Genomic DNA, 84,246 nt, shown 5'->3' with positions numbered 1-84,246 from the left:
GGTGCGCTGATGAGGAAACTGGTGCATTTGGCTTTTGGGATTTTAAAATCCCAAAAGCCTTTCGACCCAAATTATTTACTCGCGACCCCTTGACAGTTCAAGACAGTATCTACATAAATATTTTTTCACCCGCAATTTATCATTGGTAATTGATAATTTTGTAGGGGCGGGTTTTACCAACCATCTATGTTTAAAACCAATAATCTCATAAACCCGCCCCCACCCAAGGACTCCTAAAATTAGAAAGAATGGCGATGGGCGATCGAATATATCGCTCATTGGGGTTCTAATTTTGCCAAATTTTTCTGGGCAAATTTGCGGAGTCTTTCGTCAGAATCGTTCTGAGCCCGATCGCGCACAAGTTCTAAAGTTTCAGGGCGATCGGGATATAGCTCAATCATAGCTGTAAGAGCTATTTGCCGGGGGTTGTCTTGCAAATCATACTCGCGAGCGAAGGGGTGATTGATACTAACATCGCACAATAATTCAAATATTCCAGGCTCATCTTTCCACCCCCGTGCTATTTCTTGGACTGCTGCACCTCGCACATTCCAATCATCGTCTGATTGAGCGCGTTGTTTGAGCCAAGGTAAGGTTTCCGGGTCATCTTTCCACCCCCGTGCTATTTCTTGGACTGCTGCATATCGCACATTCCAATCATCGTCTGATTGAGCGCGTTGTTTGAGGATAGGTAAGGTTTCCGGGTCATCTTTCCACCCCCGCGCTATTTCTTGGACTGCTGCACGTCGCACCTTTAAATCATCGTCTGATTGAGCGCGTTGTTTGAGGATAGGTAAGGTTTCCGGGTCATCTTTCCACCCCCGTGCTAATTCTTGGACTGCTGCACGTCGCACAGCCGAATCATCGTCTGATTGAGCGCGTTGTTTGAGGATAGGTAAGGTTTCCGGGTCATCTTTCCAAGTTTCTGCAACTGCTGCTACTGCTTGTCTGTGAATTTGATAAACTAGATTGTCATATTCTGAAGGTGTAAAATTAGTGATATTTCCGTATCGAGTTAACTCTTTGAGTCGCTCGCGCAAATTCCTAGCAATAGCAGCGCTCTCATTTCTATTCTTGACTTCGGAAACACACTCCGCCGCCAAAAATAGATTGCTAAACTTTTCTGCTTCCCCATTTTCACCAATCAGGTATTCCAGGACTTCACCGGTAAATTTAGCATCCACCATTCCTGCCATTAAACCTAACACTTCATGCCAAGACTCATCTCGCCAGTGTTCCCGGTAAACTTGAATCAAGTCATCTAATTCAATCGTTTTTTGTTTTTCAAATTCCCGCAAAAACTCCCAAGCATAAAGAGATAATCTCATATCCGGTTAATTCTCTATAATAAAAGTGGTTGGCAGTCGCAAAATTGAGTCCTGATTAGCTCAAAGCTATCAAAATAGGGAACAGCGGCGCTTCAAAGCTGCTTGCAAAAGAGTGTTGTACAGTTTTTCCTTAACAGTATAAGCGCCGAATCTTTCCAAGTGCGGATTGTTCATTTGAGCATCGAAAAGTAGATAAGATCGATCGCGCAATCTCTCCACCAACTTCACCATCGCCACCTTAGAACCCTCGGGAATTCGGTAAAACATCGACTCCCCAATAAACGCACCGCCGATCGACAATCCTAAAATACCGCCCGCCAATTCGTCCCCGCACCAAGTCTCGAAGCTGTAAGCCCAACCGGCCTCATACAAACCCCAGTAAATCTTCTTGAGCTCCTTAGAAATCCAAGTCGTTTCGCGATCGGCACAACCCTCAACCACCGCGCCAAAATCGCGGTTCACAGCCACGGAAAATCGATTTTGATTGATTTGGCGACGCAGGGATTTCGGATAGGTAAATCTTTCATCCAGGGGAATCAGCGCCCGCTGTCGGCTGGAATACCACCCCAAACTTTCCTCGCCGTCATTTGCCATCAAGAAATAGCCTTGCGCGTATCCTTGTATAATTGTCGGTATATCATATTGCATATATTTATCAGTTGTCATTTCTCAGTTAACTTTTCAAAGTCAACATTAGCAATTAGGAATAATCATGTCTGAAATCATTGAACCTATTACCTTACCGCCCGCCCAAAACCCCGAACAAGAAGGCCAATGGCTCCAACAAACGCTGCTGGCCTGGCTAGACTCCGAGTTTATCCCAGAAGCAGCCAACCAGCAAATAGCTAAAAGAGCTGCCCAAATCTATGTCCGCCAGCGCATGGAAGGGGAAAACGACTTGGGCAGCCTCGTAATTGCGATCGTCACCGAAATGCAGGCCTATGATTTTTCTAAAAGCTTCTACGGCGAATTTGCGATCGCCAACGCCGTCAGCGACTTGTTACTCGAAAGTCTCGGCATCGATAAATGCTGTGGCCAGTGAAGCAAGAAGGAGGAAAATTTAACTCATAAGTCTGAAACAAAAATCAACCCCAAACCTAATCCTGCCGATTAATTGTGAGTTTTTTTCTTCTTCCTTCCTTCCTTCTTCCTGACATCCGTTACATCTGTTACATCCGTTACATCCGTTACATCCGTTACAGAATCCGTTGCCGAACTTCCTTCTTCCTTCGTGCTACCAGCTAGACTTCACAACACCGGGCAAAAGACCTTCGTGGGCCATTTCTCGCATCATGTTGCGAGACAGTCCGAAGTCACGATAGTAACCTCTGGGGCGTCCAGTTGCCCAGCAGCGGTTCCGCAAGCGAGTCCGCGAACTGCTGCGGGGTAGCTGTTGCAGTTGGCGGTGAATCGCCATTTTGTCCATCTGATTGTTAGCTTGGTCAAACTGGTCTTTCAGGTCTTCCCGCTTGTCGGCGTACTTGTCTACGAGTCTCTGGCGCTTTTTCTCGCGCTCGACCATGCTCTTCTTAGCCATAATCTGTTGATATCCTTAGATTAATCACAATCTACTATTTTACTATATTTTTGTCTTTTTGGATAACTTTAGTTTTAAATATTTTTATTTACACACAACAACTTATCTTATTTGCAGGGTGCCTCAGCTAATATTGTGCGATCGACAGTTGCTCTAATTCGATCTGACGCACCCTAGGAACTACTCCTGGTTCTCGCCAAGAGTTTGTTGTGCAGCGTGTCGAATGTGGAGGATGCGAACTGCGGACACATTTTCACTTTCGGCAATAGTGAAAAGAATGCGGTATGAGTTGCGCCCTTTACCATAAAGTAACTGCCTAATTTCTTTACTGAAGTATTGATTTTCCCTGGCGATAGGACAACGTTTTGGCATCGCTGATAAAGACTCGATAGCCTTCAACAATCCCTCATACCACTCCCTTGCTTTCGCTGGTGATGTCATCTGAGATAATAGCAGGAATGCACTATCCGCTTGTGCTTCTGCAACGCTAGAAATTTCAATGAGATATCTCATCAGTTTGTTGGAAAACTGTACTTGGTGCGCTGTGATTTAGCAAATTCATCAAAAGAACGGAACCGTCCTACCTCAAAATCATTTAACCCCTCCTGAATACCCTCAATAGCTTCTTGAGAGTCTCGGGCTTCCCATTCTAATATCCGAGTTAGCAATTGGGCCGCAACAAGGCTAATATCTTGTCCTTCCCGATTCGCTTTTTCACGAAGCAGTGCCTCTATTTCTGGACTGAGGGAAATCGCAATACTCATATACTTACTTCCTTAGCATTAAGCTGTTGACAATAATTATAGCAAACTCAAAAAACGCTCAACTGACAAACTTTATTAACAAACTTTTCATCTCAGCAATTGTAAGGTGCGTCAGCTCCTATTGTTTAATGCTAGTTGCTAGCCTCCGCACTGACGCACCCGTGCGTAATATTAGCAGAAGGACACAAATCTGCAAGTTCGCAAATATTGCAAGCCGGATTTCTCGCATTACAAACTGCCCTGCCGTGATAAACCAACCGAATTGACCAATTTTCCCAATCCGGCTGCGGCAACAAGATCATCAAATCCCGCTCGATCCTTATAGGATCGGTATGTTCGGTCAATCCCAACCGCTGACTCAAACGTTTGACGTGAGTGTCTACCGTCACGCCCATATTAATACCAAAAGCGTGGGCGAGAACGACATTAGCCGTTTTGCGGGCGACTCCGGGCAATTCTAGCAGCAGTTCCATCCGCTGCGGCACTTGATTGTTAAATTTATTGACGATCGCCTGACAAGCACCTTTAATATTTTTAGACTTATTCCGGTAGAAACCAGTCGATCGCACCAGACTTTCCAATTCTTCTATATCAGCATTTGCCAAAGCAACCGCATCGGGGAAACGCTTAAACAAAGCCGGCGTTACCAAATTTACTCGATCGTCCGTACACTGAGCCGAGAGAATCGTCGCCACCAGCAACTGCACGGGAGTTTCGTAGTTGAGAGTGCAAGGAGCTTCTGGATAGAGGCGTTTGAGGCGAATCAGAATTTCGAGCGATCGTTGTTTTAAACTTAACTTTTTAGTCATTAGTCAGTAGTCATTAGTCAGTAGTCATTAGTCATTAGTCAGTAGTCATTAGTCATTTGTTATTTATTTTTAACTTCCAGGCACGACTGGGGAACCCATAACCAGAGGTTCTGCCTCGCTTGCGTCGGAAAAAAAGGAGAGGGGAAAATAGGAAAATAGGAAAACGGAAAACTAGACATAATTCTTCCTTCTTCCTTCTTCCTTCTTCCTTCTTCCTTCTTCCTTTACTATTGCATCAAAGATCGAAAATCTATCCCAGCCAAATTAGCTGTATCGCGAATAATCAAGAAAATTCCCAAACCCAGCAACAACACCAAACCAGTCTGCATGACATTTTCCTGAATGCGGTTGGGCAGAGGCTTGCCCCGCAGTCCTTCTATTAACAGAAAAGCTAGCTGACCGCCGTCCAAAGCAGGTAAAGGCAAGATATTAATCACAGCCAAATTGACGCTAATTAACACCGCATACTGAAACAAACTCGCAGCATCCGATTTGGCAATCCCTGCACCAATCGCCACAATCGCCACAGGCCCTGACAACTTGTCGGCAGTTTGGCTGAAATTGCTAAGTAACTGCCCAAAACCTTGAACCGTCAGCACCACAATCCGCTCAAATTCTTTGGCGGCCTTGCTAAACGCCTCTACAAATCGGGCCCTCTGCCGCACCACAGTGCCGTTAGAAGTTAGCTGCACGCCAATGCGACCTTTGCCGTCGGGCGACTCTTCAGGAGTTACTGTCACCACAAATTTTTGTTCTTGGCGCTGAATTTCCAACGCTAGGGGTTGGTTGGGATGATCTTGGATTTCAGTGACCAATAATTTGATTGCTTCGCGGGAAGCGCCCAATTCCTTGCCGTCAACAGACAGAACAACGTCGCCCGATCGAATTCCCGCTTGTTTGGCGGCCGAACTGACTTCCGCAGCGACTTCCGGGACTTTAACTCCCGGTAGGTAGTTCATTTCTGCCGCGCCGACAGTACCCAATTGCACCACCAACAGGAAGTAAGCAAAAATTAAGTTGGCAATTACCCCTGCGCTAATGACGATCGCCCGATCGAGCACGGGGCGATTTTTGAGCAAATTCGGGTCATTTGGGGGAATTGTACTGTCTGGATCGTCGTCCGGGAAACCCACGAAACCTCCCAGGGGAAAGGCGCGGAGGGCGTATTCAGTTTCCGGGCCTTGGTACTTCCAGAGGATGGGCCCGAAACCGATGGAGAAGCGGTTGACGTGGATGTGTTGAAGTCTCGCCGCCAGGAAGTGGCCGAGTTCGTGAACGACAATCAAGATACCTAAAACTGCGATCGCTGCCAAAACTGACATGAAGGATTCCACTAACACTTTTACTTGACTTTGATTTATTTTAATATCTTTTTAATATCGGTGGCTTGGGAGCGACATTTTTCAGTCAAACTGGAAAGTGGAGTTTTTGTCGGAAGTCGGGGGCGCGGAGCTCGACCCGACGCTGCCAAACCGATCGCGCGATCGTACCTGAGTTTACCTCTAAAACCAATTCCCTATTACAAATTATCCATTACCAATTCTCAGTTACCCATTCGCCATTATGAAAGACACTTCTTTGAATATTATCGCTATTTCTATCTTTGCCATCACCGTTTCCATATTGTTGGGGCCCCTATTCAACTTGCCAGAAGCCGTACCTGCGATCGCCACTTTTTGCCTGTTGGGGCTTGCTACCCTCGACAGTTTCCAGTGGCAAGGTCAAGGCGGTACTATTTTATTAGATTGGTTGGGGGGAACTTCCAAACAAAAGCGCGATCGAATCCTCCACCACGAAGCCGGACACTTCCTAGTCGCGTACCTGTTGGGAATTCCCGTAACCAGCTACGCCCTCAACGCTTGGGAAGCTTTCAAACAAGGTCAAACAGCCCAAGGCGGCGTCCGATTTGAAGACGAACAATTAGCATCTCAACTCCAAAGTGGCACTCTTTCCGCCCAACTTTTAGACCAATACTGCACCGTGTGGATGGCCGGAATAGTCGCAGAAAAATTTGTTTACGGCAGCGCACAAGGAGGAGCAGAAGACCGCACCAAAATTAGTGCAATTTTAACACAACTGCGCCGTCCAAGTGCCGAGATTCAACTTAAACAAAACTGGGGTTTGCTGCGAGCAAAAAACCTGATTGAAAGCCACCAATCTGCTTACGAAGCCCTAGTAGCAGCAATGGAAAAAAGAGCAACTGTTGCCGAATGCTGCGACATCATCCAGCAAAACTTATAGGAAAAAGATTACGCACTCTTGCCTTATAAACCCGGTCGATCTCTAGATTTCTTACTAAAACCAACAATTTGCGTAGAAACCGAGTTTAAGAGCGTATTATAGGGATTAAAAATTCATGTCAGAACCAAAAATTTTACCAACAACACTGCAAACAGCGAACCCAAATACAGAAAAATTGTTGTGGCTGTTCGGTTTTCGGATCGACCCCAGCACCGAAATACCAAATCTATATACTCTAATTGTCTATGGAGAACACGAGCCGCCCTTAGTAGCCGGCGGTCAACTTGTATTTTTTACTCGTCCAGAACTAGCGATTAACGCTCTCCAATTGTGCAATATCGATGTCAGCGAACTGGGAAAGCCACCCACACAAATAGACGCTATTTGCGACGTTGCAGAAACGCTGTACTTGCTCGATGCCGAAGATTTTGACGAGTCAGCTACTATCCTCAACTGTTTGAACGCCCTTTTCGATTTAGTGAAAGCTACTTTAATACCCATGCCAACTGAATACAAGCGCATACTTTATGATTTTGCCGACCATTTGAATATTGAGGAAGAGTTTGCAAGTTTTTTAGACGCAGAAGATATTCAGCGCTCGGAAATTGTCAATGCCATTTTGTGGTGTGTGGGAGCAATTACAGCTAAATCTAGATTGCTGACCTAGCAATTTTAGTTTGGAATTTTAGATTTGGGATTTGGGATTTAAAGTAGTCCGGTACTCTACCAAATAAACCGCATTTTTTACCATTGTTAAAGTCTCTTATCCAGTATTTTGATAAAAAAACGGTTTCGGCTTTTAGGATAATAGATAATATCGCAAAAGGAAATTGTGCCATGACTGTAACAGATTTACGCTTGTGGACTGTAGAGGAATATCGCCGCATGACCGAAACAGGCATTCTCAATCCCGATGAACGAGTCGAATTAATTGACGGGCAAATTATCTCAAGGAGTGCAAAAAATCCTCCCCACGCAGCCACTAACCTCTGTGCAGCCGACTATCTCAGAAATCTGCTGGCAGGACTTGCTTTAATTCGCATCCAAGACCCGATCGCTCTAAGTTATAATTCAGAACCAGAACCGGATATTGCTGTAGTGCAAATCGACCCTCGGCTGTACCAAGATTTTCATCCCGCACCCGCCAACATTTTCTTATTAGTAGAAATAGCTGATACCACCTTAGAAACAGACCGCAAGCGAAAAGCACCGGCTTATGCTAAGGCGGGAATTACTGATTATTGGATACTTGATGTTAACACGCGGCAAGTTTATGTTTTTCGCGAACCGGGCGAGGCAAACTACCGACAAGAAACAGTATTTAATGAAGATGATGTTTTGTCAATGCTGGCATTTCCAGAAATAGAAGTTCAGATTTCGCAACTGTTTCCTTAAGTAGGGGCAGGTTTTAGCCAGAATAATTGGCTAAGACAAATAATCTCGTAAACCTGCCCCCACCAACCTATCAATTACCAATTACCCAATTATAAATTACCAAATCTTCAAGCTTGTCCCGATCGCTACAAAAAACTTAGTATTAAGGCGTAGCATGAGTTATACTCCTACTGGAAAGACTGTGACTGCCAAAAAATCCCAAAATCAAAGTTTATGAGCAACACTTCCCCGCCTCAATCAGCCGCCAACAATCCTGCAACACAAAAACTCAGTTTCTCGACAAAATTAGCTTACGGTGCCGGCGACCTCGGCCCGGCAATTACCGCTAATGTTTTGGCATTTTACCTCCTAGTTTTCTTTACCAATGTCGCTGGTTTACCTGCCGGTTTAGCCAGTAATATTTTGGTAGTTGGCAAGGTTTGGGATGCCATAAATGACCCGATTGTGGGGGTTTTGAGCGATCGCACTTCTCACCCTTGGGGCCGCCGATATCCTTGGATAATATATGGTGGCATCCCCTTCGGCATATTCTTCTTATTGCAGTGGATTGTACCTAGCACGAATCACACAGTGTTATTTTGGTACTATGTTGCGATCAGCATTTTGTTCAACACCGCATACACGGCTGTGAATCTTCCCTACACTGCCCTGACTCCAGAACTTACTCAAGACTACAACGAACGCACTAGCCTTAATAGTTTTCGATTTGCTTTCTCCATTGGCGGCAGCATCTTTTCATTAATCTTAGCTCTAATTATCTTTGCTGTATTTGAAAAGAACCCCAATCAACAATATTTAGTATTAGGTGCAATCTGTGCAGTTATCTCTGTCTTGCCTTTGTACTGGTGCGTTTTGGGAACTCGCAAGCACGTCGCAGCCCAACTATTAGAAAACGCAGAACTAGATAATTCTACATCTTTGCCACTGAAAGAACAGTTGCAGATTGCATTTAGCAATCGCCCTTTTTTGTACGTCATTGGAATTTATCTTTTTTCTTGGCTGGGAGTGCAGTTGACGGCTACTATTATTCCCTACTTTGTTGTTAACTGGATGCAACAGCCACAGTACGTTTTTAGCTTGGTTGCGATCGCAGTTCAAGGCACCGCATTAATCATGCTATTTGTTTGGAGTAAAGTCAGCGAAAGATACGGCAAAAAAGCCGTATATTTTATGGGCATGAGTTTGTGGATTATTGCCCAAGCTGGACTGTTTTTCCTCCAACCAGGACAAGTATTGCAGATGTACCTATTAGCAGTCATGGCAGGTGTGGGAGTTTCCACGGCTTATCTAATACCTTGGTCGATGATACCGGATGTGATCGAACTCGACGAACTGCAAACAGGAGAAAGACGCGAAGGCGTTTTCTATTCATTTATGGTACTGCTGCAAAAAATCGGATTGGCAGGGGGTTTGTGGTTGGTAGGCCAAGCATTAGAAGGAGCTGGATTTCTCTCTACCGTTCCCGGACAGCCGGCCCCCGTACAGCCAGATTCTGCACTGTTTGCAATTCGAGTTGCGATCGGGCCGTTGCCCACAATTGCTTTAATTGCTGGCATGATTCTTACATATTTTTATCCTATAACCCGCGAAGTTCATGCAGAAATATTGTTGAAACTTAGAGAAAGAAGAGCACAAAATCAGTAAGCGCTAATAAAAAGTAGTTGGTAATTAGTAAAATCCAAAAACAACAACTACCTATAGCTACTCCCAGCGAGATCAATAGCAATCCTCCCATCCTGTGTGAACTCTTTTTTTCTTTGACAATCTGTCATCTTCTTATTGCATCGGTTAATTCAAAAAAAAGCCCGTTGCGCGTTTACCGAAAGGATTGCTATAACTTGCTGGGAGGGCGAATCAAAGCGATAGTTTTATTAATAGCCCCGGAACGCATAAAGCTAGTTTTTTTTACGAAAACACATAAATCGCGCAGCGCGATCCGCCCGGTAGAAAAACCCAGAAGGCTTGAGTTGTTCGAGATGTCGATCGAGCCTGAGAACACACATTATTAAATTTTATGTCGGTAGCGCACTACAGAGATGAGTTTGTGATATAACTGGCCCGGTTAGTTAAGTCTATAAACTTAGTCAGTCATCCAGCTCCTCAAAAAGTTTATAATTAAAAGAAGAAACAGATTTTTCTAGGAAATTGATTCGATTAGTTGCCGTTCCCAAAAATCTGCTGAATGTGGCTAATTATATCTACATGAGAAATGCAAAACTTTTTAGCCGGTCAGTTAGCCCGTAAGTTAACAAGTGCTTCTGCCGTGGACTGCGAACCGAAAAATGGCAGAGACTATAAACCAATACCAGCGCAAGCGGCGGCTGAGGTGTTACGGTCAATTGTAAAAGTTTGGTAAAGTTATTGAACCCCCTGTCGCGAAGCTGAGCGACACCTGAAAAATTTCGCTTCGTCGCCCGGAAACCCTAAATACAAGCACAACGCAGCAGACCCAAATGCAGTCTGATATAACTCTCCAGCAGTTGTAAAAGAACTTTTGCCACCGGCATAGCATAGGGATTTAGTTATTTTTGTATACTAGGTGAAAGTAGTGAGAACTATTAGAAGGAAGTGGGCTCGACCAACCAATAATTTCGTGTGATATCCTTAAGCCAATGCTCAAAGTATCAACCCGAAGGCTCGCAGAAGAAAGCTGATTTTACCCACAAAATATCCAAGAGGTCAACATGGAAAGAGAACAGGACGCTCATATCGTACCCATTAGCAGCCAGAGCAGACAGGTGCAGCAATTTTCCGTTGACGAGGGAGAAGAGTTAAGCGCGCAGCCTCAGAAAGGATTGAATCTAAAGCCGTTGTTGAGGACTTTTCAGCGACAAGCCCTAATCATTATTGGGATTATAGCTCTAGTAGGCGGTGGAGTTGTTTATCAGATCAAGGGAGGCAAGAAAACATATCAAGGCGATTTTCGGATGCTAGTGGAACCCGTGACAACGGAGGCAAGAATTGCTGACCCCGCTGCTCTAGCCAATCGCAGCGAGGGGGGAGGAGTACCTAATCGAGATTTTTTTAGTTTGGACTACGCAACTCAACTTGAAATTCTCAAGAGTCCTCAGATGCTTTCTGCTATTGCCAAACAAGTCCAAAAACGATATCCAAAAGTTACCGAAAAAATTCTTGAAAAAGAATTAGTCGTTTTGCGGATGGGAGAAGATCTGATGACGATGACTAAAATTTTGCAAGTTCGCTTCATGGGGGATGACCCTAAATTAGTTGAGTTCGTTTTACAAGAAACTAAAAAGAAATATTTAAAGTACAGTCTTGAGGAACGCAAGACTCGGATTGGTGAAGGTGTTAAATTTATTGAAGACCAGCTTCCGGGACTCAATAACCGCGTAAACAAGCTGAAATCAGAGTTACAGCTGATACAGCAGGAGCAACAGATTACCGATCCTAAAGAACAAGGCGCGCAATTAATCGAGCAAGTTCGGGCAGTAGAAACTTTAGAGTTAGAAACTCAAAGGCTACTGCAAGAACAGAAAACGCTGTACGCTAACTTGCAAAAACAATTAGATTTTACACCAAATGAAGCTATTGCCGCTTCAGCTTTAAGCGAAGAACCTCAATATAAAGAGTTGCTGACCAAGGTTAAGGAAGTAGAAGGTCAGATTGCTGTAGAAACAGCTCGTTTTAAATCTGCTAACCCTATAGTGGAAGCTTTAGAGCGCAAGCGGGCAAATTTAGTAGCTTTGCTCAACCAGCAAACTGCTCGAATTTTGGGGCAAAATTTAGTAGGCACCCAAGCTAATTCTAAAGTTCAGAATTTTCAAAATTCTATTCGCATAGGCTTGATTAAACAATTGGTTGATACTGCTAACCAAGTTGAAGTCTTAGAAGCTCGCCTTCAAGCAATCACCCAAACTAAAAACAATTTAAACAGGCAAGCAACAGAATTCCCCACCATAGCCCGCCGCTACAACGAACTGCAACAGCAATTAGAAGTAGCCGCCCGCACCCGCGATCAACTTTTAAGTCAGCGGGAAACTCTGCGCGTCCAAGCAGCTCAAAGCCAAGTACCTTGGGAAATAATTTCTGAACCAGCCATACCGCGAGATGAGAAGGGCAAGCTGATGACAGTTCCATCGAAAGCTAAAAACAAATTGATCATGGCAGTTGTTGGAGCGCTAGTTTTGGGTCTGGGATCTGCTATCCTCATTGAAAAGTTCCGCAATATTTTCTACTGTGCTGATGACGTTAAAGATGCGGTTGAAGCACCTTTATTGGGAGCAATTCCTCTTGACAAAAATGCTAGAAAATTGGCGCCTTCTATTGCTAATGCCTATGCTTATCTTGAAGGAAAAGAGGGTAATAAGAAAAATGCTGCGGAATTTATAGAAGCTTTTGACTCTCTTTATACTAATATTCGCTTTCTTTCTTCAAATCGAACGATTAGCTCTTTGGCAGTTGGTTCGGCTACAGTTGGCGAAGGCAAATCTACCGTTGCTTTAAACTTAGCTCACGTGGCAGCGCTGGCGGGTCAGCGAGTGCTGTTAGTAGACGCGAATTTGCATTCGCCCAGCCTGCACTTGCTGTTGGAACTGCCTAATGTCAAGGGATTGAGCAACTTGCTCGATAATAAAAACGAACCCCATGAAATTATCCAACGATCGCATCTAGCAGATAATCTTTTTGTATTAACTGCTGGTCTCCCGGATGCTGGTACTGCCAGACGGCTGGCATCATCTCAGATGCAGTATTTAATGGAAGAACTTCAGGCAAAATTTGACTTAGTTATCTACGATACGCCGCCGCTCGTTGACAGTAAAGATACGAATTTTTTAGCGGCGCGCACCGATGGCATACTGATGGTTGTAGCAATTCAGCAGGTTCCCTTTTCAGTAGTTCAAAAAGTTTTCAGTCAATTAGAAAATTTTGGCATACCATGCTTGGGTACAGTTGCGAATCATGCCCCTAAACGCAAGAAGTATCCAGCATCTAGAGCCTCAGTTGTTGAAGATAAAAATGAATATTTGAATTTGGCACCAGCACCGTCTCGTATCCGCAAACTAGCTCCTAAAAAAGAGTGACACCCAACAAAGTTGAGCGAGCATCTCAAGGAAAGCACCCAAGCCCAAAATAGGAGGCAGGAGGCAGGAGTCAGAAGGAAGGAGTCAGAAGGAAGGAGTCAGAAGAACTGTTTTTACAAGTATGAGATGCTCCCAAAGCTGACCCCCAAAGAAAGGATACAAGCCCCCGACAGGAGTCATAGAACTGCCAAAATTTTAGACTCTTGTTCAATCTCCCAGATTCATCTGTGGAGTAAATCGAAAAGCTAAAATCGTTCGACTGAGCGCGACTTGAGGCTCGCGCTCGCCGAACCTCTTAGGCCGAAATCTAAAATGTAAAATCTAAAATCTAAAATTGATTGATGGCCGACTAATTTCCATCTGGGTTGGTAGGAAATGTGACGATAAAATGAGTCCAGCCATTCCTGCTTTCAACCTCAATTTTTCCCTGCAACTGTTCCACAAGTTTTTGAACCAAAGCTAAACCCAAACCTGTACCTCCTTGTTTCCAAGGATCGGCGTTGGGAACTCGATAAAATTTCTCAAAAATTCGAGGCAATTCCTCTATGGAAATCGATGATTGATTGCTGAGTGTAAATTGGATTTCTGAAGCCACAGCACTTGCTTGTCGCAAATTTGTCCTTTGTCCTCTTTGTTCGCAGTCTCCGTTTTTGCACTCAACTTTCAGAGAAATTTCGCCGTCATTAGCCGTATATTTGCAGGCATTGTTGAGGAGTTCTGCTAAAATTCGTCCCAAACTAGCGCGGTTGGAACTGATCGTGGGGAGGTGGCGATCGCACTCTACTCGCAAATCCTGGTGGCGGTCGTGGGCCCGGCTGTAAAACGGGTCGATAATAGTAGGCAGCCAGACTTCTAAGTTTACTGGTTCGAGGTCGATCGGGCAAGTTGCAGCTTCGAGCCGCTGCAAATCTAGCAAAGCATTAATCAAATCTGTTTCTCTAGTACATTCTGTTTCTAAAATTTCTAGATAAATCTGGCGTCGATCTAGTGTGGGAGAAATTCTTAACATATGAATAGCCATTTTTATATTAGCTAAAGGCGTCCGCAGTTCGTGAGAAACGGTGCTGAGAAACTCATCTTTGAGGACATTTAAATGCTGGAGTTCGTGAACTTTTTGCTGCAATTCGGCCGTGCGTTCTTGGACTTGGCGTTCGAGGTCGGTGTTGAGATTTTGGACTTGCTGATAGAGTTGGGCTTGCTGAATGGCGATCGCGATTTGAGTTGCCAGTTGCAGGAGCAAATCCACTTCCGAAGGTTGCCACTGACGGGATTGGGAACACTGATGGACACACATCATCCCCCACAAATTGCCGTCTTGCAAAATTGGTACAATCAAATAAGCTTTGATTTGCGCTTGCTGGAACCGGGCATATTTTTCGGCGCTCAAACAGGCTTGGTCGAGGTCTGGAACCGCATAAATTTCCTGTTCGATCACGGAAGCAGATTCTTGCCAAATATTATCCGGCATGATTTCTCCCAATATTGAAGGCCAATTTTCGGCAACGGATTCTGCCACTACAATGCCGTAATTGCTGGACTCTAAATGCAGGATTGCTACTCGGTCAGCTTGCAAAACTTGGCGGACTTCATCGACGCTGGCGTTGAGAATTTCTTCGAGGTTTAAGGATTGGTGAATCCGCAAGGAAATGTGAGTTAACAGCCGATCGCGCTGCAATTGTTCGTGGAGTTTTGCAGTCCGTTCCCGCACCTGCTGTTCTAGTTTGGCGTTGCGGCTTTGCAGCAGTTCCACTTTTTCGGCTTGGAGTTGATAAACCGACTGCTGCAACTGTTTGACAACTCGGTACATTTCGGTGGGATCGAGGACTCTGAGCAAGCTGGTCTGAGTAATAATTCCCAACAGTTCTCCGCGTCCCCCGCACACGACCAACCGCTGCACTTGTTGCTGCTCCATTTCTTTGTGCGCCGTCCATAGGGAATCGGAGGGTTGAAGAAATTGCAGGGGAGTTCTCATGACTTTTTGAGCAGGGGTTTGCTCGAAATTTAGTTCGAGAAACTGTGCCTGCACAAGGTCATATTCAGTAATAATTCCCAGGGGTTGGTGAAAGGAATAGTGAAAAATGGAGGTATAGTCATCTTTGGGCTTCTCCATTGTTAATTCTTTGTTTTTTGTAATCACTACGCAACTGACTTGATGCTCTGACATCAGTTCGGCTATGCTCAGCAGCGAGGCGGTGTGGGGCGCTGTAATTGGCGTAGTCATTAATTCTGCTACCCGCCGCAATTTAAGAATGTTTGAAGGCTGCAATACTTGGCGAATTCTTTCCCGTGTCAGCACTCCTACCAAGTGGCGAAATTGATTGACGATCGGCAAATAGCGAATCTTGTGCTGGCGAAATAAGGATAAAGCGGTAAACACGTCTTGGTCATCGGATTCTGTGAGGGAGACCGACACCGGGGACATCACTTCGGAAATTGGTATTTTGTGCAGGGCTACTTTTTGCTGGCTGTCTATTGTGCCAGAAGCTATCAGCCTCACTAGGTCGGCGGGAGTTAATATGCCGATTAACAGTCCGCGGCTGGGGTTGTCAGATAAGTTGCCTGTGGTAATAGTCTGCTGGTTCTGCACGACGAACACGCAGCGGGCCCGCACCTTTTCCGGCGCGGATGTTTCGGTTATCGCCCCCCGGTCTGAGGGTACAGGTGTTTTGACTAGAGGACAACTGTTTTGCAACTGACTCATCAGGGCGATCGCCACTGCTAAGGAAGTTTCTGGCCCGGCAGTGAGGGGGTAGCGATCGATCGCTTGTTCTAAGGCTGAGGAGTAAAAGGGCGGGTGGTAGAACGGCATAGTTGATTGCAGGTTGTCAGAGGGCGGCTAACTATCGGGCAAAGCCTTAGGGAACGGCAGAAACACCTCGCCTGTGCTTGGGATTTAAATAATAAACTTTCTCTTTGATTATTTCCACGCAATCTGAACTTTAGATTAATCGTGCCACTAATTCGCAATCTCACTGATCTCAAATTCTTGGGCGGTTTTTACTGCCTGCTTTTCTCCTGAGACTCCCCTATAATCAAAATAACCCGAATGTAAAGTTTTACTACAAGATTTATCCATAATGACAACTTTAAGCTTAGAGCAAATTGCAGCCAAGTTAGAAAGCCAAAATTCAGCCGATCGAATGGTGGCTTTGGCCAACTTGCGGAATGTGCCTGCTGCTGAGGCGGTGCCTTTGATTAAAAAGGTGTTGAACGACGAAAGTTTGCAGGTGCGATCGATGGCTGTGTTTGCTCTCGGGGTCAAACCGACAGCAGAGTGCTATCCTATTCTAGTCAAATTGCTAGAAACTGACCCGGATTACGGCATTCGCGCTGACGCTGCGGGTGCTTTGGGCTATCTGGAAGATATCAGAGCTTTTGATGCTTTGGTGCGGGCTTTTTACGAAGATACTGAATGGCTGGTGCGCTTCAGTGCTGCTGTTTCTCTGGGAAATCTCAAAGATCCCCGGGCTCGCGATGTGCTGCTGAAAGCTCTCGACAGTGAGCAAGTGGTGATCCAGCAGGCCGCAATTTCGGCTTTGGGGGAAATTAAGGAAATTGGGGCGATCGATCGCATCCTCAATTTTGCTCAGTCGGAAGATTGGCTGATCCGCCAGAGGCTGGCTGAAGCTTTGGGCAATTTGCCGAGTGTTAAGAGCGTTTCGGCTTTGAAATACTTAGAAAAAGATAGGAATTCTCAAGTATCTCAAGCAGCAACAATTTCTCTCGATCGTTTGTCAAAAACAGAAGTGTAAAAATTTGTAGAGGCGGGTTCATTAAAATCTGTAATTTAAGTAGTAGAATCAGATCAACCCGCCCCGGCTGCGATGTTTGAAAAAATTATTGTTTTGATAGAGGGAGTTAAATGCCCTACAGTCAATTTAGCATAGAACAAATTAAGGCAACTTTCGGCATCGCCTTTTCGAGCAAGATGGGCTTGTTTGCTGACATTCCCGAAATAGAACCAAGCAGTTTTTTGCAAGAAACTTTGCAATTCAATCTGCCTTTAGCACTAGAAATTAATTCCGAGAAAGCTCGCTCCGAGCTAATTGTCGCGCCAATATTAGTTGAAATAAAAAAACGGCTGCCGCAACGGATAAGTTTATTTTCCGGTCGAGAATTCAATGTAGACGCTGCTAGGGGTTTGAGCGGTTATTGCGATTTTATAATTAGCAGATCGCCGGAACAGCTAGTCATTGAATCCCCAGTTATCGCCTTGGTTGAAGCCAAAAATGACAACATCCAATCCGGCTTAGGACAGTGCATGGCAGAAACGATCGCAGCACAAATATTTAACCAGCGTCAAGAAAATGACATTCAGACAATTTATGGAGTGATCACCACTGGAAGTATTTGGAAATTTTTCAAACTAGAAGGAATTGCGATCGAGATTGACACCAGCGAATATTTTATTAATAATGTTGGTAAAATTCTCGGTATCTTAATAAATTTTATAGAGTCTTGAGTGAAACCAGAATGTATTATTTAAGCTGCTGCGTGCAAATCGCAAGTTAAAATAGTTGTGGATATCGTTTAACCAAAGCCAGCCATGAATCAAGCGCCCAACCCCTTTAACTCAAATCCCTCCAATCCGCTAGACCCCTTGGAGCAAGAAGTTGACGAGCAAGGTGAAGAATTGCCGAGACAGTACCACCCGGCAACTAAAAAAACTCTGCAAAAAGTCTTTATCATCCTGGTAGTTGTTGGGGCAATTATTGGGGGAATTCTATCTATAGGGGTGATTTCGCTGATGCAGAAAGCCGGACTCACTGATGTGCCGGCGCGGGTACAGAATCCGAAGTAATCAAGTCCGAAGGATCGGCCGATGCTGAATGCACTGATTTTCTGGGATGAAGCTTGAGAAACTATGATGTTTTGTATGGATGTTTTCTAAATAATTGATGCTTAAAAATTCTACGGCAGCGCCCGATCGCCTCCCACAGCCGCCAATTTCGGAAAAACTTGTCTCCGCAGGCTTTCACGCTCTTTCTGACCCCCTGCGGATTCAGATTTTGGAGTTGCTGCGAGAACAGGAGTTGTGCGTTTGCGAATTGTGCGATCGACTTTCTGTCCCTCAGCCTAAACTCTCTTTCCACCTCAAAACCTTGAAGGATGCAGCTTTAGTCCGCAGCCGCCAAGAAGGTCGCTGGATTTACTACAGCCTCAATTTAGCTCAGTTTGTCGCCCTCGAACAATACCTGTCGGAGTACCGCCGCTTCAGCCAGATCCTGCCGGCGCGCCCTTGTTCCGACGCGGGTTAACCCATCAACATTTCTTAATGTGTTTATTGCCTGTTTGTCTTCCCTCATACTTGACATATCAAATTTTATTGATATGATTCCAGTGTATCCCTTAGTTATGGCATTGGGTGAGGTCAATGAAGCCAGCAGAAAAGCCCAAGGTTTCCGCACTAAGTATAATTGCTTTGACCATAGGTGCGATCGGGCTTCTCAACTCCTGCGGACAAGTCCAGTCGCAAGAATCGCAAAGCATTAAAATTGACGGTTCCAGCACTGTGTATCCAATTACGGATGCGATCGCCAAAGAATATCAAAATACCAATCCCAAAAAAGCATCAATTACTGTTGAATTCTCCGGTACTGGTGGAGGATTTAGAAAGTTTTGTGCTGGCGAAACTGACATCAGCAACGCCTCGCGACCCATCAGCCCAGGGGAAATGGAAGCCTGCAACAAAGCTGGCATCCGCTACTACGAATTACCTGTCGCATTTGACGCGCTCACAGTAGTAGTCAATCCCAAAAACGACTGGATAAAAGACATTACTGTAGAGGAATTGAAAAAAATTTGGGAACCCGCCGCCCAAGGAAAAATTACCCGATGGAATCAGATCCGACCTAATTGGCCGAATCGACCTCTAACCCTCTACGGTGCAGGCAAAGATTCCGGTACATTTGACTACTTCACAGAGGCAACAGTAGGTACTGCGAAAGCGAGCCGTACCGACTATACAGCTAGTGAAGACGACACAGTTTTAGTGCAAGGAGTTATTAAAGACGAAAATGCTTTAGGTTACTTTGGATTGTCCTATTACGAAGGCAACCAAAGTCAATTGAAAGCTGTAGGTATTGACAGAGGCAAAGGAGCAGTGTTGCCCTCCCGCGAAACTGTAGAAAAAGCTCAGTATCAGCCCCTGGCACGACCTCTATTTATCTATGTCAACTACAACTCGGCTCAAAATAAACTAGAACTACGCAACTTTGTAGAATTCTACATGAAGAAAGCTCCGACCTTCGTTAGTTCGGTGGGTTATATTCCTTTACCAAAAGAAGGCTATCAACTAATTTATCAGCACTTTTACAATGGCAAGGTAGGGACTGTTTTTGGTGGCAAAGCTCAGCTTGACTCGACAATTGGAGAGTTATTGCGACACCAGGCAACTTTTTAGGTATCAGTGGTCATCTGTCAACTGTTGTAGCTTGTTAGCTGTAAATTTAGATTGGTAACTAAAATCTCACAAGAGAGGTAAATTTATCACGGATCGACTCAATGTTCAAGTCAGTTTATAAGACAGCAAGCACCTTGTTCTCACCCGAGTGCAGGAGAGAAGCAATTGCAGAATTCCTCGGTACGTTTATTCTGGTATTTGCAGGCACGGGCGCCGTGATGGTTAACAAAATTAGCCAGGGTGCAATTACTCATTTAGGCATTAGTTTTGTCTTTGGAGCCGTTGTCGCCGCAATGATTTATGCTACCGGTCATATTAGCAGCGCCCACTTGAATCCGGCTGTAACGTTAGCTTTCTGGGCGAGCGGTTTTTTTCCAAGCCAGCGTATTTTGCCTTATATTTTAGCGCAGTGTGCGGGTGCAATCGCAGCTTCTCAATTGCTGCTAATTACCCTAGGAAAAGTAGCAAATCTCGGTGCAACTCTTCCTCTCAACGGTAACTGGTTACAGTCTCTAATCCTAGAAACAGTATTGACTTTTATCCTGATGTTTGTTATCTTAGGTTCGGGATTAGATAGGCGCGCTCCCATCGGTTTTGCGGGGATAGCAATTGGGTTAACTGTAGGGTTAGAAGCTGCATTTATGGGGCCAATTACCGGAGCGAGTATGAATCCGGCACGCTCTCTCGGCCCGGCTTTAGTTGGCGGCATTTGGGAACACCACTGGGTTTACTGGGTGGCTCCTATTTGGGGAGCACAATTAGCAGTCGCAGTTTATCGGGAAATATCTAACGGATTTCGGGATTTTAATTGAAAGTAGCATGACAAGTTTTACGCACAAACCGAGAATTTTGTTTTTATACGGCTCGTTAAGAGAGCGTTCTTACAGCCGCTTATTGGCTGAAGAATCGGCTCGAATTATTGAGGGCTTCGGTGCCGAAGTTAGGTTTTTTAATCCTCTAGAATTGCCGATTTATGGTAGCGTTCCCGATACGCATCCGAAGGTTCAAGAATTACGGGAATTGAGCCTGTGGTCGGAGGGTCAGGTGTGGTCTAGTCCAGAAATGCACGGCAATATTACCGGCATTATAAAAAATCAAATTGACTGGATTCCTTTAAGCATTGGGGCTGTCAGACCGACTCAAGGCCGAACTTTGGCGGTGATGCAAGTTAGCGGCGGTTCGCAGTCTTTTAATGCTGTCAATACTTTGAGAATTTTGGGTCGCTGGATGCGGATGTTTACGATTCCGAATCAGTCTTCGGTGGCGAAGGCTTATCAGGAATTTAATGAAGATGGGACGATGAAGGATTCGCCTTATCGCGATCGCGCGATCGACGTGATGGAGGAACTGTACAAGTTTACCTTGCTGTTGCGGGAGCAAGCGGACTATTTGACCGATCGCTACAGCGAACGCAAGGAACAAGCAGCTAAAGAGGCGATCGCCCTAGCAAATCGCGCCCTTGAATTACCGGGCGCTTAGACACTGCCGGAACCCCGACAGCAACCGATAACCAACAACTCACAAAAACCATGAAAAAAGTAATGTTTGTTTGCAAAAGAAACTCCTGCAGATCGCAAATGGCAGAAGGATTCGCTAAAACCATCGGAGCCGGCAAGATTGGAGTCACCAGTTCCGGGTTAGAATCAAGCAGAGTTCATCCGACAGCAATTCAAGTCATGTCAGAAATCGGCATTGACATCACCGATCAAACATCCAATCCATTAAACGAATTCAATGCAGAAGACTACGATGCAGTAATTTCTCTCTGCGGCTGCGGCGTGAATTTACCCGAAGCGTGGGTATTGCGAGAAGTGTTTGAAGATTGGCAACTCGACGATCCCGACGGACAACCCATCGAAACTTTTCACCGCGTTCGAGATGAAATTAAAGCACGAGTTGAAACATTAGTTGACTCTCTAAAGTAAGATTAATAGTCCTACACGCACGGGTGGTCAGAAACCGGGTTTTTTTCTGAGAAGACGCTTTACAACCCGCAAAAACGGCAAAAAACCCGGTTTCTTAGGTTTTGATGCGTCCAGAACTATTAGAATTAGTGCTAAATTATGAGAGGCGTTCCGTCGGAACGCCTCTACATTCGTTGCGAGCAGAGACCAAAAGGTTAGCACATGATTCAGACAGCAGTCACGCCTTTCAAAAACAAAATTCACTCAGCTTTAACTAAAAAGCAGATTACAGTTTTACAAATTAATCTCGGCAAACGCTGCAACCTCGCTTGCACTCACTGCCACGTAGAAGCTAGCCCGAAACGAACAGAAGAACTTTCCCCGGAAATTTGCGACCAATTAATTGAAATCATTCGCCGCTTTCCTCAAATTCAAACTGTTGACCTCACTGGCGGTGCTCCCGAAATGCTTTACGGTTTTAAACCGCTAGCGGAAGCGGCCAGGGCGGCAGGTAAAGAGGTAATTGTTCGTTCTAATTTGACAATTTACTTTGAAAAAGGTTTTGAAGATATTCCCGAATATTGCGCGCAGAACCAACTCAGAATTGTGGCGTCGCTTCCCTGCTACGAAGCTGACAATGTGGACAAAATGCGCGGCAACGGTGTTTTTGACAGTTCGATTCTGGCGCTGCAAAAGCTAAATGAGTTGGGATACGGGAAAAACCCAAATTTAATTCTGGATTTGGTGTACAATCCACAAGTGCCGGCAACAGACAAGTTTTCGCTAACACCGGAACAAGGAAAGTTAGAGCAAGATTACAAGGTTTATTTAGCCGAACATTTTGGGATTTGTTTTAATCAATTGTTCGCGATTACTAATTTGCCGGTGGGACGGACTAAGTTTCATTTGGAACATAAGAAACTTCACAAGCCTTATCTGGGGTTTTTGGAGGATAATTTTAATCCCGGTACTCTGGAAAATTTAATGTGCCGCAACGAATTGTCGATCGACTATTTGGGCAATGTCTACGACTGCGATTTTAACCAAATGGAAAATCTGCCGGCGAAAACTGGGACCGGGGAAAAGATAACTGCTGCTAAATTGCTGGAATCTGGGAGTTTAGATTTGATTCAAGAGGTGCAAACTGCTGCTTATTGTTATGGATGTACGGCAGGTTGCGGTTCTAGCTGCGGCGGTAGTTTGATTTAATTTAAGGGAAAAGTTGCGCTTTATTACAGAGTATTGCAGCGCTAAAGCGCAACTGGCAAGCTTAGGGTGTATGCAATTTAGACTGGGGAGTTTAGGTAATGAATGATTCGCGATCGCCCGGTGAAAACCCGCCAGCATCAAACAGGTGGAAGCTGATTTTAGGGATTGGTTTAGCTGTGGCTTTAATTGCTGCGACCAGGTTTTTCAACTTCCAAGGAATTCTGAAAAATGCGCTGGAGTCGATCGCGAGTCTCGGCCCGTGGGGCCCGGCAGCTTTTATTCTAATTTACATTGTCGCAACGGTTCTATTTATCCCCGGTTCCTTGCTGACTCTTGGTTCTGGCGTTTTGTTCGGAGTCGTTGGCGGTTCGGTTTGTGTTTCCATCGGCTCGGTTTTAGGCGCAACTTGCGCTTTTTTGGTAGGGCGGTATTTAACTCGCGACTGGGTTTCCAAACAGATAGAGGGCAATCAAAAATTTAAGGCGATCGACTCCGCAGTTGCTTCTGAAGGATGGAAAATTGTGCTGCTGACGCGACTTTCTCCCATTTTTCCGTTTAATTTGCTTAACTATGCTTTTGGAGTCACGCAGGTATCTTTAAAAGATTATTTTTTGGCATCTTGGATCGGCATGATTCCTGGAACTGTCATGTATGTTTATATCGGTTCCCTGGCCGGGAGTTTGGCCGCACTTGGATCTAGCGGGCGATCGCGCACTGCCGCTGAGTGGGCTCTCTACGGCATTGGTTTGCTAGCAACGATCGCCCTCACCGTTTATGCAACCCGCTCGGCTAAAAAAGCTTTAGACGAAAAAATTTCTCATTGAACCCACAGCGCAAATTGGTAAAATTGTCAAGAGGGTTTTGCCCATACATTATAATACATTGCTAATTTAAAAAACTCCGTGTTTTCTCTGTGTTATTTACAATTATTTTGTTATACAAACGAGAGAGATATTAAAGATATCGTAAAGCAGTTACCTCAATTAGGTAAACCGAAGGTCGAAATATAAAATTGATGCCAAAATAGAAGGCGAGCGCCCAACCATAAGAAAAATTGTTTGCAGTCAGGAATGTAAGTCCTACCATTTTAAATTGTAGATTTTAGATTGTTTAGATTGCGAATGACTGATGACTACCAGGGTTTGAATCTTGGCTACAGTTGCATTCTTTTCTTAAACGGGTCTCACTACTTGCCTGATATTAATTCTGCGGAATGACGAAGACCGTTTGATGAAGTTGACTCTGAGGGAACATTTGATGATGCAAAACCCAGCAAATCAAGCCGGATCTGTGTCTGCGCCGTCGCCACAAACAAAAAAGCTGCGCCGCTTTTGGCAAAACATCAGCACTTCTGCTCAATCGCGGTGGCAGCAAGTGCATAGTCTTTGGCAGCACAGACGGCAGCGCCGCCATTTGCTGACACTGCTAATTCTGGGCACCACGGCTTTAACCATTAGCACAACTGCTTGCATCAGCTATTTTTTTGTGCGCGGGCTAATCCTCGACAATTTAAAGCAAATAGCACTATTAAAACTAGAAAAAGGCACTGACGAAATCGACCGCTGGCTCAGCAGCCGCAAAGCAGAAATAGAAACCATTGCTTACGATCCTACGGTTAGCACTCTCAATTGGAAATTAGTCGAACCCAGGTTGCAAGGAGAAATATACAGGTTAAAAGAGTATTTCATCCTGTCATTAACTCAACCAGACGGCTCGTTTATCAACACTCTAGGCAACCGCGCAAACAACAAAGACCGCCAACACTTTAAAAAAGCAATGGCAGGGCAGCTCAACGTTTCCGACCCGCTGATCGGCCGCAGTACAAAAGTTCCTACGATCATCATTTCAGCTCCTATTTGGGCCTTGCCTCCCGCTCCTAATAAAGTAATTGGAGTCCTATCGGGTAGCATTAAATTAGACCGAGTAACATCTGTCGCTAACAGCTTGCAGTACGGTTCCGATAGTTATGCTTTTGCGCTCAATTCACAAGGAGTGCCAATTGTTCATCCCAACAATAACTTAATCGGAAATATCGACTGGCCGGCCCCAAGCTTTTTAAAGTCACAAGACCCCGCACTCTCCACAATTGCGCGGCAGATGATCGACCGCCAGAAGAACATCGAACTGGTAAAAATAGATAACAAATGGGTGTATGTGGCCTATGCTCCCCTCAAGGAAGTTAACTGGTCGATGGCTTTAGTAATTCCCCGCGAAAATATTGAATCCCAACTCCAAGCATTAAATTTGCTGACATCCGTAGTCGCCGGACTGCTCGTCCCGGCAATGCTAGCAGCAATTTGGCTAATTTACTCCTCCGAAAACAATCGCGCTCAAGCGGAGCGAGAAGCAATGCTCAACCGGATTGCCGGACGCATTCGCGCTTCCCTGGAATTAGACAAGATTGTGCAAAGTACAGTCGAAGAAATAGTAAGTTTGCTGCACCTAGAACGGGCGGCTTTTGGTTGGTATAAACCGCAGGAAAAAAAGTTACAAATCCTGTGGGAATGTTGCCCATCTGATTCTCCGACACAAGGCATAAAGTTTGAGTCTTACTTTCTGGAAAATGTGTTAGTACGGAGTGGTCAAGGCGAACCAATTATTCTTTCGAGCGACACTTGGGCGCAGGGTGTAACTCAACCGCCGGAACTTAAAGCTAATAGCTATTTAGCCGTTCCTGTCCAGACTCAAAACCAGCCGCAGGGTTATTTAATTTGCAGCCACGTTACTCATTGGCTTTGGAGCAAGGAGGAAATCCAACTCTTAAAAGCGGTAGCAGACCAATTGGCGATCGCCATTACTCAAGCTCACCTTTACAGTCAAACCCAAGACCAAGTAAAACTGCTTAATAGCGCCTTAAATGAACTGAAAAAAACTCAAACTCATTTAGTGCAGAGCGAAAAAATGTCATCCCTAGGTCAAATGGTAGCCGGGATAGCGCACGAAATCAACAATCCCGTTAACTTCATTTCGGCTAATTTGCCTCACACCAGCAAATATACTAAAGATTTATTAGAATTGGTGAGTTTATACAAAGAAGCCTTCCCAGAGGTTCCCCAGGAAATCGCAGATTTTACCGAAGAAATCGAGTTAGAATTTATCGAGGAAGATTTGCCGCATATATTGGATTCTATGAAAATAGGAACCGAACGCATTCGCAGCATCGTTCTTTCTTTGCGTAACTTTTCTCGCCTTGATGAATCTGACAAAAAGCAGGCGGATATTCACGAAGGTATAGAAAATACCTTGCTGTTGCTCTCCAACCGCATTAAAAATAGAATTTATATAGTCAAGAAATACGGAAAAGTGCCTTCAGTTGAGTGCTATCCCTCTCAGCTCAATCAGGTGTTTATGAACTTGCTGAGTAATGCGATCGATGCCTTGAACGAGATCGATCGCCTGGATAAAATTATTACTATTTCCACGGGAGTAGTTCGCGAACATGGCGCTAAATTTCTGAAAGTGGCGATCGCCGACAACGGCCCCGGCATTCCCGACAGCGTTAAAGACCAAATTTTTAACCCATTTTTTACTACTAAAGAGGTGGGCAAAGGCACGGGTTTGGGGTTAGCAATTAGCTACAAAATTGTCGTGGATGGACACGGCGGCAGCATCACAATTTCTCAACCTCCGGGCGGAGGCACGGAGTGTTTGATAAAAATTCCTATTACTAACGGAAAGTAAGACCATTTTAGATTTTAGATTTTAGATTTTAGATTTTAAATTTGGGAATGACTGATGAAATAAGAGTTTATAGCTTGTCTATAGTTGCATTTTTTAAACTCGTATAAGCAGGACGTGGGAAAGGAAGCCCACGGAGTTTTTAACGGAGGTAAGGGATAGAGGGAAGAGGGAAGAGGGACTAAACAGTTTTAATTAATGCTAAGTTGACGGCCGTTGGCTAAAATTAGAAGAGTTTTTGGTAAAGGTGTTTTATGGCTGTTGGCAAGGATACAATTTTCGAGCGCTTTTTGTCGCCCCTGATGCGACTGGCGATCGACGAACAAGCACTGAAACGACTCTACGAAGGTATCGACTGGGAAACAGCGGGCGATCGCTACCGACAACCCGACTTAGTTTATCCCGAATATTACAGCAGCCAAAACTTTCACGGCATTAAACGCGGCTACCTCAACCCCAGTGCCGCCGTTTCCTACGATCCAATCACGCAATATGTTTTGCCTCCCCACGAAACAGTCGTCAGGCAAGGCTTAATTGACGCTGTGCGGGTGAAACCGCGCCGAATCATCGATTTGGGATGCGGCACCGGTTCGACAACGCTCATGCTCAAGCAAGCCTTTCCACAAGCGGAAGTTGTCGGCTTGGACTTGTCGCCTTATATGCTGGTAGTTGCCGACATGAAAGCGCAAAAAGCCGGCTTAAATATCCAGTGGTTGCACGGAAATGCCGAAAGCGTTGCCTTTGGCGATGGCAGCTTCGATTTAGTCGCAGCTTCCTTGCTGTTTCACGAGACGCCGCCTGCTGTATCGCGGGCAATTTTGCGAGAAAGCTTCCGACTGCTGAAGGTTGGGGGACAAGTGGCAATTTTGGATGGAAATCAAAAAACTTTGCGGCAGACAGAGTGGCTGACTGATATCTTTGAGGAGCCTTATATTAAGTCTTACGCCGCGGGCAGCCTCGATGCTTGGGCGGGGGCGGCTGGATTCGCGGCGGTGCAAACTCACGAACACTGGTGGACAAATCAGGTGACGCAGGGCGTGAAACCTTTGCCGGGGGAAGATTTGGAACAGATGCGAGTGGCAAGGGGGTGGAATGTGGACGATCGAACTCCTGATTTTGATGGCGATTTACCGGGCATTCCAGCTCCTGCTTGATCTATTAACTGTTGCCTGTTAATGGTTAACTGTTAGCAAACTAATGACTAATGACTCATGACTAATGACTCTAAAAGCAGTTTTATTTGATTTTAATGGCGTGATTGTTAATGACGAGCCAATTCACGAGAAAATAATCGATCAATTGATGCTCGATGAAAATCTCCAGCTCAAACGTGGGGAGGTTCGAGAAGTTTGTTTGGGAAAAAGCAATCGCGCTTGCATTACCGCACTGCTAGAGCGCCGGGGACGATTTCTGACAGAAACATACCTCGATCGACTGCTGCAGCGCAAGGCAGAAGCTTACAAAGCTCAAATAGATACTTTGGAGAAACTGCCGATTTATCCCGGTTTGGCAGAATTTATTGATAAAATTCGGGTCGCCGGACTGAAAATGGCCGTAGTTAGCGGGGCAATGCGATCGGATATAGAATTGGTGTTAGATCGGGCCGGTTTGGCAGCAAACTTTGAGTTAATTGTCGCAGGCGACGACTTGACGGCGAGCAAACCAGCACCGGATTGCTATTTATTGGCTGTGGAACTTCTCAACCAGAAATATCCCGACTTTAACCTGCAACCGATCGAGTGTTTGGCGCTAGAAGATACTTTTGCGGGGATTGAAGCAGCGAAAAAAGCGGGGATTCAGGTAGCGGGTGTGACTCACACTTACCCGTTTCACATGATTCAGCGCCAAGCTAATTGGACGGTGGACTATTTTGCTGATGTAGAGTTGGACAGAGTGGCCGCACTTTGCTCGATCGCCCCCACTGAGCCGGCTGCGGAAAACACTTGACCTTTTTAGCAGTTACGTGCTAGTGTAAGTGACGGTCTGCGAACGTGAGAGCAAGCAAGACCTGTAAGCCTTTTAGATTCGGCAATCCGGCATCTAAAATGCTAAATTAAAACTCAATCAGGGGAATTAGCTCAGTTGGTAGAGCGCTGCGATCGCACCGCAGAGGCCAGCGGTTCGAGTCCGCTATTCTCCATATGTCGAATATATGTAAAATAAGAAATTATTTGTCGTTATAGACAATATCTAGCTTCAAGTTTGAGAGGAGGCCGGAAGTGCGATCGCAAACTCTGCTCCCGCTCCCAAAGATGAAATTACCTCTATTTTCCCCCGATGTTTTTCCACAATCTGGTAGCAAATTGCCAGGCCAATACCAGTGCCTTTTCCTGGTTCTTTAGTTGTGAAAAATGGGTCAAATAACTTACTTTGAATTGCGGGTGAAATGCCAGGGCCGTTATCGCAAATTCGCACCAAAATTTGGCTCCCGTCTAACTTTTGCGTCTGAATTAAAATCTGAGGAATTTTACTTTTTTTATAGTTATCCCCTGACTCTTCGAGTGCATCTATCGCATTTACTATAATATTCATAAATACTTGATTGAGCTGCGCTGGATAACACTCTATTTCGGGCAATTGCCCATACTTTTTGACAACTTCAATTCCAGGCTTGAGGCGACTGTTCAAAATTAATAGTGTATTGTCAATGCCTTCATGGATATCAACTAATTTCATCTGAGCTTCATCTAAGCGAGAGAAGTTTCGCAAAGACAAAACTATTTGCCGGATGCGTTCTGAACCTATTTTCATAGATTCAAGCAGTTTTAGTAAATCCTCTGTGAGAAAGTCTAGTTCTATCTCTGCGATTTCTTCTGCGATCGCCTCTGTCGGTTGCGGGTATTCCTGCTGATAGAGACGAATTAACTTTAGCAAATCTATAATATACTGGTTGGCGTATTCTAGGTTGCCGTGAATAAAGTTAACAGGGTTGTTTATTTCATGGGCTACCCCTGCCACCATCTGCCCTAAACTTGACATTTTTTCGGTTTGAATTAACTGGGTTTGGGTGTGCTTAAGTTGGTAAAGTGCTGCTGTAAGTTCTTCTGTTCTTTCTTCTACTCGCTCTTCCAAGCTTTGGCGAGCTAGCTCTAATTCATGGGTGTATTCTGCTACCCATTGAACTAATTGATTAATGGATTTAGCTAAGGTGCCCACTTCATCTTCTGTGGTGACAGGTACTTGCAAATCAAAATTTGCTTGTTGAGTAATAGTTTTAGCTACGGTGGTTACTGCTTGGAGAGGAAGGGCGATCGCGCGGCTGGTACAGATGGCTAGAAAAATAGCGATCGCGGCTGACACTAACATACTCACTACGATGATTTGCACTCGCAATTCCTCAGCTCTATTAAAATTAATGTAAGCTTGTCCCTGCTGTGCTTTAGCTACTTGTGTCATCAAGCTCAAACTCTCTGACAGCCGCTCAAACTTCACATCGAGCTTAACTGCTTTCTCCCCTCTAATTAAATCCAATACTTGCTGCTGTGCATCTTTAACTTCCTCTGGTTTTAGTGAGGAGGGAGCTATTTCTTGCCAAAAAGATTTGAGCAATTGAGAATACGAATCTGTCGCAGTTGTGTAACCGTTTAACAGTTCCTTTAATTCAGAAGAATTAACTGCTAATTCTGTGGAATATTCTTCCGTAAAAAAAGCTAGTTCTGCAATATGTTTTTTGACTACATCCACATCTTTCAAGAACTTAGCAGTTTCATATTCAAACCAGATTGAATCTCCCAAAACTGAGATTAAGCGTTTGGGATGTGACTGCACTGCTTGCACGGAATATTCTAAATCCCTGAGCAAATGTTGTTGCTCATCAGCGAAGGTTAGAGCTTGGAAAGCTTGTTTTTGGTAATAGTCTCCACAGAGCATTCCCCCTGTGGTTCCTAGTACGGCTATTCCAATTGCTAGCGAGTAGCCATAAGCAATTTTTTTGGCAATGCTTAAGCCAGAAATGAAGCGGTTAATGGCAGTCAAGGGAGTTTTTTTGATATAATTTTTGAGGTCGCGATCGCCTTCCGTATCGCCTTCTGTGACAGCGGCTTTATTTTGCCGTCTATTTAGGGTAAGATTGGGGAATTTTACCGCGCCATTTTCTCCCTGTTCAAATTTTTGCATACTAGCAACCTGAGCTAAATTTTAAGAATTTTATTAGTAAATGCACATAAATAAAGTCTCTTATTCGTAGTAGGGGCTATATTCCCTATAGTTTAGGGATTAAGGACTAAAGCTGTACTACAAATTCGGTATTACATAAAAAATTTAACCTTAAAATACATTACCCTGACCAATGGCTTTATAAGCTTCACGAATCATGTTATAATCACTGTCGTTTGCTGGCACCAGTTTAGCTCCTTGATACTTATCATTAGCTTTCCCAAGTAAAATGGCTTCAATTAGCTTGTCTTGATTTTCTACCAAGCGATCGCGGATTTTTTCAACAAGAGTATTAGGTAGATTGCTGCTAGCAACAAACAAGTCACTAGGTAAGGGTTGTCCTGTGGCAATACTCCGAAAATCCTTGGTCGCTAAACCGTCTATTTTGAGCAAATCTTTGTATCTATTTAAACCAATAGCTAAGGCATCAACTTGGTCTTTTTTAAGAGCCTGCAAGCCCTTTTTTCCCAACATTAAGATTTTGATGTCTGTTTGGGGATTTAAGCCAGCATCCAGGAGAATTTTAATCGGCCCTAGATGACCACCAGTTGCACCTATTTCCCACATAGCTATTGTTTTACCTTTCAACTGTGCTGCTGACTTAATCTCGCTATTGGCACGAACAAGAATAAGTGAGTGATAGTCGGGGCGGGTGATCGCAATGATGGGAACAGCATTTGTCCGAGCCCGCATAATCACATATTCAGATGGCCCTGTTAGAGCTAATTTTAGCTGACCAGACTGGAGAGCTACGGCTGCGGCTATATAGTTATCTACTGGGAACAATTCAATTTTTTTCTTTAAAACTTCTCCAAGAACAGTCCCAAATGCTTGATAATTTTGCTGCAAATCTTTTGCTCCTTTAACATCAGTTACGGCAAATTCAAGGGTTTCTGGTTCACTTACAGTCAAATTGGAAGAACTGCGAGTAGATTGATTTACTGTTGTAGAACAGCTTCCTACAAACAATAGGGAGAATCCAACAAAATGCCGCCGCTTCATAATTTTTAGGAGTTTTAGTGGCACTTGAAAACAGCATAACTATTATAAGCTATTTGGCAGAAGCTTTCATTAAAATAGATTATCGATGGGTTAAACTTCAGTGTGGCAAAATTTTTCAGAAAATTTTTATTGATCGGTGTTTGGGTTGGGAGCGTAAGGCAGCGGATCTTGTAAACCTAACTCCTTAAACGCTGCCCGTGGTAACTGACATGAATCGCAAACGCCACAAGTAACTTCACCGTCGGCGTCACAAGACTAAGTTTTTTCCGAAGGCACTCTCCAATTATTGCCTAATTTAATGATTTCTGTCTTGTTTAGCTCAATCAGCGGTGTTGAGATAGAAATTGCTTCGCCTTCTCTCCCTTGTTTTGTCCCTAACCGCAATACTTCTTGCATGGCTTGAATATAATCGGGGCGACAGTCTCGATAGACCGAATAGTCTAAAGCGTTGACGCCAATGTAAACGCGATCGGCGTTGAGAGTTGCAGCCCTGGCGACGCCAAAACTTAGGAGTATTCTACGGTGGGAGGTAGGTTATCGGGATGCTTTCGGAGATTTGATCGAGGGTACTCGCGCCAAAAAGCGTCTGGCTTTCCTGCAATGGCTTTGAAGGGAGCGATCGCCTCAACGGAACTCGATCGAGTACAATCTCCTATTACCAGCACGCATGAAAAGGAGTTTGATTGTCTAATCAACATTTTAAGCTGTTTTTTCAAACAATCAAGCTTAATTTGTTAGACGCTGCCGTAATTTTTGCAAGTCTCGTTTTTTAAGAAGCGACACAGAAGTTGTCCAAAGTTTAAATAGCGACAACGAGCCTGTTCAAGTGAGTGCTGTAATTTCGGTGTGAGAAAAGCTGCTCTAATCCTTAGATAGCAAGGACTTCAGCTCATCGTAGTCAGACGGCATTAATTTGTTAAAGCCACAAATAAGTTGTTATTCGACAATCAGGGTGATTTACACAAGTCCGATCGTACTCAAAGCGCAGTGCGATCGCCACCATTTTGAGAGGCTGTACTGTAAATTGTTGAAAATTCTCCTTAAACTTTAATTTACTTAATAATAAATTTTGTATCCAAAAATACAACTATCTTATTAAGAGAGTCTTAATATCAAGTCGCTATGTGTTATTATTCTCAATCATCTGACTCATCTATTCAAGAGTAACAAGAAAAAATGACAAAGCGATTCAATCGGCGGAAATTTATTTTATACAGTTCTGCTACCCTAACATCAAGTTTATTTCTCAAAGCTTGTAGAACTCCAACTCCAACAGCAACTCCCGCCGCTTCTCCCACATCAACAGGAACTACACCAGCAGCAGCCGGGGGCGGAAACACGATCAAAGTAGGAATTTTGCATTCCTTGAGCGGCACGATGTCAATCAGTGAAAAAAGCGTTGTCGATGCCGAACAATTAGCGATCGAAGAAATTAATAAAGCTGGGGGTGTCCTCGGAAAACAAATCGAAGCAGTAATAGAAGATGGCAACTCAGACTGGCCGACTTTTGCCGAAAAAGCCAAAAAATTGATCGACCAAGATAAAGTTGTCGCCGTCTTCGGCTGTTGGACATCCGCCAGCCGCAAAGCAGTATTGCCAGTATTTGAAGAAAAAAATCATATGCTCTGGTATCCCGTACAATACGAGGGTCAAGAGTGTTCCAAGAATATCTTTTATACTGGGGCTGCCCCGAACCAACAAATCGAACCAGCAGTGGACTGGCTGCTAGAAAATAAAGGGAAAAAATTCTTCTTAGTCGGGTCTGACTACGTTTTCCCCCGCACGGCAAATACCATTATCAAGGCACAGCTAGCAGCCAAAGGCGGCGAATTAGTTGGGGAAGATTACATTCCTTTGGGCGGGACAGAAGTCACGCCAATTATTACTAAAATTAAGGCAGCTTTGCCAGACGGTGGCGTCATTTTCAATTCTCTCAACGGCGACAGCAACGTAGCATTTTTCAAACAGTTGCAGGGTGCAGGTTTGGGGCCGGACAAATATCCGTCAATGTCTGTCAGTATTGCCGAAGAAGAAGTAAAGGCGATCGGCGTAGAATATCTTAAAGGTCATTACGCCGCCTGGAATTACTTCATGACTGTGGAATCTCCTGCTAATACAAAATTTGTGCAAGCTTTCAAAGCAAAATACGGCAACGATAGAGTGACTAACGACCCGATGGAAGCAGCTTACATCATGGTTTACCTGTGGAAGCAAGCCGTCGAAAAAGCTGGGACAGCCGACGATTTGGAAAAAGTGCGGGCAGCAGCTTTGGGTCAAACTTTTGACGCGCCAGGGGGCACAGTAACGATGGATGTTAACCATCACCTTTCTAAATTTGTGCGGTTGGGCGAAGTGAGAGAAGACGGTTTGTTTAACATCGCTTTTGCTACACCAGCAGCAGTGAAACCCGTGCCTTGGAATCAATTTGTCGCTGAAACAAAAGGCTTTTCTTGCGATTGGTCAGACCCCGCAAAAGGTGGCAAATTCCAAGCTTGATAAGTAGGTAATACCAATTTTGTTAACGTTGGCAGCGTATCTTCGATTGCCCCTAGGGCGTGTCTTTAAACCCGGAGATCCCCCCCGGCCCCCCTTAATAAGGGGGGAGTAAGAGCATTCTTTCGTCAATCCTTACTCCCTTAATCAGGGGGAACTGGACTCTTCAAAGTCCCCCTTATTAAGGGGGATTTAGGGGGATCGAGACTCGGCTACAAGCGAAATATACAGAGGGTTTTAGTTCTAAGTTGACACCAAGGGGGTAATATCCGCCCCGAATTATCGGCGAACAAAGTTAACCCACTTGATGCAGGAGTAACAAAAGTGGCGATATTAGATGGTTTATTTAACGGCATTAGCATCGGCGCAGTTTTACTAATTGCAGCCCTGGGACTAGCGATTATTTTCGGGCTGATGGGCGTGATTAATATGGCTCATGGTGAGTTGATGATGCTGGGGGCTTATACAACTTTCGTGGTGCAAAATGTCTTCAAAGGTATGGGAGGGTTTGCTTTTGAAACCTATATTTTATTTGCGATTCCCTTAGCTTTTTTAGTAGCTGCATTGGTAGGATTAATTCTCGAACGCGGAGTGATTCGCTATCTTTACGGGCGGCCGCTAGAAACTTTGCTAGCAACTTGGGGCGTAAGTTTAATTTTGCAGCAGTTTGTCCGCAGCGTCAGTTGGGTGCTGGTAATTGGGATTGCGGTGTTTTGTTTGCTGTTTTTTGGCGGTTTGCGGGTGCTGAAATCTCGCAGGGATTTCGATCGCATTCGCAGCAAAATTATCGCCCTAATTTTGCCTTTATCTTTGGGTATTTCCTGGGCGGTGAGCGCCTTTTTAGGGCAAACTTACAAACTGGCCGTAACTCAACCTTGGTTTGGTGCTCAAAATGTGGACGTAACTGCACCGAAATGGTTGCGGGGCGGGATACCGCTGGGCAATTTTCAGTTGCCCTACGCCCGAATTTTTATTATTTTCTTGACCGGAATTTGTTTGGCGGGAATTTACCTATTTTTGCAAAAGTCTGTGTGGGGATTGCGGATTAGATCCGTGACCCAAAATCGCAGCATGAGTGCGTGTTTGGGAATTCCTACCGAACAAGTAGACGCGCTGACTTTTGCTTTGGGTTCGGGGTTGGCAGGTGTCGCTGGGTGCGCGATTAGTTTGATCGGTTCGGTAGGGTCAAATACCGGACAAAATTATATAGTCGATACGTTTATGGTGGTGGTTGTGGGCGGTGTCGGCAAGATTGTGGGGAGTGTAGTTGCTGCGATCGCGATCGGCACTGCAAATTACCTGATCGGTTCGGGAACCTTAGCATTAATGTTCGCTCCTATCAAGCCTTTAGCCGACTTCTTCACATTTTTCGCCACAACCAGCATGGCAAAAGTAATGGTATTCGCCTTAATTATGGCTTTTCTGCAAGTGAAGCCGGGAGGGATTTTCCCGCAAAAAGGGCGGACGGTAGAAAATTAAAAATTACAACTGCGAGTGTAGCGAAAAATGCAGAAAACACATCAAAAACCCTGGCTAAAAGAAGCGGCAATTGTCAGCGCGATCGCCCTTACATTCATATTACTCATCCCAGGAATACTCCCCGACGTTCGGCTCAATCAATTGGGGCGATTTTTAGCACTAGCAATTGCAGCCCTCGGCATAGACTTGATTTGGGGATACACCGGTTTACTTAGTTTAGGGCATGGGGTGTTTTTTGCGATCGGCGGCTACGCCTTCGCCATGCACCTAAAACTGCAAATTCCCCCAACCGCCAGCAGTCAATTGCCAGAATTTATGAACCTCTACGGCGTTACCGAACTCCCCTGGTTTTGGCAACCATTTTATTCATTTCCCTTCTCAGCATTAGCAGTAGTTCTCATCCCCGCCCTCTTGGGTGCACTTTTAGGTTATTTAGTATTCCGCAATCGAATTCGAGGCGTTTACTTTTCAATTCTTACCCAAGCAGCAACCATTGTATTTTTCAACTTCTTTAACGGTCAGCAAAAACTGATTAACGGCACTAATGGACTCACCGACTTTAAAACCCTGTTCGGAGCCACAGTCAATGACCGAGATACTCAATATATTTTCTACATTCTCACCATACTATTTCTAGCAGCAACTTACGCCCTCTGCCGATGGCTGACCAGCGGGCGTTTCGGCCGCCTGCTAGTAGCCATTCGCGACGACGAAGTGCGCCTGCGTTTCTCAGGTTACAATCCCACAGGCTACAAAGTTTTAGTCTTTGCAATTTCCGCCGGTTTAGCCGGGATTGCAGGCGCATTATTTACCGTACAAACCGGAATTATTTCGCCAAAAGCAATGGATATTGCCTTTTCAATTGAAATGGTAATCTGGGTCGCAGTGGGAGGTCGCGCCACATTATCTGGAGCAATATTAGGAGCGCTGCTAGTCAACTTTGGCAAGAGTTTCTTGAGCGAGCAATTTCCCGAAGTGTGGCTATTTTTCCAAGGTGCGCTATTCTTAATAGTAGTAACAGTCCTGCCCGACGGCATAGTCGGATGGCTGCAAGATCAAAGTTTCGACCAAATCCGCAGCTTGTTCAGAAAACCGAAGTACGTATCTACTTACCCCAGCCTGGAACAAGACCCCCAAGTGCAGCTCGAAAAAGAAGAACTTGAACATTGAGTGCAAAAATATCGTGTAATTTAGAAGGATGCTGACATAAATAAATGTCACCTACAACAGACAAACAAAGCAATCGCAATCGACTTGGCAAACGCTGCATTTATCTCGGTCTGAGGAGACGCAATATATATGTCCACCTACTTAGATATCCGTAGCAAGTAGCTTCGTTCTTTAACTTGAGGGGCAACATATGGCAGATATTATTGACTACAAAATCTACGGCGACGATTTGCAACTCATCGAGATTGAACTCGACCCCAGAGAAGGCGTCAGGGCTGAAGCTGGAACCATGACATACATGGAAGGCGACATCCAAATGCAAACATCCACAGGCGGGGGCTTATTTCAAGGTTTCAAACGGATGCTCACAGGAGCGGGTTTTTTCATTACCACCTTTGTCAACGCCGGAAATCGTAAGGCCCGCGTCGCTTTTGCCGCCCCCTATCCGGGTAAAGTAATTCCCCTAGATTTAGGCCAACTTGGCGGTAAGTTTTTGTGTCAAAAAGACTCATTTCTCTGTGCGGCCAACGGCATTGAAATTGAGGTAGCTTTCACCAAGCGGCTGGGTGCAGGTTTCTTTGGCGGAGAAGGCTTTATTCTGCAAAAGTTGCAGGGTGACGGGCTAGCTTTTGTTCATGCGGGAGGAACAATAGTTGAGAAAAATTTGGGAGTTGGCGAAGTGTTGCGAGCGGACACTGGTTGTTTGGTAGCTTTTGCGCCGACTGTAGATTACGATATTCAGTTTGTGGGCGGCTTTAAAAATGCTCTATTTGGCGGCGAAGGCTTGTTTTTAGTCAAGCTAACCGGGCCTGGAAAAGTGTATTTGCAAAGTCTGCCGCTATCGAAGTTAGCTGAGCGAATTATGGCTGCAGCTCCATCTCCAGTGTCGAGCAGTTCTAGCAGTTTTACTTGAGAGTAAACTGCCAGCAAAAAGTAGTAAGTATGGTGTCAGGGAAGGAGAGAAAGTCTCCTTAATAAGGGAGGATATTTGCCTTCCGCACCTACAAAAGGTATGGGTTGTTGTCCCTTAGTGTAGTGAGTTAATTGCTAATTATGAATGTAAAAGTATTAGAAATAGAAAACTTGACTGTTAGTTTTGATGGTTTTAAAGCCATAAACGGTTTAAATTTTAGTATGGATGCGGGCGAACTGCGAGTTATTATTGGCCCCAATGGTGCGGGGAAAACAACTTTTCTCGATTCAATTACCGGGAAGGTGCAGCCGACAGAGGGCAGGGTGTTATTTAAGGGACAAAATTTACGCAAGTTGTCGGAAGATAGGATTTCGCGCTTGGGAATTGGTCGAAAGTTTCAGACGCCACGAGTTTACTTGAATTTAACGCCACGCGAAAATTTGGAATTGTCTTGCAGCCGCCATAAAAATGTTTTTTCGACTTTGTTCCAGCCTGCTTCGGCTGCTGAAAAACGCACGGTTGCGGGTTTGTTAGAAACAATTGGTTTAGTTGCTAAGGCTGATATTTCGGCGGGTTTGCTTTCTCACGGGGAAAAGCAATGGTTGGAAATTGGAATGTTGGTGGCTCAATCTCCTGATTTGTTGTTGGTAGATGAACCTGTGGCGGGTTTGACGGATGAGGAAACGATGTTAACTGGTGAGTTGCTGATTTCGTTGGCCGAAAGTCATTCGGTGTTGGTAATTGAACACGATATGGAGTTTGTGCGGCAAATTGCGCGGCAGGTGACGGTGTTGCATCAGGGTTCGGTTTTGTGTGAGGGGACTATGGATGAGGTGCAAAATGACGATCGGGTAATTGAGGTATATTTGGGAAAACCGGAAGAGTAAGAGGAAGGAAGAAGGAAGACGGAAGACGGAAGAAGGAAGAAGGAAGACGGAAGACGGAAGGCGGAAGAAGTTATTTGTTAGTTGCTACTAATTTCCCGGTCCAATTACCAATTAAAAACTATGCTACAAGTTTCTAATTTGAATGTTTATTACGGCGAAAGTCACATTTTGCGCGATGTCGATTTAAGCGTCATGGCGGGGCAAATGGTTTGCTTAATCGGCCGCAATGGTGTTGGCAAAACTACTATGCTAAAAACGATTATGGGGTTGCTGCAACCACGCAGTGGCACTATTGCTTTTGGAGGAGAATCGATTGTTTCTAAGTTGACTCACCAGCGGGCTAGATTAGGAATTGGTTATGTGCCTCAAGGGCGTGAAATTATTCCACGTTTGACGGTTAAAGAAAATTTATTGTTAGGTTTGGAAGCGAAACCAACCAAAATCAAAAATCCTGAAGTTCCTGATGAAATTTTTGATTTATTTCCTGTTTTGAAAACTATGCTCGATCGCCTCGGAGGTGATTTGAGCGGGGGACAGCAGCAGCAGTTAGCTATTGCTAGGGCTTTGATGGGTGAGCCGCAGTTGCTGGTTTTGGATGAACCTACGGAGGGGATTCAGCCGTCGATTATTTTAGATATTGAAGCTGCGGTGCGCCGTGTGGTTGCGACTAGGGGAATTTCTGTTTTGTTGGTGGAGCAACATTTGCATTTTGTGCGGCAAGCTGACTGGTATTATGCTATGCAAAAAGGCGGGATTGTGGCTTCTGGAAGCACTAGCGAGTTAAGTGATGAGGTGATTCAGAGGTTTTTGGCTGTTTGATTCAGAAGGAAGAGGGAAGAAGGAAGAGGGAAGAAGGAAGAGGGAAGAGGGAAGAGGGAAGAGGGAAACGAGGAAACGAGGAAACGAGGCAGAGTCTCTAGATATTTATTCCCAGGCACAGCCTGGGAACAAGGAATCAAAAAACTTGTAGTCAGTCCCCGTAGGCGGACAAAAGTTTGACAATAAGCGATTTCAATCGCCCAGGAAACGAGGCATTTTCCTTCTTCCTTCTTCCTTCTTCCGACGGACATCGGACTGACATCCGTTACATCCGTTACATCCGTCGAGCGAATCCGTTGCCGAACTTCCTTCTGCTATATTATTGATTTTTCCTGCCGTCTGGCATTGTGGTGCCGGCCATGCTTGCTCGATCGATAGTAGCGCCATCTATATTAGCATTGCGGAGGTTGGCATCGGAAAGATTGGCATCTCTCAAGTCGGAAAATCGCAGGTCTGCACCGTCTAGATTTGTCTTTGTCAAGTTAGCTTTTCTGAGGTTAGCGTTGCTGATTCTCGCTCCTACTAATTCGGCTCCGCTTAAGTTTGTGCGAGCTAGATTGGTGTTGACAAAATCTGAGATCTCGAAGCGACTACCGCTGAGGTTGGCATCTGATAAATCTGATCCTGTAAGGATGGGATTTTTTAAGTTAAGGTTAACTAATTTTACGGCTCGGAGGTCGCAGCGGGAGCAGCTTTGAGTTAGCAGCAGCATTTCGACGTTGGCGTTGATTTGGTCGATTTGTTGCTGGGAGAAATTTTCGGCAAATTCTGGGGAGACGTAGCCGAGGTTTTTGGGGTCGGCTGGTTTTGGTTGGGGTGTTTGTATTGGGGGTGTTTGGATTTGTTGGGGTGTTTGGATTTGTTGGGGTGTTTGTGGTTGGGGTGTTGGGATGGGTTGGGGTGTTGGGATTGTTTGGGGTGTTGGGATGGGTTGGGGTGTTGGGAGGGGTTGGGGTGTTTGGATGGGTTGGGGTGTTTCTATTTGCCCGATCGCACTTAGTTGCAGCCCCACCTTCGGCAGTTCGAGAGTTGCTGCAAAAATTAGTAGGGCGATCGACATTATTGTGAGTTTTTTCATAAATCTATAACTTTTTGTTTGCAAAAATACCATTTATATGGTATAATACCTCGAAAAGTCAACCCCCTACATTTCGCTAAATAGATCAAAATTCAGATAAAAAACTTCAGAACCATCAGGTGCGCGAATTAACTTTTCTATTACCGGAGGCAGTTGCTGTTGACGGTACAATTCGGGAATCTCGCAGAAGCTTTCTTCGGTAATTTCCAAAATTTTTGGCATATCAGGAAGAGGAATCCCCAACCTATCGCTTTTATTTAAGGTACAAATAATCAGGTATTTGCACTCAGCAATGCTCGGACTGCTGGGAAATATTTTGGATAAATTAATTATGGTAATCAGTTCTTCTTGATGCCTCAGTAAACTATTACCGTTAGGTAAAATGCCGTAGGTCTTAAAGTTTTTAACAATGCGCTCCACTCGTTCAATAGGAACAGCATAGTAAATATTTCCTAGTTCAAAGGAAACAAATTTATGAGGAGCAATTCTAACAGTGGCTTGTTTTTTGCTCCGAAATCGGCGATTGTAATTGGCGTGAGTCATGCGATTTTAGATTTTAGATTTTAGATTGAAGATTATTGGATTTTAGGTTTTAGATTGAAAATTATTGGATTTTAGTAGGTGAGTCGGCTGCGTAGCTTCCCACTATTATTCGCGCGTTCAATTACTTTTGGCCTAAGTTTTGTTTGAAATTAGGGATTATTTGATGGCAAATTTGAGAGTGTGGATTAAATTATTGATTGGTGGATTAATTTGGGGATAGCTTGTAAAAGTTGGGCTTCGCTGTAAGGTTTGGTGAAGTATTGATTTGCACCTAATTCCATTGCCATTTGCCGATGTTTTTCCCCGCTACGGGATGTCAGCATGGCTACGGGAATCTTAGCAAAGCGTTCGGTCGATCTGATCGATCGCAACAATTCAAATCCATCCATCCGAGGCATTTCAATATCCACGATCGCCAAACTGCAATCAAGACCATTTTGCAACTTTTCCAGGGCATCCACGCCGTCTTTAGCCTGTACCACCCGGTAGCGAGCACGAGTCAGCGTCAGAGACAGCAACTGGCGAATTGTATAGGAATCATCCACTATTAAAATCTGCGGTGACTGACTCGAACTCGGCGGTATCTCCTGCACTTTACCGGACACAGCGGCGATCGAACTATTTACCACAGGTTGGCGCACCAAATCATCCACATCCAGAATATTCACCACGCGCCCGTCCCCCAAAATCGTAGTCCCCAAAACGCCGCGAGGCTTGGATAGAGGCGGTGGCAAAGGTTTAACCACAATTTCCTGCTGACCGATCAGCCGTTCCACGGCCACCGCCAGCATTCCTTCGGTAGAAGCTAAAACCAGGACAGGAATTTCCTCTTGGGTCAAAGGGTCAGGAGAGGGGGCATCCGGCGGGAGGACGCTGTATTCGAGCAAATCTTGCATCCTCACCAAACGAATAAATTCCTCCCGCCACCACAGCATCGGCTGATTGCCGGCAAGGTGAACTTCCGAGGCTTTAATGTGCAGAATTTCCTCGACTGCATCCAGGGGCACTGCTATTTTATTGTGATCGGTCTTCACCATCAAAGCATCAGTAATCGACAGCAGCAGTGGCAGTTTAATGATAAAACTCGTACCTTTTCCCAGGCGAGAGTCTACCTTCACAGTCCCCCGCACAGTCCGCAAATTTGTTCGCACCACGTCGAGCCCGACTCCCCGCCCCGAAAGGTCGCTGACCCCTTCTGTAGTGCTGAAACCCGGCCAAAACAGAAAATCGTAGAGTTCGGCAATGGAAAATTCTTGAGCTTGTTCCTCCGTAGCCAAACCCTTTGTGACAATTTTACGGCGAATGATTTCCGGGTCAATGCCTTTGCCGTCATCGGCGACAGTAATAATAGTTTGGCCGCCTTGGTGGCGGGCTTCTATTTCTATTTGACCGCTGGCCGGCTTGCCTGTTGCTTGCCGAACTTCGGGCATTTCGATGCCGTGGTCGAAAGCGTTTCTCACTAAGTGTATTAAGGGGTCGCGCAAAGCGTCGAGCAAACTTTCGTCAATTTTGGTATCTCTTCCCAATAGCAGCAGGTTGACCTCTTTATCGTATGTGAGACACATCTCCCGGATCGCTCTGGGCAAGTGATCGACGGCACGACTGAAACTCACGACTCGCAACTGCATGACGCGGCTGCGTAGTTGTTCGGTAATGCGGCGCAGTTGGTCGGTACTGCGCTCGAATTTGATGGCTAAGGTGTCTAATTTGGTGGCGGATTGAGAAATTGCTTGGGCAGTTTCGATCACTTCTGTGGCTGTCGAGTGGAACTCTGTATAACGATCCATCTCTAAGATATCGAAGTGAGCATGGGCCGGAGAGGATTTGCTGTTAGCAATCATTGGGAATTCTGTTTCTGCTGCTGCAACTTTTCCCAATCCAGAGTTCCCGTTTCCCCCTCTCCACTCTGCAAAGCTCAGTCTGTCGTATTCTTCTCGCAACTGACCGCCGAATTGGTTTAAATCTACGATATTGCGGCGGATGCGCTTGACTTCGCCGCGCAGTTCGGATTCTTGAAGTTCTAAATTTGTACGGTTGATGACTAATTCTCCGACTAGATTCACCAATTCAGTTAAGCGTTCTAAGTCTACCCGGATTGTCGGTCTTTGCGGGTTGGGGACTGGGATAGTCGGGGAGGGGGAGATTTCGGGGGGAGTGGGAGAGGGGGAGTGGGAGAGAGTGGGAGAGGGGGAGTCGGGGAGAGGGGGAGTCGGGGAGGGGGAGATTTCGGGGATGTCGATCGCCCTTCCTTCCAATATTTGTTGGCGTGCGGTTTGCAAGTTTTGGGCGATCGCCCAACCCTCGGATTGCAACCGTTGTAGAGTCAAGTCGGGAGAGTCGATCAAAGCGCTCAGGGCTGCGGCGATTTTCCCAAAATCCGGCAATAGCAGCATTCCAGCCAAACCCGAGAGTTGGTAGTAAACCTGGTTGAGGGCGGTGACGCTTTTTGCCAAATCTGCCTCGGAAGCTTGGGAAAGCTCGGTTTCTAGACGATTGAAGAGTGCCGGCACTTGCTGTTCAAAAATCAGTTTTAGGGTGTCGGGGGCGGGCGATTGGCTGGCTGCGGGGACTGGCGGCTGTTCTGACTCGCCGTACTTGGCCTGGAACTGATCGAAAATGTGGGCGATCGCCTCCAAGTTTTCCGTTTGATCCGGAGTTGTGACATCGGAGTGTTGAACTGATTCGATCGTAATCTTTTTGAGAGCATCCACCCCCTCCAGCAAAACACTCACAGTAGTCGGTTCCAGGGCTGACAAGTCTGTGCGATCGCGCAAAATGACAAAACAGTCCTCCAGCGTGTGAGCCGCCGCCGACACGTTTTGAAAGCCCAACATCGAACCCGCACCTTTAATCGAGTGAGCCGCCCGAAACATTTCTTTAACTGCCGCTTGTCGCTCTTTCAAACCCGCAGCTTCCATCGCCAGCAGATTCGCCTCCATTGACTGGAGAAACTCTTCGCATTCTGCGGTAAAAGCATCTATTAATTCGTTTAAATCGTCATCATTCATATTAGTTTGTTGTCTGTTGTCTGTTGACAGTTAACTGTTGTCTGTTGACAGTTAACTGTTGTTTGTTGTCTCTTGGCAGTTTATATATAATATGTGCCGTTATTTAACTGTAATTGTTGTCAGGGTTGGTTCACGATTATCTATAAATTCGCCTTCAGGATATTTGTCAACCCGCCCCGACAACAACGATAGTTATTAGTGATTCGTATAACAGTCAACTGTTAACTGTCAACTGTCAACTGTTAACTGTCAACTGTTAACAGTCAACTGTCAACTGTCAACTGTCAACTGAACTAACTGCGGAAATTCGCCACCGACTTTTGCAATTGGCCCAGAGAACCTGACAACTCGTCCAAAGATGCTTTGACATCCGCACCTTTTTGTGCAGTCGTATTAGCAATCTCGTTGACTTGCTGCATACTGTTAGCAATTCCCTCAGCCGAAACAGTTTGCTTGGCAGATGCGATAGTAATATTCTGCACCAAAGCATTCATTTCTCGACTAACTTCGATGATGGCATTGAGGTGAGTTTTAGCTTCGCTTGCCAGCTTAGTGCCTTCCACTACCTCCAGCGTCCCCGATTCCATTGCCTTCATCACGCGGCTGATTTCTTCTTGAATTGTACCGACAATTTCCGAGATTTCCTCAGTAGCGCCGGCGGATCTTTCTGCTAATTTCCGCACTTCTTCGGCAACAACTGCAAAGCCTAAACCTTGTTCGCCGGCTCGCGCCGCCTCAATAGTAGCATTCAGAGCTAATAAATTAGTTTGCGAAGCAAGTTGAGAAATCGAAGTCACAATTTTGCCAATTTGCTGCGAAGATTCGCCCAACCGCTTCATCATTTTCGAGGTAGAGGCGATCGTCAACCGGAGCCCGTTAATGCCTTCGACAGCTCGATCGACCGCCATACCGCCGACTTCAGCCGTTTGAGAAGACTGCTGAGCCACTGTTTCCGCCCGCACCGAAACATCTCGCACGTCGCGGATCGAATTCACAATCCGCTCGATTTCGCGCATGATGGCAGATATTTTTGCTGCTTGAATTTCTGCCTGTTGGGTGAGTTGACTGGTATTGTTAATTGACTCGTCGGTGGCACACGTTACCTGTTCGGCTAAAGTTTGAATTCCCGTTACCACTTTCCGCAGAGAACCGATTAAGAAGTTGAAAGAGTCGGCGACAGCACCTAAAACGTCGTTAGTCACTTCCGCCCTGACTGTCAAGTCACCTTGAGCCGCGCCTTTAATTTCTCCCAACAATTTAAGGACTTGCTGCGTCAGAGAATCAGCTTCAGCTTTGCGTTCTGCTGCCAATTTTTCTAGTCGTTCTTCTGCTTCTTTGCGCTCGGTGATGTCAAAGCGAATGGCGATATATTTAACTATTGTGCCGGTGGTATCAAAAATGGGAGAGATTGTCGAATCTACCCAATAAAACGAGCCATCTTTGCGCCGGTTTTTGACTTCCCCTTTCCACACCAAACCGCGAGAAATTGTCACCCACATTTCTTCAAAAAATGATTTGGGATGGTAGCCGGAATTGACGAGGCGGTGGTTGCGGTGCAGAAGTTCTCCTATGCTGTAACCGGAGATTTCAATGAATCCGTCGTTAACGTAGGTAATCACGCCTTGGAGATCGGTTTCGCTGACGATCGCCGATTCGTCTAGGGCATTCTGCCGAGTTTTGAGTTCTTGCAGCAAGCGTTCCTGTGCCTCAGCCAACTGCTGCATTTGCTGCTGGGATGCTCTTTCCTGGGTGACGTTGCGGCAAACCACTACGCCGCCTTTGAGTGCCCCCGTTTCGTCTTTGAGCGGCCGGCCGTTAATTTTCACCCACAGGCCTTCTGGTTTCCCTCGGTGGCGGGTGAAAAGCTCTACTTCGTCAGAGGCTTCTCCTCGAACCGCGCGCGATAAAGGTATGTCCGCTGGGGGATAGGGAGTTACGGTATCGGGCAAGAATAAACCGTATCTTGCCGACCATTCGTCGGGAAGAGTATCTGTCGCACCCATGCCAAAAATATCTTCGGCGGCGGGGTTGAACAAAACAAAATTGCCTTTTTCGTCGGCAGCAATTATGCCGTCGCCAATGCTGTCTATTAGCAGTTGCAACAGATTGCTTTGCTGCCGAAATTGGTCTTCGGAACTGGCTAATTGGGCTGTTGTTTTTTCCAGTTGCACCATCGCCTGTTTGCTTTCGGTAACATCGCGAGCCACTGCATACATGAGCTTTTGTTCGGTTTCAGGTCGCACTTTCCACGACAGCCACCTGTAGGAACCGTCTTTGCAGCGGTAGCGATTTTCAAAGAACTTTATTTCGCTGCCCTCGTTTACTCTTTTTGCTACGGCTATGCTTGCTTCGCGATCGTCTGGATGGAGGAAGTTGAGAAAATGTTGGTCTTCCACTTCTTCTAGGGTGTAGCCGAGGGTTGTTACCCAAGCCGGATTGAGCCGCTTGAATCTGCCTTCAAAATCTAAAATACAAACTAAGTCTAGGGAAAGGGTAAAAAATCGATCGCGCTCTACTTCTGCTTTTTTGCGATCGGTAATTTCGATCACCACACCCCCGACACCGATGGGTTTGCCGTCAGCTCCCGGCAAAGGAAAGTATGATGCTAGCCAATCTCGCACGACGCCCGGTTGGTTTAAGGTTGAGCCAGACACCTCAACGTTTAACAACGGTTGGTTGGTGACAAGAACTTGCTGCAACATCGGCTCTAGGGTATCGAGCATTTCGGGTACCACTTCCCTCACCGTCTTGCCGAGGTGTTCGGCAACTGAGGGGCCGGTGGTTTCGGCTAATTTTTCGTTGACTTGCACGAAGCGCAACTGCTCGTCAAAAATAAACATTGAGGCCGGGGCGGCTTTGAAAAATGCGTCAAAGCGGGTTTGACGCACAACTAATTCTCGTTCTAGGGCTTTGCGATCGCTGATGTCGCGGCCTTCTGGAATTAGCATCAAGACTTTACCGCTCTCGTCTGTAATGGGTTTGATGGAGAAGTCAACGGTCGCCACTGCACCGTTGGCAACTAGCACATCCACTTCGTAACGGACTACCTCGCCGGCTGCGGCTGCGGCGATCGCTTCTCGTATCTGTTGCTTGGTTTCTGGGGAAATCTGCCACCACAGGGTTTCGGAAAACGGAGTGCCTATTATTTCTTCGATCCGCAAACCTGCGGCGGCGAGGGCTGTTTGGTTGGCTTCCAAAACGGTGCCGTCCGGTTTGAGCAGACCTATGAATTGGAACGATTGGTCGAAAATGGCTCGGAATAGTCTTTCGCGCTCGCGCAGCATCTCTTCTGCGCGTTTGCGATCGCTGATGTCGCGAGTAACTGTTGCGAACCCCATAGGCTCGCCGGTTTCTGGGTTTTTGACTGTAAATAGGGTAAAGTCAACCGGAAAGTCTTGGCCGGTTTGAAAGTTCCTCAAGCGGAATTCACCCTGCCAAAAACCGTCTAGCATAGTAGCAGCCACGATTTTTTCTTTGAAGATTTTAGCATCTTCTGCTGAGAAGAATTCATATATAGTTTTGCTTTTTACTTCTTCAAGATTTTGCAATCCTGCTAGTTTAATACCCGCCGCATTCAGGTATGTTGCCTCTCCCTCAAGGGTGGCTGTACCGATAAAATCAGAGCTGTTTTCTACGATCGAAATCAATCTTTGCTTTTCGATTTCGGCTTGCTTGCGCTCTGTGATGTCGTTGTTAGTTTCTAAAATTGCTTTGGGTTTTCCCTGTTCGTCTCGCTGCAAATTCCAGCGGCTGAATACGGTGATTTTAGTGCCATAATTGGTGGTGTGAATTATTTCTCCTTCCCAATAATCCTGCTCTTCTAACTGTGCCACTATAGATGCTAAAGGCTGGGGAAAAATGCTGTGCAATAGAATATGGGTGAGTTTCCCCAAGGCTTCTTTTTTTGTCCAGCCGTACATCCGTTCGGCTCCCTGATTCCAATAATTAATCGTGCCGTCCATATCCCGAACGATCAAGGCGTCGCTTGCCAGGTCAAGCATTTGCAAGTTCTGCTGCAAGGCTTCTTCTGTGCGCTTGCTTTCTGTAATGTTGCGGGCGATCGTTGACAGAAATTCAATTTCTCCCTTCTCGGATTTGTGAGCAATAATTACTTGAGAAACTGGTATTTCTTGGCCGTCTAAAGTTCGCCACGTTGCCTCGCCGCTCCAGGTCCCCTCCCGGCAAGCTGCGGGGATACCGACGTTGATAAGAGTGTCGATACTTTTGGGCGATGTCAGGTCGGAAATGCTGAATCCGGCTAAATCTGCGTTTTCGCCAACTCTCAACATTTCTCTGGCTGCGCGGTTGAGATAAATGGTGCGCTGTTGGGAGTCGGCGATGCCTACCCAGTCTGTTGTGGTTTCTAAAATTGCTTTGAACCGCAATAGTTCTTGTTCGGATTTGCGGCGCTGTGTGATGTCGCGCGCCAAGCCGAGCATTCCTAAAATGTTGCCTTCTGCGTCTGTGAGGGGCAATTTCAGGGTGTCGAAGCTGTGTACTTTGCCGTCGGCTAAGGTGGCTGAGCCGTTGGAGTTCGGGGCGAGATGGTTGTCTGCCCGGAAGTCTTGAATTTGGTTCTGGGAATCGGTTTGGGCCTGGAAGCTGCCAAAGATTCGATCGACCGATATGCCGATTTCTGCGTCGTCTTTGCCGATAATTTCTGCTTGAGTTTTGCCGAAGGCGGTGGCGAAACTTGCATTGACTAGGGTATAGCGCGAGTTTCTATCTTTGACGAAGATGCAGTCTGGGGTAGCGTCAATGACTGTCCGCAGCAAGTTTTGGGAGCTTTCTACTTCAGCGAGCGTCTGCCGCATTTGTTCTTCCATTTGCACGCGCTTGGTGATATCTCTCATCGCGGAAACGAGAAATTTCCTGCCGTCGGTATCTACAAATGTAGATTTTTTGGCGGAGAGAAAGCGGGTGTTTCCTGCTAAGTCTGTGAGGGTTTTTTGGATTTCGCTGCTGGTATTTGTCAATAAAACTAATTCGTCTTTTTCTCGATATCTCTGTGCTTCCTCTTTGGGCAAAAACTGGTCGTAGGATTTGCCAATTAGTTCTTCTCTGCTGTGACCTATGTATTGACAAAAGGCATCATTTAATATAATCCAGCGGTGCTGTTGGTCTTTGACATAAATCGGGTCGGGGATGCTGTTGAGGATGTTGTTTAAGAATAGTTCTGAGGTTTTTAATTGCTCTTGGGCTGCGGTGCGATCGAGAATTTCCTGTTCCAATTGTGCGTTAGTTTGCAGGATCTGCTCGGTTCTTTCATTCACTCGCTGCTCTAGTTCTGCGCTTAGCTTCTGCAATGCGGCTTCTGCCTGTTTGCGCTTGGTAATCTCCCGGCCTTCTGCGAGGATTTGAAATACTTCTCCTGTTGCATTTAACAGCGGCTTAAACGACAAGTCAATTACTGTTATCTGGTTGTTAGCCCCGGTGATTTCGTATTCTTCCCGGACAAAATTTCCGGCAGAAACTTGTTGAATGTTCGTTTTTAGGCGCTGCTGGTTGGTTGGGGATGATGCCCACCCTGGTGTCAGCCAAAATTTCAGCCCCTGCACTTCTGATGCTGGGAAATCGCCCAATTTTAGCGCTGTCTGATTGGCTTCGATCAGAGTACCGTCTGCCTCCAATAATGCGATCGCTTGAAAAGCTTGGTCGAAGATTGCGTGAAATCGCTGGGTTGTTTCGCTCAGCGCTTGTTCTGTTTGTTTTTTAGCGTTAAGGATGCGGGTGGAACCTACTAAGAAGCCGTAGCGGTTGGACAAACTCAAAAAAGCGATCGCCGCAATTACAGTGATCCAATCGAACACAGTTTGCACTAACGCAGAGTGCGGCAGTCCTAGGTATTCGGCAGCGTGGCCGCTGTGGCCGAAAGCGCAGGTCCAAAATATGCCTGCTGTGACTGTGGCGAAGATGTCGAACCCGAATTGACGGTTTCGCCACATAGCTAAGCTGATTAGCCAAGCGATGGCAAAGTAACATCCAGAAATGATGACATTAGCAGCCCCAGCTAGCAGCGATGGGGAGAAGTCAGGCAACGTCAGGGTTAAAGTCGTTGCGATCCAGGTATAGAGAATTTCGATCATAAAATTAAGGATGGGCAAATCGGATGCGGGCGATCGTTAGTTAAATGTATTGATGCAAAGCAGTTGCAGACTTACGTTTATGGTGAAGTTTTACCAGCGTTCGGAATGGGCGATCGCTTCTACATCGACAATCATTAGCAAGCGTCCTTCGGAATTGTACAGACCTTTTAAGAATGGAGCTAGGTCGGGACTCACATCTAGTGCTGAGACAATGCGATCGGGATTGAGAGGTAAAACTCCTTCGACGCGGGAAACGGCTAATCCCAGGCTGATTCTCGACAACAATCTCACGTCTCGTGGATCGGGGGCTTCTACAACTAAGATGCGGCTGTTTGGGTGGTGGATGTCAACCGACTCAATACCGACGAACTGTCCGAAGTCTGCTGCTGCTAAGATTTCACCCCGCAAGTTGGTTAATCCCAGCAAAAATGGCAGGGTGTTGGGAACCAGGGAAATCGGTTGTTCCTTGAGGGAAAGGACTTCCCGCACTGCCTCTAAGTCTATGGCGAACAGACTGCCTCCTTGACCGAACAGGAGAAATTGCTTTGTTCCACTTGTTTGATTCCCCCCAGCGGGGGAAGCAGTTATTTTCATGGCTTATTTTTAGTTTATAGTGTAGCTTACAAATTAGAATTTTGCTTTGACCCTAAAGTCGATCGCCGATCGAGTTTTTCAGAATAACTTTGGGTGTCTCAAATGTTTCCGTTAAATAAATCGCCGGTTGGCCAATAAGCAGGTTTTTATCATTAAATATAAACTTTTATGGAATTCAAAAACCCAGTTTATTAGAAAAAAACGGGGTTTGTCGGTATAATATTTTTGGGAAAGCTGCCGAGCACTTTATATTCGGATTAGGCGGAAAGCAGACGCTGCACTATGTGGACGAGTTGCTGAGGTTCAAAGGGTTTGCTAACGTAAGCGTCGGCGCCTAAATCAGTTCCCCAAGCTTTATCAATCTCGGTGTTTTTATGAGTACAAAATACTACGGGCAATTTGGCAGTTGCGCGATCGCCCCGCAATTCTCTGATCACTTCAAACCCGTTCATTCGTGGCATCACTACATCTAAAACGACCAAAGCCGGACGGGTTGTGCGGATCATGGCGATCGCTTCTTCGCCGTCGCCTGCCCGGATCACATCCATTCCGGCATCTTGAAGAATGCGGCAAATGATTTCTAGTTCGCTCTTAACGTCGTCCACGACTAAAATTTTTGACATATTCCACACTTCCTTGCTGTTATTGACAGCGGACTACGTTTATTCAGAAGCTGGCGCGACCGGCGGCGATGAGACTAGACCGCTTTGCGGACAAATTAATGTACTTCCAAATACAATATAGCCGATCGTATGGCTGAAGGTTGGCGGTCAGCGATAAAAAGAATAAAAATTTACTTTGCTAACGGAATCACTTTGAATAAATTAATCGGCAATTAGTAATGGATCGTTGGTAATTTGCAGTGGGGAAACCCACAGGTCTTAGTAGAAGGATCGATCGGAAGACCAAAGCCGGATTTTCTATGATATTGTTTTAGCTTTATTCCCACTCACCTAGTTTAGAGCATTGCTTAAATAAGGCAGTCTAATTTTTTTTATTAGCGCCATTAACAGCAACTTAAAAGTAGTTATACCTATGTCATTACTGGTGGTAAAATATTTTTTTAGTTAAAATACAGCACAATATCGCTTAGTGAACGCTATTATTTTATTAATGAGACAAGTCAAATTTGAGGAGGATAACAAAAACATTTAAAGAATTTTATTGTGTGCGATTTATAATTGGGGGGCAAATTCAATGGATCGCGCGGCAGTCCCATTTTACCCAGCAGAGGAGTGTTGCGTTCACCAAAACTACTACCAGCAGGCGATCGCCATCCTTGAGTTCGATCGTGGGCCCAGCAGCAAAGACTGCTGCAAGATGCGGTCAATCGATTTTAGATTTTAGATTTTAGATTTTAGAATTGAAGAAAGCGCTCCCACTGATAAATCCGGGGGCTGGTGATGAGCATTCGGAGCTTTTTTCTCGTTTCACGGATGAATCCGGGGCCCCCGGATGACATTGCTTGATTGTCAAATTAGTCGGTGAGGGAGAGACGGCGATCGGCTATAATAAAGGGCTAGAGGAAAAGAACACCGAAAACCCGAAAATATGGTTGCCATCCAAAGAAATCTCAACATTGCCGCGCTAGAAGCAGAATACAGTCAAAAAACACCGCGAGACATTCTCAAATTTGCCCTAGAAAATTTTGACAATATCTCCATTTCTTTCAGCGGGGCTGAAGATGTAGTTCTGATTGATATTGCCTCAAAAATCACCAAGAATTTCCGCGTTTTCACCCTAGACACCGGACGACTGCACTCAGAAACTTATCAGTTTTTGGATCAAGTCAGAAAACATTACGGCATTAAATTAGAAGTAATGTTTCCCGATGCAGCAGAAGTACAAGCCCTAGTAGAAGAAAAGGGATTGTTTAGTTTTTATCAAGACGGCCACAAAGAATGCTGTGGCGTGCGGAAAGTCAAGCCGCTGCGCCGCAAATTGAATACTCTCGATGCTTGGATTACTGGTCAGCGGAAAGACCAAAGTCCCAGTACCCGCAATGGTATTCCGGTTATTGAAGTTGACACTGCATTCTCAACTCCTGACCATGAATTAATTAAATTCAATCCCTTAGCAAACTGGTCTTCGGCAGAGGTTTGGGAATACATTCGCGCTTTGGATGTGCCTTACAACAAGTTGCACGAACGCGGTTTTGTAAGTATTGGGTGCGAACCTTGTACGAAGCCGGTATTGCCGAACCAACACGAACGCGAAGGTCGCTGGTGGTGGGAAGAAGCGACCGTAAAAGAATGCGGTTTGCACGCTGGTAACGCACAAACCTAGTGAATCACTCAAGGAGTAAGGTGCGCTAGGCTCACCAAACAAATAGTAGGGTGCGCTAGGCGCACCTTACCCAAGAATAAATGCACTTCACATAAATCGTAGCCGAAGAATTCGCAATTAAAATAAACATAAACTAAGCTGAGCTTACCCTGAAACTTTGATAGAATGATCGACATTCAGAATAAATGCTAGCGGAAGAATTCGCAATTAAAATAAACACAAATTAAGCTGAGCTTGCCCTAAAACTTTGATAGAATGATCAACATTCAGAAAAGTTTTTAAAGTAGGTACTATATGCTCGCATCAACTAGCGAATTGCTGAACACGGCTTTGAGAAATGGTTATGCGATCGGCGCTTTTAACGTCTACAACCTCGAAGGAGTAACAGCCGTCATCAATGCGGCCGAAGCGCTGCACAGCCCTGCTATACTGCAACTTCACCCCAGCGCCCTCCAATACGGACAATCGCCTTTAGTCGCGCTGTGCATCAAAGCGGCCCGCAAATCTTTAGTGCCGATCGCAGTACACTTAGATCACAGCACTTCAGAAAAAGACATTCACCTCGGCTTAGGCGCCGGCATCAAATCAATTATGGCAGACGGTTCTTTTTTGCCATACGAACAAAACTTAATATTTAGCCGGGAAATGACTAAATTAGCCCACGCTAACGGTGCGGCAGTTGAAGCAGAAATAGGCAGAATCAGTGGCAGGGAAGACGGTTTGACAAGCGATGAGAAAGCTGCAAGGATGACCGATCCCGTAGCAGCAGTAGAGTTTATCAAAGAAACTAAGGTGGATTTTTTAGCCGTAACAATTGGTAACGTTCACGGCAAATATTTGAGCGAACCGAAACTCGATTTTCCGCGTCTGGCAAAAATCCGCGCTGCTGTTTCAGTGCCGTTAGTGATGCACGGGGCTAGCGGTTTGCCAGAGTCAATGATTCATGAATGTATTAAATTCGGAGTATCGAAATTTAATGTGAATACAGAAGTTCGCGAAGCTTATATGGGCGTGTTAAAAAGTAGCATTTCTGAGGCAGATCCGGATTTGTTGGAAATAATGGAAAAAGCTATCGATGCCATGCGATGGGTCATTTCTGACAAACTGCAACTTTTCGGTTCTGTCGGTAAAGCTTATTTGCATCACTCTCTTAACGCGGATGACTTGACCGCAAAGAGTACCAGCAACAAACACACAAGCCGCAACCAATCAAGTTTTGATCAAATGTTAAAGCCTGTGTATAGTGAGGCCTTCAGTCTTATGGTGAAGTAAAAAAAAACTAAAGTCCTGACTGCGAACCAGTTTTTATATCATGTCCGATCCAGTGACCGCGATTAAAAGGGCGGGTTTTTGAGATTGTCAATTATTGGTAGATATTTTTCGTGAACCCGCCTCTACCTTATTAGGGGTAATCAACCGGACATAATATTAGTCAGGACTTCAGTCCTCTCTAACTGTTTAAAAATCGATCTGGATCGATGCCAGATTCCCGCAGCCGCAGAATTAAAGACTGCAATTGAGCTTCCGCTGACTCGGCCCGCTGCCGTTGCTGTTCCGCTTCAGTGAGAATCCAATTGCCATCAACATCATACCAGCGCAACCACAGTCGATCGATTCCCTGAAACTCCCCTTGCCACAAACCCAAGCCCAAACTTAGGTCAGGAATCCACACTCGCGACTCGGGCAATTCTAATTCTTGATAGTGTCCGCCCTTCAATTCAAATACTCGCAATTTGTTAGTATAGCGGCTGAAAACGGCATAAATAGGAACCCGCAAAATTTGTTCGTAAACATCCCATTGTCTAGGGGTTTCCTTCTTCGTCTCCGCCTCCAAAACTTGCCCGTTACCCGCAGCATTTCCCGACTGAGGTGGCAACTTTTCTTCATCGGTATTGTCGCCTAAATCTTCTTTTTCCGTCCCCGGCGAAAGCAGTTCTACAATTACAAAAGGATTCACGCCTTCCTGCCAAGTAACATAACTCATCCGCAGTTCGGATCGATCGTAAAGTCGGGGAACTCCCACAACTCCAAACCAATCCGGCCGCTTGTGCCACAGAGTGTGCTGCACGTCATAATAAAGGTTCATGTCGGTGCCGCTAAATATCTCAGAAGCCGGGTAATTCCGAGGTCTAAACGTCAGGCTCAACAACTGCGGCTGTAAATCGTGAAATTCGTCAGGCAAACCAGGTTCCTCCGGGTCTTCGCTGGGTAAATCGTACATCGTCGGCAGCGTTTCTCTGGGCGATCGCGGCGGATCGGTTTGCGGCACAGGATATTTAAAAGGCAACATATAATATTGAGAAATGACTGCATTTATGCTAACATCACGGGAGCATCCCAATGAGGCTTTCACAGGAGTGCAAGCCCTAGATCTAGAAGCGAGATATATCGGCTTTGCTGTGCGGGACGATCGCACTCCTAGAAAGCGATTTTAACAAAAATGGGATGATTCCCTTTTCTTCGTCTCTTCTGTGAAGTTAATCTAAAATCTAAAATCTAAAATCTAAAATCGACTGATCCGAACTTCTGCACTATGATCGACATTCCTCAACTGATTGCTCAAGAACTTTCCATTAATCTGTCTCAAGTCAATAATGCTCTGGAACTTTTCGCCGAGGGAGCAACTATTCCGTTTATTGCCCGCTACCGCAAAGAACGCACGGATTTGCTGAATGAAATTCAGTTGCGGGATATCTCCGATCGCTTCACCTATTTGACGGAAATTGAAGAGCGCAAAAAGTCGATTTTAGAGACGATTAGCTCTCAGGGAAAACTCACTGAAGAACTGCAAGCCAAAATCGAATCGTGTTTGCAAAAAAACGAACTTGAAGACCTTTATCTGCCTTACAAACCCAAGCGGCGGACGCGAGCCACAATTGCTAGGGAAAAAGGTTTGGAACCGCTGGCAAATTTTATCAAGTCTCTGAACTTACCGACGGCTAAACCAGCAGATTTTGAGGCAGAAGCAGCTAAATATATTTCGGAAGAAAAGGGAGTTAAAACCGCAGAAGAAGCTCTAAAAGGTGCTGCGGATATTTTGGCCGAAGCGGTTTCGGAAAAAGCGGAATTGCGGGCTTATTTGCGAGATTTTTTAATGAAAACAGGAGTTTTTGTCTCGAAAATTAAAGAGGATTTCCCGGAAGGAAGCACTAAATTTGAAATGTACCGCAATTATCAAGTTGCAGCGAGAAGCGTTCAGTCGCACAATATGTTAGCACTGTTTCGCGGGGAAACGGAAGGGGTTTTAGATTTGGAACTAACTTTTGATGAATCCGCAGTGATGGCTTATTTGGAAGGTCAGGAAATTAGAACTAGGATACCGGAAGTTAAAGAGTTTTATCGATCGACCTTGAAGGATGCCTTCAACCGACTGATGAAGACTTCGTTAATTACTGAAGTGCGATCGCACAACAAAGCCGTCGCTGATATCGAGTCGATCGCCACTTTTGAAACCAACCTCCGCGAGTTGCTGCTGTCGGCGCCGGCGGGGATGAAACCCACATTGGCGATCGATCCGGGATTTCGCACGGGGTGTAAAGTTTCCGCCCTCGATGAAACCGGGCAATTTTTAGAATATCAAGCAATTTTTCCCCACCAAGCGGCCGCTCAGCGGCAGCAAGCTGGTAAAATTGTCAAGCATTTGATTGAAAAATATAAAATTGAATTAATCGCGATCGGCAACGGTACAGCTTCCCGGGAAACAGACGAATTTGTTTCGGAAGTTTTGGCAGAAATGGAGAGGAAACCGATTAAAGTCATGGTGAATGAATCCGGTGCATCGATTTATTCCGCAAGCGAAGTGGCGATCGCCGAATTTCCCGACCTCGACATCACCGTTCGCGGCGCAGTCAGCATTGGACGGCGCTTGCAAGACCCCCTCGCCGAGCTCGTGAAAATCGACCCGAAATCAATAGGAGTCGGTCAATACCAGCACGATGTTGACCAAAAACTGCTCAAAAAGAAACTCGACGAAACAGTCGAAAGCTGCGTTAATTATGTAGGAGTTGACTTAAACACAGCGTCCAAAGAACTGCTGACATTTGTGTCAGGAATGACGGCAACTGTTGCCAAAAATATCGTTAATTACCGCAACGAAAACGGCGCCTTTAAAAATCGCCGCCAACTCCTGAAAGTTCCCAAACTCGGGCCAAAAGCTTTTGAACAAGCAGCCGGGTTTCTCCGCATTCGCGGCGGCGAAAACCCCCTGGACAATACAGCAGTTCATCCAGAAAGTTATCCTGTCGTGCAGGCGATCGCCAAGGATTTAGACTTGCCGCTGACAGGAATAACACAAATATCTGAAAAAATCAAGACGGTAAATATCAAGAAATATGTCACAGAGAAAGTCGGAGAACCAACACTCCGAGACATTATTTCCGAACTAGAAAAACCGGGAAGAGATCCGCGAGCCGAGTTTAAATATGCCACTTTCCAAGCAGGAATCAAAGAAATCTCCGATTTACAAGTTGGGATGGAATTAGAAGGGATAATCACGAATGTAGCTAACTTTGGAGCCTTTGTTGATGTGGGAGTGCACCAAGATGGTTTGGTTCACATTTCTCAATTAGCCGATCGCTTCGTAGATGACCCCAAACAGATTGTTAAAGTCGGACAAGTTGTGAAAGTGCGGGTTTTGGAGGTGAATGAGAAGTTAAAGCGGGTTAGTTTGACGATGAAGCTGCAAGAAAAACCGCAACCGCAAAATGGCAATAGTGCGAGGCTTCCGGCCCCGCGCCGACGTTAAAACTTTGGGGGAAAGCTGAAATACTCACCGCGCCTTCAGGCCGGTGAGTATTTCAAAAGTCTGGAACTCTCATAAATGCGTGAAATGAAATTCGTCTGAAAGCGCTAACCCAAGCGTATTGCTCTATAGATGGTCTACAACAGAACATTATTGATGTAGGCAACATTGCTTTGGGCAACAGTCCCTAACCCCGTAATCGAGAGGGGACTTCCTGCCAGAATAGTGGGACTGCAATCAAACCAGTTATCAACTGAATGCCACCAAAGATAGCGAGAGAAGGCCCAAATCCAAAGCGCAGTAGCTCTCCAAATATGAGACTGCCTACACCAAATCCAGTAAACAGAGTAAATACCTTCAGTCCCATCGTTTGCCCCAAATTGTTGTCATCTCCGAGATCCGTCACAATTCCGACAAATAACGGTTGAGTCAGGTCATACCCTAAAGACAAAATAAGAACTGCGATCGTCGTTCCCATTGGCGGAATCTCAAAAATCATTGCAATCCCAGCCACAGCAGCCATTACCAACCCTGCTGGAACGAGCCAACGCCGTCCCCACCGATCGACGGCTTGACCAATGAAAGAACTCAGCAATAAACCGGGAATGCCGTACCCAAGAATGTTTAAACCAATGCTCAAGGCATCCATACCGTACCGTTGCGATAAATACAACCCTAGCCATGTATAGACCCCTGAGTGGTAGATACCATTCCACAGAACATAAGCATATGTACGCTTTCCCCGAAAGGTTGCTAATATCTGGCTGTATCCCCTAAAGATTTGGCGAATAGGCGGTAATTTGGTGACTTTTGGTGTATCAAATAAAGAGCCGTAAGGATGAAGCCGCCAAAGCACAACAGCAGCAAGCACAGCAGTACCTAGAAAGAGCGATCGCCAACCTACAAATGGCTCAAGAATCGCTCCCCCCGCAGAGCCTGCTGCCATTCCCCCTTCCATTGCTGCAAACACCAATCCTAGCTTGGCACCTCGCTGATCGAACGGGAATAAATCGCCAATTAAGGCGAAGGTAAGGGGAATCACACCACTGGCTCCAATCCCGGTTAATAGCCGCCAGGTTGCCATCTGCGAAGCATTTTGAGCAGTGGCAGTTAAAGCGGTGAAAATGACAAAAAGAGCAAGCGAGATGCGAATAATAGACCATCGACCAAAGCGATCGGACAGGAGGCCGAAGAATAATGCCATCAGTGCATAGGACAGCATATAGGCTGGAACGATAAAGCCGATTTCCTGAACCGGAACATTAAAAACTTCAGCCAAACGTGGAATCAGGGGAGCAATCATGTACCCCTGTAGAAAAATTAGCCCCGCAGCGATCGAAAGCCACGAAAACAAATCTTTATGCTGCTTTAGGCGAATCGCGGAATCGGCTGGTTCGGTATGGGGGGGATTAAAAGATTCTTTGAGTTTCGGCATGGATTTAAGAGATTTCAACTCATATCACATTTCACAGACGACTAAAATCTGAGAACTTAACTGGAGTGCCAACGCCAACAACCAAAGCCCCTAGCCTGGTAAAAGCTTGGAGTACCTTCTCAACTCTGGAGGTTACAAATTTTGTAGCTAAGCTGTGGAATATAGCCCTTAATGTCAGGATAACTTGACAAATGTCACGATTTATACAAAAAGTGTATATTTAGATACAGAATTTCTTATAAGACTTATTAGTTCAGGTTATCAACAAAGCTAGGATTTACGCATTGACAGAAATCTTTTAATCCCACAAAGTTGTTTGTTTGATGGCTGTGCGATCGCATTCAATTTCCCCATAAATAGAATGTGTTGCGAGAAAACGTACACATTAAACAGTACGGTTCAGATAAGAATAATCTGATTTCCTTTCACAAGTCGGGAACTCTCATAAATGCGTGAAATGAAATTCGTCTGAAAGCGCTAACCCAAGCGTATTGGGCTATAATTGTGTAATCCTCACCAACCTCAAATTTAGATGACTGCAAGTAAAAGCTGCACCTCTATCTCCCCCGAAGACTATTTAGAAGCCGAGAAAGTCCGCCCCATAAAACACGAGTACAGGCAAGGAAAAATCTCTGCAAAAGCAGGGGAAAGCAAACCTCATGTCATTATTATGGGGAACGTATCTGTACTTTTGAGAAACCATCTTCGGGGAAGTGGTTGTATGCCTTACATGGCAGATATGAAAGTTCGGAATGAGACATCAAATTTTTATTATTATCCCGATGTCGCGGTGACTTGTGATGAACGAGACAAAAATGCTGATGAAGATTTCATTCGCTACCCGCGCTTAATTGTGGAAGTTTTATCGACGACAACAGCGGCTTTTGACAGAGGCGATAAACTTGCTGATTACCGCACTTCTGAAAGTTTGCAAGAGTATGTGTTAATCAATCAAGAAAGAGTTAGTGTAGAGTGTTTTCGCCGGAATGCAGAGGGTTTGTGGGCGCCTTATCCTTACAGTCAAGGGCAAGACGTTCAGTTTGCTAGCGTTAATTTTAGGTGTGCGATAGAGACATTGTATGAAGATGCGATCGAGATTGGTTGATTTTAATTACTCCTGAATCACTGATATTGATATGATTGAACCGCGAAGACGCTAAGGACACGAAGGAAGAGAAAAGAAGAAGAAGCTGGTAATTGCTATTTTTTCTTGCTGGCTTTCCAAGTGCCGCCGTAGAAGTAAAAAGGATTGTTTTTACTTACCGATTCCCAACATTTAAGACATAAAAAAAACCACTGCCCCGACTCGTCATACCGGGCGCGGTAGAGAGTCGGGGCAGATTGGGAACAACGATCGCAATATTTGATTCTGATTGGCCTGGCCATTTTTACTCAGTTTCAAACAATAACGGATTCTTGAGGACGGGCGAATATCATGCGACCGGCGCTTGTTTGCAGGGCGCTGGTGACTACGACTCTGGCTTCGCCGCCGACATAGCTGCTTCCTGCTTCTACTACAACCATTGTGCCGTCATCCAAGTAACCGATTCCCTGAGAGGGTTCTTTGCCTTCTTTGCGGATTTTGAGTTCGATCGTATCTCCCGGCAAATAAGTCGGGCGCACCGCATGAGTCAAATCGTTGATATTCAAAACCGGCAGTTTTTGGACGGTAGCTACTTTCGATAAGTTGTAATCGTTGGTAAGTAAAATGCCGTCGATATCCAAGGCGAAGCGGACTAATTTCGCATCGACTGTGGCAATATCTTCGTAGTCAGCCGAGTGAATTTGAATCCGTTCTGGATATGTTTCTTTGATGCGGTTGAGTACATCTAAGCCGCGGCGCCCGCGCACTCGCTTTTGGTCGTTGGCGGAATCAGCTATCAGTTGCAGTTCTTGGAGTATGAATTGCGGGATAATAATTTGACCTTCGAGGAAACCTGTTTCTAACAGGTTTTCAATCCGGCCGTCAATAATGCAGCTAGTATCGACAACTTTGGCAGAGGCTGGTTTAAATGTTCCTTCGGCTACCAACACCGTGTCAAAGCTTTTGGGGTTGATCAGCCGCAAGAAAGCGCGGCCGTGGGTGTCGGTCAAACTGACGCCTGTAAAGCCAAACATGACGCTACCCAAGACTGCGACTAGAGGTTTGATGAAACCGAACTCGCGGGGAATTGGCAGGAGGAACAGCGGAGCCAGCATTAAGTTTGCTACTAGCAGTCCGATGATTAAGCCGATCGCCCGCGTCAGCAGCATCTCCACTGGCATATCGCGGACTTGTTTTTCCAAGCGTCGATAGGTTGTTTGAGCCACTAATCCCATCACGAAGCCGATTAATGCTCCAAACGAGCCTAGTACAGAACTTAAACCTTGTATATTTGTAACTTGCTCCAGCAGCTCGGTCGGCAGGAGTTCGACTCCGTAATAGCCGATGCCTCCGCCTGCGATTATGAATGAGATTATTATGATTGCGTCTAGCATTAGTTCTAGGTTAATGAATTTATTCCTATTATATCTTTCTAGTGCTGATACTTGTTTTCATGCTTTGGTGGGATATCGCTATATATACTCAAGGATTCTCATAAACTTATATTTCGCGGTTGTACCCTCTGGGGGATGTGCGATCGAGCAGATCACGATTTACCACGCCGGGCCGAAAGCAGGCACGAGGTGCGAATAAACCGCCCTGCGGGCTGTTCGGCAATTGTGACGGATTGAAACTGGTACGAGGTTAAATTACAAGAGCCGATCGTTCGCAGCGCATTTTTACTAACAAACTGTCATAATATACATAATTATTCATGACAGTTTAATTAAAACTTTAGATTTGAAGTTGCGCTTTTGGCTTGAGTTGTAATGAACCCTACCACTAATTATTTAACATTGGAATTAAAAAAAAGTGTGCCAGTGACAAATTCCGGGATTCCTAGTTCGGCTTACCTCCACATACCTTTTTGTCGCCGTCGCTGTTACTACTGCGATTTTCCGGTTTTTGTGGTCGGCGATCGCAAAAATGGCGATAATTCCGGCACTATCATGCAATATGTTGCTGTACTGTGTCAAGAAATTCAAGAAACTAAAAATTTAGGCGCATCTCTGAAAACAGTTTTTTTTGGGGGCGGCACGCCTTCGCTGCTTTCTGTGAGTCAGTTGAGCAATATTTTGGAAACTCTCGACGGCAAATTTGGGATTGCGGCTGAGGCGGAAATTTCTATAGAAATAGATCCGGGTACGTTTACTTTAGAACAATTGCGGGGATATGCAGCGGCGGGAGTAAATCGAGTTAGTTTGGGAGTGCAAGCTTTTCAGGATGAATTGCTGCAAGCTTGCGGGCGATCGCACTCTGTCGCTGATATTTTTGAAGCAGTAGAAATAGTGCGATCGGCTGGGATTGTCAATTTTAGTTTAGACCTAATTTCGGGACTGCCACACCAAACTTTAGAAAACTGGGAAGCTTCCCTGAAAGTGGCAGTGGAAATTTCCCCGACTCACCTGTCGAGTTACGACTTAATTGTTGAGCAGGGAACTGCTTTCGGGCGCTACTTTGAAGCAGGCGCGCAGCCGCTACCAGCAGATGAAACCGCTGCTCAAATGTACCGTTTAGCGCGGGAAATTCTGACAGGGGCTGGATACGAACATTACGAAATTTCTAATTACGCTCGCGATGGCTATCAGTGCCGCCACAACCGCGTTTATTGGGAAAATCGCCCTTATTACGGCTTCGGAATGGGGGCGGCGAGTTACGTGGAAGGCCGCAGGTTGACTAGACCTCGCAAAACTCAAGAATATTATCAGTGGGTGCGATCGATCTCTGGCCTCAATTCCCCAGCTACTCCTCAAATTGGGGGGGAAACCCAGCAGGATATTTACCCAGCAATTGAGCCAAATTTTCAAGTCTCAGAAAATGACGTTTTGTTAGAAACGCTGATGCTAGGGTTGCGTTTAGCAGAAGGAGTTAGCCTGTCGGCGCTGACAGAAAAGTTTACTCAGCAAACGGTTGATAAAATTTGGCATTGTTTGCAGCCCTACTGGCGGCAAGGATGGGTGGAAATTATGACGGAGGATAGGGCGCTGGCAACTTTAGGCGAGGGGGCGAAACTGCCGCTTTCGGGCAATTTGAGGTTGAGCGATCCCGAAGGTTTTTTATTTTCTAATACAATTTTAGCCGATTTGTTCAGCAAGTTAGGCGAGGATCATTAGCTCTGTCTGAGGAAGTATACCCCCCGGCAAGCGCGATCGCCAGTAAAGCCGGGGCCGCCAATGCGATCGGAAGCAAATTCAATTGCTCCCTAGCTTGATCCTCTCAAAAATAATATATTTTCTATCGATCCCTAAACAAAACTTAAAGGCGAACTAAGCCTTGAGATAGACGCCACGACTGCACTTCAGCCGTCATACTTAAGACTGAACATTTAAAAAGTAATTTAATGAACACTTTAACTATCGATCGCAACCAAACCCAAAACCAGCCCTGCCTTGTAATTAGCGATCGCGGGTGCAATCCGGCTTCCAAGTGTAATTTTTGCGGTCACTACCAACAGGCAAGAGGTTCAGTCGGTCACTGTCAATTGTTGAACGCACCTGTTAAGGGAGGATGGAAATCTTGCACTTTAGCAATGCCAGCTTTTGCACCTTCTTGGGAATACGTGGAAGGCGCTGATGTTTCCGCGGCAAAATTTATTAATTAACCCAAACAATGTAAAAAAAATGTATAAAAAATTGTGTTTTAACTGGGAATCTGCTATATTAAGTTTAGGCCTGTCGCCGATCGCTCGCACAATTGCACAAACAAGTTAAAAAGATGAATTTGACACTAAATCAGGTAATTTCCGAAGGTCATACGCGCATTTTGTGTTGGTATCTTAATAATACTAGCAAAGTGCAAATCGCTCGCATTACAAATATTCCTAATTGGTATTTTGAGCGGACGGTGTTTCCGGGGGAACGTTTTTTGTTTGAAGCGCTGCCGGAAGCTCAGTTAGAAGTTTGCAGGAGTGCGGAGACGGGTGCGATTGTGTGCGAGCGAATTTTGTGCGATCGGCTGCGAGTTGAAGAGTTAAGCACGGCTGATTGAAGATAATTCCTTAGACTTACCAACCAGAGGTAGAAACCCGGTTTTTTTTCAGAAACCGGGTTTCTCTGTATGATTATAAAAGCTCCGTTGGCGATCGCACTCCCAACCTCATAAACCCGGTTGATTCGTAGATTTCTCGTTACTAAGCCCAAAATTCGTATAAACCGGGTTTCTCGCCACTCCATGCGTCAGCCCTGAAACTGTCGCAAATGTTAATCTAAGCTAAATTATAAAAAATCCACCACTGTTCAATACTAAAACCCGATGTCCCTCACCGAACAAATCCTCTCCCAACTGCCAGCAAACGCCCTGGGAGGCCTGAGAAAAGTCGATCGACTCTGGGAAAACCTCAAACAAAACACCGCACCAGCACCCCAAGCAGTCAAACACAGCCAACAACCCCTCGAAACCCTCGACTTCGACATAGTTATTGGCGGCGGAACCCTAGGAATATTAATCGGTACAGCCTTAGCCGTGCGGGGTTGGCGAGTAGCCTTGCTCGAACGCGGCACCCTGCGAGGCCGCGATCAAGAATGGAACATTTCTCGCAAAGAATTAGACGCATTCTTAGAACTAAATTTGCTATCTGTTGAAGAGATAGAAAAGGCCATAGCCACCGAATATAACCCAGCCCGCATTAGCTTGGCCAACAGCCCAGACATTTGGGTGCGCGACGTACTCAACATCGGAATAGACCCAGTTTACCTCCTAGAAACCTTGAAACAGCGATTTCTCCAAGCCGGAGGCGAACTATTTGAAAATACACCATTTAAAACAGCCACAATTCACCCAGATGGAGTCCTTGTAGAATCGGAAAATACCGACTTACAACCTGCTAAAAATTTATTTAAAACCCGATTATTATTAGACGCAATGGGACATTTTTCGCCCATTGTCCGCCAAGCAAGACAAGGGAAAAAACCCGACGCCGTATGTTTAGTAGTCGGCAGTTGCGCTCAAGGATTTCCCAAAAACGACACCGGCGACATATTTGCATCCTTCACCCCAATGCAAAATCAGTGCCAATATTTTTGGGAAGCATTTCCAGCCAGAGACGGCCGCACCACCTACTTATTTACCTACATAGACGCCGACACAGAAAGATTCAGTTTAGAAACATTATTTGAAGAGTATTTGCGCTTGCTTCCTCAATATCAAAACGTTGAACTCGAACAGTTAAAATTCCAAAGAGCACTCTACGGATTCTTCCCCTGCTATCGTCAAAGTCCTCTAAAAACCCCTTGGGATCGCATACTGCCAGTCGGAGACAGCAGCGGTAGCCAATCTCCCCTCAGCTTTGGCGGTTTCGGCGCAATGGTGCGCCACCTCAAACGCTTGACTCTAGGAATTGAGGAAGCTTTGACAAGCGATAGTCTCAACAAAAATTCCCTCGCACTTTTGCAACCTTACCAGCCGAATCTATCAGTTACCTGGTTGTTTCAACGTTCTATGAGTGCTGCGATGAATCAAAAAATAGATCCTAATCAAATCAATCAACTTTTGGCTGCCGTGTTTCAGGTAATGGAAGAGTTGGGAGAACCGGTTCTCAAACCGTTTCTTCAAGATATCGTGCTGTTTCCGGCTTTGTCACAAACTCTATTTAAAACAGCAATTAGCCATCCCGGATTAGTTATGAAAATTATCCCGCAGGTAGGAATAGCTAACTTGCTCGATTGGATGGTTCATTATGTGAATTTAGGAATTTATACGGGATTGCAGCCTTTGGGAAAAGCCGTAGAACCGCAGGTAAAAAATTTAGCGCCGGAGCAGCAATACTATTTTCACCGATTAGTTGAAGCGTGGCAATATGGCGCTGGAGGCGATTATTAATTAATTAATTGTGGCACGGGCATCTTGGCCGTGGCGAATATAGGAACAGGCAAGATGCCTGTTCCACAACACAAGATAATTTATTGATTAATTGTGGCACGGGCATCTTGGTAGTGGCTAATATAGGAACAGGCAAGATGCCTGTTCCACAACACAAGATAATTTATTGATTAATTGTGGCACGGGCATCTTGGTAGTGGCTAATATAGGAACAGGCAAGATGCCTGTTCCACAACACAAGATAATTTATTGATTAATTGTGGCACGGGCATCTTGGTAGTGGCTAATATAGGAACAGGCAAGATGCCTGTTCCACAACATAATTATCTTAGTTGTGAGTTATGAAGGAGCTATAATTGCTAACGCTTGGGGAATCACTCGGAATTTTGCAGGCGTGTAAGTTTTGATTTCACCGTCGGTATTAATCGGACGGCGTTTGCTAGTATTAACCTCAAATTCTTGAGCTTGCAATGTGCGAACGTTAGGCCGACTGGTATGATTGCCTTGCTTCATAGCCGGCAGCAAAGCAATGATTTCCCACCAGTTTTTTGTTTCCAAACTGTACAAATCCAGTCGCCTGTCGTCGATTGTGGCATCCTCGGCCACTGTCATGCCACCTCCGTAATAGCGGCCGTTGCCAATGGCAATTTGAATAGTTTTAACATAAAAAGATTGGTTTTTTACCTTAATTTCTGCTCGAAACGGTCGCGCTGACAAAATTGTCTGCAAAGCAGTAAAAGCATAAGCTAAAACTCCCCAGCGCTGCTTGACGTTTTTAGTCAGCCGCTGGGTAATTTGCACGCTCAATCCCAAACTCGCAACATTAAAAAAATGTTGGCCGTTAACCCAACCCAAGTCTATTAGCCGAACTTTACCGCTGGCAATTACTTGACAAGCTGCTGATAAATCTGTAGGAATTCCCAGAGTGCGGGCTAGGTCGTTAGCCGTTCCCATCGGCAAAATACCCAAGGGTAACTTGGTGTCTATCAAACCTTCTATGGCGGCGTTGAGAGTGCCGTCGCCACCGCCGATTATTACTAATTCGACTTGATTTTGGTAGTGCCGAATTGTTTCGGGAAGTTCGTGGGCGTGGTCAGTAGATTCTACCATTAACTCAAAACCGAGTGCTTCTAATTCTACAGTGGCTTGAGATAATAGCTTTTGTCCTTTTCGGGAGTGCTGGTTTACTAAAAGTAGAGCTTTCTTCATTTGTTAATTTTTAATTAGGAATATTGCGTCTTTTAAATTACAAAAAGTATAGCTTGATGCCTTAACTGCATGAAATTAATGCTTTACTTCCATTTTACCAGTTATGATGGATTGACAAAAATGTTAAAAAATGGATAATTGTACCAAAAGATTCCTAAAAAGTAGCTCCCTCCCGCTCTGACCTAGCAGCAAAAAACCTCGCTTCTCGATCGAACTTAATTTAAAATCATGTATAATCTTTTACAAAAAGCCCAAGTCGCTGCCGATCGCCAAAACTGGCCTGGGCTAGTCGAATGCTTGCAGGAAGTGACAGCCAAGGGCAGTAAGCCGCAGGAACAGCACATTTTAGAACAAGCTGTCAGTTTAGCAATACAAGCCTTGGAATGGGGCGATTTTCAAGACCGTTGGGAAATTGCTAAAGTATTGCCCAATCTGGGAAATTGCGCGATCGCACCTTTAATTGCCGTGCTCGAAGACGAAGACGCAGACACGGAACCCCGGTGGTTCGCCGCCCGCATCCTCGGAAAGTTCGATCGTCCAGAAGTGATTCAAGCTTTAGTAGAATTGGTCAAAAATTCCGACGAAGAATTGAGCCAAATCGCCGCCGAAACCCTAGGGAATTTGGGCCAAACAGCCATAGAATCCCTAGCAACTCTCTTGCAGCAAAAAGACTCGCGACAGTTTGCAACAGCAGCACTCGCCCAAATTCGGCGCACCGAAACCATCGCACCGCTGTTGAGCGTAGCCGCAGACTCTCAAGTTGCGGTGCGGGCAGCCGCAATCGAGGCCCTGAGCAGCTTTCACGACTCCCGCATCCCGCCGGTACTGGTAGCAGCGCTCAAAGATCCGGCGACAGCAGTCAGAAAAGAAGCCGTGCGAGCTCTCGGGGTGCGCGCCTATTTAGATGCAGAATTAGATTTAGTTAACTTGCTCAAACCTTTGCTTTCGGACATTCGATTAGAAGTTTGTCAGCAAGCGGCGATCGCGATCGGGCGAGTGAAAACCGATGCTGCTGCTGCTGCTTTATTTGAATTGCTGCGATCGCCCACAACTCCAGTTGAACTGCAAATCGAAACTGTACGTGCCCTAATCTGGATGGAAACTGCCACCGCTTTAGCATATTTGCATCAGACCTTAATAACCCAAATTACTAACATAAACTCTCCTATTTATCAAGAGATAGTCACTGTTTTAGGGCGAGTAGAAAAGCCGGAATTAAAAGCTGCTGCTGCCGAAATTCTGATAGATTTGCTGAAAACAAATCATCCGGCAGTGCAGGAGGCAGTTAGCAAAAAATCTTTAGCTTTAGGTTTAGGAAAATTAGGAGATATGAGAGGGCTAGATGCTCTGATTTCAATGTTGGCCGACGCAGACAGCAGCGTCAGGCTGCACTGCATGGCAGCGCTCAAACAGCTAGGTGCTGCCGAGGTCAGGCAGAAATTAGAAAACTTAGTGAAACAAGAGAGTCTCGAACCGAGATTGAAACAAGGAATTGCGATCGCCCTGCAAGAATGGCAATAAAATCAAGAGCGAGCGGATTTACGGAGAACCCTTAAATATAAGGTGCGCCATCAACACCTTACGTAGAACTTAAATATTGAATTGTGAAATCGATAACTGAAAAATCAAAACTTTAGCTCTGCTCAATTGGCAGCCGCACTCCGAAAGTCGAGCCGAGTCCTTCCCCAGGACTGTCGGCCCAGACACTGCCGCCGTGGAGTTCCACGAGATGGCGGACGATCGCCAATCCCAGTCCCAGGCCGCCGTAATTGCGCGTAGAAGTGCTGTCCGCTTGGCGGAAGCGATCGAACACAAAGGGCAAAAACTCCTTGCTGATGCCAATTCCCGTATCTCTGACAACGATCGAAACAGAGTGAACCGGAGACGGCCCAGACAAAATGGCGCCACCTGCAGCTCCCGGTTCCCCATCCTCCGAGAGTGTGATTTCCACGCGACCCGACGGCGGCGTAAACTTAATAGCATTCGAGAGCAAATTAGACACCACCTGCTGCAAACGAGTAGCATCGCCCCTCATCACGCTCACCCCTTCGTCACAAAAACTCACCAATTCAATACCCCGAGCTTCAGCATCAGGGCTCAGTGCCTTCACTGCCGTTTCTACAATCCGCACCAAATCCACCGGGAACAGCTTCAAACACACTTTGCCGCTGACAATCCGGGAAACGTCCAGCAAATCCTCAATCATCTGAGTCTGCAATCGCGCGTTTCGCTCAATAGTCTCCAAACCCACAGCCGTTTTTTCGGCACTCATCTGGCGCTGCCGCAGCATCTGGGCCCAGCCCAAAATGGCGTTCAGAGGCGTCCGCAACTCGTGAGAAAGCGTTCCCAAAAACTCGTCTTTAATCCGATTGGCCTCGGCTGCTTCCCGGTAAAGCCGCGCATTGTCGATCGCCACCGCCGCATCTCGCGCCAAATCCTCCAGCAAAATTAAATCCTCCTGCCCGCAGCGGCGGCCCGACTCCCCGCACAGCAACGAAATCGCTCCCAGCGTCCGCCCGCGAGCGATTAGCGGCACGCAGATTGCCGACAGCACCTGAGATTGGGATCGCAGCACCAACTGCAGTTCCCTGTCCGGCACAACCGCCTCGATCACCCATTCCGGTATTTCTGGGTAGAGCTTCGACTCACCAGTCCGCAGCACCTTTGCTACTCCGTGCCGTCCCTGGGGGTCTAGTGGCATACGCTGATCGATTTGCCACAGCAGAGCGACTTTGCTCGGATCTGAGTGAGCAACTGCTTGCAAGCGGATCGAGCCGTCGACATCAAGCAAATGCACACAGCACCAATCCCCCAGCCCCGGTACTGTTAAATCTGCCAAACCTTGCAGCGCCTTCTCGTAATCCAGGGAAGCCGACGACAGCAAAGCCAAAGCTTGAGCGCTAAAATAGGCTGTTTGGGCCAATCGCTGGCGATCGTCAATATCGGTACAAGTCCCGAACCATTTGAGAATTTTCCCCTCAGCGTCCCGCACGGGCAATGCCCTGCCCAGATGCCAGCGGTAAGCTCCGTCAGATGCCCGTTTAAAGCGGTATTCCACCTCGTAAGTCTTCCCTGTCTCCACCGAGGTCTTCCAGCTTTCTACAGCATCTTCCACGTCATCTGGATGCAGGGCTAGCTGCCACCCCCAGCCTTGAGTTTCCTCCAGCGTCAAGCCAGTATATTCAAACCAGCGCTGGTTGTAGTAGTCGAGCCAGCCGTCGGCTCTGGCAGTCCAAACTATTTGCGGGATGGCTTCAGCGAGGACGCGGTACAACTGTTCGCTGGCTTCTGCTTGGCGACGGGCGGCCTGTTCCCGCGCCAATGCCCAATTCCGCTGTTCTTCAGCCTCTTTGCGAGCGGTGATGTCGCTAATCACGCCGATCCATTTGCAGGGATTGCCTTGTTTGTCAAGCACTGCTTTGCCTCGATCGATCCAGTGGAGCAAGCGGCCCCGCTGGCACTGAACGCGGTATTCCTGAAAAAATGGGGCGGCAGAACTGTCTGGCGCACTCAAATACCGATCGACCGCGGCCAAAACTCGATCGCGGTCGCTTGGATGCAAGATACTGTTCCAAGCGGCTCTTGTCCTCGGAAATCCGCCTTTTGCGTACTCCAAATGTTCGTCTACGTGACCGAACCACAGCACGATCCCGGTTTCGATATTCCATTCATAAATTAAATCACTGGCACTTTCGGCAGCAATCCGAAACCGCTCTTCAGACTGTCGCAGCACTTCCATAAATTTAAAGCGTTCCGTCACGTCCAAAACCAGAGACAGCACCGATACCAACTGTCCAGAATCGCTGTAAAAAGCCGAATTGTACCATTCGCAATGCACCAACGAACCACCCTTATGATAATTGCTGTTGCGAACTACATTGCAGCGACGACCGGGTTTTTTTAAACCATAAACTGCCGATTTTACCTCTTCAAAATCACCCTGATCAATAAATTTCCATTCGCTAAAATGCTTCCCTAAAACTTCTGTTTCCTTCCACCCAAAAATCTTCTCTGCTGCCGGCGACCAGCCGCTAACCCTAAAATTTTCATCCCACTCAATCACCGCTAGGGGAGTATTTTCAAAATGAGAAGTTAGTTTTTGCAGCGCCTCGCGCAGGGATGCTTCTACTTGCTTGCGCTTAGTAATATCGCCAAAAGAAATAGCAATGCCGTCGCCCAATTTAACGGTCATCATCCGAAACCAGCCGACAATGCCTTCCCTGTTGTAATAAATCTCGGTATCGAGGGGAATTCCTGTTTGTACAACTTGCACGTAACGGTCGAACAAACCGTTATCTTTATGACCGGGCAAGACTTGCAGCAATCGCTTGCCGATTAATTCTTCAGGTGTACGTTGTTGAAGTTTTGCCGCTGCGGGATTGACGTATTCCCATTCAAAATCCACAATTGTGGATTCGTCACGAATGCTGCGGAACACGTTAAATCCGTCTAGAGATAATTCCTGAAAAACGCGGAAGCGTTCTTCACTTTCTTGCAGCTTTCCTAAAGCGTCAAGCAGTAGTTCTTCGACTCGCTCGCGCTGGGTTATTTCTGCGAGCAATTGCTCGTTAATTTGCTGGAGTTCGGTTGTGGGGAATGATCCGGAATTTTTAATGGCAGAGTCGGCTTGCCGTCGATCGACCTTTTGGGCTAAGAGCGCCGTATGTGCTGGAAAAGAGGCCGCCCCAGCCAAAGACAAGACTTGAGAAATCCAGGGTATCAGGGACGCTACAGCCCACAAAGAGATGATAGCGGTCAAGGCGGCGATCGAACTTGACACCCAGTAGTTGGGATGCACCAGCATCCAAACTTGCATCAAGTGAGTTGTCCCGCCACAGAAAAACAAGGCTCCCAATAGGAGAAACCCCTTGCTCAAAGGCACGTTCCGCTGCTTCCGGGCATAGTATGTCAGAAGTGCTGGAATTGAATAATAAGCCAAGGCAATTAACAAATCGCTGACCGCGTGCAGTCCCATCAACTGGGGTTGCCACTGGCAACAGCCATCTTGGGGAATAAAATTGTGGTTAAATGACATAATCTTAATAAATGGCAGCATTTCGGCTTTCCTGTGCGATCGATCCTAGTTGCACTTGTGTTGCTGACCCGCTAGTTTCTAGTTTATACACAAAAAAACATAAAACAAAAGTGACTTTAGTCCAGGGAGGAAAGTTCACAGCAGGCTTTAACCTGCCTGCAATATTCGTACATTTATTGAGAGGTTTAGGGAGAGTGAGGTACTATAATTCCCAAGGAGGTACGAAATTCACTGCTATCTTTTGAAGTCACAACTTACGGAAAAACAGAGCAATTGAGCGCACTTGATGAAGGGATTACGAGAGTGCCGTTCATTGAAACGGTTTAGCTAGAAGCTGGCAATATTCGATAAATTCATCTTTATTGAATCTATTTTTTGATAAATTTGCAGATTCAGAAATCCCTTCAACATAGGAGAATCGACCTCTAATTGGAGGCTCAGAAATCCTGCCGGAGCAGATTGATGCTTGGAGCGTAGCATCCCCGCATCTCGCCCCGGAATCAAAACTAATCTGTACCTGTATCAAAGTCTACTAAATTCTGCTACTAAATCGGTTAATGTCACAGATTATATTCCAGTAAAATTTCTGAAACCATCTCGAATTAAACCTCCATGCGCTTAGAGCAGCTTCAAGCATTTCTTTCAGTTGCTGAAACTGGTAGCTTTCAGCAAGCGGCCCGGAAGTGTGGCGTTACCCAATCGACTATTAGCCGCCAAGTGCAGGGATTAGAAGCGGAAGTGGGTTTGTCGCTGTTTCACCGCACGGCCCACGCGAAACTGACTGTGGGAGGGGAATGCCTGCTGCCTCACGCTCGCAAAATCTGTCAGACTTGGCGAAATGCTGCTGAAGAATTGGGAGACTTACGGGCGGGAAAGCAGCCGGAACTCTGCGTGGCTGCGATTCATTCGGTTTGCGCTGCTTATTTGCCGCCTGTGCTGCAAAAGTTTTGTCGCGACTATCCAGACGTGCAGTTGCGGGTGACTTCCCTCGGGAGCGATCGAGCCCTGAAAGTCCTCAAAGACGGTTTGGTGGATATAGCGGTGGTGATGAACAACCGCCATTTTACCCAAGCCCCGGAAATGTTGGTTGAGGTGCTCTACAATGAGCCGGTCGAGGTGTTGATGGCGGCGGGTCATCCCCTGGCCCAGTACGATCGAGTACCTTGGCCGGAATTGATTTGTTACCCGCAAGTGGTGTTTAAGGACGGGTACGGAATGCAGCGGATGGTGCAAGAACAATTTGGACGCATGGGTGCTAAACTTCATGCTGTTTTGGAACTCAACACTCTTGATGCTTTTCGGGGTGTGGTGCGACAGGGAGAATTGATTGCTTTGCTGCCGCATTCAGCTTTGGTGGACGCCAAGGGCGATCGCACTTTAGCCGTTCGGTCGATCGCCCAAGAGCGGTCAAATTCCAAGGTTTCGACGATCGGTCAATTGGCAGCCGATCCGACTTGGACTCGCGAAGTGGTGTTGGTGACAACTCACGATCGAATGCAAATTCCGCCGATCGCCCATTTCTGGAATCTGGTACGCGAATTTGTGCCGCCATTTGATGTAATCAAGCTAGAAAAATCAGGGAGTTAATTCGATAATTTTGAATTGAATTTTGGGAAGTTTAAATTTAAACGGATTCAAATATTACCAATTACTAACTACCAATTACTAACTACCAACTACCCATTACTAACTTCAAAAGTTATGAGTGACGCATTTAGAGAATTGCTGCGAAAAATTGGCAGCGGAGTACACACAGGAGAAAACTTAACTCGCTCCGAAGCAGCAGCAGCTACGCGGATGATGCTGCTGGGGGAAGCAACACCAGCTCAAATCGGAGCTTTTATGATTTCCCACCGCATTAAACGGCCCACCGGCGAAGAATTAGCCGGAATGCTTGATGCTTATGAAGAATTGGGCCCTATGCTTGCCCCCCCAAACCGAGAAAAAGGTTTTTCCGTCTCTACCGTGGCCGTGTTTGGCGTTGCTTACGACGGGCGATCGCGCACGGCTCCACTTAGCCCTTTAACCGCCCTAATTTTAGCCGCCTCTGGCGTCCCAACCATCATGCACGGGGGGGATACCATGCCAACGAAGGAAGGCATTCCCCTGATTGAAATTTGGCGGGGTTTGGGAGTAGACTGGAGAAAACTGAGTTTAGAAAAAGTCCAGCAAGTTTTTGACAATACGGGTTTGGGTTTTGTTTACCTTCCCAAGCATTTTCCTCAAGCCACCGCTTTAGTTCCCTACCGCCGCGAAATCGGCAAACGGCCACCTTTTTCGACAATGGAGTTGATGTGGTGTCCCTGTGCCGGGGACGTTAACGTCATCTCCGGCTACGTCCACCCGCCGACAGAAGGTATGTTTCAAAAAGCCTTTGAGTTGCGGGGAATCAAAAATTATACCACAGTCAAAGGATTGGAAGGAAGCTGCGATTTGCCGCGCGATCGCACTGCGATTATCGGCATTGCTAAGCCGGATGCCGAGTTCGAGCGAGTGCTTTTAGCTCACGGAGATTACGGTTTTAGCAACACAAATCCTGCCTTTGAATCAGCCCCAGAGTTATTAAAACAAATGCAGGAAGTGTTGCTGGGAAAACCCTCGGAATTGATGCAGTCCGCTATCTGGAACGGCGGATTTTATCTGTGGCGCAGCGGAGTTTGTTTGGATGTAAACTCGGGTTTGATTCAGGCAGAAACTTTATTGAGTAGCGGTCAAGTGGTGCAAAAACTGGAGGAAGTTAGCCAAGCCGTTAGTGTTTTGAGTTGAGAATGATTAATCAGGTTTTGTGTGCAGTGGGCACGCTACATTGAGCAGCTTTTATACACAGCACCCTACATGAAGAAATTTTTCTTCCTTCTTCGCTCTTCCCTCTTGGCTCTTCCCTCTTCCTGACATCCGTTACATCCGTTACATAATCCGTTGCCGAACTTCCCTCTTCCTTCTTCCCAATGACTAATCATCAAATTGCTGTAATTGTGCTTGCAGGCGGTCAAAGTTCGCGGATGGGTAGGGATAAAGCTCTGCTGGAAATTGAGGGCAAATCCCTATTGCAGCGGGCGTTGGAAGTTGCCGCAGTTGTAACGCCAGCAGTTTATGTTCTGACTGCTTGGCCCGATCGCTATCGATCGACCTTAACCGAAACATCCCAATTTCTGGTAGAGTACAATCCGGGCTCCGGGCCCTTGGTTGCATTGACTCAGGGATTGACAGAAATTGCCGCCGAGTGGATTTTACTGTTAGCTTGCGATTTGCCTTTGTTGGATGCCCAGATTATTCAGAATTGGGCAAATCAGTTAACAGAATTTCCCCCATCTACTTTAGCAGTTGTGCCTTATCAAAATTCGCGCTGGGAGCCTTTGTGCGGCTTCTACCGCCAACAATCTCTGCCCAGCTTGCAAAGTTTTATTGACAAAGGGGGACGTTCCTTTCAAGTGTGGTTAAATCAAATTCCCGCAATCCCTTTACCTGTAGGGGAACGAGAAGCAGTAATGTTATCCAATTGCAATACATTAGAAGAGTTTGAGCAATTAAAAGGTAAAATGGGTAACGGTTGACGGTTGACGGTTGACCGTTGAGTGACTAACTACTAATTACTAATTACTAATGATTAACCAATATTGGTTGCTCGATCGCGATATAACTTTCCTCAATCACGGCTCTTTTGGGGCTTGTCCGATTCCCGTACTGGAAGCACAAACCATTTTTCGAGAACAACTGGAAAGAGAACCATTGCGCTTTTTACTGCGGGAATTTGAACCCTTGTTGGATAATGCGAGAAATCAGTTAGCAGCATTTCTCGGTGCGGCTGAGGATGACTTGGCGTTTGTGCCGAATGCCACGACGGGAGTAAATGCTGTTTTGCGATCGCTCTGTTTTTCTCCGGGCGACGAATTGCTAACTACAAATCAGGAATACAACGCTTGCCGCAACACACTTAATTTTGTAGCCGAGCGTACAGGCGCTAAAGTAATAGTAGCAGAAGTCCCCTTTCCCATTGAGTCACCAGACCAAATTATTGAAACAATAATTAAGTCCGTTTCACCGCAAACAAAGTTAGCTTTATTAGACCATGTTGTCAGCCAAACAGGTTTAATCTTTCCCATCAAACAGTTAGTCGGTGAGTTAGCTAACCGTGGCGTAGATGTATTAGTAGACGGAGCTCACGCGCCGGGAATGGTAGCGCTGAATTTAGATGAAATTGGGGCGGCTTACTATACGGGAAATTGCCACAAGTGGCTGTGCGCGCCGAAAGGTGCGGGCTTTTTATACGTGCGGCGCGACAAGCAAAATGCCATTCGCCCAACTACTATTAGTCACGGTGCTAACTCGCCCCGCGCTGATAAATCGCGCTTTCAGTTAGAATTTGATTGGATGGGAACTGTCGATCCGAGTCCCTATTTGTGCGTGCCTGTAGCTATTGATTTTATGGGTTCTTTATTGAGCGGCGGCTGGCCGGAATTGAGGGCAAAAAATCATGCTTTAGCATTGGGGGGGAGAAAAATATTGGCGGACAAATTAGGTTTGCCACTGCCTTGTCCTGATGAAATGGTTGGTTCAATGGCTGTTGTGCCACTGGCCGACTCCCAGTCTGATGTGGTTGCAAAGGGAGGAATTCCCCCTTTGCAAGAGGCGCTATGGGAGATTTTTAAAATTGAAGTTCCCGTGATTCCTTGGCCGGATGCTAGTAAGCAGTTGGTGAGGATTTCGGCTCAGTTGTACAATACTTTGCCACAGTATCAATATTTAGCTAAGGCGCTGGTTGAGCTGACGAAAATTTGAGCTGAAGCTTCCCGAAAAGAAACATAACACCCAGCTACAAACAGTTATAGGTTTCTAGTTAGGGTGGAGTTTCCATACTTTTGGTGAATACAGAGTATTCGTCCTTACTACCAACATAATAACTGTTAGAAAAAAAGGCATAATTAGAGGTAAAAATCTGGCACTTAATAACCTTTAACCTTTTTTAAATTTGCCACTCTTTACCTCAAATAAAAAAAATAAAAAAACTGCTCTCAAGCCCGATAGCCCTAGATTTCTCCAATCCGTCCCAGCCTAATAAAGTTTGTAAATAACTCGCGAAATTTCTTAAGTTAAAACAGGGTTGTCAAATCGGATAGCACACAACTTCCGCGCCACAGAATATAATGTATCCACATTTGCATTTTCGCAGACAAAACAAAGGAAGGGAAAAGAGGAGAATACCATGTCCAATGCCATGATGGTAATTTACCCCTATCGCGAACAGTACACCTGGGTTTTTGACGACGAGCGAGTCGGACTTGTCCGAGAACCATTTGTTCAGGGCGTCCCCGAAATGATTAACGCGCTTGTCGCAGACATTCCCAATGCCGCTCAAGGTTTCCGACTTTTATTTTCAGCGAATCCATTTCCCGGATATCAAGCAGAAATGCTGTGGTTGAAAGCAGAATACGGCGGTAACTGGTATCGGTGGGAATCGAAAAATCTCGAAGGCTGGCTGTGTCCGGCTATGTTCAAATACTTTCCAGAAGCACCGCCCAAGTTTTACTGCAAAGCTGAAAAACTGCAATAACCAACAGCAAGTCCATGAAAAACTTGTCAATTTTTAAAAGAAACTTTGTTCAACCAGTCGATCAAATATCTCGAAAAAAGCCTAAATTTTTCGTGTATATAGTGGGGCTATTTTTCCTAGTCTTCACCGCCGCCATCTCGGCCACAATGGGGGCAATTACTGCCCTGTTAGCTCCCGTGGAACCGCCAATTATCAATAGAGTATTAGAGGCGACTGGCTTTGACTATCTATCCTCCAACCGCTCTGGATACCGCCTGTCGCGGTCAGTTAATATCTTGATATTGGGAATTGACCGCGTGCCGGAAGCGGCGGCTAATTCCCCTAAGATTTTTGAGGGTCGCAGCGATACCATACTCTTATTTCACCTCGAACCTAGAGATAAATCTATTAGTTTGCTTTCAGTTCCACGAGATACTAAAGTCGAAGAGCCCGGAATTAGCTTCAGCAAAATTAGCGAAGCTAATGCTAGGGGAGGAGCAGCTTTGGCGACGCAATTAGTTAGCAGTATGCTGAACAATACGAAAATTGAAAGATACGTGCGAGTCAGCAGCAATGCGTTTCAGGAATTAGTCGATTTGTTGGGCGGAGTTGAGGTATTTGTACCTCGCGCGATGTCCTATACAGATACCGCCCAAAAGTTAAAAATAAACTTAGGCCAGGGATGGCAAACTCTCAACGGAGAACAAGCAGAACAATTTGCTCGATTTCGCAACGACGGTTTAGGAGATATTGGCCGCATTCAACGGCAGCAATCTTTAATTCAAGCTATTCGGGACCGCCTCGCAAGTCCATCAGCATTGGTGCGCTTGCCACAAATTGTTCGATTGATGCAAAAATATGTGGATACAAACCTAAGTTATGAGGAAATATTGACGCTAGCCAATTTCGGTTTGCAATTGGAGCGAGAGAATTTTAAAATGGTAATGTTGCCGGGAAGTTCTAGTTCAGAAACAGGGGATTTGAGGAGTTATTGGATTGTAGATGCGATCGGGCGCGATCGCATTATGACACAATACTTGAACCTCGGCGTGCCGGATTTTGAACAAGGACGAATTCGCAATCCCAGCGAGTCCCTGTTGCCCAAAAACCTCAAAATATCTGTCCAAAACGCTTCTAGCAAACCGACAACCGCCAAAAACGTTGCTGACTTTCTCACAAAAAAGGGGTTTTTTAATGTATCTGTAGTGCAGGATGCGCCCCTGAAGCAGCGTCAAAGTCAAATTATTGTTCAGCAAGGCGATTTAGAGGCAGCCAATCTACTGCAAAAAGAATTAGGAGGCGGTAAAATTGAAGCATCTTCTACGGGTGAAATCAATTCTGACTTGACACTTCGCGTTGGCGAAGATTGGGTAAAGCGATTTTAATTAGTTATTAGTCATTAGTCAGCAGTCAACAGTCAACAGTCAACAGTCAACAATGCCCAATTCCCCCTTCCCATCATGAAAAGTGTTTTGAGAATTTTCCTGAGCCTGTTTGTAAGTTTAGTGTTGGCTTTTGGGTGGGTGCTGCTGAGTGCTACTCCGGCATTTGCCCTGCCCAAAACAAGTATTAATTACACAAATATTAATTTGTCCGATCGCGATTTTTCCAACTCTGATTTAGCGGGGGGAACATTTGTCGCCGCTGAAATGCGGGGAACAAATTTTCAAGGTGCTGATTTAACTAATGCGATTTTGACTAAGGGAGTTTTGCTGAATGCCAACTTGTCAGGTGCCAACCTCTCCGGTGCTTTGGCAGATAGAGTTACATTCGACGGCGCTAATTTGACAAATGCTAATTTTTCCGGGGCAATTATGACTCGAACTCGGTTTTTTGATGCTGCCATTTCCGGCGCTGATTTTACTGACGCGATTATCGACGCTTATCAAGTGAGTATCCTGTGCGAGAAAGCAGATGGTGTCAATCCCGTGACGGGAGTTTCTACCCGCGAAAGTTTGGGATGTCCGTAGAAACTCACAATTTTAAAAATTCCTGATTAATTGTTTGGTTAGATGCACCTGTAAGCTGTTCTGCCTTTAAATTGTATGTCAAAAAAAATCAAAGTCTTGTGGGGAGTAGGGGTTGGGCGTCCCGCCCGCCCTGAATATACAATTTAAATGCGCGACAGCTTAGCGAGGTAAAATACACAAATTAAAGCCCCTCTCCTGTAAGGCGAGGGGTTTGAGGAAATTTCCAAGTATCGGCTCTATCGAGCGCTACAAATGCCTGTGCTGGCAGTACCAACTACCAAATCGGAATTCAAAAGCAAATCTAAATCGGTGTCAGGATTAACAGCATACAAATCGACTTTATCTCGACCCAAAAACACCCCGATCAAAGTCCCGATTCCCGCACCGCCGAGCACCTCTTCAGTCGCGATCGCCCGATCGCCCGTAACCCCTGCAATCGCCGCCGCTGCTGCTGCACCCAACGCCGTATTCTTAACCAGATTACCAACATTAACGCCCTTGGTAACAGTTTCTTTCCTAGTAATCAGTTGCGAAGTGGCATTGAGAGGCACTCTGCTGCCGTTGAGTATACTTAATTCTTGAGCCACAAACTGAACACCGGAAGCAGTCGATCGCAATTCGCCACTAATTTTCGAGCCTTCCGGTATCAGCACTTGGCCATTATTGCCCGTGATATCCGCAGCTACAGTCAGCGTAATCGGAGACTTGTCATTAGGGGCGAGCAAAATCTTGCCTTTTGTGTACTCGATGGGGATAGTCACCCCCCTGGGAATTTGCACAGCAACAGATTCGCTAACATCAATCTTAGCAATGTAAGGAGAATTAATTGGTCTTGCTTGATTGGTACTCACTAATGTTTGATAGATAAAAGCCGCTACTTCAGCTCGCGTTGCTGACTTGTTCGGTTTGAGAGATTTAGGATTGGGATAGCTGACAACTAACTGTTTTTCAGTAGCAGCAGCAACGCTTTTGGCAGCATAACTTTGAATCTCACCCGCATCATTATAGTAGCTGAGAACATCTTGAAAATCGCACGTAGGCTCATAGCCCATTCCGTTATTTAAAGCGACTACAACTTGAACGCGAGGAATCTGCTGTGTCGGTCTGAAAACATTGCCGGGATAGCCAGACATCCATCCCATTTCGTAAGCTTCTGCGATCGCCCCGCTTGCCCAAAAATTAGACGGAACATCGGCAAACCTTACAGCAGCGCGGGTTTTTGGCTTTTTCACAGAACGCACCATTGCCGCGAATTCAGCCCGCGTTACCGGTGCATCCGGGCGAAAACTACCATCGGGAAATCCTTTGATAATGCCTCTTTCTGACAAATCTTGAATAAAGTCTTTTGCCCAGTAGTTATTATTAACATCCGAAAAAGCTGTCTGAGCAAAAGAAGGCGCGGGAGCTAGCATCGGCGCTGCGGTTCCGGCAACTGTTCCCAAGGTTAATAAAACAGATGTACCAGATTTAATGCGATGTAATACAGACATTTTTGATTCTCCAATTTACACATTTTTTTATTGAGGATAACTAAGCTTTTGATAGGCTGATTGATTCCTGCCCAAGTTGCTCTTTCCCTCAGTTATGTAATCATTATTGAATTGTTTTATTTTTCGTGCGGGGAAGATACGGTCTTTTAAAATAAATGTTTTTATTCTTGGTGTGGAATTGTAAAATGCTTAAATTCCTTAAAATCCTTATGTTGCTTATCTCCCTTATCTACCTGGTCTCTGCAATTAACAGGATTTAGGGACAAAACCGAAAGCCGTTGGAGATTAGTTAACTATATTAACTAAAAGTGAATATAATTGAGTCGATCGAGAAATACCTGTTTGTTGCTTATGAGTAGCCTGACGTTTGCCTCTGCCCATCAGCTAGCGCGAATGATTCGCGATCGCCAAGTCTCTGCCGTCGAAGTTCTCGACGCTTACCTTACTCAAATCGCAAAGCACAACTCGCAATTAAACGCCATTTGTACGCTGGATGAAGACAATGCTCGTACTAGAGCAAGACTTGCCGATGAAGCCCTAGCCAGAGGAGAAAACTGGGGTGCTTTACATGGGGTTCCCATCACGATTAAAGACATTTTTGAAACAGCCGGACTCCGCACCACAGCAGGCTATATTCCCCTCAAAGATTATGTGCCTCAACATGATGCAACTGCGGTTGCGAGATTGCGGGCAGCAGGTGCTGTCATCATGGGAAAAACCAACATGGCGGAACTGGCTGCCGATTATCAAAGCACAAATTCTCTGTTTCCACGGGTGAATAATCCTTGGCATCTTGACTACACACCTGGGGGCAGTTCTGGAGGGAGTGCCGCTGCTGTCGCCGCCGGACTTTCACCGTTAGATTTGGGCAACGATTTCGGGGGTTCGGTGCGTCAGCCTGCTCATTTCTGCGGCATATATGGTTTAAAGCCGACAGATCGCCGTATTTCTACAGCAGGGCAGATTCCTGAAGTGCCGGGAATGCCACTGTCTATTCGGCAAATGATGACCGTTGGGTGTTTTGCTCGATCGCTCGAAGATATCCGGCTATGTTTTTCATTAATTGCAGGCGCGGATCTGCGACGCCCTGATGTCCCGCCGGTTCCGCTCGATCGACCCTCGGGCAAGCCTTTGCAGCATCTCAAAATCGCTTGGACTGCTGAATGGGCCCAAGTTCCCGTTGCTTCTGAAATTCGAGCAGCTATGGAGTCGATCGTGCAGACACTCTCTGACGCAGGTGTCCAAACCGAACGCTGGCTTCCCAAAGACTTTGACCTTTCCAAAATATTGAATCTCTACGGACGGATCTCAATGTACCTCACTATCTACGCTCAACCGCAGGATAGATATAACCTGCGTCGCAGTTTAGAGTTAATTTTCCGCACCGCAACCCAAGGCGACAAGGAACTCCGAAAATTGGGAGATTTCAGCAGATTGCTACCTGAGATATTGAATCCAAGTTTGAAAAGATATTTCGAGGCACTCACACAGCGCGATCGCTTCACTGCCCATATAGATGAGGCATTAGAACCGTGGGATGTCTGGCTTTGTCCCGTTGCTGCAACCGCTGCGTTTACTCACCGTCCCGCTTGGAGTGCAGTTGACATTGATGGCAGATCCTATCCTTATTCAGTGGCAAACGGAGCTTACACCATGCCTTTTAATCTTAGCGGACATCCTGCCGTGGTAATTCCAATTGGACAAACTCAAAATGGTTTACCGATTGGAATGCAAATTGTTGGTAAGCGGTGGCGTGAAATGGAGTTGTTGGCGATCACAGAAGCGATCGACAAAGTGGTTGGTAGCTTGCAACACCCACCTGGTTACTGAGCATTTTATCAAGTTTCACTTGATGGTCAAGAATACAATCAGTGGTAGGGTTCGTCAGGTTTGAGATTTTTAATTTACACGGAAAGTATGAATCTGACGCACCGTTTTTTGCCGGCGTGCGTCAGTTGTGAGATTGTTAGTTTATAGCGAAAATAATGCTAGCTGACGCACCCTACTTGATTGTTACTGCTGTCTAATGACTACCTTGTCTCTAGAATTAACAGGATTTACGGACAAAGCGGTTTGAGAAGAACTGCGAGTTCCCTTGACATTAGCGCGCCCACATGAGAATATTAGCTCTAGAGACACATCGCATCAACTAGAAAACAAAAATATGAGTGCAGACGAACAGATCTTGCAATTACCTCATATAAGTTTAAAGAGCAGAACACTACTGCCCGAAGAATCTGGAATATATTACGTTGTAGATGAAAACTCCATAATTTGGTACATCGGAAAAGCAAAGAATCTTCGTACCCGGTGGACAGGTGATAGTCACCACAGACTAGATCAACTACAAAAGCAACGAAAAAAACAGTTTACTATCTACTACGAATTATTGCCTGAATCGCTACTTGATATTATCGAACAGCAGCGGATTGAGCATTACAGCCCGCAGTTGAATGGAACTCAAGTCAAGGCTAAGAAATTAGCTCCCACAGAGAGATTATTACGGGAAACGTTATTTAGCCTAGCCCCTTACAGTTTTGTATTAGGTGTAGAATCCGCCCGAAAAGAAGACCTTAAATTTATCGAAACTTCTATCTATTGGCAAGATAATTGGAGAGTAAAAAAGGCTGTTTTGCCTCTGACTTTAATACATATTTGCATAAATCTAAGTGAATTAGGCTACAACTGGAACTCAGAAATGCGTTTCCTGAGAAGGATTTTTAGAAAGCGCAGTAATTATTATACTAATTGGGAATTTGCTTATACTTATAAAGGTAAACCCATTTATGAATTAGCCGTGAGAAGATTGTTGGTTAATGGGTTAGTTATAGAAGTATATGGAATCGATCGAGAAGCATTACAATACATTCAAGGGTACGATTTGACTCAAGTGGCAAATGTAGAGGTTAGGGCTGTTGATGAAGCTTCTTTAGCCATCTTAAAAAATAAGTGTTTGCTTGGGATTGGAGGGATATCTTTGGCTAAAGATAACCAAGATGGTAATTGCTCAACTAGGGGAAAAAAGGGAGCCATCAATAGAGAGAGCTTCTTGAATGGATTGATAAGCAGTTAAACCCTGTCGCTTCCCAGTATTGACAACTGAACGAACGGC

General features: G+C 45.8%; 70 protein-coding genes, 1 tRNA gene and 1 pseudogene. 46 read left to right on the top strand and 26 right to left on the bottom strand.

The genetic code is table 11. The annotated features are described in order from the left end of the window. Positions 1-275: 275 nt before the first annotated feature. Entirely contained in the window at positions 276-1,328 is a 1,053-nt protein-coding gene (locus NDI35_RS21770) for a HEAT repeat domain-containing protein (RefSeq protein ID WP_445314550.1), read from the bottom strand. Between the two features lie 69 nt (positions 1,329-1,397). Then, on the bottom strand, positions 1,398-1,994 hold the full coding sequence (gene aat / locus NDI35_RS21765; RefSeq protein WP_445242358.1) for a leucyl/phenylalanyl-tRNA--protein transferase: 597 nt from the start codon (positions 1,992-1,994) through the stop codon (positions 1,398-1,400). A gap of 46 nt (positions 1,995-2,040) precedes the next feature. Here aat and NDI35_RS21760 point away from each other — a divergent pair, with 46 nt between their 5' ends. Next, positions 2,041-2,370, top strand: coding sequence for a DUF8822 family protein (locus tag NDI35_RS21760; protein WP_333096388.1), 330 nt, complete (start codon positions 2,041-2,043; stop codon positions 2,368-2,370). Positions 2,371-2,562: 192 nt separating this feature from the next. Here the strand turns inward: NDI35_RS21760 and rpsN are convergent, their stop codons facing one another. The 5 genes from rpsN to rseP form a co-directional block, all read right to left on the bottom strand. Next, entirely contained in the window at positions 2,563-2,865 is a 303-nt protein-coding gene (gene rpsN / locus NDI35_RS21755; RefSeq protein WP_006633844.1) for a 30S ribosomal protein S14, read from the bottom strand. Between the two features lie 180 nt (positions 2,866-3,045). Then, the gene (locus tag NDI35_RS21750) at positions 3,046-3,378 is read right to left on the bottom strand and encodes a type II toxin-antitoxin system RelE/ParE family toxin (protein WP_445314549.1); all 333 of its coding nucleotides are present in this window, start codon (positions 3,376-3,378) and stop codon (positions 3,046-3,048) included. Beyond that, entirely contained in the window at positions 3,378-3,629 is a 252-nt protein-coding gene (locus NDI35_RS21745) for a hypothetical protein (RefSeq protein WP_445314548.1), read from the bottom strand. Before NDI35_RS21745 ends, NDI35_RS21750 begins: the two co-directional genes overlap by 1 nt. Positions 3,630-3,760: 131 nt before the next feature. Beyond that, entirely contained in the window at positions 3,761-4,438 is a 678-nt protein-coding gene (gene nth / locus NDI35_RS21740; protein ID WP_445314547.1) for an endonuclease III, read from the bottom strand. A 227-nt stretch (positions 4,439-4,665) separates the two neighbouring features. Beyond that, positions 4,666-5,760 (bottom strand): RIP metalloprotease RseP, encoded by a 1,095-nt coding sequence (gene rseP, locus NDI35_RS21735; RefSeq protein WP_445314546.1) that lies wholly within the window; start codon positions 5,758-5,760, stop codon positions 4,666-4,668. Positions 5,761-6,001: 241 nt separating this feature from the next. Between rseP and NDI35_RS21730 the strand changes: the two genes are divergently transcribed. From NDI35_RS21730 to NDI35_RS21705, 6 genes are all read left to right on the top strand, one after another. Beyond that, on the top strand, positions 6,002-6,679 hold the full coding sequence (locus NDI35_RS21730) for an ATP-dependent Zn protease (RefSeq protein ID WP_445314545.1): 678 nt from the start codon (positions 6,002-6,004) through the stop codon (positions 6,677-6,679). A gap of 115 nt (positions 6,680-6,794) precedes the next feature. Next, entirely contained in the window at positions 6,795-7,346 is a 552-nt protein-coding gene (locus NDI35_RS21725) for a hypothetical protein (protein WP_445314544.1), read from the top strand. Between the two features lie 170 nt (positions 7,347-7,516). Beyond that, positions 7,517-8,074, top strand: coding sequence for a Uma2 family endonuclease (locus NDI35_RS21720; RefSeq protein WP_445314543.1), 558 nt, complete (start codon positions 7,517-7,519; stop codon positions 8,072-8,074). 213 nt (positions 8,075-8,287) lie between these two features. Next, on the top strand, positions 8,288-9,718 hold the full coding sequence (locus NDI35_RS21715; protein ID WP_445314542.1) for an MFS transporter: 1,431 nt from the start codon (positions 8,288-8,290) through the stop codon (positions 9,716-9,718). Between the two features lie 565 nt (positions 9,719-10,283). Beyond that, entirely contained in the window at positions 10,284-10,430 is a 147-nt protein-coding gene (locus NDI35_RS21710) for a hypothetical protein (RefSeq protein WP_445314541.1), read from the top strand. A 328-nt stretch (positions 10,431-10,758) separates the two neighbouring features. Continuing rightward, a complete protein-coding gene (locus NDI35_RS21705) occupies positions 10,759-13,116 on the top strand; it encodes a GumC family protein (RefSeq protein ID WP_445314540.1) in 2,358 nt (785 codons plus the stop codon). Between the two features lie 349 nt (positions 13,117-13,465). Here the strand turns inward: NDI35_RS21705 and NDI35_RS21700 are convergent, their stop codons facing one another. Then, positions 13,466-15,925, bottom strand: a complete 2,460-nt coding sequence (locus NDI35_RS21700; RefSeq protein WP_445314539.1) for a CBS domain-containing protein — start codon at positions 15,923-15,925, stop codon at positions 13,466-13,468. A gap of 268 nt (positions 15,926-16,193) precedes the next feature. Here NDI35_RS21700 and NDI35_RS21695 point away from each other — a divergent pair, with 268 nt between their 5' ends. From NDI35_RS21695 to NDI35_RS21630, 14 genes are all read left to right on the top strand, one after another. Continuing rightward, positions 16,194-16,868, top strand: coding sequence for a HEAT repeat domain-containing protein (locus NDI35_RS21695; protein ID WP_445314538.1), 675 nt, complete (start codon positions 16,194-16,196; stop codon positions 16,866-16,868). Positions 16,869-16,978: 110 nt separating this feature from the next. Next, positions 16,979-17,578 carry a hypothetical protein gene (locus NDI35_RS21690; RefSeq protein WP_445314537.1) on the top strand — a complete coding sequence of 200 codons (600 nt, stop codon included), beginning with the start codon at positions 16,979-16,981 and terminating at the stop codon, positions 17,576-17,578. An 84-nt stretch (positions 17,579-17,662) separates the two neighbouring features. Continuing rightward, the gene (locus NDI35_RS21685) at positions 17,663-17,917 is read left to right on the top strand and encodes a hypothetical protein (RefSeq protein WP_333161228.1); all 255 of its coding nucleotides are present in this window, start codon (positions 17,663-17,665) and stop codon (positions 17,915-17,917) included. Between the two features lie 97 nt (positions 17,918-18,014). Beyond that, positions 18,015-18,374 carry an ArsR/SmtB family transcription factor gene (locus tag NDI35_RS21680; protein ID WP_445314536.1) on the top strand — a complete coding sequence of 120 codons (360 nt, stop codon included), beginning with the start codon at positions 18,015-18,017 and terminating at the stop codon, positions 18,372-18,374. 116 nt (positions 18,375-18,490) lie between these two features. Then, on the top strand, positions 18,491-19,519 hold the full coding sequence (locus NDI35_RS21675; RefSeq protein ID WP_445314535.1) for a PstS family phosphate ABC transporter substrate-binding protein: 1,029 nt from the start codon (positions 18,491-18,493) through the stop codon (positions 19,517-19,519). A 101-nt stretch (positions 19,520-19,620) separates the two neighbouring features. Next, the gene (locus tag NDI35_RS21670) at positions 19,621-20,331 is read left to right on the top strand and encodes an MIP/aquaporin family protein (protein ID WP_445314534.1); all 711 of its coding nucleotides are present in this window, start codon (positions 19,621-19,623) and stop codon (positions 20,329-20,331) included. Positions 20,332-20,338: 7 nt separating this feature from the next. After that, positions 20,339-20,998 carry an arsenical resistance protein ArsH gene (arsH, locus tag NDI35_RS21665; protein WP_445314533.1) on the top strand — a complete coding sequence of 220 codons (660 nt, stop codon included), beginning with the start codon at positions 20,339-20,341 and terminating at the stop codon, positions 20,996-20,998. Between the two features lie 50 nt (positions 20,999-21,048). Continuing rightward, positions 21,049-21,444 carry an arsenate reductase, glutathione/glutaredoxin type gene (gene arsC / locus NDI35_RS21660; protein ID WP_190732266.1) on the top strand — a complete coding sequence of 132 codons (396 nt, stop codon included), beginning with the start codon at positions 21,049-21,051 and terminating at the stop codon, positions 21,442-21,444. Positions 21,445-21,645: 201 nt separating this feature from the next. Then, positions 21,646-22,632 carry an arsenosugar biosynthesis radical SAM (seleno)protein ArsS gene (gene arsS / locus NDI35_RS21655; protein WP_445314532.1) on the top strand — a complete coding sequence of 329 codons (987 nt, stop codon included), beginning with the start codon at positions 21,646-21,648 and terminating at the stop codon, positions 22,630-22,632. 98 nt (positions 22,633-22,730) lie between these two features. Next, complete coding sequence (locus NDI35_RS21650) at positions 22,731-23,456, top strand: TVP38/TMEM64 family protein (RefSeq protein ID WP_445314531.1); 726 nt, start codon at positions 22,731-22,733, stop codon at positions 23,454-23,456. 433 nt (positions 23,457-23,889) lie between these two features. After that, positions 23,890-26,313 carry an ATP-binding protein gene (locus NDI35_RS21645; protein WP_445314530.1) on the top strand — a complete coding sequence of 808 codons (2,424 nt, stop codon included), beginning with the start codon at positions 23,890-23,892 and terminating at the stop codon, positions 26,311-26,313. Between the two features lie 251 nt (positions 26,314-26,564). Next, positions 26,565-27,464 (top strand): class I SAM-dependent methyltransferase, encoded by a 900-nt coding sequence (locus tag NDI35_RS21640; protein WP_445314529.1) that lies wholly within the window; start codon positions 26,565-26,567, stop codon positions 27,462-27,464. A 64-nt stretch (positions 27,465-27,528) separates the two neighbouring features. Continuing rightward, the gene (locus tag NDI35_RS21635; protein ID WP_445314528.1) at positions 27,529-28,257 is read left to right on the top strand and encodes an HAD family hydrolase; all 729 of its coding nucleotides are present in this window, start codon (positions 27,529-27,531) and stop codon (positions 28,255-28,257) included. Positions 28,258-28,377: 120 nt separating this feature from the next. After that, a tRNA-Ala gene (locus NDI35_RS21630) sits at positions 28,378-28,450 on the top strand. A 56-nt stretch (positions 28,451-28,506) separates the two neighbouring features. On the opposite strand, the gene NDI35_RS21625 is transcribed toward NDI35_RS21630, so the two are convergent. The 3 genes and pseudogenes from NDI35_RS21625 to NDI35_RS21615 form a co-directional block, all read right to left on the bottom strand. Continuing rightward, a complete protein-coding gene (locus NDI35_RS21625) occupies positions 28,507-30,426 on the bottom strand; it encodes a sensor histidine kinase (protein WP_445314527.1) in 1,920 nt (639 codons plus the stop codon). A gap of 150 nt (positions 30,427-30,576) precedes the next feature. Beyond that, positions 30,577-31,491 (bottom strand): phosphate/phosphite/phosphonate ABC transporter substrate-binding protein, encoded by a 915-nt coding sequence (locus tag NDI35_RS21620; RefSeq protein ID WP_445314526.1) that lies wholly within the window; start codon positions 31,489-31,491, stop codon positions 30,577-30,579. A gap of 102 nt (positions 31,492-31,593) precedes the next feature. Further along, positions 31,594-32,035, bottom strand: a pseudogene (locus NDI35_RS21615) (7-cyano-7-deazaguanine synthase); the annotation flags it as partial. A gap of 608 nt (positions 32,036-32,643) precedes the next feature. Here NDI35_RS21615 and urtA point away from each other — a divergent pair. From urtA to urtE, 6 genes are all read left to right on the top strand, one after another. Beyond that, on the top strand, positions 32,644-33,963 hold the full coding sequence (urtA, locus tag NDI35_RS21610; RefSeq protein WP_445314525.1) for an urea ABC transporter substrate-binding protein: 1,320 nt from the start codon (positions 32,644-32,646) through the stop codon (positions 33,961-33,963). Positions 33,964-34,284: 321 nt separating this feature from the next. Further along, a complete protein-coding gene (locus NDI35_RS21605; protein ID WP_445314524.1) occupies positions 34,285-35,439 on the top strand; it encodes an ABC transporter permease subunit in 1,155 nt (384 codons plus the stop codon). A 27-nt stretch (positions 35,440-35,466) separates the two neighbouring features. Further along, positions 35,467-36,609: an urea ABC transporter permease subunit UrtC gene (urtC, locus tag NDI35_RS21600; RefSeq protein ID WP_445314523.1), complete on the top strand. Its 1,143-nt coding sequence runs from the start codon at positions 35,467-35,469 to the stop codon at positions 36,607-36,609. A 190-nt stretch (positions 36,610-36,799) separates the two neighbouring features. Next, positions 36,800-37,522 carry a TIGR00266 family protein gene (locus tag NDI35_RS21595; protein WP_445314522.1) on the top strand — a complete coding sequence of 241 codons (723 nt, stop codon included), beginning with the start codon at positions 36,800-36,802 and terminating at the stop codon, positions 37,520-37,522. Between the two features lie 140 nt (positions 37,523-37,662). Next, the gene (gene urtD, locus NDI35_RS21590; RefSeq protein WP_445314521.1) at positions 37,663-38,409 is read left to right on the top strand and encodes an urea ABC transporter ATP-binding protein UrtD; all 747 of its coding nucleotides are present in this window, start codon (positions 37,663-37,665) and stop codon (positions 38,407-38,409) included. A 120-nt stretch (positions 38,410-38,529) separates the two neighbouring features. Further along, on the top strand, positions 38,530-39,228 hold the full coding sequence (gene urtE, locus NDI35_RS21585) for an urea ABC transporter ATP-binding subunit UrtE (protein WP_333230271.1): 699 nt from the start codon (positions 38,530-38,532) through the stop codon (positions 39,226-39,228). Between the two features lie 319 nt (positions 39,229-39,547). Here the strand turns inward: urtE and NDI35_RS21580 are convergent, their stop codons facing one another. From NDI35_RS21580 to NDI35_RS21550, 7 genes are all read right to left on the bottom strand, one after another. Next, positions 39,548-40,306, bottom strand: coding sequence for a pentapeptide repeat-containing protein (locus NDI35_RS21580; protein ID WP_445314520.1), 759 nt, complete (start codon positions 40,304-40,306; stop codon positions 39,548-39,550). 66 nt (positions 40,307-40,372) lie between these two features. Beyond that, a complete protein-coding gene (locus NDI35_RS21575; RefSeq protein ID WP_445314519.1) occupies positions 40,373-40,849 on the bottom strand; it encodes a chemotaxis protein CheW in 477 nt (158 codons plus the stop codon). A 185-nt stretch (positions 40,850-41,034) separates the two neighbouring features. Then, complete coding sequence (locus tag NDI35_RS21570) at positions 41,035-43,857, bottom strand: hybrid sensor histidine kinase/response regulator (RefSeq protein WP_445314518.1); 2,823 nt, start codon at positions 43,855-43,857, stop codon at positions 41,035-41,037. 293 nt (positions 43,858-44,150) lie between these two features. Continuing rightward, on the bottom strand, positions 44,151-49,943 hold the full coding sequence (locus tag NDI35_RS21565; protein WP_445314517.1) for a methyl-accepting chemotaxis protein: 5,793 nt from the start codon (positions 49,941-49,943) through the stop codon (positions 44,151-44,153). 90 nt (positions 49,944-50,033) lie between these two features. Then, positions 50,034-50,537, bottom strand: a complete 504-nt coding sequence (locus NDI35_RS21560) for a chemotaxis protein CheW (RefSeq protein WP_445314516.1) — start codon at positions 50,535-50,537, stop codon at positions 50,034-50,036. A gap of 257 nt (positions 50,538-50,794) precedes the next feature. Further along, the gene (locus tag NDI35_RS21555) at positions 50,795-51,160 is read right to left on the bottom strand and encodes a response regulator transcription factor (RefSeq protein ID WP_445314515.1); all 366 of its coding nucleotides are present in this window, start codon (positions 51,158-51,160) and stop codon (positions 50,795-50,797) included. A 500-nt stretch (positions 51,161-51,660) separates the two neighbouring features. Further along, on the bottom strand, positions 51,661-51,867 hold the full coding sequence (locus NDI35_RS21550) for a hypothetical protein (RefSeq protein WP_445314514.1): 207 nt from the start codon (positions 51,865-51,867) through the stop codon (positions 51,661-51,663). Between the two features lie 221 nt (positions 51,868-52,088). Here NDI35_RS21550 and NDI35_RS21545 point away from each other — a divergent pair, with 221 nt between their 5' ends. After that, on the top strand, positions 52,089-52,823 hold the full coding sequence (locus NDI35_RS21545; RefSeq protein WP_333156091.1) for a phosphoadenylyl-sulfate reductase: 735 nt from the start codon (positions 52,089-52,091) through the stop codon (positions 52,821-52,823). A gap of 294 nt (positions 52,824-53,117) precedes the next feature. After that, positions 53,118-54,095: a class II fructose-bisphosphate aldolase gene (locus NDI35_RS21540; RefSeq protein WP_445314513.1), complete on the top strand. Its 978-nt coding sequence runs from the start codon at positions 53,118-53,120 to the stop codon at positions 54,093-54,095. A 178-nt stretch (positions 54,096-54,273) separates the two neighbouring features. Here NDI35_RS21540 and NDI35_RS21535 read toward each other — a convergent pair whose 3' ends face one another. Then, on the bottom strand, positions 54,274-55,113 hold the full coding sequence (locus NDI35_RS21535; protein WP_445314512.1) for a Uma2 family endonuclease: 840 nt from the start codon (positions 55,111-55,113) through the stop codon (positions 54,274-54,276). Positions 55,114-55,126: 13 nt separating this feature from the next. On the opposite strand from NDI35_RS21535, the gene NDI35_RS21530 reads away from it, so the two are divergent. Both NDI35_RS21530 and NDI35_RS21525 read left to right on the top strand, forming a co-directional pair. Next, entirely contained in the window at positions 55,127-55,258 is a 132-nt protein-coding gene (locus tag NDI35_RS21530) for a hypothetical protein (RefSeq protein ID WP_445314511.1), read from the top strand. A gap of 98 nt (positions 55,259-55,356) precedes the next feature. Continuing rightward, positions 55,357-57,567: a Tex family protein gene (locus NDI35_RS21525; protein WP_445314510.1), complete on the top strand. Its 2,211-nt coding sequence runs from the start codon at positions 55,357-55,359 to the stop codon at positions 57,565-57,567. A gap of 184 nt (positions 57,568-57,751) precedes the next feature. Here the strand turns inward: NDI35_RS21525 and NDI35_RS21520 are convergent, their stop codons facing one another. Next, positions 57,752-58,999: an MFS transporter gene (locus NDI35_RS21520; protein WP_445314509.1), complete on the bottom strand. Its 1,248-nt coding sequence runs from the start codon at positions 58,997-58,999 to the stop codon at positions 57,752-57,754. A 532-nt stretch (positions 59,000-59,531) separates the two neighbouring features. On the opposite strand from NDI35_RS21520, the gene NDI35_RS21515 reads away from it, so the two are divergent. Continuing rightward, the gene (locus NDI35_RS21515; RefSeq protein WP_445314508.1) at positions 59,532-60,104 is read left to right on the top strand and encodes a Uma2 family endonuclease; all 573 of its coding nucleotides are present in this window, start codon (positions 59,532-59,534) and stop codon (positions 60,102-60,104) included. Positions 60,105-60,199: 95 nt separating this feature from the next. On the opposite strand, the gene NDI35_RS29620 is transcribed toward NDI35_RS21515, so the two are convergent. After that, positions 60,200-60,385 carry a DUF8622 domain-containing protein gene (locus NDI35_RS29620; protein WP_510182642.1) on the bottom strand — a complete coding sequence of 62 codons (186 nt, stop codon included), beginning with the start codon at positions 60,383-60,385 and terminating at the stop codon, positions 60,200-60,202. Between the two features lie 12 nt (positions 60,386-60,397). Continuing rightward, on the bottom strand, positions 60,398-61,477 hold the full coding sequence (locus NDI35_RS21510) for a PIN/TRAM domain-containing protein (protein WP_333177929.1): 1,080 nt from the start codon (positions 61,475-61,477) through the stop codon (positions 60,398-60,400). 375 nt (positions 61,478-61,852) lie between these two features. Between NDI35_RS21510 and hemW the strand changes: the two genes are divergently transcribed. The 4 genes from hemW (at position 61,853) to NDI35_RS21490 (ending at position 65,900) form a co-directional block, all read left to right on the top strand. Then, positions 61,853-63,196: a radical SAM family heme chaperone HemW gene (gene hemW / locus NDI35_RS21505; RefSeq protein ID WP_445314507.1), complete on the top strand. Its 1,344-nt coding sequence runs from the start codon at positions 61,853-61,855 to the stop codon at positions 63,194-63,196. A 227-nt stretch (positions 63,197-63,423) separates the two neighbouring features. After that, positions 63,424-63,684 (top strand): hypothetical protein, encoded by a 261-nt coding sequence (locus tag NDI35_RS21500; protein WP_445314506.1) that lies wholly within the window; start codon positions 63,424-63,426, stop codon positions 63,682-63,684. Between the two features lie 113 nt (positions 63,685-63,797). Next, positions 63,798-64,070: a DUF1830 domain-containing protein gene (locus NDI35_RS21495; protein WP_333070296.1), complete on the top strand. Its 273-nt coding sequence runs from the start codon at positions 63,798-63,800 to the stop codon at positions 64,068-64,070. A gap of 264 nt (positions 64,071-64,334) precedes the next feature. After that, the gene (locus NDI35_RS21490; protein ID WP_445314505.1) at positions 64,335-65,900 is read left to right on the top strand and encodes an FAD-dependent oxidoreductase; all 1,566 of its coding nucleotides are present in this window, start codon (positions 64,335-64,337) and stop codon (positions 65,898-65,900) included. Between the two features lie 339 nt (positions 65,901-66,239). Here NDI35_RS21490 and NDI35_RS21485 read toward each other — a convergent pair whose 3' ends face one another. Further along, positions 66,240-67,109, bottom strand: a complete 870-nt coding sequence (locus NDI35_RS21485; RefSeq protein ID WP_445314504.1) for a lipid kinase — start codon at positions 67,107-67,109, stop codon at positions 66,240-66,242. A 228-nt stretch (positions 67,110-67,337) separates the two neighbouring features. On the opposite strand from NDI35_RS21485, the gene NDI35_RS21480 reads away from it, so the two are divergent. Then, entirely contained in the window at positions 67,338-68,630 is a 1,293-nt protein-coding gene (locus tag NDI35_RS21480; protein WP_445314503.1) for a HEAT repeat domain-containing protein, read from the top strand. 112 nt (positions 68,631-68,742) lie between these two features. Here the strand turns inward: NDI35_RS21480 and NDI35_RS21475 are convergent, their stop codons facing one another. After that, positions 68,743-72,165: a PAS domain-containing sensor histidine kinase gene (locus NDI35_RS21475; RefSeq protein WP_445314502.1), complete on the bottom strand. Its 3,423-nt coding sequence runs from the start codon at positions 72,163-72,165 to the stop codon at positions 68,743-68,745. A gap of 591 nt (positions 72,166-72,756) precedes the next feature. Here NDI35_RS21475 and NDI35_RS21470 point away from each other — a divergent pair. Both NDI35_RS21470 and NDI35_RS21465 read left to right on the top strand, forming a co-directional pair. Continuing rightward, positions 72,757-73,731 (top strand): LysR family transcriptional regulator, encoded by a 975-nt coding sequence (locus tag NDI35_RS21470; RefSeq protein WP_445314501.1) that lies wholly within the window; start codon positions 72,757-72,759, stop codon positions 73,729-73,731. Positions 73,732-73,845: 114 nt separating this feature from the next. After that, positions 73,846-74,910 (top strand): anthranilate phosphoribosyltransferase family protein, encoded by a 1,065-nt coding sequence (locus NDI35_RS21465; RefSeq protein ID WP_445314500.1) that lies wholly within the window; start codon positions 73,846-73,848, stop codon positions 74,908-74,910. A gap of 65 nt (positions 74,911-74,975) precedes the next feature. Here NDI35_RS21465 and NDI35_RS21460 read toward each other — a convergent pair whose 3' ends face one another. Continuing rightward, complete coding sequence (locus NDI35_RS21460) at positions 74,976-75,104, bottom strand: hypothetical protein (RefSeq protein WP_445314499.1); 129 nt, start codon at positions 75,102-75,104, stop codon at positions 74,976-74,978. Here NDI35_RS21460 and NDI35_RS21455 point away from each other — a divergent pair. The 5 genes from NDI35_RS21455 (at position 75,093) to NDI35_RS21435 (ending at position 79,644) form a co-directional block, all read left to right on the top strand. Next, a complete protein-coding gene (locus tag NDI35_RS21455; protein ID WP_445314498.1) occupies positions 75,093-75,698 on the top strand; it encodes a molybdenum cofactor guanylyltransferase in 606 nt (201 codons plus the stop codon). The two genes, NDI35_RS21460 and NDI35_RS21455, sit on opposite strands and share 12 nt — an antisense overlap. 49 nt (positions 75,699-75,747) lie before the next feature. Next, positions 75,748-76,923 (top strand): aminotransferase class V-fold PLP-dependent enzyme, encoded by a 1,176-nt coding sequence (locus tag NDI35_RS21450; RefSeq protein ID WP_445314497.1) that lies wholly within the window; start codon positions 75,748-75,750, stop codon positions 76,921-76,923. A gap of 424 nt (positions 76,924-77,347) precedes the next feature. Next, on the top strand, positions 77,348-77,695 hold the full coding sequence (locus tag NDI35_RS21445) for a DUF6717 family protein (RefSeq protein WP_015175132.1): 348 nt from the start codon (positions 77,348-77,350) through the stop codon (positions 77,693-77,695). Positions 77,696-77,709: 14 nt separating this feature from the next. Further along, a complete protein-coding gene (locus NDI35_RS21440; RefSeq protein ID WP_445314496.1) occupies positions 77,710-79,059 on the top strand; it encodes an LCP family protein in 1,350 nt (449 codons plus the stop codon). A 75-nt stretch (positions 79,060-79,134) separates the two neighbouring features. Next, positions 79,135-79,644: a pentapeptide repeat-containing protein gene (locus tag NDI35_RS21435; RefSeq protein WP_445314495.1), complete on the top strand. Its 510-nt coding sequence runs from the start codon at positions 79,135-79,137 to the stop codon at positions 79,642-79,644. Positions 79,645-79,880: 236 nt separating this feature from the next. Here the strand turns inward: NDI35_RS21435 and NDI35_RS21430 are convergent, their stop codons facing one another. Then, a complete protein-coding gene (locus tag NDI35_RS21430; RefSeq protein ID WP_445314494.1) occupies positions 79,881-81,134 on the bottom strand; it encodes an S-layer homology domain-containing protein in 1,254 nt (417 codons plus the stop codon). A 351-nt stretch (positions 81,135-81,485) separates the two neighbouring features. Here NDI35_RS21430 and NDI35_RS21425 point away from each other — a divergent pair, with 351 nt between their 5' ends. Continuing rightward, a complete protein-coding gene (locus NDI35_RS21425; protein WP_445314493.1) occupies positions 81,486-82,964 on the top strand; it encodes an amidase in 1,479 nt (492 codons plus the stop codon). Positions 82,965-83,298: 334 nt separating this feature from the next. After that, entirely contained in the window at positions 83,299-84,207 is a 909-nt protein-coding gene (locus NDI35_RS21420; RefSeq protein WP_445314492.1) for a GIY-YIG nuclease family protein, read from the top strand. Positions 84,208-84,246: the final 39 nt, after the last annotated feature.

Source organism: Microcoleus vaginatus FACHB-2002, from assembly GCF_040004035.1.
Lineage (GTDB): Bacteria > Cyanobacteriota > Cyanobacteriia > Cyanobacteriales > Microcoleaceae > Microcoleus > Microcoleus vaginatus_C.
The sequence above is the reverse complement of the archived record's forward strand: the minus strand, read 5'-3'. Positions and strand labels throughout refer to the sequence as shown.

What these genes read in the sequence shown, in the direction of transcription:
- NDI35_RS21770 (WP_445314550.1), bottom strand. Translation starts at nt 1,328, where the DNA reads ATGAGATTATCTCTTTATGCTTGGGAGTTTTTGCGGGAATTTGAAAAA.
- aat (WP_445242358.1), bottom strand. Translation starts at nt 1,994, where the DNA reads ATGACAACTGATAAATATATGCAATATGATATACCGACAATTATACAA.
- NDI35_RS21760 (WP_333096388.1), top strand. Translation starts at nt 2,041, where the DNA reads ATGTCTGAAATCATTGAACCTATTACCTTACCGCCCGCCCAAAACCCC.
- rpsN (WP_006633844.1), bottom strand. Translation starts at nt 2,865, where the DNA reads ATGGCTAAGAAGAGCATGGTCGAGCGCGAGAAAAAGCGCCAGAGACTC.
- NDI35_RS21750 (WP_445314549.1), bottom strand. Translation starts at nt 3,378, where the DNA reads ATGAGATATCTCATTGAAATTTCTAGCGTTGCAGAAGCACAAGCGGAT.
- NDI35_RS21745 (WP_445314548.1), bottom strand. Translation starts at nt 3,629, where the DNA reads ATGAGTATTGCGATTTCCCTCAGTCCAGAAATAGAGGCACTGCTTCGT.
- nth (WP_445314547.1), bottom strand. Translation starts at nt 4,438, where the DNA reads ATGACTAAAAAGTTAAGTTTAAAACAACGATCGCTCGAAATTCTGATT.
- rseP (WP_445314546.1), bottom strand. Translation starts at nt 5,760, where the DNA reads ATGTCAGTTTTGGCAGCGATCGCAGTTTTAGGTATCTTGATTGTCGTT.
- NDI35_RS21730 (WP_445314545.1), top strand. Translation starts at nt 6,002, where the DNA reads ATGAAAGACACTTCTTTGAATATTATCGCTATTTCTATCTTTGCCATC.
- NDI35_RS21725 (WP_445314544.1), top strand. Translation starts at nt 6,795, where the DNA reads ATGTCAGAACCAAAAATTTTACCAACAACACTGCAAACAGCGAACCCA.
- NDI35_RS21720 (WP_445314543.1), top strand. Translation starts at nt 7,517, where the DNA reads ATGACTGTAACAGATTTACGCTTGTGGACTGTAGAGGAATATCGCCGC.
- NDI35_RS21715 (WP_445314542.1), top strand. Translation starts at nt 8,288, where the DNA reads ATGAGCAACACTTCCCCGCCTCAATCAGCCGCCAACAATCCTGCAACA.
- NDI35_RS21710 (WP_445314541.1), top strand. Translation starts at nt 10,284, where the DNA reads ATGCAAAACTTTTTAGCCGGTCAGTTAGCCCGTAAGTTAACAAGTGCT.
- NDI35_RS21705 (WP_445314540.1), top strand. Translation starts at nt 10,759, where the DNA reads ATGGAAAGAGAACAGGACGCTCATATCGTACCCATTAGCAGCCAGAGC.
- NDI35_RS21700 (WP_445314539.1), bottom strand. Translation starts at nt 15,925, where the DNA reads ATGCCGTTCTACCACCCGCCCTTTTACTCCTCAGCCTTAGAACAAGCG.
- NDI35_RS21695 (WP_445314538.1), top strand. Translation starts at nt 16,194, where the DNA reads ATGACAACTTTAAGCTTAGAGCAAATTGCAGCCAAGTTAGAAAGCCAA.
- NDI35_RS21690 (WP_445314537.1), top strand. Translation starts at nt 16,979, where the DNA reads ATGCCCTACAGTCAATTTAGCATAGAACAAATTAAGGCAACTTTCGGC.
- NDI35_RS21685 (WP_333161228.1), top strand. Translation starts at nt 17,663, where the DNA reads ATGAATCAAGCGCCCAACCCCTTTAACTCAAATCCCTCCAATCCGCTA.
- NDI35_RS21680 (WP_445314536.1), top strand. Translation starts at nt 18,015, where the DNA reads ATGCTTAAAAATTCTACGGCAGCGCCCGATCGCCTCCCACAGCCGCCA.
- NDI35_RS21675 (WP_445314535.1), top strand. Translation starts at nt 18,491, where the DNA reads ATGAAGCCAGCAGAAAAGCCCAAGGTTTCCGCACTAAGTATAATTGCT.
- NDI35_RS21670 (WP_445314534.1), top strand. Translation starts at nt 19,621, where the DNA reads ATGTTCAAGTCAGTTTATAAGACAGCAAGCACCTTGTTCTCACCCGAG.
- arsH (WP_445314533.1), top strand. Translation starts at nt 20,339, where the DNA reads ATGACAAGTTTTACGCACAAACCGAGAATTTTGTTTTTATACGGCTCG.
- arsC (WP_190732266.1), top strand. Translation starts at nt 21,049, where the DNA reads ATGAAAAAAGTAATGTTTGTTTGCAAAAGAAACTCCTGCAGATCGCAA.
- arsS (WP_445314532.1), top strand. Translation starts at nt 21,646, where the DNA reads ATGATTCAGACAGCAGTCACGCCTTTCAAAAACAAAATTCACTCAGCT.
- NDI35_RS21650 (WP_445314531.1), top strand. Translation starts at nt 22,731, where the DNA reads ATGAATGATTCGCGATCGCCCGGTGAAAACCCGCCAGCATCAAACAGG.
- NDI35_RS21645 (WP_445314530.1), top strand. Translation starts at nt 23,890, where the DNA reads ATGATGCAAAACCCAGCAAATCAAGCCGGATCTGTGTCTGCGCCGTCG.
- NDI35_RS21640 (WP_445314529.1), top strand. Translation starts at nt 26,565, where the DNA reads ATGGCTGTTGGCAAGGATACAATTTTCGAGCGCTTTTTGTCGCCCCTG.
- NDI35_RS21635 (WP_445314528.1), top strand. Translation starts at nt 27,529, where the DNA reads ATGACTCTAAAAGCAGTTTTATTTGATTTTAATGGCGTGATTGTTAAT.
- NDI35_RS21625 (WP_445314527.1), bottom strand. Translation starts at nt 30,426, where the DNA reads ATGCAAAAATTTGAACAGGGAGAAAATGGCGCGGTAAAATTCCCCAAT.
- urtA (WP_445314525.1), top strand. Translation starts at nt 32,644, where the DNA reads ATGACAAAGCGATTCAATCGGCGGAAATTTATTTTATACAGTTCTGCT.
- urtC (WP_445314523.1), top strand. Translation starts at nt 35,467, where the DNA reads ATGCAGAAAACACATCAAAAACCCTGGCTAAAAGAAGCGGCAATTGTC.
- NDI35_RS21595 (WP_445314522.1), top strand. Translation starts at nt 36,800, where the DNA reads ATGGCAGATATTATTGACTACAAAATCTACGGCGACGATTTGCAACTC.
- urtD (WP_445314521.1), top strand. Translation starts at nt 37,663, where the DNA reads ATGAATGTAAAAGTATTAGAAATAGAAAACTTGACTGTTAGTTTTGAT.
- urtE (WP_333230271.1), top strand. Translation starts at nt 38,530, where the DNA reads ATGCTACAAGTTTCTAATTTGAATGTTTATTACGGCGAAAGTCACATT.
- NDI35_RS21580 (WP_445314520.1), bottom strand. Translation starts at nt 40,306, where the DNA reads ATGAAAAAACTCACAATAATGTCGATCGCCCTACTAATTTTTGCAGCA.
- NDI35_RS21575 (WP_445314519.1), bottom strand. Translation starts at nt 40,849, where the DNA reads ATGACTCACGCCAATTACAATCGCCGATTTCGGAGCAAAAAACAAGCC.
- NDI35_RS21570 (WP_445314518.1), bottom strand. Translation starts at nt 43,857, where the DNA reads ATGAATGATGACGATTTAAACGAATTAATAGATGCTTTTACCGCAGAA.
- NDI35_RS21565 (WP_445314517.1), bottom strand. Translation starts at nt 49,943, where the DNA reads ATGATCGAAATTCTCTATACCTGGATCGCAACGACTTTAACCCTGACG.
- NDI35_RS21560 (WP_445314516.1), bottom strand. Translation starts at nt 50,537, where the DNA reads ATGAAAATAACTGCTTCCCCCGCTGGGGGGAATCAAACAAGTGGAACA.
- NDI35_RS21555 (WP_445314515.1), bottom strand. Translation starts at nt 51,160, where the DNA reads ATGTCAAAAATTTTAGTCGTGGACGACGTTAAGAGCGAACTAGAAATC.
- NDI35_RS21545 (WP_333156091.1), top strand. Translation starts at nt 52,089, where the DNA reads ATGGTTGCCATCCAAAGAAATCTCAACATTGCCGCGCTAGAAGCAGAA.
- NDI35_RS21540 (WP_445314513.1), top strand. Translation starts at nt 53,118, where the DNA reads ATGCTCGCATCAACTAGCGAATTGCTGAACACGGCTTTGAGAAATGGT.
- NDI35_RS21535 (WP_445314512.1), bottom strand. Translation starts at nt 55,113, where the DNA reads ATGTTGCCTTTTAAATATCCTGTGCCGCAAACCGATCCGCCGCGATCG.
- NDI35_RS21530 (WP_445314511.1), top strand. Translation starts at nt 55,127, where the DNA reads ATGACTGCATTTATGCTAACATCACGGGAGCATCCCAATGAGGCTTTC.
- NDI35_RS21525 (WP_445314510.1), top strand. Translation starts at nt 55,357, where the DNA reads ATGATCGACATTCCTCAACTGATTGCTCAAGAACTTTCCATTAATCTG.
- NDI35_RS21520 (WP_445314509.1), bottom strand. Translation starts at nt 58,999, where the DNA reads ATGCCGAAACTCAAAGAATCTTTTAATCCCCCCCATACCGAACCAGCC.
- NDI35_RS21515 (WP_445314508.1), top strand. Translation starts at nt 59,532, where the DNA reads ATGACTGCAAGTAAAAGCTGCACCTCTATCTCCCCCGAAGACTATTTA.
- NDI35_RS29620 (WP_510182642.1), bottom strand. Translation starts at nt 60,385, where the DNA reads ATGGCCAGGCCAATCAGAATCAAATATTGCGATCGTTGTTCCCAATCT.
- NDI35_RS21510 (WP_333177929.1), bottom strand. Translation starts at nt 61,477, where the DNA reads ATGCTAGACGCAATCATAATAATCTCATTCATAATCGCAGGCGGAGGC.
- hemW (WP_445314507.1), top strand. Translation starts at nt 61,853, where the DNA reads ATGAACCCTACCACTAATTATTTAACATTGGAATTAAAAAAAAGTGTG.
- NDI35_RS21500 (WP_445314506.1), top strand. Translation starts at nt 63,424, where the DNA reads ATGAACACTTTAACTATCGATCGCAACCAAACCCAAAACCAGCCCTGC.
- NDI35_RS21495 (WP_333070296.1), top strand. Translation starts at nt 63,798, where the DNA reads ATGAATTTGACACTAAATCAGGTAATTTCCGAAGGTCATACGCGCATT.
- NDI35_RS21490 (WP_445314505.1), top strand. Translation starts at nt 64,335, where the DNA reads ATGTCCCTCACCGAACAAATCCTCTCCCAACTGCCAGCAAACGCCCTG.
- NDI35_RS21485 (WP_445314504.1), bottom strand. Translation starts at nt 67,109, where the DNA reads ATGAAGAAAGCTCTACTTTTAGTAAACCAGCACTCCCGAAAAGGACAA.
- NDI35_RS21480 (WP_445314503.1), top strand. Translation starts at nt 67,338, where the DNA reads ATGTATAATCTTTTACAAAAAGCCCAAGTCGCTGCCGATCGCCAAAAC.
- NDI35_RS21475 (WP_445314502.1), bottom strand. Translation starts at nt 72,165, where the DNA reads ATGCTGCCATTTATTAAGATTATGTCATTTAACCACAATTTTATTCCC.
- NDI35_RS21470 (WP_445314501.1), top strand. Translation starts at nt 72,757, where the DNA reads ATGCGCTTAGAGCAGCTTCAAGCATTTCTTTCAGTTGCTGAAACTGGT.
- NDI35_RS21465 (WP_445314500.1), top strand. Translation starts at nt 73,846, where the DNA reads ATGAGTGACGCATTTAGAGAATTGCTGCGAAAAATTGGCAGCGGAGTA.
- NDI35_RS21455 (WP_445314498.1), top strand. Translation starts at nt 75,093, where the DNA reads ATGACTAATCATCAAATTGCTGTAATTGTGCTTGCAGGCGGTCAAAGT.
- NDI35_RS21460 (WP_445314499.1), bottom strand. Translation starts at nt 75,104, where the DNA reads ATGATTAGTCATTGGGAAGAAGGAAGAGGGAAGTTCGGCAACGGATTA.
- NDI35_RS21450 (WP_445314497.1), top strand. Translation starts at nt 75,748, where the DNA reads ATGATTAACCAATATTGGTTGCTCGATCGCGATATAACTTTCCTCAAT.
- NDI35_RS21445 (WP_015175132.1), top strand. Translation starts at nt 77,348, where the DNA reads ATGTCCAATGCCATGATGGTAATTTACCCCTATCGCGAACAGTACACC.
- NDI35_RS21440 (WP_445314496.1), top strand. Translation starts at nt 77,710, where the DNA reads ATGAAAAACTTGTCAATTTTTAAAAGAAACTTTGTTCAACCAGTCGAT.
- NDI35_RS21435 (WP_445314495.1), top strand. Translation starts at nt 79,135, where the DNA reads ATGAAAAGTGTTTTGAGAATTTTCCTGAGCCTGTTTGTAAGTTTAGTG.
- NDI35_RS21430 (WP_445314494.1), bottom strand. Translation starts at nt 81,134, where the DNA reads ATGTCTGTATTACATCGCATTAAATCTGGTACATCTGTTTTATTAACC.
- NDI35_RS21425 (WP_445314493.1), top strand. Translation starts at nt 81,486, where the DNA reads ATGAGTAGCCTGACGTTTGCCTCTGCCCATCAGCTAGCGCGAATGATT.
- NDI35_RS21420 (WP_445314492.1), top strand. Translation starts at nt 83,299, where the DNA reads ATGAGTGCAGACGAACAGATCTTGCAATTACCTCATATAAGTTTAAAG.